The sequence below is a fragment of the Desulfitobacterium metallireducens DSM 15288 genome (assembly GCF_000231405.2).
Classification (GTDB): Bacteria; Bacillota; Desulfitobacteriia; order Desulfitobacteriales; family Desulfitobacteriaceae; genus Desulfitobacterium_A; species Desulfitobacterium_A metallireducens.
The window spans coordinates 1,612,238-1,727,580 of the sequence record NZ_CP007032.1; the positions used below are offsets into that span (position 1 = coordinate 1,612,238).

Genomic DNA, 115,343 nt, shown 5'->3' on the forward strand with positions numbered 1-115,343 from the left:
GTTAATCACTTTGTTACCTTGGCCATAGGCTGCAGCTTTTATATCTGTTGCCAGAGCGCCGCCAACACCGAAGACAATATTTTTGTCAAGAACTGTGACATATTGGACCTTTTGTAGAAGCTCGAGAATGGCTGTGGTTGGGAACGGTCTCCACGTCTTGACTTTAACTAAACCCATTTTCTTTCCAAGTTTTCGCATTTCATCGACATAAAGTCTTGCAGTACTGACAATTGACCCCATGCAAACAAGGGCATGTTCAGCATCTTCTATCCGGTAACCTTCAACGAGGCCACTCGATTTAGCTCCAAATTCTTGATTGTATTCCTGAGCGACACTGGGGATTAGAGTCAAAGCTTGGAGCATCGCATCGTTTTGTCTATATTTATAATCTGAATAGAATTCTGGGCTAGTCACGGTATTAACTCCTCGGGGATTATTGATGTCAAGAGCAGGTTGACGATTCAAAGGAATATATGCGGTTACTTTTTCAGGGTTAGGTACAAATACCTCCTCTAATGTATGAGACTGGATATATCCCTCGTAATTGACCATAACTGGATTTCTGAGTTGCTCAGCGATTCTGAAGGCTTGGATTGTATTATCTAAAACATCCTGATTGTTTTCACAAAACAGTTGAATCCAACCGCTCGCTGCCTGCGAAACAGCATCGCCGTGCTCAGGGAAACGGCTATGAGGTGCAGATAAAGCCCTATTAGCCACACCCATAACGATGGGTTGGCGCAGGCCTGCTGCATGATAGGCGACCTCAGTCATAAGCAGCAATCCTTGAGAATTTGTTACTGTATAACTGCGAGCACCAGCCAAAGATGCACCCAGAACAGCAGCCAGTGCACTATGATCAGATTCTACCCTGATAAATTTACAATGGAGTTCTTCATCTTCAATGTATTTGCTCAGCCTTTCCATGGCTGGAAAAGCAGGGGTGATCGGGTAATAACCCAAGACTTCTATTTTAGCAAGCTTGGCTCCAAGGGCTGCAGCTTCACTTCCCGTGATGAGTACTTTATTCATTCCATCAACCTCCTTGCCTAAAAAACTCCTTTGGGCCCTATATATTCGGGAACCATTACAATGCCTTCACTTTCCTTGGCACAAATCCCGCAACCTCTACAGAATTTATAGTTAATTGCAATTCCGTTTTCGTCCAGGGAGAGAGCTCCATCCGGACAGTAAAGGACAACAATGGGATTCACCTTCGTTAGATCACTCATTTCAGGATGATTGATTCTTTGAATTTTCCCATTTGCTGCTTCTGCTAGTGCCCCTGGATCACCCGAGGGAACAATCGGCACGTTCTTAACTGCCATACTTATCCACCTCCTTACCGAAACTTTCTGTTGAACTTTACAGTATATATAAGCAAGAAGTATGCATTTAGAGATTCCAAACCGTTAGTAATGAGATCTCATCACTCAATACCCAGTAATTTATATGATTTAGAAAAAGGTTTATGTCCTTCTAAACTAAAAATAAACGCTGAATGTTTCTCAAGCGAAACATTCAGCGTTTTCTTCGTTGTACTCTTAATCCAATATTATCTTAGATGTTATCGAATGCTTGTTGTAGATCCTCGAGGATATCCTCAATATTTTCCAAGCCAACGGAGAGCCTAATTAATCCGGGGCTAATTCCAGCATCGACGAGTTGACTTTCTGTGAGTTGGCGATGGGTTGAACTGGCTGGGTGGAGTACAAGTGTACGAACATCAGCAACATGGACAACATTAGATGCGAGCGTTAAACTATCTATAAATTGAACCGCTGTTTCTTTTGTGCCTTTAATCGTAAATGAAATCACACCACTTGTGCCTAACGGTAAATACTTTTGGCTGAGTTGATGATAATAATCTCCTTCTAAAGCGGGATAGTTGACCCCTTCTACTTTATCCGATTGATTTAAAAACTCTGCGACACGTTTAGCGTTTTGACAATGTCTTTCCATCCGGACTGAGAGAGATTCGAGTCCTAAATTCAAGAGGAAAGCGGCATTGGCAGAGGGATATACGCCTAGGTCACGCATGAGTTGTACTCTAGCTTTGGTAATGTAGGCTGCCTTGCCAAAGTTTTCGGTGTAAATTACGCCATGATAAGAGTCATCTGGCTCGGTGAATTCAGGGAATTTACCATTTGCCCAATTAAAATTACCACTATCGACGATAACGCCACCGACTTGAATGGCATGTCCGTCCATATATTTGGTGGTAGAGTGGATGACAATATCCGCTCCAAACTCAATGGGACGACAGAGAATCGGCGTGGCAAAAGTATTGTCTACGATTAGTGGTACCTGATTGTTATGGGCTATGCGGGCAAATTTTTCAATATCCAAAACCGAAAGCGCTGGATTAGCAAGCGTTTCCCCAAAGACAGCTTTGGTATTGGGTCTGAATTCTTTTTGAATTTCTTCTTCAGAAGCGTCCTGATCCACAAAGGTGCACTCAATGCCAAAACGTTTGAAAGTTACGGAAAAAAGGTTGAACGAGCCTCCATATATTTTCGAAGCAGCGATAAAATGATCTCCGGCTTTCATGATATTCAGCATGCTGATTAAAGAAGCTGCTTGACCTGAGGTCGTACACAGTGCGCCAATCCCTCCTTCAAGGGCGGCAATTTTATCCTCAACCGCACCGACTGTAGGATTCGATATACGTGAATACATATGGCCATCTGTGGTTAGATCAAAGAGCTTTCCGACGTGTTCTGTTGAATCGTAGTTATAAGTTGTACTTTGATAAATCGGTAAGGCAAGTGGCTCTCCATTTTTAGGATGATAGCCTTCATGTAAACATTTCGTTTCAATTTTCATGTACCCACTCCTCATCTTAATCCTTCAGTAATATACAACTATTATCATAATTATAACTGTTTTATATAATACTCTATATTTAGAATGATTTCAAGTCAGTGGACATCTACTTTACAAAATTGCGCGGATTTTATTTGAATACCCTGTTCCAAAAATTTTTCTTCATATTCTGTCATAATATTTCCTTTAAAGTCGCTTTGATGTAAATTGTAAGTTCTAAATACTTCATTAAAGCCTTGGCTTTGAAAGTACTCAAGACTATCTGCAAAAAGGATTTCATCGTCTGTTTTAAGCCATACTTCACCGTTTTCTTTGAGAAAACGGTAATACATTTTTAAAAAGTTTGGATGCGTTAATCTTCGTTTATGATGCCTTTTGTTAGGCCAAGGATTGCAAAAGTTGATGTAGATCTTTTCTATCTCATCAGGTGCAAATATATCCCCGATATTTTCGATATACATGGGGATTATTCTTAAATGAGTCAGTTTGTTCTCATTTGCTTTTCTTAAGACATAGACTAATAATTCAGGATGAATATCGATTGCAATATAGTTGATTTTCGGATTTAACTTGGCCAGTTGAGCAATGAAACTACCTCGACCACATCCCAACTCAAGATGAATTGGGAAATCATTGTTGAAGCATTCGTTCCACTTTCCTTGGAACTCTGACGGGTTAAAGATGACCTTATTATCTTTTTCTAGTTCGGGCTTAGCCCACGGTTTTTTACGAAGTCTCATTTCAGGTTCTCCTTAATGGGTCTCTAATCGAATTTCTATTGATATTATAAGATTAATTGATTTGGTGCAAAACAATAATGATTTATGTTAATAAGGTGGTTTGAAAACATGAAACGAGTGATATTGGGATTATATAGCCTTTTAAGTGTGACGATTATCGTTAACGGGTTTGGAGAGATTAGCCAAAACGTATGGGGATCTTTTGGAATGTCGATGCTCACGCTAATCTTTATGACTTTACCCTTTCTTATCGAGAAGCGATTTAAACTCGAATTCCCCCGTGAATTCTTGAGCGTTTTGCTTCTCTTTTTCTATGCAAGTATGTTTCTGGGAACAGCCAATCATTTTTATACTCGGTTTTGGTGGTGGGACAAAATGCTTCATGGCTTTTCAGGGCTAATTTTCGCTAATCTCGGATTTTTGATTGCGATGTTTCTTCAGAACCGTGAAAAAATTGGCTCAGCTCTCAACCGCATTTTAGTAGCTCTTTTCGCCTTTTGTTTTTCTGTTGCTGCAGGGGCTGTCTGGGAAATCTATGAATACACAATGGATGAAATTTTTGGATTTCTATACCAAGGAGTGGGTATACACGACACCATGACCGATATCATCGCCGATGCGCTAGGCGCTTTGATATTTGCACTCTTCCTTTTCTTTCAAGGACAAGGAAAAATTAAAATGATTTCTGAAGGTGAAGAGAAGACTACGCACGATTATGGACAATAATGGCTAAGAGAACTGCTCCCCCGATCGTTCGTGCTTTCTCGGAAATGGTCCAGCAATATTCTTTATGGGCTCGCGGATCAACATCTCCAGTCTTAACTCCTTGAGGAATAAACGTTCCATCACGGAGTAATCCGCGTAGAACACCGTCAATGGAAGAAATGACGGGCTTTAGATTCCGGTCCTCTTCAATAATTTCTCCTAAAACTTCGCCCGCTTTGACAAATTCACCAATTGAACGTTTAGCATGAAATACTCCCGCCTGAGGAGAATAAACAACTCTTTCCGTTGAATACCCTCCGATGAGACCGGGAACGCCAGTATTCGGCTGCGCTGTCCCGGCATAAATCAATCTTCCTAAATCATGCCCACGATTCGTTTCGATCACTATATCGACATCTTCCTGAGCTGTGAATCCTGGTCCTAGTCCAATCGTCAAGGAGGCCATATTCCGTCGTGTACCTAAATTCCGTTTGGCCATGATACCATCCACCACTATTTCGGGTTGAATCAGCTCCAAATGGGTTAACTCAGGATCCACAAAAACTGGAATTTCCCCCTCATTCCAAAGAGCTATAAAGTCGTTAGGAGAATCCACTCTCCGCGAGCTTATTCCTTCTACTTCCCAAGCGTCTTCATCCATCGCTGTACCAAAACATACGGGCCAACGAACCATTAGCGGATGAAGAACTTCAGTAATGATTACCCGAAAGCCGGATAAAGCTAGAGTCCATGCCACTCCAGACGCTAACTCGCCCCCTCCACGAACGAGAACAACCGATCCCTCTAGCGCTCTTATATCTTTCACTATTGCCAACCTTTCCTTAACCTATTAAATCATAAATTAAATTTTTTGAAGAAATACCTTCATTGTCCCGCCGCAAACCATGCCCTCTTCACCCGCAATATCGTTTGTCAAATCGACGTTCCAGATAAAGGGAATATTTCGATTCAGTACCATACGACCGGCTCGACATATTTCGGCTTCAGCGCATCCCCCGCCTATAGAACCTACTGTTCGACCATCTGCAAAAACTAACATTTGAGCTCCTGGTTTACGAGGTGCTGATCCTTTCACTTCGACAACAGTGGCTAAACCCGCAGGTATGTCAGAACCGTTGAGTTCAATGTTGGCTAAGGCTTCAACAACTGCATTTTGAATTTCTAATTCTCCCCTTTTCTGTAGAGCTAAGCGCGGTATTTTGCGCCGTGCCGATACCACTTCAGCGATAATACATAAGGCAATTTCCTCGGGAGTTTCAGCTCCAATATCCAGCCCAATTGGAGAATGCAATTTAGCTAGAAGCTCTTCAGAAAATCCCTGCTCCTCTAAAACTTTTCTCATTTCGCTGACTCTACGTCGACTTCCGATCATGCCAATATAGGCAGCCTGGGAATCAAGTAACATTTCTACACACAGTTGGTCATATTTATGTCCCCTTGTAACGACGACGATATACGTATGCTCAGTCACGGGAAGTCTCCGTATCGTAGTGGCAAAATCATCACAAATGACCTTTTTCGCCTTGGGGAAGCGAACAAGGTTAGCAAAGTCGGGTCGGTCATCGATGACAATCATTTTGAACCCCATCATATCCCCGATCTCAACTAAGGGCAAAGCGATGTGCCCTGCACCGAGAACCCATAAAGTTGGAACTGGCGCTAAGGGCTGAACAAAAATTTCGGCTTCACCTATTTCTGGCTGTTGAGTTTCTTGTCGAATGATCTCAGAGCGAACTGCGTTCTTGCCGAGAAGTTTGGCAACATTCTCGTGAAAAAGCGAATGGGGAAAATCCCCAATAATTTGGTCTGTCTCCACATTGTAGAACCATTTTCGACCGATGAATTCTTGGGCTATTTCTTTCCCTCCGACAATCGTCTGAATGCAACCCCGTTTTTGCTCTTGAAGTGTCTTTTTAATATCTTGCCACATTAAGTTTTCATTTCCCCCTGCTTTAAATCGAAACTTAGATCCTGAATTATGGACATTAAATATAGAGAAGGGTAACGTGTCACAAACGTTGCCCTTCTTCTCTGCTTTGTATGATTAGCGATTCATACTACTCGGTCTTATTTTAGGAATCCCTTAAGAATCGTATCCTCAGCTTCTTTCTCCGAGAGTCCCATCGACATCAGCTTAATTAATTGTTCGGATTCAATCCGTCCAATAGCGGCTTCATGAATAAGCTGAGCCTCGCTATGTTGAGCCGATATACGCGGAGTCGAAAACACTTGAGCATCATGCATGATAATCGAGTCACATTGAACATGCCCGCGGCTGGCACTTCGACCGATTAAATCAAAATAGAAATCTTGTTTCGAGTGACCTTGTGCTACCGAACGGGAAATAATCTGGGCAGAAGCACCGTCTCCATTCAATTCCACCGAAATCTTGGACTCAGCCCACTGCTCTTCGTCTGTTAGAAGGCGTTCTGTAATAATCAGTTTCGCATTTTTACCTAAGCGTATCTCAGTATCTCGTTTTGTACTATCAACACCTCTAATTTGCACCATTTCCAGCTCGACAGTTGCGTCTTCCTCAACTTCCAAAATAGTTTTTGGATTTAGGATCCGACTTCCTGTGCCTTCTCCTTCTCCAAAGTGCTTCTCTACATAACGCATCTTAGCCCCTTTACGGACGTTGAAGGTATGAATCCCATCATGTCGTGAATTACAACTCCCATTATTATGAATACCACAACCTGCAATAACGACAACATCGGAGTATTCGCCAATTTCAAAGGTGTTATAAACCAAGTCGTTTAGATTCTCTTCCGTAAGGATGACAGGAATATGGACACTTTCCCCCTTGGTGTACGGTTTGACGATAACATCAATCCCTGGCTTATCCAATTTCGTCAGGATGTCAATATTTTCTGTCGTTTGGCGCTGCACGCCTTGTCCATTTTTACGGATATTAAATGCGCCCAGAGGCGCTTGATGCATGTCAGCGACAGTTTCAAGCATGTGTTTATCGAGCGAATTGAGCATCTTTAGCCATCCCTTTCTCACAAGGATTAGTACAAAGGCAATCGTCATTCTTAAAGATAACAGAAAGAAGTTTATCTCTTTCCGCTTGTTGACTGATCGTCCCATTTTTCAAGAGAATAATTTCATCGGCCAGTTCGAAGATCCGTTCTTGATGGGAAATGATAATAATCGTGGTATCGTAATGGTCATGAATTTGGTGGAAGGTTTCAGCGAGCTTCTGAAAACTCCAAAGATCAATTCCAGCTTCAGGTTCATCAAAGACCGCTACTTTTAAGTTTCTTGCTAAGACAGAAGCAATCTCAATCCGTTTCATTTCGCCACCTGATAGACTAGCATCTGCTTCGCGATCGAGATAATCCTGAGCACAAAGCCCCACATTGAATAACAAATCACCGACATTCACTTTTTCTGGATTGGAAGCCGTTGACAACTCCAGTAATTCTCTAACGGTTAACCCTTTAAAGCGGGGTGGATTTTGAAAAGCATAGCCTACGCCTAACTGAGCTCTTTCGGAAATGTTCTTATGTGTAATATCCTCTCCATCGAGCAAAATTTTGCCGGAGGTTGGTGTATAAATTCCCATCAGAATCTTGGCTAGAGACGATTTCCCCCCACCATTTGGCCCAGTAATTACGTATATCTTTTTTCTTTTAAGTTCAAGATTTATTTCTTTCAAAATCTCTGTATTTTTTTCGCCTTCAATTTCGAACGATATATCCTTAATTTCAAGCATTGTTTTCCTCCTTCGAGTTTTTAACCCTTATATTTACTCTAGTCTTAGAATTAGTATTATTCACAAGGGGCCTCATGTCAAGTCCTACCTAGCTGAATTTATGTATACTTGAACTTGAGACTTGTACTGAGCAAACTTCATTTTAGGTTATTCGTTAATAAATTCAAAAAAGCTTAGACTGCTGTCTAAGCTTTTTTGAATTTGTTTTGAAAGGCTGCTCTAAGGTAGCGTAGGTTTGGTAGGTTCGTCCTTAGAGGTAAAATTCTTAACAAGTTCCTTAAAATCGAGTCCTGTTACGGATTGAACCATTTCTGGAGCTGTTGCCATGAGTGAAGTTACATAGTTACTCACGCGTGCTGCTCCTTCCCCATTGCCTGTATCGACTACAGTCAATTTATCGATCGCTTTCAACGGCTCTGCTACCTTTCCAGCCAATTCAGGTAACATCTTAACAACGACATCAAGAATGGCAGCCTCACCAAATTTCGCAAAAGCTTCTGCCAGTTTCTCCTTAGCCTCTGCTTCAGCTAGACCACGTAAGCGAATAACTTCAGCCTCAGCAGACCCTTCAGCCTTTTTCGCATCTGCAGTAGCATTCCCTTGAAGTCTTTTCTGTTCCGCATCCGCTTCAGCTACACGCAATCGCTTCGCTTTTTCAGCTTCAGCTGCTTGCTCTACAGCATAACGATCCGCGTCTGCCTTCTTTTTAACATTCGCGTCATACTCTTTTTGTCGACGTTGTGTTTCCTTCTCCTGTAAGTCGATTTCCCGATCTTTGCGAACCAGCTCAACTTTCATTTCCTCTTCAACTGTAATTTGCTGTGACTTAGCCGTTTGAATTGCATAAGCTTGGTCTGCTGATGCTTTCGCTGTATCTTGTTCTTTCTTAAAAGATGCAGTCTTAAGTTCTTTTTCTTTAAGGGCTTCTGCGACATTCGTATCACGAATGAGCTCAGCCTTTTGGGCCTCCTCATCCGCTTTCGCTTTTTGAATTCTGGAATCCCGCTTTGCATCTGCTTCAGCCACATCTGCATCGCGCAGGACTTCTGCAATCCGCGGACGTCCAAGAGCCTCTAGGTAGCCTTGTTTATCTCGGACATCTTTAATGGTAAAGGAGACGATTTGCAATCCCATCTTTTTTAAGTCTAGCGCAGCTACAGCCTGTACTTCTTGAGCAAATTTATCTCGGTTTTGATAAAGCTCTTCAACTGTCATCGTGCCGAGAATTGATCGCAGATGACCTTCGAGGACTTCTTGTGCTTCATTTTGCAGAGCTGCTACTGGCTTACCCATAAATTGTTCAGCTGCTGTCGCCACGTCTTCAACCGATCCGCCAATTTTAATAATAGCCACCCCATCGGCCAATACAGGAACGCCTTGACTCGTATAGACTTCAGGTGTTGAGACATCAAGTTTTAAGGAAAGAAGAGAGAGAAAATTAGCTTGCTGGAACACAGGCAGAATAAAGGCACCGCCCCCACGTATGATCTTCGTCTTGTTCCCTCCAGAGTCATTGCTTAAAACATTCTTACTCCCGAGGAAGGAACCTGTTACAATCATTGCTTCATCTGGTCCAACCGTTTTGTACCTCGCCCAAAATGTGAGCGCTAATACAATGATAACCGCCACGACAATTAATGGAATTACGATAAAACCAGGCATGAAATACCCCCTAAAATTTATATTTGGTTCACAACAGAAACAATACTCTTCTCAACTTTTATCACGAAGATTTTTGTCCCTATTGGTAACTCCTGCCCTGACTGGCTTACGGCAATATGATTAGAATGTCCTGCCCCAATCTTAAGGATGACTTCACCATAACCTTCTGCAGGTATAGTAACGGATACCTGCCCTGGGATTCCGACTAAATCCTGCATGGAGTAAGCGATCGAATTTTCACTGTTTTTCATTGGTTTCACATAAGCAAAATAGATGAGGATGGACAATACAACAGCGAGGATTAACGCTAAAATCGCAATTATAACGGTCAACAATTGAGTGTAGAGGGTCAGCACCGCGCCTGTGCCGCCAAACACAGTAATTCCACTCACGAGTACCATCGGTTGAAGAATATCGAAATGGTCTAACGAGAAGGAATGAAACAAACCCTGAAAGGCATCCCCTAGTAGGTCTCCGAAGATGAGTGTTACTAAGGCGAAGATGAGCCCCCCAAAAAGACAGCCCCAGTAAATATCTAGCATCCGATTTTCTCCTCCTTGTGCTTATTGGGACGAGAAGTGATAACGTCGATTTTCTATTATATTCTTGGATATACTAATATTACAACATTCTGTTGTCTATGGAAACATATACCACAAAAATAACGAAGGGACAGGTACATTGTTTCGCCTTGAACGAAACAACATACCTGCCCCCAGTCTCATGTCCTAATTTTAGATCACTTTTTTAATCGCCGAGACGGCTAAACTTACAATATTTTCACGTATTTTCACAGAATCAGCGGATAACATACCCACGACAAAACACCCAAAGGTCACCGGCCAGAAGTTTTTAACCAAAAACTTCTGGGGCTGAATCGAAGCTACGCTATCTTTAAGCTGCTGTTTAGCTTCTGCCACAGTCAGGACAGCTTTCTTTTTGCCCACTGTAGCAACCCTCCTCCAATAATGAAAGCCAGTGCTGCATTAGCAAAGGCAGCCAGGAAAGGTGGCATAAATATACAGAGGGTTAAGTAAATTCCATATATGCCCATTACGAACCCAACCATTGCCATGACAACTGCGAGAAGGATTAAGCCTATGCCAACCACTGTATTGATCGCTTTTCCTTTAAGCTCGCTAAATTCTGCTTCGACCAGATCTACTATTTTTATCACGAAATCTGCGATAGCTTCCATCATTTATTACTTCCTTTTCAGCAACTTTACGACCAAAAATCCTAGTCCGAAAGCCGCTAAAAGAGTCATTAAGGGATGTTGTTTCGCTGTTTCTACCCCTTTATCAACAGCTTCCTTCCCTTTTTCTCCAATTTTCTCTATAGCTTCTTCGCCCTTTGCCAAAGGCTTTTGAGCAACTTCTTTAGTAAATTCATATCCTAAGTCTATAACTATGAGGGCTGCATCCTTCACTAGAAGGGCTACATCCTTCACTAGATCCAAATCGATAGCCTTACTTTTTGTTGTTGTATCATTATCATAATAATAATCTTGCATAATCTGCTCCTCCTTTTGTTCTTTGAGAGTAATCTAATGTATCAATACTTTCTCGAGATTCTTTCGCCTCCCTACATTTAATTGTGAATTAAATAATTAAACTCTATATTTTATTGTAATTTAAATTTCAGATTTTTTAAATATAATTTTTAAATTTTGCAAAATTTAATATTTTTAAGTCGAACTAAGCGTGCCATAAATAGTGTAACTAAAGTATAAGGGCGACTGCACAAGAACATACAGTTCATGTGCAATCACCCTTAGGGAATAGATCTACCCTCTAAAGTAATTTACGCCGCCCTCAAAAAGAGGTTGGTATTTGTTGCCCCGAATATTGATGGCTACTCCCTTTCCTGTTCTTTCAGAATGTCCCATCTTTCCAAGGACTCGTCCATCGGGACTAGTAATACCTTCAATTGCTTCATAGGAGCCATTAGGTGTATAAAGAACATCATTACTTGGGTTACCCTCGAGATCCACATATTGAGTTGCAACTTGTCCATTAGCAATCAGCTTTTGAATCACTTCTGGCTTAGCAACAAATCGACCCTCTCCATGTGAAACAGCAATAGAGTGAATATCGCCGAGATCTACGCCGCTATACCATGGAGATAAAGTAGAAACAATTTTGGTCTGAACCATACTGGAAACGTGTCGACCAATTTTGTTATACGTCAGGGTTGGAGAATCCTCAGTTAAATCGACAATTTCTCCGTAAGGAACGAGGCCGAGTTTAATCAAGGCTTGGAAACCATTGCAAATGCCTAGCATCAATCCATCTCTTTGCTTCAAGAGTTTCATGACCGCTTCTTTAATCTGAGGGTTTCTAAACATTGTCGCAATAAATTTCCCTGAACCATCGGGTTCATCCCCCGCGCTAAATCCACCTGGGAGCATAACGATTTGTGCTTGCTCAATCTTCTGAACCATTGCTTGAATCGATTGCTCCACATCTGACGCTGTGAGGTTACGTATCACAAGGGTATCGACCACTCCACCGGCTTTTTCAAAGGCCTTAGCTGAATCATATTCACAGTTTGTCCCCGGGAAAACAGGGATAAGAATTCTCGGCTTAGCAATTTTTGTGGACGGTTTTTGCGTGTTTCGGCGATCATAACGAATCGTTTGAGGTACAGATCCTTTTTCCGTTTTCGTGGGGAAGATTTTTTCAAGGGGTTTCTCCCAGGTTTCGAAAACTGTATCAACTGGAAGATCAACACCGTTTAGCGTAATGACCGAATTTTCCTGAGTCGTGCCGAGTAATTGATAACGAACATCGCCAAAAACACTTTCAAGGTTAACTTCTTCTCCAATTTCCAGAACGATCGAACCATAGTTTGTACGGAACAGATTCTCAATCTCAACTGAATCATTAAAAACCATACCCATTCGATTTCCAAAAGACATTTTGCTCACTGCTGCGGCTAGTCCGCCCATCCGCACAGTATACGTTGCAAGAACCTTTCCTTCATGGATCAGTTCATGAATTTTAGTATAGTTTTGACTTAAGTTTTGAAAATCAGGAAGCTCGTTCTCATCCCGAATGGCTGGTACAAGGACTACTTGACTGCCCGCCTTTTTAAATTCTTGAGAAACAACATCCTCAATCTTCATAACATCAACAGCAAAGGCAACAAGAGTAGGAGGAACATGACGATCCATGAAGGTCCCAGACATGCTATCCTTTCCGCCGATTGCTGGAATTCCTAGTTTCTTCTGTGCGTAATAGGCACCGAGTAAAGCGCTGAAGGGGTTCCCCCATTTTTCCGGGTCTTGACCCAGCTTTTCGAAATATTCCTGAAGAGTTAGGCGAATCTTTTGATAATCTCCGCCTAGTGCGACAACCTTCGTCACAGCATCTACTACTGCATAGATTGCCCCGTGGAAAGGACTCCACTTCGCTAATTGCGGATTATATCCATAAGCCATTACAGTCGCGGTATGGGTTTCACCTGATTGAACAGGAAGCTTAGCAACCATACCTTCAGCCGGTGTTGTTTTATATTTACCGCCAAAGGGCATCAGCACCGTATTCGACCCAATCGTCGAATCAAAGCGCTCAACCAAACCTTTTTGACTGCAGACGTTCAAATCTTGTAAATTGGCAAGCCATGCCTCTTTTAATGCAGTGGCCTTATTTTCAAGCGCTAGTTTTTCCTCGATCTGTGCAGGCAGACTTTTAAAGTAGTTCTGGCTGGCATCGGGGAGATTGACTTTAACGTGGGTATGTTGCTTAACGCCATTCGTATTTAAAAACTCCCGGCTCACATCGACAATCGGTTCCTCACGCCAGAACATTTTTAAGCGAGGGTTAGCTGTGACATTGGCAACGAGTGAAGCTTCTAAGTTTTCTTCTTGCGCATATTTGATGAAGGACTCCAAATCTTCAGCTGAAATAACGACTGCCATTCGCTCTTGGGATTCGGAAATCGCAAGTTCCGTACCATCAAGCCCATCATACTTTTTCGGAACAGCGTCGAGGTTGATTTCTAAGCCATCGGTTAATTCCCCAATCGCTACAGAGACACCCCCTGCCCCAAAATCATTACAGCGCTTAATCATCGTACTAACTTTTTCATTGCGGAATAAGCGTTGAATTTTTCGTTCAGTTGGAGCATTTCCTTTTTGAACTTCAGCCCCACATGACATGAGGGATTCTTCGGTGTGTTCTTTTGAAGAACCTGTTGCACCACCACATCCATCCCGGCCTGTTTTTCCGCCGACAAGCACGATGACATCCCCTGGTTCTGGGGTTTTACGAACTACGTTAGTTCGTGGTGCTGCAGCTATCACTGCTCCGATCTCCATTCGCTTCGCGACAAAATCTTCATCATACACTTCTGCAACTTGTCCAGTTGCCAGTCCGATTTGGTTTCCATAGGAGCTGTAACCTGAGGCTGCGCCTGTGGTTATTTTTCGTTGTGGTAATTTGCCTGGGAGAGTGTCTTCCATTTTGGCTCTCGGGTCTGCACTACCCGTCACGCGCATCGCCTGATAAACATAAGTTCGACCAGACAGGGGGTCACGAATCGCTCCGCCTAAACAGGTTGCAGCACCGCCAAAAGGTTCAATTTCTGTGGGGTGATTATGGGTTTCATTTTTAAACATGACCAGCCACTCTTCATCTTGGCCGTCAATGTCAACATTGACAACGATACTGCAGGCATTGATTTCATCAGATTCATCAAGGTCTTGTAAAAGACCCTTCTTCTTCAATTCTTTGGCTCCTAGAACTGCTAAATCCATCAGACAAACATCTTTGTTCGGAAGCTTTTCGCCGTAGACTTCTTCACGAGTTGTTAGATATTCTTCATAAGCGGTGTTTAGTGGATTAGAAAACTCGCCTTCATCAAACTTAATATCTTCAAGTTTTGTGAAAAACGTAGTATGGCGGCAGTGATCCGACCAGTACGTATCAATCACACGGATCTCTGTAATCGTCGGGTTTCTCTTTTCCGTATCTCTAAAATAGCGCTGACAAAACGCTAAATCCTCTAGGCTCATCGCTAAACCAGCGCCCTTAAAAAATGCTTCCAGTTCAGCCTGGGTTTTATTGATAAAGCCATCTAACGTTTCTACATTAGGCGGGATATCGGCTTCAAACTCAAGACTCTCCGGTTTTTCTAAAGATGCTTCTCGTGATTCAACAGGATTGATACAGTAATTCTTAATGCTCGTAAATTCATCTTCTGTAATTTGCCCTGTAAGCACAATCACTTTTGCTGAAGCAATATTAGGTCGCTCATGCTGGGTCAAAATTTGGACGCATTGAGCAGCCGAATCTGCACGCTGGTCGTACTGTCCAGGGAGGTATTCCATGGCAAATACTCGATCGCTAGAAGGGAGTTTTAATTGGTCATCATATACCCAGTCGAGTGGGGGTTCAGCGAAGATGATATTTCGAGATGCTCTATATTCCTCATCATTTAGGCCTGAAATATCATAACGGTTAATGATTCTTAAATGGGTTAACCCATTAACCCCCAGATTTTCCCTTAAATCGTTAACGAGCCCTTGTGCTTCAATATCAAAGCCCGACTTTTTTTCAACAAAAATTCGTTTGACTGCTTGTGATACCATATTCTCCTCCACTTCCTATCGTTATTTCCGAACTTTCGAACGTATTTTTTAATTATTGTTCTATTTTTATCATAATACCACGATATTTCCTCTTAGACTACCCTATAAATGCATGTTTTAAGCGCAAAATTAGAACTTACTTCACGAATATAAAGAGGGCTGATGCACAGTGACTAAGAGTCATGTGTATCAGCCCCCGTTTACACACTAGCTATTTTCAACTTACAAACGACGCTCAGTTCTATCTGTCAGACTCTGAAGATACTCTCTCACTTCGTCTGTCAACTGCTCCTGGGATACTTGCCAATGCCAATTGTTCCCGACGGTTCCCGGAACATTCATTCGAGCTTCAGAGCCGAGTCCGAGAATATCTTGTAGAGGTAAAATCACCCAAGCGGCCTGACTCATGTATAAATCCGCAATCATTTTACGACAAGGCATCCTACATTCTGCTTCGTTCTTTGAATCAATCGCAAAGATTGATTTGTACCACCCCAGCAAAGTGTCGTTATCATGTGTACCCGAATAATAGATAAATTGGGAATCGACCCTATCTCTGACTTCAGCTAGCGGAGTGAATTGTAAAACTTTCATCCCTGGAAACCCAAAAATCAGTCGAAGCGTCTCGACCTCAGGAGTAATTACTCCTAAGTCCTCAGCAAGGAATGGCAACTCTCCGAATTCTGCGACTAAGCTTTCAAAAAAGCGTTTTCCTGGCCCTTTTAGCCAATGCCCATTGATCGCGGTCTTTTCCCTAGCATCAATCTCCCAGAAGGCTTCAACCCCCCGAAAATGATCGATTCTCATAAAGTCAAATAGCCTTAAGGCCTGTCTGATTCTCTTCTTCCACCAGCGAAATTGTTTTGCTGCTTGTGCTTCCCAGTCGTAGATCGGATTATCCCAGCGCTGTCCCGTCTTACTAAAATAATCGGGCGGGACACCTGCAACCCAACTCGGTTTGCCCTGCTCATCAAGCTTAAATAATTCGCGGTTGGCCCAAACCTCACAACTGTCTGCTGCAACATAAAAGGGCATATCACCAATTATTTTTATCTTCTTATCCGTTGCATAATCTTTTAATTCGTGCCACTGAGTATAAAACGTATATTGTACGAAACGCGTATATTCAATTTCTTCGGCCAGCCTCTTTCTGTATTCGTCTAGTTTCTCTGGATTCCGCATGGCAATCTCAATTTTCCAATCAAACCAGGGCGCCCCCTTAAAATGATTTTTAAGCGCACGGAAAAGCCCATAATCCTCTAGCCAGTCAAAATTCTTCTTAATGAAAGTTTTGTAATTTTCTAAAGTCAAATAAGGGGAGCGTTTTGAAGAAAAAGAAAGGGATTTTTGTTCCTCAAGTAGCATGCTGAATTTTCCAAATGCATCACGTAGCAATTTATCCTTGTATACATCGTGTACATCTAAATCCTGTTTTTTATCCCAAGCCAAATCCCGTGAGATGACCTTCTGGACCGCTTCCACTTGTAAGAGGCCTTCTCTAATCAAGGTATCAAGACTGATAAGCAATGGATTCCCTGCAAAGACAGAATCGCTTTGATAGGGTGAATTACCTGGTCCTATCGGATTAAGTGGCAAAATTTGCCATATAGATTGGTGAGCAGATGATAAAAAGTCAATAAAACGGAAGGCTGAATCACCTAAATCCCCCTGTCCCCAAGCTGAAGGTAGGGAACTGATATGAAGGAGCACACCACAGGCTCGAGAAAGGTGAGGAGTAATCTGAGTCTGAGGACTCTTCTTTGCAAAGATAACCCTTGCTGATAAAGGATTTATTTGTACCATGAGTTTTTTGTCAGCTCCAGGACTAAGAACTTCACTACTTATCAGATCAATCATGAAGGTAACGCATTGGGGATCAAGGTCTAATTTCAAATCCAATTCAACATTCTGCATCATGGCCGGATTGCGGTTGACTAGAACCCAAATTGATTCGTTTTTATTTGTTCGCTGAAAGCCATAGACATCCTCTTCATAATAAAGTGATCGAAAATCTCCAGTTTGCAGCACTTCATATTCCCTACGCCATCCGATCGTCCGCTTGAACCAGTTCCCTAGTTCTTGATCTTCTTTTCCCCAGGGAAAAGTCCCTCTATTATAAGGATCTTCAAAACCTTCCATGCCTGCTTCATCGCCGTAGTAAACACTGGGAACCCCCGGAAACGTCATTTGGAGCAGGCTGAAAAGTTTGAGTCTCTGAACAGCCAGTTGCCGCGCCTCGACTGAAAGTCGGAAGGTTCGCCGTTCTGAATCGGTTAAATCAGCTTCCAATGGGGCATCCCCCAAAAGTGTCAAGACGCGTGCTCTGTCATGGCTTCCCAGCAAGTTCATCAGCGCGTAAAAATTCTTACGGGGATAGGTCTCATACAAACTCATGATATGGCGATGGACTTTAGAGGAATTCCATTCCCCCCTCAAAAAATGAAGAAGGCATTCTCGAATAGGATAATTCATGGTTCCATCGAGTTCTTGCCCCCAAAAATATTGACGCAACTCACCATAACTTATCTTGTTAGAGGCATTCTCCCAGACTTCACCAATCAATACTGCTTCAGGATTCACGGCCTTTACCGCTTGCCTTAATTCCTGGATAAAGGCATCAGGCAACTCATCCGCAACATCGAGACGCCAACCGGCAACCCCTTTTTTCATCCATTTTTGAATCACACTCTCTCCGGAGCCAAAGATGAATTGCCGATACGAAAAATTCATTTCATCCACTTCCGGAAGATCTTCTGTATTCCACCAGCATTTATATTCTGGTTCTCCAGGCTGAAATTGGTACCAATCGTAATAGGGTGAATCAGGTGATTGATATGCTCCTACACCTGGATAATGCCCATTTTTGTTGAAATAGATGCTGTCACTACCCGTATGACTAAAGACACCATCCAATAGAATGGAAATTCCATACTGCTTCGCCGATTTCACGAGACGATCAAAGGTCTCATCATCACCATACATGGGGTCAATCTTGAGGTAATTCCCCGTATCGTATTTATGATTGCTCACAGCCTCAAAAATGGGATTCAGATAAAGAATGCTAATTCCTAGTTCTTGTAGATAGGGCAATTTCTCGATAATTCCGTCGAGATTTCCACCAAAAAAATCCCAATGCGTGACTTTACCCTGCTCATCTTTAATATAAAAGGGCGTATCTTCCCACTCTAGATGAACGAGCGCCTTTTTCTTAAAATACGTTTCAGGATAGGCTGTTTTCCCTTTCGCGAAGCGATCGACGAAAATTTGATAGATGATCCCGCGTTGATACCATTCTGGAATCTTCATCGGGTTACAAACTGTAATTTGCCAGGAGGGAGGTTGTTCTTCCGACAGTTGACCTAATCCACCCAACCGTTCTTCATTGTTTCCATAATAGAACTCCTGTTCTCCAAACTTAAAAACAAAAAAATACCAAACAAGCCCTGGCGAAGTCGGTGCCTTAAATTTTACTTCAAACCAGAAGCTAGTTTGATTTTTATTCTCTATAACAAGATCTGTTTTGGCTGGATCAACTTCATACTCTTCAGCAACTTCTTCAAAGTTATCGTTTTCAAGTAAACGCATTAGAAAAAGTTTTTCTTGTTTTAAGCCTGTATCCCATAAGCGGAGATAACACATGTCTACGTTCATTACTTCAGAAATTTGTAGTCGGATTAGTACATCTTGTCCGCATTCAACCGCTCCAAACGGTTCCCGAAAAACTCGTTCTTGAGAATGATGTCGTATCTTAACTTCCATATCCACTCTCCATATCAACTTTTTGAAGCGGGTAAATTTCAGATCAAATCTTCATAAAGTTTCAGATAAGCCTGAGCAGAACGATCCCAACTGAAATCGGTATGCAAGGCATTTTCTTTAAGAATAGACCAGGCTTGCTGATCTTCATGGAACAGCTTCACAGCATGCTGAATCACATACAAAAAATCATGAGCATTATAGTTTTCAAAATGGAAGCCATTCCCTCGCTCTGGATCATCGTCAAAGGATAAGACTGTATCAGTTAAACCTCCCGTATTGCGCACGATGGGGATTGTTCCATAGCGCATGGCCATCATTTGTGACATACCACAGGGTTCAAAGCGCGAAGGCATAAGCAGGATATCTGCACCACCATAGATTTGGTGCGCTAATTCATTATCAAAGGAAAGTTTCGCAGCGACATTCTGTGGATATTTTTGAGCGAAATAACGTAGCATGTCCTCATACTGCGACTCTCCGGTACCAAGTACCACGAATTGTACATCGAGTGCGAGGATTTCTTCGAATACACGTGCTAAAAGATCTAAACCCTTTTGATCGGCTAAACGCGTCACCATGGCGAGCAAGGGGGCCTTATCATTAACCGGTAATTTCAACAGACTTTGCAAATGCTTTTTATTTTTTTGTTTAGCCTGCGATGAGGAAGAGAAGGGGTATTTTATAAAAGGATCTTTATTCGGATTGAAGACATCATAATCCAGTCCATTAACAATGCCGATCAAATGATCCGACCGTTTTTTAAATACGCCTTCTAAGTGTTCTCCAAAGTAGGGTGTTTGAATCTCCCGAGCATAAGTTGGACTAACGGTGGTCACCCTATCCGCATATAGAAGACCTGCTTTCATAAAATTGACCGCTTGATTAAATTCAAGAGTATCTGGAGTAAAATATTCTTCGCCAAGCCCAATGATATCTTCCAAAACTTCCTTACCAAAAATCCCCTGGTACTTAAGATTATGAATTGTAAATACGGTCTTAATCTGGTAATGGCACGGATTATGCTGATAAAATTCTTCCAGCATCAAAGGGATCAGTGCCGTATGCCAGTCATGACAGTGCAAAATAGTGGTGTGACATTCGGGGAGATGTTCAAGGCTTTCCAGGACAGCTCTAGAAAAAAATGTGAATTGTTCAGCTTTGTCAAACTCATCATAGATGCTATTGCGTTTGAAATAATATTCATTATCTATGAAATAGAAAGGAATGCCTTGATAAACCATTTCTTCTAAACCACAGTATTGATTCCGCCAAGCGACTTGAACCTGGAAATGAGTAATCTGTTTAAACTCTTGGCGAAAGTTTTCTTGGATTAAGCTATATTTGGGCATAATCACACGAACATCAGCACCTTGTCTATGTAAAGCAGCAGGTAAGGAACCTGCCACATCGCCCAAGCCACCGGTTTTAATAAAAGGGGCAGCCTCCGCAACTGCAAATACAATCGTCATGGTTATTCTTCCCTCCTTAGAGCAACAGTTTTTTAGGCATCATCAGGGGATGATTTTGTCGTCCATTTAATATATTCCCAGCCTCCACTTCTAAGGACTTATCAAGAATCACATAATCTAATTTTGCTTCAGCCCGAATTACACACTTTTGTAAAATAATACTGTTCTTAATATGGGCACCCTTTTCTACAATCACCCCCCGTGAAAGGACAGAATTTTCCACTTCTCCGTTGATGACACACCCGCTCGAAATGAGACTGTTTCTGACCCGTGCGTGAGATTCAAAGGAAGTTGGAGGGTTATCAATAATCTTCGTGTGAATTCGATTCGGCCCCAATAATAAGTTCTTACGCGTTTCCAGATCTAAAAAATCCATGTTTCCTTTAAAATAGTCTTGAATCGAGCTAATGCGCTTCATATAACCTGTATAAGAATATTGATAAACCTTAAGCAAACTTATATTTTCAGCAATAACATTTAATAGTTCCGCATTTTCTAATGTATAATAGCCGCTAATCATTTCCATCAGAAGTTGACGTCGAATGATCAGAATATCTACATCCTTCGGCAGATCTAAAAGTTGCTCGGGTTTCCTTTCCTCTCCTACCAGAATAAGAGTCACATCAGCATTCATCTGCTCATGAAATTCTAAAACCTCCCCGTAATGAAGGTTGAAGACCTGATTGCATCCACTGATAATGACATTTTCAGCGAAATCTTTATACAGAAATTCAAAGTTTAGCTTCAGATCTTTAATATTAAATTTCTGATTATTACTTCGCAGCCCATGGATTGCTCCTGGTAAAATAAACAGTCCACCCGCCTTTCGGTCAAGAAACCAGGACTTTCCCGCTCCTAAGTGATCCAACAAAGGTCGGTAGAGAAAAGGCGTAATCAATCCTATCGTCCTTAAACCTGAATTCACCATACTGGATAAGGCAAAATCGAGTAAACGATAACGTCCTCCATAGGGAACTGCAGCAACCGGTCTATATTCTGCTAAGCCCTGCAACGTGTCATTCTCACTATTGGCATATAATATTCCAATCGCCTCATGCATCACGATTCCCCCTACTTCATCCGATAAATATTACTACCTGCGATGAACTCAGTTTCTGCATCAATGACTTGATTTCCCTCAATCACCGTGATTCCTTCTTGCTTTGGAGAAAGGGGTGACATTACTCCGATTTTGCAACCGGGCATGAGAACAGCATCCTCGCCGATAATAGCTTTCCGAATTTCCGAGCCCTTGTGGATCTTGGCATTGGGTAAAACAATTGAGTCTTGAATAATTGCATCCGCTCCAACAAACGCACCCGGTGCTAATATTGAATGATTCACCTTGCCAAGGACGGTACACCCATTTCCGATGAAGCTATCCGTGACCATGGCCTCAGGTCCGATATACTGAGCGGGTAAAATATCTTCATTCGAGAAGATCTTGAATTTTGGATCAAAAAGATCAACCGAGTCTTCTCTTTCTAAACATTCCATATTCGCATGATAATAGCTTTCTATGGTTCCGACATCGCGCCAATATCCCTGAAACGGATAAGCATAAATTCGGGTTCCTTCCCCTAAGGCCTTTGGAATAATGTTTTTCCCAAAATCATTTTCAGATTGGGGATCCTCAACGTCTTTTAATAGGGATTGTTTGAGCACCGACCAGTTAAAAACATAGACTCCCATTGAAGCAAGATTGCTTTCCGAATGTGTAGGTTTTTCTTCAAACTGCGTCACTCTACTCTCTTCATCCGTTGTTAAAATTCCAAAACGTGAGACTTCCTCTGAAGGAACCGTAATCGTCGCAATGGTAATTTCCGAACCTGTATTTTTATGAAACCGAATCATCTGAGTATAATCCATTTTATAGATGTGATCGCCAGAAAGGATAAGGACGTATTCCGGGTTATATAAATCAATAAAGGTCATGTTATGATATACCGCATTGGCAGTACCCTTATACCAGCCTCCTTCACCGCCTTGATAAGGCTGGAGAATATGAACTCCTCCTCGTGGATCATCTAAATCCCAGGCTGAACCAGAGCCAATATAAGAATTGAGGAGAAATGGGATGTATTGAGTAAGAACCCCGATCGTCGTAATCCGGGATTTTGCACAATTACTCAAACAAAAGTCGATAATTCGATACTTGCCACAGAAGGAAACGGCTGGCTTCGCAATATTTCGGGTTAACGGTCCCAAGCGGCTTCCTTGTCCACCCGCCAACAACATCACAATATATTCCTGCTTAGCCATATTCAAACACTCCTTTCTCCGAGTACCCATTTCCTGCTTTCTATACCTTCCAGATTGCCTCACCATATTCTCGAATAGCCCGGTCGCTCGAAAATTTCCCAGAATTGGCGATATTGATCAGGGACATCTGATTCCATTTTTCTTGATGCATATGGGCTTCCCGGAGTTTCTTAAACGCATCAATATATGCTGCAAAATCGTGAAGAACAAAAAACTCATCATTGTAAAGTAAGAGTGAATCATAAATCATCCGGAATTCTTCACTTTGTTCCTCATTGAAAAATCCATTGATCAGTTGATCCACAACGCGGTGTACCTCAGGATTTGCCTGATAAATATCCCAGGATCGATAATTTTGTCGTTCATAATACCTGAGAACCTCTTGAGCATTAAGTCCGAAGACAAACATGTTTTCCTGTCCTACCGAATCCAGAATTTCAACATTAGCTCCATCTAACGTGCCGAGTGTGACGGCGCCATTCATCATAAACTTCATGTTACCTGTCCCTGATGCTTCTTTACTCGCTGTGGAAATCTGCTCACTCACATCAGCAGCAGGGTATACAATCTCACCGACCGACACATTAAAATTTTCCAAAAATACAACCGTTAAATACTGCTCTGCAAGAGGATCCTGTCTTAATTTTCGAGCCAAGGCGTGGATAAGTTTAATCACGGTTTTTGCGTAATAATATCCCGGAGCTGCTTTCCCACCCAAAATAAATGTATAAGATTGGTTAAGCGAACTCGGATTATCTTGAAGTAGATTATAAAGATGCATGATTTTTAATACATTCAGTAATTGGCGTTTATAAGCATGAATGCGCTTGACCTGAACATCAAAGAGTGAGAAAGGATCAAGGATGATGTCCTGTTTTTCCTTAATCAGATGAATCAATTGAAGCTTATTCCGGTGTTTCACGGCTGATAATTGCTTAAGAAAACTTCTATCCTGTTGAAAGGCTTGCAGGTTCTTTAATTGACTCCAATCTTCAATCCAGCTCGGGCCAATACTTTCGGTAATTAAACGGGATAAACTAGGATTTGCTGCGAGCAAGAACCGCCGGTGATTTACTCCGTTAGTTTTATTATTAAATTTATAGCCAAAGATTCGATGAAATTCTTTAAACGTTTGTTGGACCAATATATTCGTATGAAGAGCGGCAACTCCATTGATCGATGAACATCCAATCACGGCTAGGTTAGCCATATTAACCTGTCCGTCACAAAAAATCCGTGTCTTCAGAATCAACTTTTCTTCCCCCGGAAAGCGCTGATGTAGAGTTTCCAGGAAACGGCGTTCAATCTCCTCCACAATCATGAAGATCCGGGGCAGGAAATTTCGAAACATCGCTATGGGCCAACTCTCCAATGCCTCGGGCAGGATCGTATGATTGGTAAAGGAAATCGTGTTGACCGTAATTTTCCAGGCCTCTTCCCAAGCAAGTCCTTCCTCATCGATAAAAATTCGCATGAGTTCGGGGATGCATAAGGTTGGATGAGTGTCATTAATATGTATAGCTACCCAGCGTGTAAAATCACTCCAGGGAACCTTTTTTTCCTTAAACGTTCGCACGATCGATCCCAATCCTGCAGCCACAAAGAAGTATTCTTGTTTTAAGCGCAATTCCTTCCCAGTCTGACTACTGTCATCGGGATAAAGAACATACGAAATTGACTCGACGGTTGATCTTGATACCGACTGGAATTCCCCACGATTAAAAGATTCTAGATCTAATTCGAGAGGAACGGGTTCAGCACTCCAAAGACGCAGGGTATTGATTGTTGCCGTATTCTGATAACTCATGATGGGCACATCGTAAGGCATTGCTATAACCGGTTCATAATTTTCATGCTTGAACTGGAGTTTTCCCTCTAGTACCTCCACTTGAACATTACCCTTAAACTTCACAACGACAGCTTGATCCGGTTTCCGCGTTTCCCACGGGAATCCCTTGCTCAACCAATCATCTGCTACTTCATGTTGATACCCATTAATAATGCGTTGATCAAACATTCCATACTTATACCGAATACCATTTCCATGACCGTTAATCCCCAAAAAGGCCATGGAATCCATAAAACAGGCAGCCAAACGGCCTAAGCCCCCATTTCCTAAGCCCGGATCCTTCTCTTGCTCTAATAAATCATAAAGATCTATTCCAAGATCGTTTAGCCCTACTCGAACAAGGTCCTCGATCCCCAGATTGATCAAATAATATTTGAGAAGTCTCCCCATTAAGAATTCCATCGAAAAATAGTAGACTTGTTTTGCCGCCACCTCGTGTTTCTTCGCTATGGCCTGATACGAAATCACTGTTTCACGTAGGAGTCCAACTAAGGCTACATATTTATTCCACTGTGTAGCTTCTTCGAGCAGGACGCCTTCCGATTTGATCAATTTATCGACGTACTCGTGTTTGAAACTTTCCCTATCCTTAAACATTGTCATCTCCTACACTTTCTTCGACTACACTCATTGGCTTTAAGATAATACAAGAAAGGGCTGGCAACGTAATATTTAAGGAAAACTGCTGACCGTGCCAAGTCTCCGCTTCAGCCTGCCGCTCCTCATGAAGCTTCAAGGTATTGCCTCCGTATACCCGTAGATCGGAATTGATTACTTCCTGATATAGACCGTCCATGGGAACTCCAATCCGAAACTCAGAATAAGCTTGAGGCTGAAAATTAAGAACTACGACTAAGAAATCCTGCGGGTCCTTCGCTCTCCTACAAAAAACGAGGATGCTTTGTCTATTATTATTAACGTCAATCCAGTCAAAACCTTCCCAATTAGAGTCGATTTCCCACAAGGCTTTTTCTTTTAGATAAAACTGATTTAGACTTCGGACATATTCCCGTAGCTTACGGTGAGCTTCATAATCAAGAAGAAACCAGTCAAGTTCTCCTGCATCACGCCACTCAATAAATTGAGCGAATTCCCCTCCCATAAAAAGGAGTTTTTTCCCAGGATGACAGAAAAAATAACCATACAAGGTTCTTAAACCCGCAAATTTTTGAGCATAATCTCCCGGCATTTTGGACAACAAAGACTGCTTTCCATGAACAACCTCGTCATGGGAAAGCGGCAGAACATAATTTTCAGCAAAAGCATAGGTTAAGGAGAAAGTCAACAACTGATGCTGATATTGGCGTTGCGAAAAATCAAGCTTCATGTAGCGTAACGTATCGTTCATCCATCCCATGTTCCATTTGTAATTGTAGCCTAGCCCCTGAACTTCGATAGGATAGGTCACAAGGGGCCAATCCGTAGCTTCTTCCGCAATCATCAAGACGCCTGGAACTTCTTGGAAGACAACTTGATTCAATTTCTGCATAAAGACAATCGCCTCAAGATTTTCCCGTCCGCCCTTGATATTAGGCGTCCAAGACCCAGCTTTTTTAGCATAATCTAAATATAGCATACTGCTAACCCCATCCACTCGGAGGCCATCAACATGATAGACAGTTATCCAAAACAAAGCATTGGATATTAAAAAGCTCAATATTTCTGTTTTTCCAAAATTAAAATTATAGGTTCCCCATTCCAAATGCTCATCTTTTTCATAGACACCTTCCCCATTAAAACGTCCTAGACCATGAGCATCTTTACAAAAATGTCCAGGAACCCAATCCATTAGAACTCCAATTCCTGCTTGATGACATTGATCCACAAAATACATAAAATCCTGCGGATTACCATAGCGACTAGTGCATGCATAATAACCAGTCGCCTGGTATCCCCAGGAACCATCAAACGGGTGCTCCATTATAGGTAAGAGTTCTAAATGAGTATAGCCTAACTCTTTAACATAAGGAATGAGCTCCGCAGCAAACTCTCTCCAGGAATAAAATTCACCTGAAGCATGTTGACGCCAGGAGCTTAGGTGCACTTCGTAAATCGCCAAAGGACGATCAATCGGAGAGCTTTTAGAACGCTGTTTAATCCAAGCTTCATCTTGCCAATTATACGTATCCAGTGAATAAACAATCGAGGCTGTGTGGGGTCGCCGTTCCGCATAGAAAGCGTAGGGATCGGCTTTATGAAGCACTACACCGTTATTTGTTCGAATCTCATATTTATATCGCTGACCCACTAGGTTTTCGGGCACAAAGAGTGTCCACACTCCCGTAGTCCCTACTTCCTGCATGTGAATTGGGTCTGCACCCCAATTGTTGAAATCGCCAATCAGATTGACTTGAAGAACAGCTGGAACCCATACTGCAAAATGGGTTCCCACAATTCCCTTGTCTTCATAGAGGTGAGCCCCAAGTTTTAAGTAACTATGATATAACTCGCCTGAATTGAATAGATAGATTTCATTCTGGGTTAAAAAATCCATATCATTCATTATTGACGATTTCCTCTCATTTAACCGTTATAAATTTAAAATTCTTCAAAAACAAGGTTTCTCCTGCCCCATCATCAGGAACTTACATTATATTCCATTATATTACATATATTTAATCTTCAAGAGCTTTTTCCAACACGTTGCGAACGATATCCTTCGTCGGAACTCCTTCGTGTACTTTAATTCCATCCACAAAATAGGTGGGCACATAGTAATAGTCGTACTGTTTTGCTACCTCCGGTTGAAGGTTTTCATCAATAACTGTTACCTCGACCTCACTATATTTTTTTTTCTCTTCGCAAAGCTCATCCATCCATTTAAACGCTTGCTTACAATAAGGGCAAGTTTCCATTGTAAACATTAAAACAGGTTTCATTTCAACAACTCCTTTCACGTTCTTTAGTAATTCTTCCCTCCAAATTATTGGACCAATTTTCAAGCCATATTTGTATCTCTTCAGCAGGCTTAGGTTTACTGAAATAATATCCTTGAACTTCCCCACATCCTCTTTCCCGGAGAAAATCGAGATGCTCTTTGGTTTCTACTCCTTCAGCGATTGTTTCAAGGTTTAGACTCTTCGTCATGCCAATAATTGTATCAATAATCGCTTCAGCATCAGAGTTATTCCCAATTTTGCGTACGAAGGATTGATCGATTTTTAGTTTATTGATCTTAAATCGTGTCAAATACGCCATGGAGGAATAGCCTGTGCCAAAATCATCTATTGCAATCGAGATTCCGAGTGCATGAAGTGCATCTAACATGGCAATCGCTTTATGGGGCTGACTCATAGCCACACTTTCCGTCAATTCTAGTTCTAGATACTTAGCCGGCAAGTTTGCTTCTTTTAGGCATTGCTGCACAATCTGCGGAAAATAAGTTTGTCGTAACTGAACTGCGGATAAATTTACGGCAACAATCATCGGAGGTTGACCTTGTTCCTGCCAGCTCTTCAATTGGTGAATAGCTGTTTGAAGCACCCATACACCAATGGGTAAGATCAACCCACTTTCTTCAGCTAACGGTATAAATTCCAAAGGAGATACCAATCCGAATTCAGGATGTTGCCAACGGATCAGCGCTTCCATTCCGACAACCTTGCCCGTTGCTAAGGATATCTGAGGCTGATAGAATACGCGTAATTCATTACGTTCTAAAGCCTTACGTAACGCGTTTTCCATATGAAGTTGGCGTACAGAATGTAACTGCATTTCTGGACTGAAAAAACGATAAGAGTTACGGCCTTCCTGCTTAGTAAAAAACATCGCGATATCCGCACACTTGTAAAGGGTTTCAAAGTCTAAACCATCAAGAGGATAAAAAGCAATACCAATTGATGAAGTGATCGTTAACTCATGACCCTCGATATGAAAGGGTTGGGAATGTTCAGATAGCAATTTTTCCGCAAGACATACAACCCGATCAGTATCAATACCCGGTAACAGTATAATGAACTCATCGCCACTAAGTCGAAAAACCACCTCCTGATTTCCAAATTGAGCTTTTAGTCTATCAGCAAGATGGGTCAGCAATAGATCCCCAATGCGATGGCCTAATGTATCATTTATATTTTTAAAATGATCAAGATCGAGGAACATAAGCACAAGAGTCTCTTTCTTGCTCTCGGCTTCACTAATTGCATTGTTGACGCGCTCTGTAAGCAACACCCGGTTAGGTAAATTCGTCAAAGCGTCATAATAAGCCAAATGCTGGATTTTTTCTTCCGCTTCTTTTTGTTGAGTGACATCACGAATCGTTTCAATAGCTGCAATGGCCTTGCCTTGAGAATCACGTAAAACAGAAGCATTTGCCCAAAGAGCGGTTTTTCCTGAAAGTATATGATGCGTTGTCGATTCACCAATCAGAACATCTCCTTGAGTAAAACGGATGGACTGATAATGGTTGGCTTGCTCTTGCTTAAAATCGAGGGCAAGATCGATCAAAATAGGATGCCTTCGATGATAAAGGGGTATTGAATATTCATAATTTCCTTTGCCTATCATATCCTGAGCCTTGATGCCAGTCAGGGATTCAATTGCTTTATTCCATGCAATAATCTTCCTCTCTTTATCAATGACGAAGGTCGCATCAGGAAGAAAATCGATAATATTGATTAAACGCTGCTGTGCATCCAGAAGAGCCTTCGCAGTTTCCATACGTAAAGTAATATCTCGAAAGATCCCGATGTAATTTGTAATCATTCCCTCAGCGTCAACGATTTGACTGATAGAAAGTCCTTCAGCATATTCACTGCCATCTTTACGCCGATTCCATAATTCCCCCTGCCAATGTCCGGTGGCTTGGATTGTATCCCACATGAACTGGTAATATTCCTGATCCTGGCGACCTGAAGAAAGAATATTGGGGTTCTTTCCGATAACCTCGCTTTCAGTATATCCGGTTAATTTGGTAACAGCCTCATTAACCGTTAAGATGTTCGCTCGTAAATCGGTTATGATAATTCCTTCGTTACTTTGCTCGAAAACTTTCGCAAAAAGCCGAAGTCTGTCCTCAGCCTTAATTCGGAGTTTGTTCGTATCGAATTGATCTAGGGCAAAACTTATAGTAGTCGCAATCTCTTCTAATAATTCAATCATCTTCTGATCAAAAATATTAGGTTCAAAATGATAAACGGTCAAAGCGGCATAGGGTTGCCCCGCACGCCTTAGCGGGATCGCTGCACTTGCTCTCCATCCATAGTGATGAGCAAGGTTTTGCCAAAGGTGTGTATGGTCATCCTCGAGAAAATCTTGACAGATTACCAAACGATTTTCACGAAAAGCGACTCCAGTAGGACCACGCCCTTCGGAAACCTCAGCGCTAGAGGAAACATAAAGACCATCTAGATACTCTGTTCCAGTACCAAAACAAGAGAGAATCGAGAACCGGTCATCTTCTACAGGGCGCCCAATCCAGCTCATTTTCATGCCACCCATTTCAACCGAAACACGACAAAGCCTGTCCCACAAGCTTCCTTCATCCGAGCATTCAACAATAGCTTGACTCGTCTGTGCTAAGACCGCATAAAGTTGATTAAGATATTGAATATGTTTTTCATATTCATCCGTTTTTTTATTCGTCTTCATTATGGACTCATATACTCGCTTATCCATATATGAATCTCCTTCGTCTCCACAATTTGTTAATGTTTAGCATTCATTAAATTTCGATTCAATATGACAATCTTCCGCAATAATGTATTCTAGTTAAGAATAACTTTTTCCTTTTTTAGATTTTAGAAATACAAAAAACTATCCATACGCACTTTTCACAAGTATAGCACTAGGCTATACTAGTCTTAACCCCTAATAAAATAACAAGGAGAATCATGATGTTTCGCACAATTCTTTGGTTTATCTATTTTGGTGCCTATCTTCTCGCCATTTATCCCAAAATGTTAAAAGTACAACGATTGGCAGAAATAGGGAATACAGTTGAACATGATGAACTCACTCACCAAGTCGCCCAAAAATGGGCTCGTTCTCTTGTCAAATTTGCAGGAGTCACAGTAACCGTCACGGGACAGGTAAAAGTCCCCACGGAGGGCGCTGTACTCTTTGTCAGTAATCATCAAGGTAATTTTGATATTCCCCTTCTCTTGGGTTATATCGAGAAACCCAAAGGATTCATTGCTAAAATAGAGCTTAAAAAAGTTCCTTTAATTCGCACTTGGATGACTCATCTTAACTGTGTTTTTATGGATCGTTCAGATATCCGCCAATCCTTAAAGGTCATGAAACAAGCTGCGGATTATCTTAAAGCAGGCTATTCAATGGTTATTTTCCCTGAAGGCACGCGAAGTAAAAGTGACACGATTGGAGAATTTAAAGCGGGGAGTTTAAAATTAGCACTGAAGGCTGGTATACCGATTATTCCGATCACGATCAGCGGATCCTATAAAATTATGGAACAAAACGGTACTATCATTAAACCAGCTGATGTTAAGATTACACTTCACGACCTTATTCCTACGGCCGGATTAAGTAAAGAAGAAGCTATAGAACTCCCGGAAAAAATCAGAAGCATAATTGAACAGAGTGTGTAAAACAAATGACCTCTTCACCTATCGTGAAGAGGTCATTTGATAAAGTATATAATCCCGCAAAATTCCTTCTGAATAAACCACTGATCCTTCCGGAGACACCACTGAGTAAAAACCAAGAATCACCTACTTCATTCGTTTAGGGCATACATGTTCTAGCTAAACACCTTTCTGAAGATTTTGGATCATTTGAAAGGAATACCTCTGAGGCATTGAAGAACTCGAACGAAACCCTTTGAGATGCATGGACTGAGTTAGCAAAGAAACTGCTGAGATCGACGAATCAATTGAAATAAGGGGAATTGAAAACTTCTTGACAGACACCAACCGAAAGTTTGCGAAAACCACGAAACTACGAAAACTGAAGGAATTCTGCGGGAAATTAAGCATAAATACAATAAAAGCCATCCCTTAGGGTGGCTTAATCCAATCAGCAGTTAATCATGATATCCTCTAACTCTGCCGTGGATTATTACCAACCCTAATCGGTGAAAGTTAAAAACAAGATACATGAACTAAAATTAATATATGTTCTTTATGTTTTTATTGTAAATCCATTAGCACAGGTTGTCAATACTTTTGACCACATCATCCCAAATTATTCATTCTAAACTCACGTTATTCCCATAAGTTGTCCATCAGCTTATTGATGTCTTCTTTGTTTTTCTTTGTCTCTTCCTGATCAATATAAAAAACACCGTTTTCCTCGTAAACAACGTCACCTTCGCAAGCCTCAAGAGGCAAGAGTTGTCGTGAAATATCAATCTTTTCCCTATTCTCTAACTCAACCACCGCAATATTTTCTTCAAAGCGATCAATGATCCCTTTCATTGACTTGTCCTCCCTACAGTAAACGTAATATTTTTCCCATCCGATTCGGCAACTACAGTTCCAGATTCATCCGTCCGATATAGAGACACACCCGCCTTCTGAAGCCTTGTTAAGGTATTTACTGTAGGATGACCGTAATCATTATCATTACCTACGGAAATAACTGCATACTCAGGCTGTACTCTTGCTAGAAATGCAGCTGAAGTGGATGTTCGAGATCCATGGTGACCTACTTTTAAAACATCAGCTCTAAGATCATAACCCGCATTCATCATTTCTTGTTCTGACTCAGATTGCGCATCCCCAGTGAATAAAAATGCAGTTTGCCCGTAAGTAAGCCTCAACACAGCACTATAATCATTAACTTCCTCATATTGGGTTGAATTTGGGGCAAGCATCTCAGCCTTAACTTCGGATCCTAAATCCAGCTTTAAGCCTGCTTTTGCTTCCGTAATTTTTAGGCCCTTTTGACTGATTGCAGTTAGCAGACTGCGAAACGATTGAGTCGATGAGGTTTGTTTCGGCATGACAATCTGACCTATGTCAAATGCCTTTGTGACAGCATCTGCTCCTCCAATGTGATCAGAATGAGGATGTGTCCAGATCGTGAGATCAAGTCGTTTTACGCCCTGACTTCTAATATAGGAAACCACTTTATCTCCCTGATCATTTTCCCCTGCATCGATTAGAACGTTTTTGCCATTAGGAATCTGGATCAGTATTGAATCGCCTTGTCCCACATCGATGTATGATACACGCAGCTTTTCCTCTCCATTTTGCATCGGTTGTGATGAAATTAAAGCGTTCCCTTGAGACGGGGTCGATACCCCAGTTGTTACCCCACATCCCGTTATAAAAGCTATACAACTAGAGACCAATAAAACCACAATAAAGACACGTGAAAGCTTTTCTGTGAGTTTAGTACAACGTGTTGCCATTTTTACCTCCGAATGCAGATTGATCATGTATATATAATATATGAGCAGTCTATATTCGTTATATTTTTTTAAATTTCCTACTTGACAGGGGAAAGATCGATTACGACGTTATCGATAAAAATCTTGACGAGTTCTGGGTCAAATTGGGTTCCTGCATTATTAGTCAGTTCTTCGAGAGCCTTCTCTTGCGTAAAAGGCTTACGATAGCTACGGTCATTGATCATCGCATCATACGCATCCGCAATGGCAATAATTCGTGCGTGAAGCGGTATTTTATTACCCTTCAAGCCTTTGGGATAGCCGTTGCCATCCCAACGTTCATGATGTGCCAAAACATCTATAGCCATATCTGCCATATCATTAACCGTACTCAAAATACGATAGCCAATTTCTGGATGACGTTTGATTTCAATCCACTCTTCCTTAGTCAACTTTCCAGAATTACTGAGGACTTTTTCGTCAATGCCAATTTTTCCGATATCATGCAGTAGACCAACATTTTTAAGTTCCAAAACGTCTCTTTCAGGTAAATTTAGAGCTATCCCTATGCGCTGACAGAGCTCTGAAACGCTATGCGAGTGATGTTCTTCTTGTTTGTTCTTTTCATAAAGAGTATTTACAATAGTTTGGATGGCTTTTCCGCGCATACTTGGACTCTCAAAGAGCTTCATTTTATACATGTTATCTTCCGCTTTTTTTAAAATCTCATCAATCGATTGAGTTGAATAGCGTTTGGTCTCAAAGCCAAAAGAAATTGAGAGCTGAATCGAACCCACCTCTTCCTGGGTAGCCAACTTTTGGATTCGTTTCAAAATCCGTTCTGCTTCTAAACGATCGGTATTGGGTAATAAGAGAACAAATTCATCCCCACCGAGTCGCGCCAAAATATCATCCTTACGGCAGGCTTTTTTCATGACTTGCCCCACTTTACTCAGCAGTTGATCACCGAATTCATGTCCAAAAGAATCATTCACAAGTTTCAAGCCATTGACATCTGCCATCATGACCGATAACGGATAATTCCGCACCACATCAAGGCGTTTTAACTCCTCTTCATAAAACCGCCGATTATAAAGCCCGGTCAGTTGATCATGATAGCTAAGATAAAGAATTCTTTCTTCGTTCTTTTTGTGATCTGTCACATCCTGTATCGTTCCAATCATGCGAAGAGGTTCCCCTTCAGAATTCACTTCAAGTTCACCCAGTCCATGGACCCACCGAACCTCCCCATTTTCATGACGCACGATTTGATATTCAAAGTCGTAACATTCCTTATCCAATTGAAAATGTTCGGTTACGAGATCAAGCCAATCGGGATGAATGAGCGTCATGTATCCTTCAAGGGTATGGGGGAAACTCTCTTCTATACCAAGAATTTCATTTAATGTTTGAGAGCAGTGCCATTGCCCTGTTTTATAATCCATGATATAACTGCCAGTATGGGCAACCCGCTGAGACTCAAGTAGTAAATATTCACTATCGCGAAGTAACTTCTCCGTCTGTTTGAGCTCTGAAATATTGATTACAAAACTAGATATTCCTACCACTTCACCGTTCTTTAAGACAATGGGCGACCAATACATTTGCCAATAGAGAGGGGTACCGTTTTCTTCTTGTCTGACGTCTTGGAGCTCAGCTACACAATCGCCTGCCAGAACCTGTTTAAAATTGGCTTGAGCCAGCTGCGCATAAGGATGGTTACCGAATGCCTCTAGCATATTCATGCCAACTTCAATCTTTGAACCGAAAATTTTTAACATCATATCCTTATGTTCAAGGTTAAAATTCAGATAACAATATCCCTTATCCAGGGAGCAAACGAGGACATCAGGTGAACTTTCAAAAATCGCCTGCAACAAATTATTCTTGTATTCCAACTGACAATTGATTTCATTGATCTCCTGAGTCCGCTGGATTACCTTGCGATTGAGGGTCCGGTTCCAGTAAAAAAGTCCAAAGAGTAAGAGGATTCCGACGAAACCCAAAAATAAAATGAAGCGAAAGTTCTCTGCCCAAAAGCTCGGTAAACTAGAGATACCCAGCCACCTTGCATTAATGGATTCCATTTCCTGATCTGATATTTTATCAAACCCAGACTCAAGCGTATTCAAAAGCTCAGTGTTACCTACCTTGACGGCTCTGTAGAATTGACTCGTATAGAGAGAGGTATCTGTATAGTGAAAATTATCTTGAATCCCCATTTTATATAGATAATAAAGTGCCGGAGGTTTTCCCATCGTAAAGATGGATATTTTATTATCCTTAGCCGCTTGTATAAGATCTTCTGCAGAATCGAACTCCGTGATATTGGTAATACCTTGTTCGTTTAAGACCTCGATACAGTGGTCCCCTTTTTTTGCAGCGATTTCAAAACCCCGGATCGAGTCGGCATTATGAATCCCTGAAATATTATTCTGAAAAAAAATTGGAACTTCTATAGTTGCATAAGGTTTTGTAAAATCAAACAATGTTGTGCGTTGCTCACTATATGAGATCGTATCAATTACATCAAATTGCCCAGCTAGCATACTCTCATATGCTTCATTCCAGGGCTTTCCGGTTATGTAGACCTTTATTCCTGTCTTCTGCTCAAAAAGTTTCCATTGGTCAATGCTGATTCCTTGTAATTCACCTTGGCTATTTCGAAACGAGTATGGCGGGTAATTTTCATCAATAACGACCTGAATGGATTGAGAGGACTGTTGCGCTGCAAGTAGAGATGACGCAGTGCTCAATATAAATAATAGGGATAGAGATAACCCAAGTACCCACAAAAAAAGTCTTTGAGGCTCACTCTTTCTCATCTGTTTCCCCATCCTTTTCGTATCATTTATCTGAATAATATTCTACTAATTTCGAGAATATTTTTCATTTTCCTGCAGAATGAACATTTTTTCACATTTTTTTATTCACAGCAACGCAAAAAATACACGCTCCTCTTTTCTAAAGAGCGTGTATATCTTAGTTTTTTAGCCTCTTATGTTGTTTTACCAGAACAATGATTACAGTGAGTGCCGTTAGAGCTATCCCTGTAATAGCAACTACTCCCTGAAGCGCTAAAGTTGCAGGAATGTAAGTCGTTGAAAATCCACCTAATGTTTGATGACTTAACCCAAGCGTAAGTGCTTTGATTCCTGGAATGAATTTAATTTGATAGATAATATGTCCGGCAAGAGCCAACGGAGTAAAAGCAAATACAAGTTTAATTCGCGTGGAAGCTGCTTTCGTTTTGAAGGTTTTCCCCAACCACCACCCGATCATTCCTCCAAGTATAGCTGAGAGGAAATAAGCCAAAGTGAATGAAACTTTCCACTGGGTCGCAGGCCATATCTTCTGAAGGGGTTCATAATAGCTGATTGGTAGTATTATTGAAAACAATATGCCAATAAATACAGTATAACCTTGGTTTACACGTTTAAGGTGCCAAACCTCTCGTGCTGGGAACCTTAAATTGACATGTACCGAATCATGAGGGCAATTTCGAACACAGTTAAAACACAATTTACAATCGAGGTTATTATCAAGGTAAGGAAGATGTTGTGACATGGGACACCCCTTAACATTTCCTTTGCCGACATAACAGTCGAAAGTTGTACATTTATTGAGGCAAACTGCAGGATCAGACCTAACTTCAATGAGAGAACCAATCGATGCGGTACCTACAAACCCTCCGAGAGGACAGAAATGACGGCACCAGGCATGGCGAGGATAGAGAACACTAATTAAGATCGCGGCTAATTGAATGACAATCAGCAATAAGGCCGTATAAAGGGGATTCGAACGCATATCTGTAATAATCTCAACCCAAAAGACCAGAAGAAATAATGTGCTAATGATGAGATAATCATATTTGATGAACACTTCTGGAACAGAACGATGGGGATTAAATTTATTTTGAACATAATTCATGACCGTAGAAAACGGGCAAATCGTACACCATACCCTTCCTAAAAAGGGGGATAAGATCGCCAGTGCAGGCCACCAAATCCCCCAAACCAAAGTAAATATTTTCATAATAATTGATAAATGGGGAGAAAAGAGCATTCCTGCAATGACAAGGAAGAATAATACTGCGGAAATACGCCGTAACCAGGGAAGAAAAGTTCCTTTCTTTAATAAGTTTTCAAAGAAAGGCCACCGTAATAGATTGATTTTATGACCTACTTGCTCTGAAGTCGGTCCAAAGAAGATCTGTTCAAGGCCAATCGTATTCTCAGACGCAAGAAAAAATGAACGTTCAAGAACTTGAATCAGCTCAGTTACGTTTCCTTGTCGGTAGTGATGAGAAAGTAAGAGCTGGGTCGCTTCCGAAGTGAGGATGGGTGTTTTACGATGATTCTTCTGGGCGAGTTTTTCGAGGATCCCCTGTGCAAGCACAGGGATATCTCGCTTACGATCTCGGAGTGGAGTGATCGTGTAATGATGATAGAAACACGCTTTAAGCTCAGGTTGAAGCTTTTGCTCTGTTACTCGCTGTTGGATTTGCAGACTGCCAATAACTAAGCATTTCAACGGACGTGCTTTTATTATTTGAGCTAAAGCGAGCTGGGTTTGAGGAGAAATATCATCAATTTCTTGAATAAACAATGTTCCCCCAGCTGCAACATCAAAAAGTTTATCATACATTTTCTCCCATTGCTGGTCAAACCGACGACCATCGACAACAACAAAAGGAGCAGCTTCTCCGAAGAGATTTTGATGAACATACCAGGCCATCATTTGTCGTCCAGTTCCCCGCTCCCCGAGGACAAGTAAATTTCCGGATTGCTCTCTTATTTCACTGAGTTTCCGCTCAACTTCTTTTGTCGTTCTGACACTTCCCCAGATTCCATAAAACTTATCTTGATATTGGGTCTGTTTAATTGCTGAACGTAATACTTCCTTATATTTATTTTCAGAAAGCATTTGATTGGCTTCAATCAGGTCCTCGGCCAGTTCTTCAATAATGGATTGATAGATTTGTGGTTTTCGGAGCAAAATTTGGGCGAAATCATCCGCTGATATACTGAGAACATGTGAATTCTCTAAACAACGAACTGAGTAAGCATAAGGTTTCCCTGTGACTAAGGAAAGTTCACCAAACACAGCTTCTGGACCTGCGACTAAAACTTTTGGCGAGCCAAAATGCTCATCTTTGAGAACTTCGACGCTTCCTTCACAAAGCAGATAAAATGATGAGGGGCGTTGCCCCTGTTTAATGAGTAAAACTCCTTCTGGATACGCTTCCCACCTAAACTCTCTAGCCAGTTCTGTTATTTCTTGGGCGCTTAGTTCAGAGAAGAAGGCGATATTTGCAAGGTAATGTTCTTTTTCCATATTCATTAAATCACCTTCATGAATGAAACATAATTTTCTGAATTTTCATTTCTTTGGATTATACTAACACAGATACCGGTCTATATAAATCGTTTCTCATAATGAATACAATATTTCTGTTTGTTTAGTGCCTTTTTTAATCTCTTTCCATTATGTATAATTAAATAAGACTATTATAAAATGAGGAGTGTGCCGTAAGGTGAATAAAGTTATACTTTTGTCAGGAAGCCCACGACCTGATGGAAATACCTTTCAGGTTTTGCATGAAAGCCTAAAGATTATCGAAAGCCAAGGTGTCGAAGCTGAATTGATTAGTTTGGCAGGAAAAAAAATTCAATCCTGTATTGCCTGTGGAAAATGTGCAGAACTCAAGAAATGCGTTCTAAATGATGGAGTAAATGAAATTATTGAAAAAATCAGAAATGCTCAAGGATTTATCGTTGGATCACCTGTCTATTACGGCACAGCGCGCGGGGATTTAATGTCTCTTCTCCAGAGAGTAGGTAAGGTTTCAGGTGCTACCGATCATTTTCTTTCTTGGAAAGTAGGCGGCCCAATCGCTGTTGCCAGAAGGGGTGGCCAAACGTCCTCAATTCAAGAAATGCTCATGTTTTACCTTATGAACGACATGATTATCCCAGGTTCCACATACTGGAATATCGCCTTCGGCCGGACCCCTGGAGAAGTACTGGAGGATGAGGAAGGAATTCAAACCATTCGCCGATTCGCTGAAAATGTTGCACAGTTAATTAAGAAAATCTATCCAGAGCCGGTTTCGTAATCCAAAGCTATGCCAAAAGAGGAAGCTCCCCCACAGAAGTGGGAGTGGCTTCCTCTTCTTTATAATTAGAGTGGCGCATTCAATGGATCTTGGTAAATTGAGCCAATCCTTGTCGAGCGAATAAGCTCCTTTTGGTGTTTTACACAATAGATATGCCACGCAAATTTATCAGGATGAGATATACAGTAACGTGCCGTTCGCTCCGACACCGCTTTTTGGCAAATGCGACAGCGAATATCTCCATATTTAGGTCTGTTTAAGAGTCTTTGTTTGCGTAAACGAGCAGAATATTCGTTTCGTACATTAGGATCAAGAATATTGACCTGCTCGATTTGTGAATAGATCTTTAGTACTTCTTCATCACTAAGCACTTCCGGCTGTGATCGTTTGAGAATAACGGTGAGAATATCTGTATCATAGAATACGGATCCCGAAATTACTTTCAGTTCACAACGACGGCTAAATGTCGCAAAAGAATAGATCGGGATCGTTACATCAAGATCAACCTGCTTTCGAAGAGCTTCCAGATGGGCATGATTCTCAAAAAGCAGGTTGGGAAACGTTTTCACTCGCCAAGTAATCGCCTGGTGCCAATTCGGATCATTTTCTTCACCCAGGATAATCCCAGAAAGATTATTGACTTCAATAAGAAAAAGCCCATAGGGCGAAACGACGAGATGGTCAATGTGTTCAAACCCCTGCTCAGATTTAAATAATAAATTGCTCATCAGACGATAACTTTTAGGGAGCTGTCCTAATTCAACTTCGATTTTATATTCTCCAATTTCATCCTTCCTCTGAGATCTACATCGAGGTGATCCTCGAAATCGCGAATTTCTTGAGGAATAATGATCCGTTTTATATTTCATATTTATAAGAAACTGCTGCGATTCCTTGGGCTCAAGAACCGGACTTAAGACTTTGCTTTTTCTTTTCCAAAAAACCAATGACAAGCGCCACCTTTCGTAAAAAAAATCGCGAGCAGAATCTCTCTCTATTTTCCTAGTTTAAGTTTGGCGAGAGCATCGGCTAGGGCTGTATTCACTGTAACATCCGATTTCTGCTTCTGCATGTATTTCTGGACTTCTTTTTTGTTCACAGAACCTTTTCCGTCATGCTCCCTCCGTTGGGTAAACGCGGACAATTTTTCCCTATAGCCACAGGTACAGGTAAAGATTTTATGTTCTCCATCCCCTCGAAGTTCCATCTTCTTATGACATTGAGGACATCGGGCATTTGAATGGACGGAAAGGCCTTCTCGGTATCCGCATTCACGATCCTGACAGACGAGCATCTCTCCTCGCTTACCCTTGACCTTTAAAAGAAACTTTCCGCAATTGGGGCATTTCATGCGTGTTAAATTATCATGATGGAAGGTTTGGTTACTCGCTATAACTTCTGAGACTAAATGTCTTGCATATCCTTTTATACCTTGTACAAATGGCTGGCGCTTTTCTCCGCCTTTGCTGATTTCATTCAGCTGTTGTTCCCATTTAGCCGTCAGTTCAGGAGACTTAAGGTCAGACGGAACAAGTCCGATTAGCTGAATTCCTTTTGAGGTTGGAATAATCTCCTTCCCCTGTCTCTCCATATAAAACGAATTAAAGAGTTTTTCAATAATATCGGCTCGAGTCGCTGGCGTACCCAGGCCACTTGTTTTTTCAAGCATCTCGCGCAAGGATTCATCCTCAACTTTTTGTCCAGGATGTTCCATAGCTGAGAGAAGTGTGGCTTCAGTATAACGTTTAGGCGGTTTAGTTTTTCCGGGTACTGATTTAATTGAAAGCAGATTAAGACGCTCCTTCACCTTTAAATCGGGGAGTGTCTGCTCGGTTTCTTCGCGTTCTTCTTCACTCGAATCCAAGTCCTCATAAGCGTTTCGCCAGCCTTTTTGCTTCATATTCTTGCCCTTGGCAGTAAATATTTCCCCCTTGATTTCTAGGATGACAGTGGTCTGTTCATATTCAAAGGCTGGTGAAAGGACGGCAAAAAAGCGTCGCACGATTAAGTCATAAATTCTCGCTTCTTCCTGACTGAGCTTATTTAAAAATACAGGTTCCTCAGTCGGAATAATCGCATGGTGATCACTAACCTTCGTATTATCGACCAAGCGTTTTGTAGGGGATATTTTAGTCCGGAGAATCGGGCGGGCCAAGTTCGCGTATGGTCCAACGGCAATCGTCCTTAAACGCTCAGGAAGCGTAGGAACAATATCCTCAGTCAGGTGACGCGAATCAGTACGTGGATAGGTAACAATTTTATAGTGTTCATAAAGCTGTTGCATTATCGAAGACGTCTTTTTAGCGGAGTAGCCATATTTCCGATTGGCGTCCCTTTGAAGTTCAGTTAAGTCATAAGCAAGAGGCGGAAGCTCTTTCTTCCCTTCTTTTTTTACATCAATTATAACAGCTTCTTGTCCACTTACTTTGGCAAGAAGCTGTTCTGCTTGATGATTATCAAAGATACGTGTTTGGCACTTCTTATCCTGCCAGCGCAGCGAAAATCCCTTAGCGTAGGCATTGATGGTCCAATAGTCTTTTGGGACAAATTTTTTGATCTCTTTTTCCCGTTCTACGATTAAGGCCAGCGTGGGCGTCTGCACTCGGCCTGCCGAAAGTTGAGCATTGTATTTACAGGTAAGGGCACGAGTCACGTTAAGTCCTACATACCAATCTGCTTCGGCACGGCTTTCGGCAGCATCATAGAGAGATTCATAATTCTGACCGGGTTTTAGGTTTCTAAAACCCTCCTTAATGGCTTTATCAGTTTGGGAGGAAATCCATAACCGTTTAATCGGCTTGTGCCAGCCTCCTTTTGCAAGAATCCAGCGTGCTACGAGCTCCCCTTCTCGTCCTGCATCGGTAGCAATAATGAGCTCATCAATATCGGGTTGCCTGAGCAGATGCTTAACTGCAGCATATTGTTTAGACGTTTCTTTGATAACGACTAACTCCATCTTCTGAGGAAGCATGGGAAGGTCATCCAGTCGCCACGTTTTATATCGGTCATCATAAGCCTCCGGATCAGCCAATGTCACTAAATGACCAAGAGCCCAAGTCACAATATATTGAGGACCTATGAGACACCCATTCCCTTTTTGATGACAGCCTAAAACCCGGGCGATCTCTCGACCGACCGAGGGCTTTTCGGCTAGAATTAAACTTTTTTTCATTAAGAATCTCCTATCTATGCTTTACTTAATTAATATTTTGTAGAAATCTCTTTTTCGACCTGTGTGCTTTGAATCAGATTTTGTTCCTTTGGGGCATTGCGTAGTGCAAACCAGGTAAAGATTGAAGCCAGCGGTTGATTAAATACGGAGGCTAAGGTGACAGGAATCGCGACGGCTACCGGGAAATAGGTCATAGCTAGAACAAAGCCAAAATTGATATTCCGCATGCCTACATTAAAAATCATTGTGAGCACAGTGGGACGCGTTCGGTTGCGCAAAGCAAATGAGGCCAGATAGCCCACTAAATAACCACACAGCATAAGTAATAGAATGACCCCTAAAAGTATAAGTATAGAAATCCCCCACACGATTTTGGGAGAGATTAGAGCAGCATTAACAAGGATGATAAAAAACACTCCAATTTTTGCGGTTAGCCCCCCTAGCGATTGAGAAAATTTATCCACCTTACCCTTTGATAGATCATTAAGTGCCATCCCTGCTAAACTCGGTAGAGCAACCATCATGATCAATTCCAAGATCATCTGGGAGTAGTTCACGTCAATACTCTGCCCTAAGACGACTGAAAAGAAAGCCGGAAGGATAAGAGGGGAAAGCAGGGTGTCAAGCATTACTACAACTAAGGCAAGAACAACATCGCCTCCCGCTATTCCTGTCCAAACAATCGAGGTAAGCCCGATGGGAATGACCGAGCTGATTAAAAAGCCAAGGCGTGTATAGAAATCCTGGGGATAAAACAAAAAGCCGATACCTCCAGCGATAATCGGCATAACTGCATGAATTAAGATAAGCATACCAATCGGTAGAATAGGGCGTTTTATAATTCTCAGTAAATCCTTAAAATGAATATCAAGAGAAGTGACAAAGGTCAAGTAAATGAAACAGAATAAGGTTACATTTTGTGACAATAGAAAATGCGGTAAGTTAAAGTTAAACCCGGTAAGAAGGGCTATTAGCGTGACAAAAAACATTCGCTTTCCGAGCCAGCGATTCAAGACAGCAAAAGAATTGAGCATTGTCTCCTCCTTGATGTATAGGGTAAGCACTTTTGAACACCTTATTTAGTGTACTTGAAGAGGCAAAAGGTTTCAACCCTGTAATATTTCTTGTTATGATTAATGCTGCAATTCGTATAATTTCGAATCCTTTGTAAGAAAATACAGTGAAACTAAGATGACAAGGAGGTCCTGTTTATTATGAAGGTTCGCGATTTAATGTCTCAAAACGTTAAATGGGTTGACCCCAATCAATCTCTGGAAGAGGTTGCTCAAATTTTGGCATCATCAAATATTGGCTCTGTTCCCGTCTGCCAAGACAAACAATTGATGGGAATGATTACCGATCGCGATATTCTGGTTCGTGCGATCGCCCAAGGAAAGGATCCCAAAACGACAAAAGCGACTGAAATTATGACTAAAGAAGTGCAGAGTGTTTCCCCAGAGACAGATATTCACCAAGCTTCTGATTTAATGGCCGAAAGTCAAATTCGCAGATTACCTGTCGTTGACAATAATCAACTCGTGGGTTTTCTTGCGATCGGTGATATCGCAGTCCAATCCATTCACGTAAATGAAGCGGGTGAAGCACTCAGCAGCATTTCCGAAGGAATTCAGCACTAAAGTTAAATAGTGTAGAACGAAAAGGAGTAAGCAACATTCTCTTCGAGAGGTTGAGCTTACTCCTTTGTTCGTTTTTGGGTTCTATCTATTGAGACTCCTGTGTAGGCTTATTTTGGTGTATAATATTTTTCGTCTACTTCCTTACATCTAGTTTCAATTAAAATAACTAAAGGGGTCATTATGTTAAAATCCTATTTCGCAATACTTCTTTCTTCACTCCTTTATGGAGGGAACGTCATTGCAGGACGTTTAATCGCTGGGTCAATCCCTCCTATTAGCTTATCGGCCATTCGAGCCCTCTTAGGGTTAAGCATTCTCCTGCCTCTCGCTTGGCCAGCCCTGAAAAGCGCCCCTAAGCCTACTACAAAAGAGCTGTTCCAACTTATTCTTATCAGTTTGTTAGGGGTTTCACTCCCCTATGTTTCACTAATTTATGGGTTGGCAGATACTACAGCCACGAATGCCTCAGTAATTTTTGCAACACTTCCAGCCATGACGAACCTAATGTTTTTTATAATTTTTAAATCGAAACCTTCTAAGTTTCAGGTTTTAGGGATACTTACCTCTTTCCTCGGTCTAGTCATCGTCTTCACGCAAGGGGATATATTTCACCTCTTGTCTTTTAGAATAGGGGGAGGTGAGATTTTTCTCTTTCTCAATGTTTTATGTATCAGCCTCTTTAATGTTGTTGGTCAAAGCTTCATGAAGAAATTTTCATCACTGGTCACAAGCGTATATTCTCTAGTTTTCGCTATTCTAACGTTAACTCCGCTCGCTCTCTGGCAGTTGAACTCCTTTGTCTGGTATCTCTCATGGTCGCAGTGGCTTTTAGTCATCTACATGGGGTGTTTCGCTGCAGGCTTCGCATATTTCCTCAACCTTTATGGAATTGAAAAAATTGGTGGCGGTCAAACATCCATCTTAAATAATCTGCAGCATGTCTTCAGCATTAGCCTTGGCGTCCTCGTTCTCAAAGAATCCTTATATGTTTATCACGGGCTCGGTTTTGTCCTTGTGATTTCAGGAGTTGTTCTTTCTCTGATGAGAACCTCGACTTCTTCCCCTAAACTCGCGAGGAGCAAGAGCTCCAACCCGGCGATCTAAATTCGCTGTCCTACAGAAGAAAGAGAAACTAGGCCAATTTTTACGGCCTAGTTTCTTTTATTATATGTGCTTTTTGACGGTGCTTTTCTTTAATCCTTTTTTAAAACTTGGTTTTATGGTAGACCCTTGGGGTCTATTTCCTTGCTCTTTTCGATGCGGGTGCGCGTCGAACACTTTTCCGTGAGAAAGTGTCTTCAGAGGAATTGAAATTTTAAAGGCATTCTCAACTTTATGTAGAAAATGTACTTCTTTTTCAGAAGCTAAAGAGATGGCAATACCACTCTGCCCTGCTCGCCCGGTCCTTCCTACCCGATGCAGATAAAGTTGGGGGTCTTCAGGAATATCAAGATTAAAGATATGTGTTATATTCTTAATATCAAGACCTCTTGCCGCTAAATCAGAAGCCACGAGCAAATGAACTTTACCCGTTCGAAAATCCTCCATGGCTTTGCGACGATCCCCCTTCTGGGAAGAGCCAGAAAGCGCCTGTGCGTCTAACCCGTGAAACTTGAGCTTCTCTACCGTCTTCTCAATTTCTTCACTCTTATTAATAAAGATTAGAGCACGTGGAGGCTCGAGATGACGAACTAATTTGCGCAGCACTTCAAATTTATCACGTTGCTCACAGGCAAAATACTGATGTGAAATGGTTGACGCGACAGCTGCTTGTTCAGTCACACGAAGAACAGCTGGCTCCTTGAGAAGGCTTGATGTACGTTCTAACGTTTCCGATGATAAGGTCGCAGAAAATAAAAGGAGCTGTCTATCTTTGAGTGTAGTCTTAATCACTGCGTTTACCGTTTGCCAATTTTTCTCATCAAGCAAGCGATCTGCTTCATCCAACACAATCGTTCTTAGATTCTGGGAAGAAATCTTTTTCTTCTGGATAAGTTCCAAAATTCGTCCAGCTGAACCAACGAGAATATGAGGTTTCTCTTTGAGCTTTTCAATTTGACGCGTAATATTAACATTTCCGATAAGCGCCGCCGAGCTGATTGTCCCCCCCAAGTTTTGGGATAAGCTTTGAATTTGACGATGAACTTGTAAAGCGAGTTCATGGGTAGGTGTAAGAATTAGCGCTTGATTTTCCTTCTTAAGCAGATCAATCTTTTGAAAAATCGGCAAGAGATAAGCTAAAGTTTTACCGGATCCTGTTTCCGATTGGCCGACGACGTCTTGGTTAGCTAAAATAAGTGGAATAGCTTTTTCTTGAATATGAGTTGGCTTTGCCACGCCCTCTTTTTGAAGTGCTTCGAGGAGTAGCGGATGAATTCCGATTTGTTCAAATGATGCTGTTGACTCCATACTCTATCATCCTCTTCTTTATTAAATTATAATCTTTAGTTCACTTATTGTATTGATTCATTATAGCCTGTTTTGGAGAGCCTGCCAAATGAAAAACAATAACGGCTATAGATCGCTTTCAATGCAATCTATAGCCGTTCGAACTAATACTAAAAACATGTTTTTTTATCTAAGCGACGACTTCAGAAGAGAGATTTGACGTGTTAACCTCCGGTATAGTAGCGCTCCGTTTATCTAAAACGGTTGTCATTAAGAAAGTGACAATGGCAATCGGTATTGCTAAAAAAATCGGTTGAGAAACAATACGAATTGCCGGAACAACCAGCCAGGCTGCCAAGAAGATAATTCCAGTTAACAGAGTCCAAAATGCACTCGATTTACGGCATAACTTAGGTGCAAACAAGGTAAACATCATAATGACTGAATAAGCACTTGTTAACGTTAAACCAATCGTAATTGTCTTTAATATACCCGCTACAGTTGTCGCCAAGACGTACGTAACAATGCTTATGACTAATACTGCAATTCGAGAATAAAGCAGGCCCTGCTTTTCCGTCATATGAGGCATAAAATTACGTTTAATGATGTCTTGGACAACAATTGAAGAACTACCGAGTAATAAGACCGATGCTGTCGAAACATCCGCTGCCCATAAGCCAGCAAGTGTTAGTCCAGCGATAACCGGATTAAGAGTTAAAACAACACTGGGTAAGGCATTAGTGGGAACTATTCCTGGAAATTGTGCTGCCGCAACAATTCCAAATAGCGCTGATACGAATCCAATCGGGAAAATCAATAGTCCTCCTAAAATAAAACCATTCCGAGCTGCCTTTGTGCTTTTTGCAGCAAAAGAAATTTGCACCGTAGCTTGAAGAGAAAAGCATTGCGAGATCATGACCCCAAACCATGCGCCGATGACTGCAAAACCAACACCAGAGATGGGATCAAACCATGTTCCGCCTGCAGGAAGAGCGAGTTTTAAGGCTTGAATCCCCCCTATATTTCTTACGCTCATGATCGCTCCTGCGATAACACCGACATAAATCATGATTACATTGATGATATTAGTTAAACCCGCAGCCCACATCCCGCCGATTAAGGTAATTCCAACGAATACCAGAGCAGTTACAGCCATTCCACTCACTTGTGTAAAAACTTGGGGTAGTAAAGCCGTAAGGACGGCTCCGCCTGCAATATATTGCAGTGAAGTTATAACCATACCGATGACAAGTTGCCCCAATGCCCCTACAAAGCGACCGGATTTACTATAATATTTTTCAAACAATTCAGGAATAGTTGATATGGTCAGCGCTCGATAGCGACTCGCTACGACAATGCCTGCGAGAATGCCCCCACATGCCCAGGCTCCATTATACCATCCAGCTGAAATACCGGCTTTGTAAGCATTTTCAGCTACACCAACAGTAGAGGCTCCACCGACTGCTAACCCGGTAAGCATCACCGCAACAATCGAAGCAGGCAACCCCCGTCCAGCCAACAAATAACCTTTCTCACCTCCACCTTTGGTCAATTTTGTGGAGTACCATGAAATAGCATATAAGATCACAATATAGAGACAAACGATTGCAAATGGAATAACATGCATGTACATACCCCCCTAAATAATAAATAATTACGTTCATTTTCATTTTTTCTTGTTTAAAGCTTTGGAAATTCAGCTCCTTTATTATTAAATTAGATATAAAAAATCCACGGTTTTCATCCTCTATGGGACGAAAGCCGTGGACTTCCGCGTTACCACCCAAGTTGGCCATTTGGCCCTCCTCAATAGAGTATCGAAAAATCAACTGACCGATCAAGCTGGCGTAAAATAAAAAAACTTCTCATCCCTACAGGGACGAGAAGTTATTCCCGTGTTACCACCCAATTTAGCCTCAACTATAAGGCCCACTCGATCGGGTACAGGATAAATCCAATACCCTCTTCCTTTTAACGGGGGAAGAACCGTCCAAGCCTACTCCAATTTTCAGCCGGCTGCTCCGGAGTGAACTTCAGCAACTTACACTATAGAAGAACTTCCAGTCAACGGTTCTTCCTCCCTGTAATGTGACTATAGCTTACTTTTCTCCATCATTGCGTTTGATAATGAAATTTGAAATTAGCTTTATTATATAATACATTTAAAAATATGGCAACTGTAATATTTAATCCATAACCTGACCACTCGTTAATCGATTTCTTAGCTCGCCAATCATGGCCGGGACATCAATTTGCATGCCACAGCGTTCAACACAACGACCACAACGTAAACAGGAATATATTTGCGGTGCTTCTTTATCAATTCCGCCAGCAACGAATACATCCCAGATGGTCCCAATACCTCCAAGATAGGTCTCTCCAAAATGTCCCGCTGTCACCTGAAATACAGGACATTCATACATGCAACCACCGCAACGTAAACAATGTGACGCTTGCTTAAAGTCCTCTTCTGCCGACATCGCGCTACGGCCATTATCAACAAAGACCACATAAAACTCCTTAGGACCATGTGCGCCATAAGTGGTTACTTTCTCGATATCCCCGGTTTTACTTGGTCCAGTAATGATGCTTACATAAGCTGGAATTGGATATTGGGCATAACGCCAGGTTACTTCAGCAACTTTCATAGCGTCCTGGAAGGTTGGCACGATCTTTTCAATCCCCACAAAAAGCAGATGAATGGCGGGCGCTGAGGTCGATAAACGGACATTGCCTTCATTTTCAATAATAACAAAAGCCCCTGTGTCTGCAGCGACTACGTTAGAGCCACTTATACCGACATCTGCAGTGAAGTATTTCTCACGCATGAACTCACGCACAATCCCGACTTCCTCAGCAATATCAGGCTTAACCTCTTTCTGGAAAAACTCAGAGAAGACTTCAGCAACCTTCTCCCGTGGGACATGGATCGCTGGTGAAAGAATATGCATTGGCCGGTCTTTTTTGAGCTGAAGAATAAATTCTCCTAAATCTGTTTCCCAGACCTCATTGCCTTCATTCTCTAAATATTCGCGAAGGTGTAGCTCTTCTCCAAGCATACTTTTACCCTTCACTACAGTTTTTCCTGTACCGATGATTTCGCTCGCAATCATAAGCGCTTCTTTTTTATCTTTCGCAAAGAACGCTTTACCATGGTTTCTTTCAACCGATTCCATTGCTTGCTTTAGAAGTTCTTGTTGATGAGCTACTGCATGAGCCTTAATCTCACGAACCTCTGCTGCTAATTCCGGAGTTTGGGGATAACGTGCCATCGTACTATCCGTCGTTTCACGATAGGCTTTGACAGCTCGGGAGATAGCCGTTCGAATATTTTGATCGGTACGTGCGTTTTCCAGCTCTTTGGCATAATCAGTAAAGCCTTTTTGTAAATTGATTTTGTCTTGCTTTGCTGATTTTTGAAAATCACTCATCTTGCGATCCCCCTATATAAAAATTCAATCAGATCAACCACTTGCTTTTTATCATTTTTATCAAGGGCTCCCTCAAGCGCTGATAAGCAATAGGGGCAAGAGGTAAGCATCAGTTCCGCCCCGGTATCTTGAAGTTCCTTGACCCGTCGCTCGGACATAGTATGGGATAGTTTCGGGGCAGTGAATTTACTCGGGCCACCACAACATGTCGTCCACTCTTTGTTCCGTTTAGCTTCACAGAACTCAACGCCCACGGCCGTTAAAATATCACGTAACTCTTCAGTGATGTGGAGATCTCGCGCTAATCGGCATGAATCATGAATCACCACGGTCGGACCGGATGAAGCCTTTTCTAGTTTGTGTCTTTGTTCCCAAACAAGCTCGACAAACGTTTTTATTTCAATATTTAAAGATATACCTAACTTGGGATAAACAAGTTTAAGCACTTCAGCTGCATGAGGAGAGAGACAAACAAGTGTTTTTGCCCCACTCTTTTGTAAAACATGCTGGACGCGTTGTGCATACACTTTTAAATCTTCCCAATAACCAAGTTCATACAATAGAGCACCACTGTAAAGCTCCTCATCCCCTGAATAGCAGAGATTATACCCTAGAGACTGAAGAATACGTGCGGCTTTTTTATTAACTGCTTGATAGCGTTCTTTATCCTGAGAGAGTACTGAACCGTAAACTTTTTCAGCGTTAATTCCTGCTTTTTCCAGAAGGTTACGTACGCCAATGCCCATTGTGAAAAGTGGACTCCCCTGATCAAAAACAGTTATTAACTTGACCAGCGAATCGATAAATGGAAGTAATTGATATTCACCCCCTGTATAAAAAAGCAAATCGCCAGTCTTGGGCAAATTCATATCCTTTGCCCAAGACGATACTTCCGTTCCATTTAATGCAAGTGGGTTACCGTGCTTCATAATATTTTCTCGAATAATTTCTAAAACCGCTGGGAATTTTCGTTCAACATGTTCCTCAATCGGTTGTGTTGCCATAGACTCCACCGCCTTTTCCAATGATTCAAAAGTGAAAAATACATACATTTATACTCTACCTAATAAAGACAAGTTCGTAAACGGTATTAAGAAATGTATAATGTATTATTTTAGAAATCCCTTAGGGTGATTCCGGTGCCAATTCCAGGCTGTCTCCAGAATCTGTTTGAGCCCGTCCCATTTTGGAACCCAGCCTAGCTCGTCTTGAGCTAAATTCGAGGAAGCAATCAAAACAGCTGGATCTCCTGGTCGTCGATTGCCTATTTGTGTGGGAATGGGATGCCCCGTAACACGGCGTGCGGCTTCGATAACCTCTAAAACAGAGAAGCCCTGCCCATTACCTAGGTTGTAAATCCCACTTTTTTGTGATGAACGAAGCTTATTGAGCGCTAAGTAATGCGCTTGTGCCAAATCCAAGACATGAATATAATCCCGGACACACGTTCCATCTGAGGTCGGATAATCATCCCCAAAAATCGTAATTGATTCACGCTGTCCCAAGGCTACTTGAAGAATAAGTGGAATAAGATGTGATTCAGGATGATGATCTTCGCCGATCCTCCCCTGTGGATCAGCACCTGCAGCATTAAAATAGCGCAAGGCAACAAAATGAATTCCATAGGCTTGCTCACACCAATAAAGCATCTTTTCGATGGCCAATTTTGTTTCGCCATAGGGATTTGTCGGTAGTGTCAAATCTGATTCTAGAATAGGAATGTGCTGAGGCTCACCATACGTTGCAGCCGTTGAAGAAAATACGATTTGTTGAGCTCCGTATTCCTTCATTTTTATGAGTAAATTAAGCGTTGAAGCCACATTATTTTGATAATACTTAAGAGGATCAGAAACACTTTCGCCGACTAGGGAATCTGCGGCAAAATGAATCACCGCTTCAATCACATGTTCTGTAAAAATTTGATCCAAAAGATCGGAATCTCGTAAATCGCCAACATAAAACGTCGTAGCTGAAACAGCCTCTGAATGTCCTTTTTGTAAGTTATCGAGAACAATAACCTCTTCCCCATGCGACAATAATTCGGCTACTGTATGACTACCAATGTACCCAGCTCCACCAGTTACTAAGATCGCCATAAGAAACCCTCCATAAATTAGCAATATGCTCAAACATTCACGACCAATCTTTTCTATACTACCATTTTTGATGTATTCAGTCCATTGGAATTTTTACACCTTTACCGTGACAAGAGTAGGATAAATTGTTAAAATAAGTGTTAAGACCCTTTTCGTTTTTAATGTATAAATTGACAAAGTCTAGGTGGCAACCTATACTGTAAATACAAGTTGTATGGTAGGTATATATGGTGAAATTTTATTTTAAGATGGCCGTAAAGCAACATCTGAAGGAGCTAATTGTATGATGGAAGATTACGAAACAGAACATTTTGAAGAAAAGATTTTAAACGATCTTAGTAGCATCACCTTGAAGAAAGGTGCTATTAATCCTTCGCTTTTTACAAAATATGAAGTTAAACGTGGACTTCGCGACACCGACGGTAGAGGCGTGCTCGTCGGATTAACAGAAATCGGTGATGTTCACTCTTATATTCTTGATGAAGGTGAAATGATTCCGGTCCCTGGCCGCTTAATTTATCGCGGCTACGACATCACTGATCTAGCCAAGGGCTTCATGGAAGATGGCCGATTTGGTTTTGAAGAAACCGTTTATTTATTGCTCTTTGGGAATCTCCCCAATAAGAAAGCTCTTGCAGACTTTAAGCAACTCATCTGCACTTATCAGAGACTGCCTGAGAACTTTGCCCGCGATATCATTTTAAATGCTCCGAGTAAAGATATTATGAATGGATTAGCTCGAAGTGTATTAGCCCTATATTCCTTTGATGCCAACCCAGATGATGTCTCTGTTAAAAATGTTCTAAAGCAATGTATCAAATTAATTGCCTCCTTCCCTTCCTTAGCCGCGTATAGTTTTCAAGCTTACTCCCATTACTATGGAAATCAAAGTCTCGTTCTTCACAGTCCTCAGGCTGACTTAGGGTTAGCTGAGAATATTCTTTATATGTTACGATCAAATCACAAATATACGGATCTAGAGGCAAAACTTCTGGATCTTGCGCTTGTCCTTCATGCTGAACATGGCGGTGGTAACAATTCCACCTTTGTGACCCATGTTGTAACCTCAACTGGTACGGATACATATGCTGCTATCGCAGCTGCTTTGGGCTCGCTCAAGGGGCCTAGACATGGAGGAGCGAATCATAAGGTTATTCAAATGGTTGAGAATATCAAGGAAAATGTGAAGGATTGGGAGGATGATACAGAAGTCACTACCTATCTTACCCGTCTCCTTACTAAAGATGCTTTTGATCATTCAGGTCTTATTTATGGAATTGGGCACGCCGTCTACTCAATCTCAGATCCCCGGGCAGTTGTTCTTAAAAAATACGCGGCCAAGCTTGCTCATGAAAAAGGTCTGGAAAACGAATTTAACCTCTACGCAAAAATTGAAGAACTCGCTCCCAAGATTATTACTCAGTACACAAACTCTAACAAAGCGGTAAGTGCTAATGTTGATTTTTACTCAGGATTTGTCTATCGGATGCTCAATCTCCCGCTAGAGATGTTTACCCCGATTTTTGCACTTGCCAGAATTTCAGGTTGGAGTGCTCATCGAATCGAAGAAATCGTTAATGCTGGGAAAATCATTCGACCTGCCTATAAAAATGTTGAACCTAGAAAAAAATACATTTCCCTCGATGAGAGAGGTTAAGGAATTCATTTCATTATTGTCTCAGAACTTGAAAAGAACGAGATCAAGGTTATAAATACCTTATTCTCGTTCTTTTTCGTTATTAAGGCGAACTTATTGGCTAGCCAACAGAATCGTCATATCCTGTACTGCCCGGTTAAAGATTTAGGTTGAGATAGACATCATCGAGTTCGTCTTGGGTAATTCCAATATAACGCAGGGTTTCTCGTGGCGAGGAATGATTTAATAAGGCTTGAATCCGGGTAACATCGACTCCGCTGATATATGCATGATAAGCAAAGGTTTTTCTGAGCGTGTGGGTACCAATTTTGTCTTTTACACCGATAACTTTAGCCGCATCATTCAAAATACGATACGCTTGCTGGCGAGTAATAGGAGTCCTACCTTTGCGTGAAGGGAATAAAGCCGAACCAGTAGAGAGGTTTGGCACGTATTCACGTAAAGCTTTGATCACTGTATCGCTAAAGGGAAATGTCTTTGTTTTTCCAGTTTTCTTTTCGCGAATGGTTATACGATCCCTAATTCTCCCCTTCTCATCAATAACATCGGCAACTTTGAGTTGCAATAAGTCGCTCACGCGAAGTCCTGAGTTTATCCCTAGGGTAAAAAGCACATAGTCTCTAATGTTGCTCCCTTTTAAAAGCTTTTTCATAGCATCAATTTTTTTACGTTCTCGGATAGGCTGTACAAATTCCAATGTCTCTCCCCTTTTCTATCTCTTCTCCGTCTTTTAATCACAAGTTATAAAATCAGTTTCTATAAAAAACTAACTTATACATTTTAATCGTCTATGTAACACAAATATTATATCATGATTTTATGTTACATTGGAACTTTGTTAGTTCATTTCAATATGCCATAAAATCGCTCAAAGCTCTTTATTCACAGCGGTTCCAGCGATTACTGCGAATGTTACACTATCTCCTTGTGTTACATTCGCTTTTTCTTATAAAAATGAATCATTCAAAAATTTCTGATTCAAATAATCGCTGTCCATGAACAATCTTTTTAGGTATACTTTTGTTATACAAGTATACTTCCGCATTATACTTAAAATCATTAGTTCTCTGTGGTATACTTAGGTATGTAGGTATATATTATAAAATTATAAACCAATTCTCTAGGCTCTTAAGGTTCCTAAATAATCAAGAAACTAAAGGTCTACGCTGAAATAAGTACACAAAATGTCAAAGGAGAGATAAGCATGAATGAAGAAATGGTGATGACCATAAAACCAGATTCTTACTCCGTAAAAACGACAACCGATATTACGGAAAGAATACAGGAACTGTTGAAAAAAACGGGGTTAAATCATAAAGATTTATTCACAGCAATGGTAACCCGCTATTATTCAGAACTAGAAGCAGGTAGTGAGCTAGATCAAAGCGATGATATGCAACAAATTCGTTATCACCTAAATAGGGTCGAAAATATCTTCTTAGGATCTCTCCAAAAAGTACAAGACCTCAAAAAGGGCTATTCAGATCGATTAGAGGATATAAAGGCAAAAAATAAAGGAGTTCAAGAAGAACTCCAACAATTGAAAAATATGCATTCTAAAGAAGTAGATGAGTTAAAAGGCGCCAAAGCGGATGCTGAACAGCAACAAAAAATAACACTTGATCGTAACTTGGAACTTGAAGAAGCGAGCCGAACAAGTCGTATGAGTATAGATTTATTGAGTCAGAAAGTTAGAGAATTAGAGTCTAAGCTTGAGGCTTCAGAACGTTTGCAGGAGGAAATGGTTGTATTAAAAGAACAACTATCATTAGTACAGCAAGAACGCGACAATCTTCAAGTCGAACTCAGTACCGAACAACAAGTCATTTCCAAACTTGAAGATCAACTGATTGAGGCTGAAGCGTTAGCTCAAAGACAATTACAAAAGTATCAAGAATCAGCTCAGAAGGAACTTGCTCAACTCCAAAAAGCGGCTGAAAAAGACATTCTACAACTCAAAGAGCTCCACGCTCTTGAGAAAGATAAACTCCTGATCGAAGCGGATCGAAAAGTATTAGAAGAGCTAAAATCTGTTCAAGCAATCTATGAACAAAAGACGGAGAAACTATTAAGTCGAAATGAAGCCTTAACAACAAAAAATCAGGAATTAACTGAGAAACTCTATACTTTGGAACTTGAACTCCGAAAAATACATGAAGTTTAGCAACATAAAGCAGGGTACTCCAAAATTATGGAGTACCCTGCTTTATGTAAAAACCAACATCTTCATAACACAGTTCAGGATTCCTTAGCGTTTTAGCATTCCCTTTTCGACCGAAGTCTCGATCAGATCCGTTGCATATTCCCAGATTTGCGGTGCCTGTATACGTGCCGGCTCGATTCTCTTAAAGACTTTTTGACTAGAAACACCAGGTTTCTTCCATGTATGTCCATCCGTATTGTAATTTAATAGGAGAGGTTGAAAGCGGTCCAAGCTTGCAGCAAAACCTGCCTCTGGTGTTTCCATGGCTTCAAACTCTCGCCAGAGTTCCATCATTTCTTCTGCTTGATCCGTAGGAAGAATATTAAAGAGACGATGGGCCGCTTTTTGCTCACGTTCCTCTTTATCCTGATAGCCCTCTTCATCGTAGGCAAAAGTATCTCCAGCATCAATTTCGACCAGATCGTGAATTAAGACCATCTTGACAACATGTAAAACATTGATCTCCTGCTCAGCAGCGTATTCAGAAAGAAGGATAGCCATCATAGCCAAGTGCCAAGAATGCTCCGCGTCATTTTCATTTCGTTTTGTACCAGTGACAAGATTTTGACGATAAATTTGTTTTAGTTTATCTATTTCAAGGATAAAATCAAGTTGTTTCTTAAAGCGCTCGTTAAACAATGGGACCATCCTTTCGCAAAGAACAAAAGCTATTTCACGGTGAACTCTTCAAAGCCATCTCAATGAGGCGAGTTAAACCTTGTTTGAAAGCGTGATCGTCTTCTTCTGTTCGCTTTTTCGGACCTTTGGTCCTTCCCCCGGCACGTCTATATTTCGCCTTTATTTCGCGTTCTTCCAGCAAGAAATCAATCGTTTCAGGACGATACTCTACTCCTTTTGGCCCCATTGCATATGCTCCTTTTCCTAGAACCATGGCCGCAAGTCCAAAATCCTGGGTAATGATGATATCCCATGCTTTCGCGACGTTAAGAATTTTCAAATCTGCTTCCTGCGAATTGTCTCCAACGGTGATGTGGTGCTCAGAAAGGATTCGATGATCAAAACTGGCAACTGTCCATACTTCGATTTGATGCAACTTTCCAAGTTTAAAACAGATCTGCAGTGCAGATTGGGGACAAGCGTCAGCATCAACTATGATTTTCATTGTTAATGGTTCCTTTCTCCAACTTGCTTGTCAGTCTATCCTATACATGGACAGACTCTTTTTTAGATAGAACTGATGATTGCTCTGTTAAAACATAGTTAGCTAAACCGGATAGAAGTAATAAACCCGATAAGACAATAAATAAGGTGAGTCCACCCCAATGAGCAAATAGTGTAGCGCCAAGAATGGGACCTAAGCTTTTAGCTATTCCCCAATTCAAACTAAAAATCGAGAAGTACCGGGCACGCATTTCCGGTGGTGCCATGAGTGAAAGTAACTTATTTTGATTGGGGAAGGTTAACCCCTCTCCTATCGTGAAAATGATTTCTGCGATAAACAATAACGGGATAACTTTGGCCCAAGGCCCAAAGCCATAGCCCAACGCAACAATCGCAAAAAGAAGATACCCTACTGATAAAACATAAGGCGTGTGAAGTTTTTCCGTTTTCTTCGCAAGCCAGACTGCAGATAAAACAACAATAATGCCATTCAACGACATTAAAGAGGTGAAAATCGTAAGATAATTTTCAAAGTTGTCTCTTAAATATATGGGGAAATTAGATTCTACTTGAGAATATAACAAGTTAATCGGCAGGGAATACAGTGTAAACAAAAGCAAGAAACGATGCTCTTTCAAGAGAAACGGGGTTGGCTTTGGCTCAGGATTAGAATCTTTTTGTCCTTTAACCTCATTATTTACGATGATTCGTTTTTGTAGAAGTGAATTAAGTGTCTCGGGAACAAAGGCAAAGACGAGTGCTGTATAAATAAGTAAACTTAGAGCCGAGGTGAAAAAAGCCAGGCTTTGATTAATTTTTACCAAGAGTAAACCGAGCATCGGACCAACTGCCGCCCCAACATTAAGGGCTGTATGCATCAAGGCAAAAACCTCGGATCGCTGATGTTCTGGTACAATATCGGCGATTTGAGCATTGGCTGCTGGATAGTATAACGAAGCGGCAATCCCATTGACGATAGAAACTAGGGCGAATTGCAACGGAGTCACCGCGAAAATATAGCCTGCCATGGACAGGGCTTGAAAAAATAAGCTATAAACCATCAACGGTTTACGACCATATTTATCGGCTAAACTTCCCCCGAGAAGATTAGTAATCACCCCCATCAAGGGGGCTAACCCTAAAATTATGCCAATGGTATAGATGCTTCCCGTTTTATCATAGAGATAGATGGCTAAAAATGGTCGGATCGCAAAACTCGTGACTGTCGTCAGAATCGTTCCAACCACTCGTATCCAAATTGCTGAATCATAACGCTTCCAAAGCGATGATAAACCCATTTTATCCCTCCTTTACACCAGATAATGTACATTGTATATCAGTAGGGAAAATTTGGGTAGCATTTTCTGGTAAATCCACCTATTAATTTTTATTTGTCAAACATGCCACCCTGTTTGAATCTTTTGATTCCCTTGCGTTTCTCGCCAATTTTTTTCACATGGTTTTGCGGCATACCTTGTTCAGCACTTTTCTTCTTTTTTTCCTCAATGATCTTTTTCATTTGCTCTACCATATTACGATTATCCATTATTGTACTCCATTCATTTTTTTATTTGTTTTGTGCAATTTGCTCTGCAAGCTCATTTAAAAACGTCCATCGTTCCATCAATTCTTCGAGTTCTTGTTCCAAGGTTTGCTGTTGACTCACAAGCTCATTGAGTTTGCTGTAATCGCTGCCTGCACCATTCATTGCCTGATTAATTTTAGCCAGTTCATCTTCTTTTTGGGCAATTAAATCATCGATTTGTTCAAATTCCCGCTGTTCATTAAATGTCATTTTCAGAGGACGTTCCTTTTGGGTTCGATGTTTTGATTCCTCCGCAGGATGATTATCATGTTGCCCCGTTTTAATCTCAGGTGACTCTGTACGTTCTTCCTGAGCTGACTTTTCCTGATAATCTGAGTAGTTTCCCACATAGGTCCGAATCTTACCCTGCCCTTCAAAGGCAAAGATTTTCTCCGCTACCCGGTCAAGGAAGTATCGATCATGAGATACGCTCATGACAGCTCCTGGGAATTCTTCGAGATATTCTTCGAGAACACGTAGCGTCTGAATATCAAGATCGTTGGTCGGTTCATCAAGAAAAAGAACATTGGGTGCGCCCATGAGAATGTTCAGGAGATAAAGTCGACGTTTTTCCCCGCCCGAAAGTTCCCCGATCGGGGTCCACTGAAGCGCAGGAGGAAAAAGGAATCGTTCCAACATCTGTGAGGCCGTAATCACTCCACCGTCACCTGTCGGAAGCACTTCTGCAATTTCCTTAATATAGTCGATTACGCGTTGTTTCGGATTCATCTCCGTATTTTCCTGAGCAAAAAATCCAATTTTAACTGTCGGACCCCATTCGATCTCCCCCTGACTCGGCTGTAAGCGACCGGCCAAGAGGTTTAATAATGTTGATTTTCCTCTTCCATTTGGACCGATGATTCCCACGCGGTCATTTCGGGCAAGAATATAGCTAAAATCTTCAATAACGGTTCCTCGGCTAGGGAATTCGTGGTGAAGATGACGACATTCTAAAACTTTTTTCCCTAAGCGACTCGCCCCAGCAGTGATATCAACCGTTCCCACCGCCTCTGATGGTTTATCCGCCACCAACGCATTAAAACGCTCAATTCGCGCTTTCTGTTTGGTGGACCTGGCCTGAGCCCCTCGACGAATCCAGGCTAACTCGCTGCGATAACGGTTCTGTCGCTTGCGTTCTGAGGCTTCCTCCTGCTCCTCGCGTTCAGTTCTGAGCTCTAAATAACGCGTATAGTTCCCCGGATAGGGATAAAGTTTACTTCGGTCGAGTTCAAAGATCTGATTCGCCACCCGATCCAAAAAATAGCGATCATGTGTGATCATGATCAGAGCACCTTTACGATTATTCAAGTATTGTTCCAACCAATCCACCGTTTCGTTATCAATATGGTTAGTTGGCTCATCCAAAATCAGAAGGTCAGAAGGGTTGATTAAAGCGCTTGCTAGCGCAACCCGTTTTCGTTGTCCCCCGGACAAATTTCCCATCAGGGTTTCAAACTCTGTAATTCCCAACTTTGTCAAAATAGTTTTGGCTTCGCTCTCTAATTGCCAGGCATTCTGGGCATCCATCTTCTGGCCTAAGTCCATGAGCTTCTTCTGATACGCTGGATTTTGTGGATCCCTGTTTAGTTTTTCAAGTGTTCCTTCATAATCCCTTAATAACTGCATGAGGGAGGAGTTACCTCGGAAAACCTGCTCTAAAACGCTTGCCTCCGCCTCAAAATTCGGGTCCTGAGGCAGATACTCAAGGGAAACATCATTTCCCTTTACCACTTTTCCCTCTTCCGAACTTTCAAGGCCCGCTAATATTTTCATCAGGGTTGTTTTTCCAGACCCATTGACGCCGATAATGCCGATTTTTTCTTTATCTTGAATCCCAAAGGATATATTGCTAAAAAGAACTTTCGTTCCATAACTTTTCGACAAGTTCTCGGCAGTTAATAGATTCATAAATTGACTTCTCCTTGTTCCTTTCCTTCACTAAGTTTTTATTATATCATATCTCGACCTAACTTAACCTAATATTTCCTTTGGTCGTTCTGTCGAAAAATGATAAAATTACTTTATTCCATAACGAATTGAGGATAAAAATTGTGAAAAAAATCGCTGTTCTTTTGCTCCTCTATTTTATAATCTATACGTATTCTCCCCAGGTTCAAACTGGGATGCAGCGCGTTTATAAAAGTGATCCTGTTCAGCAGACGATAACATCGGTGGTAGACTATGTTTCCGAACAGGGCTGGGACCAGAATTGGGAACAAGCCTGGCAAAATACGCTGGGTACAACACTCCAAGTTGTCTCTGGTTTAAGAAGCGATAATCCTGCCTTAGAAAAATCAATGCGATTACTTGAACAACATCTGCAACTTCAGCTCAACGCCTTACCCGCCGTAAATCCCTCGTCTTTAAAAATACAAGTCTCTCCCAAGCTGAACCTTTACGCCGGAGATACAGGGGTTACTGAAGAAACACTAAAATCAGCAAGTTCTCTAATCACCAACTATTCTCTGCCCATCATCCAAAGCAATGTGAAGCTCAACCCGAAACGGATGACTGAAATCGTTTTCTATTCCAGTCCGGAAATGTATGCCAATGCTCTTCTCGGAGCAGGTATCTCTGCTCAAGAAGCTGCCGCTATAGTGGATCAAACTGGTGGCATCACAGTTAACTCATCCATCTGGATTCCCTTATTCAACCTCCAAGGAAAATCAGATCTCGCCAATGTCCTCACTCATGAGCTCAGCCATGTCACCTTCAACCAAGCCGGAATCGGGACTAAACTTCCTCTCTGGCTCAATGAAGGAATAAGCTGGCATGATGGCCTTGCTGCTCAAGAAAAAATCAGCCCTGCGCAAACCAGGCTAGTGATTAAAGCCCTTACTTCAAGGCTTAAAAAGACAGCTCAAAATGGGGACCTCCTCCCCTTAAGTGAAATTGATCAAGGACTTCTCAGTGCATCATATAACGTTGAATTCCAAGGGTATTTAGCCACGGAACAATTAATCGAAAAATATGGACTTGAACGTTTCCAAGTCTTCTTAGAGCAAGTACAATCACTTGGAGTTCAGAGGAGTTTTGCGCAGAATTTTGGTCAATCCCTCAGCGAATTTGAAAACGAATTTAAGATTTAACCCAAGAATCCTCACACCACAGTATGATGTGAGGATTCTCTATATAATTTTATTAGGCTTTAGGTTGATTGGTGTTATTTAATTCGCTTGAAACTGAAAGCTTTCCCTGATTCTCGTGAGCCATATCAAGGAGTGTTGTCATATCTCGTGCAGGAAGCGGCCGTGATATTAGGAATCCTTGAATCCCAGCGCACGCTTTCGTTTTAAGAAATTCAAGTTGGGCTTCTGTTTCGACCCCTTCAGCGATTGCTGAATAGTTTAAATCGCGAGCTAATTCTAAGATTGAAGAGACAATTACACCATTCTCGGAATCCTGACTTAAACCATCACGGATAAAGCTCTGATCAACCTTTAAAGTGTCGATTGGGAATCGTTTCAGATAGCTAAGAGAGGAATACCCAACTCCGAAGTCATCAATTGCAATATGTATTCCTAATTCTTTTAACTGTTTTAAAACACGTGACGTAAGCTCGATATCCTGCATGGCCACACTTTCTGTGATCTCAAGTTCCAGCCAACGGCCCTCCATCCCTTCTTCGTCTAAAATTTTGCTAATTTGCTCAACTAGATTTTCCTGCTCAAACTGACGTGCAGAAAGATTGACCGCAATGCGCAATGCCGGAAAGCCTTCTTTTTGCCATGTTATATTTTGGGCAATAGCTGTTCGTAAAACCCATTCCCCAATCGGCAAAATCAACCCCGTTTCCTCAGCAATTGGAATAAATTTCATCGGCGGTATCAATCCCTCTTCCGGATGCTTCCAGCGGATCAACGCTTCCATACCCAAAATTTTACCTTTGGTCACATCGACCTGAGGCTGATAATAGAGGACGAATTCATCTCGTTCAAGGGCTTTTCTTAAGCGTTGTTCTAGTGTTAATCGATTCTGAGCTTGAATGCTCATATTCATTTCATAAATCCAGTATCGGTTTTTCCCATTTTCTTTAGCCTTATACATTGCCAAATCGGCATGCCGTAAGATCGTTTGAGCATCCAGCACTTTATCTGAAGCTATCGCAATTCCAATGCTCGAAGAAATGTAAAGTTCTTGTTCTTCCAGAACAAAAGGCTTTCTGAAAACATTTAGTATTCGGCGGGCGACATCTTTAGCATCTTCAATCTGAATATCCGGAAGAAGAACAGTAAACTCGTCCCCTCCCATCCTTGCAACAGTATCCTCTTCGCGAATACACGTAGTGATTCGTTTTCCGACCTCTTGCAAGAGCTGATCACCCGCCGCATGTCCTAAGGTATCATTAACATCCTTGAAGCGATCCAGATCTAAAAAAAGAACAGCCAATGTATTTTCATGCCGAGCGGCATGAGCTAAGGCAGTTTTTAACCGATCAAGAAAAAGATAACGATTAGGAAGGTCTGTCAAAGCATCATGGTAAGCCAGATGTTTGACCCGTTCTTCATTCTGTTTGCGTGAAGTTAAATCGCTGAGAATAGCTGCATATTGTACCGTTTTCCCACGCTCATCCTGGATAGCCGTTAAGGTCAACCACTCAGGATATATTTCCCCAGTTTTGCGTCGGTTCCAGATTTCTCCCTGCCACTCTCCTTTTTCCACAAGAGATTTCCACAATTTGCGATAAAATTCAGGATCATGTCGACCCGAACTTAAGATACTCGGGTTTTTCCCTAAAACTTCTTCCGTTTTATAACCAGTAATTTCTTCAAAGGATTGATTTGTAAAGACAATATTTCCTCTGAAATCGGTCACCAAAACGCCTTCTAGAGTGTTTTCGAAGATTTTGGCCGCCATACGCATTTCTTCTATATCTTTACGTTTTTGGGTCACATCCTGCTTGACGGCAATAAAATATAATTTCTGTTCTGGCTCAAAATAAACTGGCGTAATTGTCATTTCTTCAATATATAGGGTTTCATCCTTTTTCTTATTGACAATTTCTCCATGCCAGACTTTATTGGCCATAATGGTATCCCACAGTTCTTTATAAAACTCAGAAGGATGAGCCTCTGATTTCAAAAATCGTGGATTTTTGCCAAAGACCTCAGTCAGATTATAACCAGTTAAGGTCGTAAAAGCAGAATTAGCCCATATAATATGACCATCAGCATCTGTAATCACAATCGAATTTGCTGCCGCTTCTAAAGCTGCAATTTGTAATCGACTAAATCGTTCCTCATTGAATTTCGAACACGACTTGAATTTATAATTTGCTACCATCTTCATCGCCTCTCTGACAAGCCCATTTTTGTTTGATCCTTATCTCATATAAGCGAATTATTTAGAATCACTTTAAACTTATTATATTATACAATATCGAGTTCTATTTATCACTTATTTATTACATTATCTTAAATTTATCATATTAAAAAATAACAATCCCCGAAAATCACATAATTCGAGGATTGTTTTCTAGAATATATCGCAAATTAATTCTTATTTAATATTTACTAAGGCCATTTTAGCCATAAAATAGAATTTGCGATAAATTTCTTCTTTTATTTGCTCAGAGAATCCAGACATTCCAATTTCCTTAAGCGTTTCCTGTAAGATTGAATGGTGTTCTAATTCCTCTCGCGCAACGAGCGGTGCTTTACCCATACAATCATAAATATAGTTCTCATCAAGACCACAATTTTCCGATAAATTGCGAATAAATTCATCATCAGGAATCTTCTCGCCTCGTTCAACGTCACGCAGGTAAGAAGGATTTACTCCTACACGCGCACCCATGTGTTGAAGCGATAATTTACGTCGACCTCTGTAATCACTTATATAGCGGCCAATTTCCTGAAGGGCCTCTTTATGTTCACTTATTTGTTTACTCAAAGACACTGTATTTCCTCCTCTATTTATCCCTTTCCATGCAACCGCATTTATATTCAATCTCATGGATATACTACGATTTTAGAAACATGTTATTATTTTATTGCAAGAAATGTGCCATACTGATATCATGCAATTGGAGAAGCATTTTGTTAACTTCTCAAAAAATTAAGTTAACTTCATGTTAACAACGATAACTTAGATGAATCCAAGAAGTGGAGGTTAAAACATGAACAAAGTCATTGATCGGTTTCTTAAATATGTCCAGATGGACACCCAATCGGATGAAGGATCTACGACAGTCCCTAGTACTTCAAAACAACTTGCTTTGGGTAAAATATTGGTGGACGAACTCAAAAGTTTAGGATTGCAGGGGGTTAAGCAAGATGAGAAAGGCTATGTCTATGCCACTCTTCCCGCTAATATTACCCAAACCGTACCCGCCATCGGTTTTATCGCTCATATGGATACTAGCCCTGATATTTCAGGCCATGAGGTTAAACCTCAACTGATCAAAAACTACCCTGGTGGTGATATTGTTTTAAACCCTAGTCAAAACATTATTCTTTCTACTAAGGATTTTCCAGAACTCAACGATTATATTGGAGCTGATTTAATTACAACAGATGGAACGACCCTGCTTGGAGCTGACGACAAAGCGGGCATTGCTGAGATTATGGCCGCTCTAGAATATTTAAATAACCACCCTGATCTTCCTCATGGTAAACTCTGCATTGGATTTACGCCTGATGAAGAGATTGGTCGTGGGGCTGACCATTTTGATGTAAAAGGTTTTGCTGCAGATTTTGCCTATACTGTTGATGGAGGTCCGATTGGCGAATTAGAATATGAAAATTTCAATGCAGCTAAAGCTGTGCTTAAAGTTCACGGTCGTAATGTTCACCCAGGAAGTGCAAAGGGAAAGATGATTAACTCCCTGCTCTTGGCCAATGAGTTCATCTCCCTTCTTCCACAACAGGAGACCCCGGCGCATACGGAAGGATATGAAGGGTTTTATCATCTGAATAGCCTTCACGGGGATGTCGAGGAAACTGTGCTTGACTACATACTTCGCGACTTTGAAAGTAAAAGTCTAGAAAACCGCAAAGATACAATGAAAAAGGCCCTTCACCAGTTACAACAAAAATACGGTGAAGACGCCTTTACATTGGAAATTACAGATCAGTATCAGAATATGCGTGAAAAAATAGAGCCTGTTATGCATATCGTTAAAACTGCTCAACACGCAATGGAAGCTGTTGGAGTCAAACCCAATATTAGTCCGATACGAGGAGGTACCGACGGTGCACGTCTTTCCTATATGGGCTTGCCCACTCCAAACCTCTTCACAGGCGGACATAATTTCCATGGGAAATATGAATTTATCCCTTCCTTTGCTCTTGAAAAAGGAGTCGAAGTCATTCTCAAAATAATTGAGCTTTATAGTAAACCTTAATCAGGCTGATTTTTCATATCGATTCAATTTTCTTCCTGCGATTAAGACTGTACCCAAAAGAAGAAGGGAACCGGAAACATAGGGTAATCCGATGGATAACCCATAGAGAGCTCCACCGATAATCGGTCCGAGGATTCGCCCCAAACTTGCGAACGATTGGAAAAGTCCAAGCGACGCTCCTTGGCTTTGATTTCCTTGTTTGGTAACAAGAGCTGAGCTGGTGGGGCTCATCAAGGAATTACCAACCATAAATAGAATGGTTGCAATAATCAACGCTATCGCGTTCGGAGCGATAAGGATAAAGATTAGACCGATCGCGCAGAAGTAAGCCCCCGCTTTGACTAAGTTAGCGTCTCCAAACCGTTTCACTAATTTGCCAATTAGTCCGCCTTGAACAATAACCCCAAATATTCCGAGGATCGTAAATGTCGTCCCCATCTCTTTTGGTCCAAAACCTACTTTAACCGCAGCTAACATTGCAAATGTAGTCTCAAACATAGCCATGGAAAAACTAATAATAAAGTTGAAGATATATAAGGCGAAGAGAGGATCTTTCGCTATTTCAAAACTAAAATGCGGAATCTTCTTACTCGAAGCAGCACTCGATTTTTGTAATGTCTCCGGTAAAAAACTCCAGGCAAAGGGTAGAATTGCAAGGGCTAAAGCACCTGCCACAAAAAATGGTGTGGAAAAACTGTAATGACCTAACCATCCCCCCAGCGCAGGTCCAAAGACCATCCCAAGCCCCATTGCCGCGCCAATCATTCCCATGCTTTTCGAGCGATCTGCGCCTTCAGTGATATCGGCTAAATAAGCCATCGAAGTGGGAAGAGTCGCGGATGAGACCATTCCCGATAATGCTCGAACGGCAATCAAAAGCCACAAATTATGAATCATTCCAAAAAAAATAAACGTCAACCCATAGCCACTTATCCCGATAAGAAGGACAGGTCTCCGCCCAATGCGGTCTGAAAGGCGGCCCCAAAACGGGGCAAAGAAAAATTGCATAATTGAATAAGCCGACATAAAAATTCCAAGGGAAAGCGCATTCCCCCCCAAGTCCTGAACGAGATAGGGCAGAATTGGAATCACAATTCCAAAACCAACCATGACGAAAAATTGAATTAAAACGATAATAATCATAGGACGAATATATTTTTTCTCCATGTTAGTTAACTATCCCCTTTTCTATTCTTTGTTAACTCTCCGGTTATTTTCGAGGATCGCCAGAAATTGCTCATCCTTTACCCAACGAGGAATTTTCACCTGATTGAGTGACGCCCCTCGTCGCAGCAACTCCTGCCGCAATTTTTGGAAGGTTCCAGCCTGGACGAAATCTATTTTTAAGGGAGAAATCCGCTTGCCTTCGAGACCTGCGCGATAGCGGGGATTAGCTGCTTGAAGATATTTTTCAAGATTCTCCTGGAAATTTTCAAGTTTTGACGAATCGGCTTCTACATAGAAATGATAACGTCCTACAGTTTCTTTAAGGTCTAGAGTTGCAGTATAATCCTCAACCGTGATCGACAAGGTCTGCGCTGTTTCACTCATTGCTCTTTGAACCGCTAGTTCAGAAGTTTTTTCACCAGAAATATTCAAAAGCTGGCCTTTACGATATTGGAATTCAAGAATCGGACTTTGATGGAAATACCCTGTCACCTTGACCACATCCTCTAAACGGTAGCGGTAAAACCCTGAATAATTGGTCACCACGATTTCATAGGATTCTCCGATCTTAAGCTCATCAAGTTCTAGCGTTGTCGGACATGTGGAATCCATTTCAGAAATGGGAATGAATTCATAATAAGCAGCCCCCGGTGTAACAACATAGGTCGCTTCATTAATGCTTGTGGCTAAGCCAATAAGGGCTTCAGTTGCCCCATATACTGCTGAGTAAACAGGCAGATTTTCAGTGTAACGGTTAAGTTTCTCCATATAAACACTGAAACTTCCGCCTGCTACACACGAAACATATGCAAGTTTTGGCCAAAGACGTCGAGCGATTCCCTTCCATCCTTGTTGAAATTCCCGACTTAGACGCTCCGCTCTTCTAGGCTGAGGTTTTAATTTGGCGTCTAGTAAGGAACGTGTTTCGGGCTTAAGCGCTAATTGAGATGAAATAAGGCCTGTTTTTAGGTCTTTCATGAGTTGTGGCCATGTTTCTTCAAGAACACCAAAAAGCTGAACAATGGCCGAAGGAAAGGGTGCCATAATATAGGTCAGGTTTTCCTCCTGGAGTGCAAAAAGGAGATGTAAATAATTAGCAATGCTTTGATCTGAGATCTCTAAAATCTCCAAAGGGGAAGTCCAAAAATACGGAAGGACTTTTTGCATCGATTGAACTCCACCTGAGGTCCCTGAACCAGTAGGAACTCCACCAGAGGTGGTTCCCGATTGAAGCATATTCATTAAAAGAAGTCCCCTCCCCCCTTGTCTAGCCTCAGGAAGAGCGTGACGTAAAATTCCGTGCTGTGTAAACATCATATTTAACATCATAATTTTGCGCGAACGTCCAGTTGTGGGTATCTTCTTTTGCTTTCCAGTCGTTCCGGAACTTAGTCCAAAGTAAAGTACAGGGTCAGATGTCAAGACATCTTCTTTACCTGCTGCAATTTCCTCGACATAACTTTCGTATGCTGGAAATTTCGTTAAGGGTACAACCTTTCTATAGTCTTCAGAATTATGGATCTCAGGAAAATGATATTTCTGTCCGAACTCAGTTTTAGTGTTATCTGTCAAAATTTTTTTTAATATTTTATGATTGATTTTTTTTGCATTTCTCGTTTCTTTAACAAATTTATGGTAAAAATAATCTGCTGCAAAAGCATATACCGCGTTAAGACCTTGCTCTAAAAAACTCATTCTCCCACTCCCTATTGCCTTATCTAATTTTAGTCCTCGATTATTTCCAAAAGGACCTGCTGATATCGAGCAAGGTGCTGATTAAGAAGTTCGATTTCTTTCTCTCCTAATTTTTCCTTAATTTGTTGGTGAACCTCAAAGAGTTTTTTTTCGAAGTTTCCTAACTGATTCTTTCCCTCTTCTGAAAGTTCAATGACAACCAACCGACGATCCTGTTCACTCCGCTCGCGCGTAATCAAGTTTTGTTTATATAACCGATCCACAAATCCAGTCACTGCTCCCAGCGTAATATTGAATTGTTTCGCGATTTCAGAAGGGGTACAGCTCTTTTTCTGCTCGAGAAATTTAAGAGCATGAAATTGGTGAAGAGAAATTGATCCTTCTTTGGGAAGCAAATAATATTGATATTTCTGTCCAATTGTATGCAGTAAAATTTGGGTTTCATATTCTTTTTGCATAAGTTTCATCACCTCATTATGAGGTCAATTGTATGCCATCTAAATAGTTTATGTCAATTACTATTTTAGCTCAAGAAACGTTGGAAAAAAGAGTTCAAGGATCTTCTCAAATTCAGAGTCCTCTAAACCATCATTCACGAGATAAATAGGAAGTTGTTCAACGTTAAAAGGTGTTTTGTGTTTAATCCATTGTTCTAAGAAAAGATAACCTGTAATCTCATCAGACCTGATAATCTGGTTTTCAAGATGACTGTACAGCGCTGATCGGTCCTGCACCTCTAGTTGTGCGGCCTGTACGTACCCCCCGCGTTGCCGTGCGTAAAGTTGGCGTAAATATGTAATCCTTAAGTCATCCCATTCTGGATGATTTTGAATAACATAGGCATTTGCAAGGGTTTCTTCAAAACATTCCCCTGTCCCCCAGCATTGGCAATAAACTTCCCGCTTATAGTTTTGATAAATATTATGTTTTCGTTCCAAACTGAATTCCGTTTGATGAAGATCATAGCGTTCTGCAAATTGTTCCACGAGATAGTGAAAAGCCCCATGTGATTGCACGCATTCTAAAGAAAAGGCATGGGCTTCACCGATCGAAAGTTTTGTTGTTTCTAAGATATTAAGAAGAAATGCCATAAAGTAGCGTATATACAAGTAAAGTCCAAAATCAGCACCGTTAAAATGATAAGGGCGATAAGTAGCAACTATGTCCATATTTTCACAACGTTGATCAGTGAAATACTCCCCAGCCCAACTTATTTTTTCTTTAAACCAGGGTAAGGATCTTTTTCGTAGACGGTTAAACGCCGGCTTTGGAAGTTCCAAAGTTCCCCAATCTGGCACATCATAGCATGCTTCACCTATGCCTTTGTTTACTTCTAAACGCATCACTATTACCTTCCCCCTGCATTCTTAAGGCTTGTTCGATTAAAGAAATATATGCAGATGGTCTAGTTAGAATTCTAAGTTTACTAAAAAATTGGGCAAAATTCTGATTGGTAAATTCTCAATATGACTAACTCAATATGACTAAATAGAAAAAAGAAAGCCGGTATTCCAATTCTAGAGGAATACCGGCTTTTCCAATGATATAATGATTAAATTATCCTAGTGCTTTTTCCAGGATCTCGTTTAGTCGATTAACCATGCCACGCGGATCCACAATAATACCTGCCGCGATTTGGGCATTGGCAAAGAGTTGTTCCACAGCGACTTGTGCAAAAGAATCCTCTCTTTTACGCAAATCGTTGAGGCGTAGAATCAACGCATGTTGAGGATTAATTTCTAAGATTCCAGCAGGAACATCCTGTAAATCCCGGTTCATCATTTGCATCATTCTTTGCATGCTGTGCGATCCAAAAGGGCTTAAAATGAGAGCAGGACTATCAATAAGGCGTTTCGACTCGCGAATTTCAGTGACTTTCGTTCCGAGAAGCTCTTTTAACCATTCGTTAAAGCTTTCGAGCTCGTCACCTTCTAGCCCCTCTTGTCCATCAACTTTATTTTCATCACGCGTTAGATTTAGATCCGCTTGATCAGCGGAAATCAGCTTTTTACCCTCAAATTCACCGACCGTCATGAGAACATAATCATCGATTGAATCGCGGGTATAAATGACTTCATAACCTTTATCTTTGAAAACTTCAAGATACGGACCGGCTTCAATAACCTCGCGGCTCGGACCATTGACATAATAAATGGCTTCTTGTTCTTCTTTCATTCGCTCTACATACTCAGACAAAGAGAGGAGGTTTTCTCCTTCGGTTTGGGAAGACTCAAAGCGCAGAAGCTTCATGATTTCATCGCGGTGAGCAAAATCGTTTGCAGCTCCTTCTTTAAGGAATATACCGAATTCCTTCCAGAATTCCTTGTATTTCTCGGGTTCGTTCTTTGCCTGGTCTCCGAGATATTTAAGCAAGCGACTGGTCACAACTTTATTTAATTTTGCCACTAAAGCGCTATCCTGCATCGTCTCACGTGAAATGTTTAAGGGGAGTTCTTCACTATCGACTACACCTTGCACAAAACGCAACCACTCTGGTAAGATATCCTTTGCTTGAGCTTGAATCAAAACTTTCTTACAGTAGAGATTCACGCTGGGTTCCATTCGACCAAATCCTAATTTTTCAATATTATTTTTAGGCACGAACAAAAGCGTATTAATATTGATGGGAGCATCGGAAGAAAAATGAAGACGTAAAAGAGGTTCATCATAGGCATTAGCAATAAACTTATAGAATTCAGTATACTCCTCTTCCGTAATTTCATTTTTGTTCTTGGTCCAAAGTGCCTGAACGGTATTTACATTCTCTCCATCTACACTGACTGGATAAGGAACGAAGCTTGAATACTGCTTGATTATCCGTTTCACTGTTTCAGGTTTCGCAAAATCCTCTTGATCCTTTTTTAGATGAAGAACGATTCGTGTTCCTCGAGGTAAGTCCTCCGTCTCTTCTACGGTATAACTTCCTTTTCCATCAGATTCCCAGATATAGCTAGCAGCTTCTGGATGGTAAGACCGAGTGTAAATGGTGACCTTTTCAGCAACCATAAAAGCGGAATAAAAACCAACACCGAATTGGCCGATCAAATTTAAGTCTTTATTATCTCCAGTTTCCGCCAAGTTCTGCACAAATGCCTTAGAGCCGGAATGCGCGATCGTTCCAAGATTCTCGGTTAATTCTTCCTTGGTCATACCAATACCCGCATCAGCAATCGTAAGCATATGTTCATTTAGATTCGTCGTGATTTTAATTTCCAAAGGTAGATCTTTGTCTTTGATGTCATGACCCGAAACCAGTTGGAAATGGAGTTTCTCCATAGCATCCGAAGCGTTCGAGACGAGCTCTCTTAAAAAGATTTCCTTGTCTGTGTAGAGAGAGTTAATAACAATGTCCAGCAATTGCTGGATTTCGGTTTGAAATTCTTTTGTTTCTGTTTTACTCATACTGATAGCCTCCTGAAATTGTCCTTCACTATTCTATTATAGTCAACTTTGGTCAGACTTCAAGATTAACTCATACCCAACCACGCAATTTTTTGTCTTTTTGGCGTGATAAAGCGCTTGATCAGCACGTTGGACAATATCATCGATGATCTCATTTTCATCTTTTATATGCTCTAGATTCCTTGATGAAACTACACCCACACTGACTGTGACTTTCTGAGATTGAACCTCTGGTCCGAAATTATAGTTGGCAATAATTTCACGAATACGTTCCAAAAAGACTAAAGCCCCTTCATCTTCAGTACCTGGTAAAACAATCGCAAATTCTTCGCCGCCCCAACGAATGATAGCATCAGAGGAACGTACATTTCGTTCAAAAATTCGAGCTATATTTTTCAAGACACTGTCTCCAGCTAGATGACCATAGGTATCGTTTAAGGCTTTAAAATTATCGATATCTATCATGGCTAAAGAAAATAAATAATTAGGCTCTTTAAGCTGAGTCCCCTTTTTGCATTTCTGGATCTGATACTTTAAGAAATAATAAAATAAGCCTTTGTTACCCAGCCCGGTTAACGGATCCATTGTTGCATTCAATGCTAAGGATTTAAGCACCTGTCCGAGCAGAATTCCATTGATGATTAAAATCAAAATAACCCCTACCCAAGCCTTAAATTCATATTCACGCGGAACATAATGATTCAGAAGATATCCGATAATTCCCAACCCCACACCTAATAATGGTAGGATCAAGGGGGCCAGTTGAATTCCCGTACGAAACCAGCGTTTCATTTGCCTAATATCTCCTTTCACGCCAAAGGGCATAGAAAAATATAAACAAAAAAAAGTCGTTGCTTTATGGTAAAGTAAGTACTGAAATGAATATTTAAGCAATTCATATGGAGGGAACAAGGTGACAGAGACTTTACTTATCGTTTCAACTGGGCTTACTGTTTTATGTATCTTCCTTTTGCTCATACTCTGGAATAAGATGACTCATCTCAATTTTTCTCAACTGGAAAATCGACTAGACTATTTAGAAAAGAACCTTGAGCGTCATAATTCAGTTCTACTGCAAGAAGTCGCTCAAAATCGTCAAGAAACGAGCAATAATGCGCGTATGACTCGTGAGGAACAAAATCAATCACTCAAGCGATTCAATGATTCAGTTCTCACGCAAATGTCTGAAATTTCCAATATCCAACAAAATCAACTCGATAGCTTTGCTCGTCAAATGAATCATCTAACCCAATCTAATGAGCAAAAGCTTGAACTTCTACGCAAAACAGTCGAAGAACAACTTCTTCACCTACAACAGGATAATGCTCAAAAGCTAGAGCAAATGCGCGTGACCGTTGATGAAAAACTAACATCAACCTTAGAACAACGTCTTGGTGAATCGTTCAAGCTCGTAAGTGAGAGGCTAGAAATGGTCCATAAAGGGCTCGGTGAGATGCAAACTCTTGCTTCAGGGGTAGGAGATCTCAAAAAAGTCCTGACCAACGTTAAAACCCGCGGTATTTGGGGGGAAGTCCAACTTGGAAATCTTCTCGAACAGGTTCTAACTCCTGAGCAATACGCCTTGAATGTTGCCACGAAACCCGGAAGTAATGATCGTGTCGAATTTGCGATTAAAATTCCTGCCAAAGATGGTGATAATAATACTGTCTGGTTACCGATTGATGCTAAATTTCCACTTGAAGATTATGAACGCCTTCAGGATGCTCAAGACAAAGGAGACCTTTCTCTCGTTGAAGAAACGAGTAAAGCACTGGAAAACCGCATCAAATCGGAAGCAAAATCGATTCATTCGAAATATATTGATCCACCCCATACCACCGATTTCGGAATTCTCTTTCTCCCCATTGAAGGGCTTTATGCAGAAGTACTTCGTCGTCCCGGTCTTTGTGATCTATTACAACGGGATTATAAAGTAGTGATCACCGGACCAACTACCTTAGCTGCCCTACTCAACAGCTTACAGATGGGCTTTAGAACCCTTGCCATTGAAAAACGCTCCAGCGAAGTCTGGAATCTACTCGGGGCGGTCAAAACAGAATTTGGAAAGTTTATCGAAATCTTAGAAAAAACTCAGAAGAAACTTCAAGAAGCAAGTCATACTATCGAAACCGCCACCAAAAAGTCGCGAACGATTGAACGGAAACTCAAAACAGTTCAAACCTTACCTATCGAAGAAAGCACAGTATTATTAGCCTCCAACTCAGAGGAGAAGGAGTAGGAAATGGAGTAGATTTCATAAAATATGGACAAAACTCACAGAACCAAATCATTATAACTGAAGACCAAGTGTCGATCAATGGGGAATCTAATCGAAATTTACGATAAGTTTAATTAAGTTGATGATCTTTTAATTCATGAACACGATTTTTAATTAGTGTTTCGCAGGAAAGAAAAAGATAAATAAGGCCAGCATGACCGGAAGAATCGCCCATAAGTACATACTGCTATAACCTGAAACCTGAGCAACCGTTCCAAGTAGAATTGATCCGAGTCCAATTCCTAAATCAAAACCTGTGGAATAGGTTGCACTTGCTGCTCCTCTACGATGAGGTAGAACTTTCTGAACAGACATGGCTTGCAAGGCAGGCATTGCTGCACCAAAACTTAATCCATAGACTGCTCCTGCGAATAGAAAAAAGAGAAGAGTTTTAGCCTGTGAAAGGAGAAACAAGGCTAGCATAACTCCAAAAAGGCCGGGTACTATAGCAATTCCGAAACCTTTCTGATCACTTAATCGACCAAATAACGGGCGCGAAATCATCAAGACAAATGCATAAACTGTAAAGAAGAGACCAACATTTGTAATTCCCCGCTGTTGGGCATATAAAGCAATAAACGTCACAACCGAACCATACGGCATCGTTAATAATGAAACTATCGTTGCGGAGCGAAAGGCACTTTTTTCAAAAAGCGCACTTTTTCCCAGTTGAGGTTGAAGAGCAGGATATCGGATTCCGAGACTTAAACCCAAGGCTATCAAAAAAGCAATACCCGAGAAAGTAAAAACTCCTTCAAATCCAAAGCGTGAATGCTGGATCATAAAAAGGCCTAAAGCCGGTGCAATCGCCATCGCTAAAGTGGACGTCAATCCAAAATAACCCATTCCCTCCCCTAAGCGACTGCGAGGAATGATATCGGACGCTACTGTGTTTGCAGTTGTACTCGTTGTACCCCAACCAAAACCATGAAAGAAACGCAAAGATAAGAGCATTAGAACTGTTGAAGCCGCTATATATGAGAGAGAGAATAGACAGAAGAAGAAAAAGCCCATCAGAAAAATCTTCTTTCTTCCGAAGACATCGAGTGCCTTGCCGATAAACGGGCGAACCACCACTGCTGAAATTGTAAAAATGCCCACCACAAGTCCAGCCGTCGCTTCATTTCCTCCTAGGGCACGTGCATAAACCGGTAAAACAGGCATTAGAATCTGAAAGCCCATAAACATTATAAAATTGAGAAATATCAGCAACACAAAACTACGACTCCATAGCTTCTCGTCTGTCCCCTTCTCCTTCGCCATTGTTTCCCCACCTTAATTCTTATACAACTCAAATTTTGCTTGGACTTTTACTCGCTAGATTATATCAAAGAGACTCATTTGATCACTTTCTTGAATACCGTTTAAACAGCCAAATTTTCTAAGTAAATCTATGGCAGAATTCCCAATCTTAGCACGTCTCTTTACATCCTCAATGGAGTTGAAGGGCTTTTCTTGGGCCGCGTTAAATATACCTTCCGCAGCGACGGTTCCCATACCGGATATGCTGTTTATCGGCGGCCTTAAACCATCCTCCTCAACCAGGAATTTTGTGGCATGAGATTTGTATAAATCAATGGGCAAGAATTTAAAGCCCCTTTCATACATTTCAAAAACCAATTCCAAGTCATCATATATATCCTTATCCTTAGGGGCAGCTTGATTGCCCAACATCTCAATTTCCTTCATTTTTGCCTTAACCTTTTCTTTGCCGAATATCATAAATTCGGCGTCAAATGCCTTTGCCCGAATGGTGAAGTAGGCTACATAATAAGCCATTGGTATATGCACCTTAAACCAAGCTATTCTGAAAGCCATCATTATATAGGCTGCAGCATGGGCCTTAGGAAACATATATTTTATTTTTTTGCAGGAATCAATATACCATTCCGGTACTTCATGCTCCCTCATTATCGCTTCATATTCAGCCCATTTTGGTTCCTTTAATGCTTTCCCCTTACGCACCGTCTCCATGATCTTAAAGGCAGTATTTGGCGGCAGACCCCTTTTAATAAGATAAACCATAATATCATCCCGGGTACATACGGCTTCACTTAAGGTCACTGTTCCCGCATCAATTAAGTCTTTAGCATTCCCCAACCACACATCAGTACCGTGGGAAAGTCCTGATATACAGATCAAATCTGCGAAGGTTTTGGGCATTGTATCTAAAAGCATTCCTCTTACGAACTTCGTCCCAAACTCAGGGACTCCAAAAGTTCCAACCTTAGAATTGATCTGCTCTGGGGTAACCCCTAAGGCTTCCGTGGATGAAAATAAGGACATCGTTTCCTTATCATCCATAGGGATCTTTTTGGGATCTACTCCTGTGATATCCTGAAGCATTCTTATTACTGTAGGGTCATCATGACCCAATATATCCAGCTTTAATAGGTTCTGGTCAATCGAATGGTAGTCAAAATGGGTTGTGATGATATCCGAATTGGAATCATCCGCAGGATGCTGTACAGGGCAAAATTCAAAAATCTCCCTTCCCTTAGGCACGACGATGATTCCACCCGGATGCTGTCCCGTAGTTCTTTTTATACCTGTGCAGCCTTTTGAGATTCTGGCGATTTCCGCTTTGTTTGCTGTCCGATTCTTCTCCTCAAAATACTTTTTTACATAGCCAAAAGCTGTTTTTTCGGCTATGGTACCGATAGTTCCGGCCTTAAAGGTTGTACCCTTACCAAAGATAACCTCTGTATATTTATGGGCTTTTGCCTGATATTCTCCTGAAAAATTCAAGTCGATATCGGGCTCCTTATCTCCATTGAAACCTAAGAAGGTTTCGAAGGGGATATCAATGCCGTCTTTAGCCAGCTTTTCTCCGCAAATAGGACAAACCTTATCCGGCAAGTCAAAGCCGTTTTTGCAGCCATAATCGGAAAAGTCCGAGTACTTGCAGCTTGGGCACCTGTAATGAGGTGGCAGAGCATTCACTTCCGTTATACCCGTCATATAGGCGACAACTGAGGAACCAACAGAGCCTCGAGAACCTACAAGATAACCGTCCTCGTTTGATTTCCATACGAGCTTTTGAGCGATGATATACATTACGGAGAAACCGTTTTTGATGATCGAATCCAGTTCCTTATCGAGCCTTTGTTGAAGAATTTCCGGCAAGGGTTCTCCATATAGATCATGGGCCTTACTATATGCAATATCCTTAATGGTCTGCTCACAACCTTCAATATGAGGTGGGCATTTCTCCTGGGAAATAGGACTGATCGACTCACACATATCGGAGATCATATTGGTGTTGGTTACAACCACCTCATAGGCCTTTTCCTCTCCTAAATAGGAAAATTCCTCAAGCATTTCGTCGGTCGTTTTTAAATATAAGGGTGCCTGACTATCTGCATCCTTGAAGCCCTGACCTGCTTCCAGAATGCGTCTATAGATCTCGTCTTCAGGATCCATGAAGTGAACATCTCCCGTAGCAACGACGGGCTTGTTTAATTTTTCACCCAAACGAACAATTTCTTGATTGATTCGCTGCAAATATTCTTTGTTTGGGACCTGTTCTGTTCTTACTAAATAATCATTATTCAAGAGAGGCTGGATTTCTAAATAATCGTACTCCTCAGCAAGGGCCTCAATTTCTTCATCGGATTTTCCAAGCAAGATGGCCTGATAAAGCTCACCTTCGCTGCAGGCACTGCCAAGGATTAAACCTTCAGAGTATTTCTTATAAAGGCTCTTTAAAATCCGGGGTTTTTTATAAAAATAATCGAGATGGGAATAGGATACCAGCTTATATAAATTCTTTAGCCCGACATAATCCTTTGCTAATATTATCGCATGATAGGTTTTAAGCTTTTTATATTCTTCCCTCTTCGCTCCTTCGTCTGAAGCCTTAAGGTCGATATCCTCAAGGGTTTCTGCTCCCCTTTGCTTTAGCTTTTCAAGCATTGCTTTGAACACCTTAACCGTGGTGTCCACATCATCTAAGGCTCGATGGGCAACTTCCACCTTGATACCAAGATTTTTAGCAATTCTTCCTAATTTATACGTTTTAAAATCAGGAAAGATCTCCTTTGCTAAGGACAAGGTGTCCAAATAGGTGTAATCAAAATCGTAGCCTAAAACCTTGGCATTATGCTTTAGGAAACCTATATCAAATTCAGCATTATGAGCCACTAAAACGCTACCCTCAATAAAATCCAACATTTTAGGAAAGACCTTGTCTATGGTTTCGGCATTTTTCACCATCTCATCAGTTATATTAGTAACTTCCACAACCCTTGCTGGAATAGACTTTTCAGGATTTACAAAGCAGCTAAATTCATCAATTACCTTACCCCTTTGAAATTTCATAATTCCTATTTCGGTAATTTTTTCTGTAACAGCTGAAAAACCTGTGGTTTCTAAATCCAACACACAATAGGTAGTATCGATACTCTGTCCCTTGGCGTTTGTTACTGATGACTTTTTATCCGGTGCTAAATAGGCCTCGACTCCATAGATAACCTTCATGTTGGGGTTATCTCTTCCTAAAAGCTTATGGGCCTCTGGAAAGGACTGAACAACTCCATGATCCGTTATGGCAATCGATTTCATACCCCAGCTCATCGCTCTTTTAATTAAATCAGTGGCACTAGTCATCGCATCCATCTGACTCATTTGCGTATGCATATGCAGTTCTACCCGCTTAACCTCTGCCCTATCCAGTCTCTTGGCAGCCTTTTTCATGCCTTCTGTTTCTAATATTGTATTGGCGATAAGCTCAATTTCCCCTGAAAATTGGCTATAGCCTGCATTCCCTGAAAGCCTGACACCCTTAGCCGATTGAAGCCTGGTTAACACTTCACCATCTTCACCCGGTTTGATGAAGGCCTTACAGGTCATAGAACTTGAGCCATCATATAAATCAAAAGAAATTAAAGTCTTTCCGCTTCTTAATTCTTTGACTTCGATATTAGATATTTCGCCCGCTAAAGCAATCTTACCCTCATCTGGTGTAATGTCCGTAATTTTAATGATATGCTCCTTAATATTCGCGTTTCTGCCTAATATCAATAATGGATTACCTTTTTTTTCATCGCTTTCAGCCTTTATTTCCTGCTTTTTTTCTATAGCGTCCCTGGGCAATTCAGGAGGAGTATTACTTTGAAGTGTGGTCTGAACTTCCTTTTGAATCAGCAGCATTTCCTTTTCATATGCAGCCTCTTTCAGTCTTTTTAATTCTTCGTTGCTTACTTTATCAACAAAATTGATTTGACATACTATTCCGTACAAGTTTTTAATAGCCTCTCGGATTATTTCATCATAACCCCTAGCTTTTAATAAGTAGGATACCGCAATATTAAAATTAAAAGTTATCGTGTTATCTTCAGCGATTTCATATTTACAATTATTTATGGCTGCTCTTAAGATGGGATATTTATCTGCCAACAAAAGAACAATATTTTTAAGTTCCTCTTCTAGGGGTTTTTTATTCGTTCCCTCAGAATACTCCACAATGATTTTAGAATCGTTTAAGGCTAATCTTTCTCTAATGAACGTATTAAGAGCTTTAATTTCTTTGATTTGAATATATTTATCAGAGCTGATTTTCATCTCCAGGGTTTTACTCTTTTCACTCACAATCACCGCTTTTACAATTGCAGTATTGATATTATCCCCAGCATCATAATCACTAAAAATTTCATTTATTCTTTTCATATTACTTCCTAATTTTCTCCTTATTGATACTGTTTCATATTGTTTTAGGATTAAGCATATCAAGGGCAAGTTTTCTACTGTTTCCATTTTATCATATACAGCATCAATTCTGAGAACCTTTTTCTATGAAATCACGTATCCTAAAATTTAAAGAAGCATTGCGTTTTTGCAATGCCTCTGATTCTTTGCCAATTATTAAGCCAAAGTGCTTTAGTTAATGCTTTTTTTACTATCTTGAATGCACTGTTCGAGGATATTTCCATTCAGACTCCAATAGATCTCACCTGCTTCAACAGAACGTTGCAAACCCCAGCCTTTTAAATATTTGAGCCAAACTCGAAAGACATTTTCAAAATCAGCATTTTTTACAGAAATTGGTGAGTAGACACTGCTTTTCCAGACCATTTCTAAATGCTGAGAATGAGTGGTGTTGATCTTATTCTCCCAAGCCTTAAGTAAGTCCTTTTGAGAAGATTTCTGCATACTACCTTGACTTGCCTGATAGAGCAACTCATAAAGTCCCTGAAAGGAGCATGCATTTGCCAAATATTGAAGCTTAGCCTGTTCAAGGCTGTGGGGATGAAGCAGTAAAGAGGCCGTTTTAACCTTTTTTGTTCGTGAGGACTCTTTCTTTTTCTTATGTTCTAGTTTTTGGCTAAGAACAGATATGGATGATTCCCTTGAATAAGCACAATCTCTTAGTTTTGAGCGATTATTTTTCTTCCTTGGAGTTTTTACCTTAACGGAAGAAGATGACTTGTGCCCATGATATTTTTTAAAACTTTGCTGTCTTCGTGTATAGTAAAATCCCAGGATCAAGCCTACGGCAACAATCATGCTTATCCACGCAGTATCCATATTCTACCGCCTCTTCCCATCCATTTTACTATTCCTAAACTCATATTATCATTCTATTCAAAAAACCGTGCATGTTTACACTTTAAAATAAAAAGGCAAGTTTCCTTGTCTCTTTTAAAATTATACATCATTCTCTATTTTTAATTTAATCCTTTTCAAAAACAAATTTAAGCTTTGCAGAGCCTTCTTCTGCCCATACTAAATAAGCAGAGAATGATTTACCAGACTTGGAACGAAATCCTTTAATTAAGTCAGTCGACCCCTTTTTAAGAAGCTTTTTAACCTGTGTTGGAGACAGGACTTTACCACAGATTGGGGTTTTCCACACAACGAAGGTACAGCCTTTCCGCCAATTCAGGCAGCCATATCCCTTTTTTCCCTCGATGATATCCCCGCTGCAAAGCGGACAACGCCCTAATACCTCGGGCTGGGTACTTGATATACGTACTGAAGACTGAGCCGAATCTTCCATTTCTTGTGAAGGAAGCTTTTTTTCTTCTTTCCCTTCAGGCGTAGAAGTTCTCTTTTTCGAAACAGCTTTATTACCATTGCCTTTCATCTTCGCTGGAGCGAGCGAGAGTGGACGTTTCCCAAATTTCTTTTCAAACGCCTTCAACTCATCTAAAATTTCAATGATTGCTTTCTCTATCTGTGCCATATAAATCTCAAGTTCTACTTTTCCTTGTTCAACCTGCGCCAGCTCGAATTCCATCTGACCCGTCATTTCTGCACTCACTAAGAGTTGGGCTTTCGGCAGCTCCTCTTTGATTAAGCGAATCAACTCTTTTCCCTTTTCTGTAGGTTGTAACGTGCGATGGTCCTGTAGCAAATAGCCCCTTTCTAGTAAATTTTCAATAATAGCAGGACGCGTAGCGACTGTTCCTAACCCCTTTCCTTTGAGCTGTTGTTGCAGGAGTTCGTCTTCTACCTTTTTACCCGCGTTTTCCATTGCTTTTAACAAATCACCTTGCGTATAACGCTTAGGAGGTTTAGTCTCTTTCTCCTTTACCATTGCTTCCAGAAGTGTTACCACTTCCTCCATACTAAGGACAGGTAAAGTGACAAAATCCGCATTTACATCCTCACCATCGACTCCGGATTCGGCATTTTTTGATTTACCCTTTCGGCGTTTAGGTGTTTCTTCTTCATCGGATTTGTCTCCTGTTATCTTTTTCCATCCCAAATCAAGGAGAACTTTACCCCGAGTTCTAAAATATTCTCCTTCAACTTGAGTATGAACAACGGTCGTTTCATATCGAGCAGGAGGAAACCAAACACTTAGAAATCGGCGAACGATCATATCCCAAAGCTTCCACTCATCAGGAGAAAGCTTTTCCGGCGAGATTCTTTCGGTAGTTGGGATGATAGCATGGTGGGCTGTGATTTCATTGATGACCCGTTTGCCCTTTGGCAAGTCCTTTTCTAAGGCTTCTTCAACCCACTCCTTGTAGGGTTCGATCTGTAATGCGCGTAAATGCGACGGTAATTTGGGAAGTATATCAACCGGTAAAAAATTACAGTCCGTACGTGGATAGGTTGTTGCCTTTTTTTCATAAAGAGATTGGGCAGTCTTCAGCACCTGCTCAGCAGTCATCCCAAAGCGTTTCGAGGCGGCTACCGTAAGTGAGGTTAAGTCAAAAAGCAACGGATGAGCTTCCTGAACTTCCTTCGCCTCGATAGAATGAACTTTTCCACATTTTCCTTTAACTTTTGCTGCAATTGCATCAGCCCTTACCCGATCTAATCCATGCACGGGACCGTTAGAGTTTTGCAGATTCCCCTCTGAGGTTGATTTACCTTCGCTCTCACCCGGGGCTACGACCCATTTTCCTGTATAATTTCCTGTGCTTGCCTTAAACTCAGCTTCCACTTCACAGTACTGAACAGGATCAAACTGCTCTATCTCCCATTCACGTTCAACGACTAAAGCCAACGTCGGGGTCTGGACCCGCCCAATAGAAACCACATTGGGCTTTTTTCGAATAGGGTCAAAACTACCGAACAACGCAGAGAACCCTTCAGTTAGATTCATCCCAAAATCCCAATCGCCATAGCTGCGTCCATAGCCAGCTTGAGCTAATCCTCTCACATCGCCTTCTGTCCGAAGCTGCTTCATCCCTTCAAGAATCGCTTCAGACGTCAAAGAAGAAACCCAAAGTCGTTTTAGAGGTTTTGTACATTGCACCAGATCCCAAACTTCCTGGAAGAGAAGTTGCCCTTCTCTATCCGCGTCTGTTCCACAGATCACTCGATCAACCTCCGTGGAATTCAGGAGCTGAGTAAGAATTGTATACTGGTTCTTTGTTGAGGCTTTGACTTGATGTTTAAACTGTTTAAAAGGAGGTAAAATGGGGAGACGATGTAGGCCCCATTTTTTACCTACTTTATTTATATCCATATACTCTTCAGGCCGATTTAGCTCTAATAGATGACCAATACACCAAGTGATAATGTAATCATCATTTTGAAAATATCCATTACCTTTGCCTTTGACTCCAAGTGTTTTTGCATATTCTCTCGCTTGGGACGGCTTTTCTGCGACAATCAAAATTTTACCCACGGGCTTTCACCTATTCTATTCTTTATATTTTTGTTACAATCTCCCACTCATAAATCTGAGTCAACCGTTAAAAATAGAAATGTTGTCCAATGAAAAATTCATATTTTAAGGGAGGAAAAAACATGCCAGGACGAGTCGATAAACTCAAAACACACTTGCAAGGTATTAAATGCGTCGTGAATACCTGCCATTACTGGGGACAGGATCATTGTTTCGCACAAGAAATCGAAGTTCAAGCCCCTAATGCTTCAACAACAGAAATGACGGACTGTGCAACTTTTATTCCCAATGGTAGCTTATCTTAATTTAACAAAGCGCAGACAAATGGCTAGCCCACGACCGGCTAGCCATTCTCTGTGATGGTCCTACTAATATTTCGACCTAGCGGGTATAAAATCCTTCTTCCTTCGGCTTTAAACACCGATCCGTTATAACACTAGTTTCAGACCATAACTTGCCTTTTTTTGCAAAGGTCTATACTATAGTAAGGACAGCTAATTTAAAATTAATAACCTTTCGAATTTAAATAAAGTAGGTGTTTCTTTTTGTCAAAACTCGAGTTAATAGCAACGTCCGCCTTCGGAATTGAATCCATCGTTGCCCGTGAGTTAAAGAATCTCGGCTATGATGAAGCCAAGGTTGAAAACGGGAAAGTCACGTTTTCCGCCGATGAGTTAGGCATCTGCCGCACAAATCTGTGGTTACGTTCCTCAGAGCGTGTGCTCTTAAAAATGGGAGAATTTTCAGCGACAACATTTGAAGAACTCTTCCAACAAACAAAAGCTCTTCCCTGGGAGAATTGGCTCCCAATCGATGCCGAATTCCCTGTTGAAGGAAAATCAATTAAGTCAAAACTCTTTAGTGTCTCTGACTGCCAGGCGATTGTTAAAAAAGCCATTGTTGAGCGCTTAAAAGAAGTCTATGGTATTAGTTGGTTCCAAGAAACAGGCGCTCGCTATAAAGTTGAAGTCGCTCTTCTCAAAGATGTTGCAACGTTAACCATTGACACTTCAGGACCTGGTCTACATAAAAGAGGTTATCGTAGATTAGCCGGTCAAGCCCCTTTGAAAGAGACCTTAGCAGCTGCCATGATCCAGCTTAGCTATTGGAAGGCAGACCGGGCCTTAATCGATCCCTTTTGTGGGACAGGCACGATTCCTATCGAAGCAGCCATGATCGCTCAAAACCGGGCACCTGGCCTGAAGCGAGAGTTCATTTCCGAAAAATGGAGTAACATCCCAGAAAAAACGTGGCAACAAGCCCGAGAAGAAGCACACGACCTTTATCATCCGGATCTCGACTTACATATCTATGGTTCCGATATTGACCCCAGTGCTTTACAGCTCGCGCGTGCTCATGCGGAAGACGCTGGTTTAACAGATAAAATCTTCTTTCAAAAATTACCCGTTTCCGAAGTTCGTTCTCGCTTCCAATATGGCCATTTAATCACGAATCCTCCCTACGGCGAACGTCTCGGTGAATTAGAAGACGTTAAAAAACTATACCAAGACTTAGGGCATATCTTCAAAGCCCTGCCCACGTGGTCTCTTCATGTGATCACTTCCCTTAAGAAGCCTGAAGATTTGATCGGGAGGCCTTGGGATAAAAGTCGTAAACTTTATAATGGTCGTATCGAATGTCATTATTTCCAATTCTTTGGACCGAAACCTCTCCGCAAGCCAAGACCTGATCCCCTCACAACCATCGAAACACAGTCAGAAGAAAACGCAGACTCATAATGTCTTCCTCTCTCGAATAAAAAGAAATGAAGCTCTAGGAAATTGACGCCACGGCGAAAAATTCCTAGAGCTTTTATTTTTATGAATATGTGGGCAATCTATCATTGAATCTAAAGAAAAGGAGCTCTATTCATGAATGATGGATCGACTGACCTACAATCCTACATCACGCAAACTGCATTAGAGAATGGAGCACTACTCGTCGGGTATACCAAAGTTCGAAGAACTCAGCCTGTTATTATTCTAGCCTTTCCCTTCTCTAATTCCTGGATTTTGAACCATCCTTTTTATATTACCCGTCGCTTTGGCGAGGAGCTCTGGCATGAACATAAAGTCCATGAAAAACTCACTACCCTTCTCCAAAAGGAAGGGTACCGATACAAAGTCAAAAGTTCTCTATCTGTTTTTGGAGATATTCGTCCCCTAGCGATTGCCGCAGGAATCGGACAATGGGGTAAAAATGGACTCGTCGTTAATAAAACCTATGGCTCAAAGCTTTTATTTTCAGCCCTCTTTTCGGATGCCCCATTTGAGGCTATCGACCAAACCCATCCATTTGAAATTTCCTCGGAACTTAATCCTCTTAGTTCTTCCTCAGACTCCTGTGTCAATTGTGATCGCTGTTTAAAAGCCTGTCCTGGGAAAGCCTTTAAGAATGGCATTTTTAATCCCCGGCGGTGTTTTCTAAAATCAATTCGTGGGTGTTCTGAATGCATTCAATCCTGTACTGGTGAAGCACAATGAATAATCCCTATTAATAGATGAAACCACCTGTCGTCCATAACAGGTGGTTTCCATTTACGAATCGCAATTGAATTGCGATTCCTCAATGTCAGCTCATTAAGTATGATAGGCCATATTTAAAGAAAAGTCAACCTACTTAAGACACAATTCTTCATTCAACTCAATGATCGCTTGAGTATATTTATCTCGGTCGATAACAAACTGCATGTTAACCTGACGTAAGGATTGAGACACACAGTTAATGTTAATTTTATTTCTCGCTAAAATCGAAGCCGCACGCGCAAGAATGTTCGGTAAGGCAATATTTGAACCAATCACACAAACAATTGCCACTTGTTTAACCGATACGGTCTCATACCTCTCCTCGAGTTCAGAAATCAGTTCATTGCTCATATCCTTTTCCCAAATAACAAGGGAAATACTATTCGCGTTCGTCGCCTTCATAATATAACTAACATCATACTTATTAAAGGTTTTCATAATCTCAAAATCAAAGCCCGTCTGCCCTACCATGGATGCATCATGAATTTCGATAATAACAACCTTATCCGATCCGGCAATGATTTCGATTTTAGCTTCAGGACCAACATAACCTTTGGAGATCAAAGTTCCTGGATGTTGTGGTTGGAACGTGTTTTTTAAGCGTAAATTAATCCCTGCTAATTCTAAAGGTTTAGCCGCATTAGGATGAATTGCCTCCATACCGACATCAGCTAATTGATCTGCCACATCATAATTCGTATGTCCCACTGGAACGGCTTTATCCACACCGACAACTTTGGGATCTGCGGAAGATAAATGATATTCCTTATGAATGATGGCTTCATCTGCATGTAGCTGGGTCGCAATCTTTGAAAATGTAATTTCCGAATAGCCGCGAGCAAATTGACGCATAATTCCCTCGCGACCTTTTGTATAGCCGGTTGCAATAACAATTCCTTTAAACGGATCAACATTATTAAAGGATTGCTCAATCCGTTCGCTAATCGTAAGCTGCCTAGAATCGCTAAAACCCGTAAGATCCACTAACTTCGCAGAGATCCCTTGATTTTGCAATATATTGACAGAGTTAAATGCGGAATGAGCTTCCCCTATCGAAGAAAGCAACTCACGAGCTGCTGAGAAGATACTTTCTCTTTCGACATATCCAGAAGCAATGATTTCTCCCATGCTACTGAGATATGATTTTGTTTTAGATATTCTCTCGATCAAAAAGTCTTTAGAACCCTCGTAATCTAGCCCTAAATCTACTAATCGTTCATTAATCTTTAGAAGATGATTGAGTAATTCATCTAGAGGTTTCTCATAATCTCCGCCTTGAACGAAATATTGATACACACCCGGAGCCTTAGTCTTTTTGTCCTCGAGTAGTAGATTTGTTACCCCAGCATAAGCTGAGACTACAAATACTCGACCAAAACGGAAATCGGGATCCCCCGGTTTTCCGATAATATTTTGTAATACATCCTGAAATTCTGTCATTGATGTTCCACCGATTTTTTCTACCGTTAGCAAATTCACTACCTCCAAAATGTGTTTCCTCACAGGAAATACAAATGTCCATCATACGTACATAAAGATTTATGTATAGAATAGCTCAGAATTCGACTTGTGGCAATAAAAATTTACATAACAGACAACGAAATTTCATACTTTTTTCTCCTGTCTTAGTACAGAAATTCACTTTCCGTAATTTAGCTCCGCTTACTCCCCATAAAATACATAGAGTAGGGCAAACTTCCAATAGTTATTTATGGAATATAATGTTATTAAGTAAGAGCCTATTAAAAACCTAGAGGTGATTATCATGATCTTATTCCACAAATATCCTGAGGATTTTCAAGCTTTAAGCTGTTATCCTATTCACTCTTGCGTTCAGCCACATCTTTGGCTTCAAAATTGCTATCCATGTCCGCAACCCCTACTTCCACAACAACACCCGCAAGTTCAACCCGCTCTCAAACCTTCCGATTATGCTCCTAGCCGTAATTCCAAAGGATAATGTTTAAAAAAGTGGTATTACTCAAACTGAGAAATACCACTTTTTTTGCAAATTTAGATTATTTCATTTTATAAGTTATAATATAAACACATTAGTTGAAAGGTGGTTATTTTATGAACGATTGGTTAATCCCCTACATAAACTTTAACGGAAATTGTGAGGAAGCCGTAAATTTTTATCAAAAAATCCTCGGTGGAGAAGTACAGATTCTCCATTTTAAAGATGCTCCCCCTACTCCTGAGTTTCCAGTACAAGAACATCTCAAAGATCTTGTCCTTCATGCCGAACTAAGAAAAGAAGGTCATGTCATCCGTTTCTCTGACACCTTCACCGGCGTTCCCTTTACCCCAGGAAATACGATTTCTTTTTCTTTAGAGTTCGACACAACCGAAGAAACCAAAACTGTATATGAAGCTTTATCCGAAGGCGGGCAAATTGAAATGGTGCTTCAGCAAACCTTTTTTAGCCCACTTTATGGAAAATTCGTCGATAAATTTGGAGTACATTGGCAAGTTAGTTGTAAAGCTCATTCAGCTAAATAAATGAACTTAAGTGAAAGCTGCTCTGTTTCGATAGAGCAGCTTTTGAATAACTTAGATTATAGGGTACCCAGCTTAGTCTAAAGAAAGTTGCCAGAGATATAAGGAAGCTATCGACCCATAAGGAGAGTACCGTTTTCGATAGCGCTCAAACTTTTCTTTAGAAAGATCTTTGAGCCCGTATAAGTTCATCATCCCCCGACATATTGCCAAATCTCTATAGCTGACCACATCAGGACGACTCAAGGAAAAAATAAGCAACATTTCGGCAGTCCAAATACCAACTCCATGAAGTGAAGATAACTTTTTAATAATCTCTTCATCTTGAAACGTATGCAGATTCGCAAAATCAACTGTCCCGTTCATAGCCGCATCGGCGATTCCTTTGATGTAGCCCGCTTTTCTGACAGACATTCCACACCCTTGAATTGCGGATTGGTCTACCTGAGCAATACATTCTGGTGTAATACTCCCAAGCAGTGTCGTTAATCGACTCCAGACGGTCGCGGCTGCTTTATTCGAAATTTGCTGACTAACTACACTTGAAATGAGTGCCGTAAATGGATCGGGTAAGATCTCTCGCTGGATCATGCCGATCTTTTCAATTGCTTCGCCCAACCTCTTATCTTTGCGTTTTAAGCATTCCATTTCTTTTTGTCCATATTCAAAAAAAGGCATCGTTAATTATCCTCACAATAAAGTCTTTCGTCTTTATCATAATAGTTTACTTGATGAGAACTGTCAAAGCCCTGCGAGAACACATAAGATAAAAAAATATATATTGTCAGGGGGTTCTCTTCATGACCTATATTGTAAAACCCGATGATTCCTTATTTACAATTGCTCAAAGGTTTAATATCTCCTTAAATTCTCTCATCTTAGCTAATCCGCAAATTACAGATCCAGATCAGATTTTTCCTGGACAGATGCTGACTCTCCCCATGAGTAAACCCAATTGTCCTCTTTTACGCCAAGGCAACCGGGGTCCTGCTGTCAAGCGCTTCCAAACCCTTCTTTGGGTGGCTCGCTTTAATCCCGGTCCTATTGATGGTATTTTTGGACCACGGACTCAAGCAGCTCTACTCGTCTTTCAGAGCAGTCAAAAAGAACTGGAGATAACAGGGGTCGTCGATGAAGAGACTTGGGTTGCTGTCGGTGCAGAATGTGAACCCCGCCCTGACATCACGCGTTATACAGTAAGACCCGGTGAATCTTTATACATCATTGCTATACGCTTTAATATATCAGTGGAAAGTATTTTAAGTGTCAATCCAGAGATTACTAATCCTAATGCGATTTACGCTGGTCAGATTATCAACATTCCAAAAAGTTAGTTAGGAATCACCATTTGATTTTTTACACAGGTGTCAAAAAACTTTTCTTTATACCATTTAACCGCAGTTAAAAAACCATACCAGTTTGAATTCTCAAAGTCATCTGCTAATCGACCCTCTTGCACGACACGATTATCAAAAACTTTACGGTCATAATTATCAAATGCTTCTTTCAGCCACCGGTCATCTTCATAGCTGAGTAAATCATGATCCTCCTCATTCAATAACCCCTGTTCCACTAAAACGTTTTGCCAATTCTTGATTCGATCTTTATCGTGAGCTTTATTAACAAGTGCATCCATCAGGAGTTCTCTATTTTTAAACGTGAATGTCTCATCCCGGTAATGTTGATGTTGTTCTAAGTAGGTCTCCAAAAGGTTTTGAATACCCTTGAAAGCCCGTTGATATCGATCTTTATTATCAATTACAACCTTTTTATAGGATCCATTGAATTCATCGCTATAGTCATACTCATAAGTCCACTTCAGATAGGGCAGATCTGGATAATCCAGAGCTTGAGCATGTCCATAAGCCGGCGTAATCTTATCAAAATAAATCTCATATCTGTCCTGGGTCAATTGCTTTAAAATCTTTAGGGTCCTATCAAATAGCCCTAAAGATTTTATATTATGCGCTTCACAATTCTTGATGGCGTTAACTTTGCTAGCAATTCCACTAAACCCTTGATGGGAAAATGTATCGACATAGATATGCAAGACCATCCCGAGTTTAATCAGGTCATCCTCGAGAAGGACTTCTTTAATAATATCCATTATGATCGGAGATTCTTCCGTACACCGAAGCCTTTTTGTAAAGTTCTCACCTTTGAGACCAGGAACAAAATGAAAGGCAACTGTGTTATTAACCATTGCCTCATAATTAAACGTTTCTATCCGAAAGTAAGAATGGCACGTGGCCATATTAAAAAAGGCAGGCTGGTGATCCACTAAGTCGTGCTGAACGTTTAAATTTTCAGGATCTAAATAGATTAGATTAATCTTCGCATCATCGACGAACTGCGACGCATAAGCGATAACCTGAGCACTCTCTTTACTAAATCCACAAGCGCGGCAAAAGGCTAACAAAGCATAGTAATGTGCATCTCTTTTCATATGTCCCCTTCTCCCTCGTCACCGTAATTTATTGAGTCTCTAATGCACCATAATATGCATTATTTCCATAATATGTACTATAGAGGACTAGTATTTTGAAAGGGGGCGATATAATGTCCACTGGAAATGAAGAACTTGATAAAGCCATTGAACTTGCAGGTTATTCCTACGATTCAATTCAAGATATCTTTTATTCAACAATGGATCCTTGGCAAAGAGATGTTGGATATTGCCGCCTATATGACGAAGCCGCTGCGCCCTTAGGGATGATTATCGATTGTGAACCGATCTACTTTGACTACCAGGGTAAAAAATGGATGATCTCTTTTTGGAAAGGCCAATATGATATGGTCACCGGTGGAGAGATAGGGATCTATATTGCCACTCGCGAAATCACGTTGCAAGGCCTATTTTCAGGTACGTTTTATCAAGCGGCGAGTAATGAGCATTGTTTACCCATGTCTTATACCTTAAATAAGAATGGCAAACCTCTCTTTACACGTGAGGGAAAACATTGGTGGCTTACTGGTTTTAAACTTGGAGAATTTTCTGAGCCCTTAGAATTAACTATGGACATCCGAATCTCCTTGAACGATGTACAAATGCGTAATGCTTTTATAACGGGATTGCTGAACGCTGGCTATTCCTATGCAGATCTCGATGTTTCAGGAAATGCAGTTGCTCTGACCTTTGATATCCCCCACACCCCACAACCGATGACACGTACACGTGAAACGGATAAGCTCATTCAAAGAAAAAACCTACTTTTATGTGAGCAATATCAAGCACTAACTGATCCGTATGACACGGTGCCCAAAAAAATAAAGGCCCTTGAAGGCCTTTCACCTGACATGTATAAGAAAGTGATAAACATTGGGAAAACGAAGAAAATGTATGAAATGTATACGTCGATTGTCATCATTGGAACGTTTCTTTTGTCACGCTTAGCGGGAGGGATCGATAAAACAAAGCAATTACTCCGCTAATTCTTTCAGACTTTCTTCAAATAAGTGGGTGTAAATTCTTTTTCCACGGATGACCTTGCTCTCAAATAAAACAACCTCCCTAACAAGAAACTCACCCAGGAGCTTCGTTTGAACGGAAGCTAAATCCAAATGATCGAGTTCTGGACGAGAAATGAGCGTTAAATGAGGCTTAAATGATCTGTCCTCCAATATAAATCCTTTTTGGGCGAGTTCGTGGTGGAGCTCGTCCCTTAGTTTGTTTAGCTCCCTTAATTCTCCGCCTACAGAGGTCCACACCGTATGAGGCCTTTTCCACGCTGGAAATGCCCCCACCCCACCCACATTTAAGCGAAAGGATTGATGATTTTTAGCTACTTGGGACAATGTCTCGGTAAGTATAGGTAGAGTATTTGGTTCAATTTCACCTAAGAATTCTAAAGTGATATGAAAGTTTTCTCGATCTTTCCAGGACCCCTTAATTCCTCGTTCTTTTAGCTCTGATTGAAAGGACAAGAGTTCTTTTTTTAGATTCGCGGGTAGATCAATTCCGATAAATAAGCGCATAAGTATTTTACCTTTCCTTTATTTTTCCTTTTAATCCAGACTCTGAGCATGTATTATAGAAGTATTGAGCCTAAATGAAGGAGTTGTGTAATACCTTATGTTCATGTATGTATTTTCTATCCTACTTATTATTGCCTCAAATGTCGTATATAACATCGTCCAGAAATCAACTCCAGCAAAAGCAAATCCTTTTTTAACGTTACTCATTACCTATCTGACGGCAGCGGTTATTACGTTGATTATGTTCTTATTCAATAGGACGGGTAAAGGACTCCTTGCTTCTTTAAAAGAATTGAATTGGACAAGCATTGTACTGGGGCTCGCGATCGTCGGTCTAGAATTTGGATACTTATTAGCATACAGAGCAGGCTGGAAGATCAGTGTCGGATCTTTAGTAGCCAATATTGCGCTTGCGCTTATCCTTATTCCCATTGGAGTCCTGTTCTACAAAGAAGGATTCGGGTTAAATAAGATTCTGGGTGCCCTTTTTTGTATTATCGGGTTAGTCCTCATAAACAAATAACGTTCTACAAATATAAGGCGGTTAGTTAAATGAATAGCAAATTACGATTAGTAATCGCTATGCTCATCTTCGGAAGCATTGGCGTTCTTGTAAAAAATATCGATCTGTCCTCGAGTGAAATCGCGTTATTAAGAGGAATGATCGGAAGCATATTTTTAATTGGTGTGAGTATTTTCATCAAGCAAAAACCTTCTTTGAACCAGATTAAAGAAAATATTGTTCTTCTCCTCTTATCTGGTGCTGCAATTGGTTTTAACTGGATCTTATTGTTCCAATCGTATAAGTATACAACGATATCTAATGCAACCTTAAGTTATTACTTTGCGCCAGTATTTGTGATGCTTCTAGCGCCTTTTATCCTTAAGGAGAAGCTAACCTCCATTAAAGTCGGTTGTATTATTACGGCCATGATTGGCTTATTTCTCATCCTTAATACTGGGGAAAGCCACTCAGTTGGCGGCGCTTACAATCATGTCGTTGGAGTATTATATGGCCTTTCAGCTGCAGTACTTTACGCCAGTGTCATCTTAATGAATAAATTTATCAAAAATCTGTCTGGTTTTGAGACGACCGTTATTCAATTAATAATCGCTGCCTTAGTCCTTCTCCCCTATGTTTTGATTAAAGATCCAATGGATCTTTCAGCGATAACCTTACATTCATGGATCTATATCCTTATCCTTGGTATTTTTCATACAGGGATTGCTTATTTTCTATACTTTACTTCGTTCAAAGAATTAAAAGGTCAAACCATCGCTGTTTTAAGCTATATTGACCCTATTTCAGCAGTGATTATTGCCGCAATATTCCTTGGAGAGAGCATGAACTTTATTCAAATCCTAGGAGGAATTCTTATCCTGGGTTCCACTTTTTTGAGTGAGAGTCTAGAGGCAAAAAATAAAAGGTGCATAGATTTGTGATTAGCCAGTAGGTTTTACTCTTACTCTAAACCAATTTTCGATAGTTTATACCCACTAATACACGTTGAAGCCAATAAGATAAACGCGAGTGGTATAAGAAGTTTGGCATTAAAAATTTCACTTGTCATAAGCTTAAAACCCCATGTAGCTGGGAATACTCGGCCTACATTTTCAAGTACTTTAGGTAGCATATTTACTGGAAACATAATGCCAGACAGCATAATTGAGGGTAAAAATATAAACTGTGATGCCATGGTAAGCCTTGATGTGTTTTTAATAAATAGTCCGAGTACCGTTCCGACTGCCAAGCTGACAATAATAAAAATTGCAAGTGAGAAGAAATAAAGAGCTAAATGTACAGGCATTTTTGCCTCAAAGGCGATTGGCGCTACAATAAATATCATAAGGCTCATAATAAAAAGATGAACAAATGCGGAGATAAAGTTGTTAATTGATGCTACCCATAAAGGGATACCCCCTACCGTGAAGGCCTTTTTTATTTCACTGCCATACAACTCGACCAGTGGTGCGGGTGCGCCTAGAATTGCTCCCATTGTCACTCCAAATACCGTCATCGATTGGATTAGTGTATCATTAGCAGCAGGGTTAATCGATGAAAAGATTCCGCCCATAAAAGCAAAGAATACAAGCGGTACAACATAATAGGTGAGCAGTACGCCTTTATTCCTAAAGTCAAGTTTCCACTGCAAGGCTACTCCATATATAAACGCATTCATGCTTTACCCTCCATGGCGATATCCATAAATCGGTGTTCGAGTGTAGCTCTTTCAATTTTCACATCTAAAACTGTGTTTTGTGTTTGCTTGCAGATTTCAAGCAATTCAAGTAAGGTATCCCCAATATTTTTAGTCGTAAATACCGAATATCCTTGTTCGAAGTCAGCGTCTTGAATAGGTCTTTCAGTTTTGATCTGAATTCTGCATTGCTTTCCCATTTCACTAGTCAGTTCGGTTGTTGTACCTTCAAATGCAATTTTGCCATCTTTAAGAATTGCAATTCTATCACAGAGACTTTCTACTTCTGCCATATCGTGACTTGCGATAATTATGGTTTTACCTTGTTCTTTCAATTTTCGAATCTGCGTATGGAGAGATACCCTCCCCTCTACATCAAGTCCGGCAGTCGGCTCATCCAGAAAGACGAGATCGGGATTACTTATCAGTGCAAGAGCTAGATGTAACCTTCTTTTTTGCCCTGTAGACATTTCTTTGTATTGTACATTTTTAAGCTGTGTCAGTCCTAAAGCATCAAACAGTTCGAAATTTACATGTGCTTTATTCCACTTGCAAAACAAGAGATAAGCCTCTAATCCTTTGATATTTGTTGGGAGTGATGAAGATTGAAGTTGCACACCAACAGTTCCGTTTACTGTAATCTTTCCGCTATCATATTTTCGAATACCCTCAATACATTCAAGGGTGGTGGTTTTTCCTGCTCCATTTGTACCGAGCAAGGCAAAGATTTCACCACGATTTACTGCAAACGAAATGTCTTTGATGACAGTATTGGCTCCATAGCTTTTTATTAAATTGGCGATTTGAAGGGCTACGCTCATTACTCTCACACCTCATATGTCCAAATATATTAATAACTCTAAACTTTACGATTTCGCTTATTAGTTCTTAAGGCAGTGGCTTATCTATTGGAAATTGTACTGATATTCATAATTCCGCTTCTCCTATATCCTGAGCAAATCTTAATAAGTATCCATCTGGATCCATGATTAAGAATTCTTTCAGACCTAATAATTTATCATCCGCTCTATACCAATTCTCTTCTATTTCAATTTTAACGGGATAGTCGTTTATTATTACATTTTTGTACAATTCATCAATGTCATTCACTGCTATTTGCAGATTAATTCCTCTTCCAAATGGATACGTTAAACTTCCAGTCTCCCAATTACCATTTCTCTCTTCAATCATAATTTGAGAATCGTTTAGTGACAGCATAGCAAATCTTTCCTCTCTTCGCTCATATTCTATATTAAATTGAAGGATATTTAAGTAAAAGTTAAGACTCTTGTTTATATCTAAAACAGTTAATTCGGGTATTAACGCATTAAGTTTAAACATAATAAAAATCCTCCATAGGTTGACCCTATACCTTATCATTTAACAAGACCATATGAATATGATCTTCCCATTTTCCGTTTATTTTTAAATATTTATATGCCAACCCCTCATTAAAAAATCCTAACTTTTTAACTACTCTTAAAGAGCGTTTGTTTTTAGGCATGATATTGGCTTCAATTCGATGCAACTTAAATTCATTAAACATAATATCAATACCTTTTTGAATTGCCTCAGTTATATACCCCTTATTAATTTCATCCTGATCTAATTTGTAACCAAGATGACAGGATTGAAAAGCACCTCTTACAATGTTGCTGAAACCAACAGAACCTATTATTCTGTTATCATCTTGCTTTTTAAAAATCCACATTCTAAAGGAGCTATTATTTTCAACATTTAATAACTCTTTTTCTAATTGTTCTTCTTGGTACTGCTTTGTATAAAAATCTTCATCCTTTATAGATTCCCACTCTTCTAAAAAGGCCTTATTTTTCAAATAGTAGTCTATAACTAATTCTGCGGAGGATTTGTCCAACACTTTAATTTTGAGTCTTCTCGTTTCATAAACCATTTGCATAAATAACCACCCTTAATTCTTCCAAGCAACGAAGATCATAAACAAATAATTCCGTATTTTGCGTTGCGGCTTTCTTCGAGTATAGCTTCTTCATCACTTAAGGATATATTAAGCTCACCCGATCCGAAGGTTAGAAAATCAGATTCGTGTCAGGATCCAGATGTCTCTAAAAGTATAATTATATTTTGGTTGGTGAGTTTATTGGCCAGAAGTTGTTTAAATTTAATGGAATGTGTTTTACCTTCTAATAGCCTCTCCTGAATACCCGTTTATATCATGCTGTACTTTAGAATCATCTACAACATAACCATCATGATTATCCAATACTCTTGTAAGTCTATTCATATAAACGCTATTCACTTCCTTTTCATTTATATCTTAATGAACAAACTCAAATCATCATTATCTCTCAAATCTCAAATAATTTAGAGTAAATAAAATTGCCTTCTTCGTTATATCTTCACATAAATGAGGTGGATTATTTGGGTTAAATCCTTGTGGTCGGAGATCTCTACAATTTAAACTGCCAAACTCTTTCTCAAATCCTTTGGTAAAACTATTGCATATAGATACTATTTGCTCATGCTCGAATCCTTTTTCAGTACCTTGAATTCCAATAAACATCAAAGAACTTCCAACCAATCCACACTGTGCCCCATACCTACCTGCTCCTGGAATTCCTGTTGCCGCATCAAGAATTTGAGAGCACAATTTAATATGAAATATTTCGGAAAGAGTTAATAACGAAGTAGTTGTGCAATTCAAATCATCATTCCAATAATAATCATGTACTTTTATATCGATAAGCTCTTTATTTTGCATTTAATCCTCCTGCTCAGGAATGCTCCTAACTATGATCAATCAGTGGTAAGCAGCTTTACAAGTCCCTGTATATGTCGTTCATCAGTCCCGCAACAGCCCCCTAATACTTTAATTTGATGGTGATTATGTAGCTCTCCCATTTCATTAATTAAAGTCACAACGTCTTCTGATATCAACTGTGCCACGCCATCTAATTCTTCAGGGCTTTTTGATGAGGTATTCGCTTGGATACCTTTCAAACGCTGTTTTACTGCATTTGTGAAATTCTCATGATTCCCAATAGCTTTCAAAAGAATGGATGGATGAATGCAGTTTGTCATGTAGAACAAAGGTTGGGGCGAGGTAATCTCGTCTATTTTCGAAATTGTTTTATGAAGAGAATTACCATCAAGCAGCGTTCCATTTGCTCGGATAACGAAACTCAGAATGTAAGGTTTTCCTGTGCGTGCCATTGCTTGTGCAAGACCGATTGCTTCAGTCATTGCAGGAAGGGTTGTCCCACAAAGAAAATCGACTCCTGCGTCAGCTAAAGCATTCGCTTGTTCTTGGTGAAAAGAAAGGGCTTCTTCAGATGAAAGTGCCTCTTCTGCATTATATGCATCTCCTTTGCAACCCATTAGGCCACCAATAAAGATTCGCTTAGAATATTCTCCGTATTCACTACGTATGTCCATAAGAAGTCGGGCACAATCGCCATTCACATCTGTCCCTATTAGACCCGCTTGCGCTATTTGTTCCGGGTTTGAACGTCGTGTTGGTGTAAATATCATCATAGGGATATTAGATTTGCGCACTATATCAATGTATTGCTTATAAATTCCTCGAAGAATAAGCTTTCCTTGTTGATCGTAAACCAAGCCCGAATGAACAATGTGCTGATCAAGTTGAACTTTATATTCGCGACGAAGCCGTTCCACAACTGCGCCTTCTGTAAAAATCAACTTAGATGCTTTAAAGGTTCTTGTAAAGTCCATTGATATATCACTTCTCTCTTTAGTTCCACTGTTTTAATAATGTTTAAAAAATTCACCAAGCCCTGCGAACCAAAAAAAATCCCTAATCCAATGATCAAACAGCACTATCTATAAAAACTGGCTATAACTTGGGCTGCTGGTAAAAAAAACATTTGTCCCAATAGCGTACCTATTAATTTTGTTGCAATGAGTAGAACAACTAACGCTTTAACATCACCATAAGGTCGTTTTCCGCTTAATGCCTGATCAGTAATAATTGCTGACTTTGGATCAATAAAGAAGGTTAATAATATACTTGCAATCCCATTGATCATTCCTGACGAGGCTACCGCCGCTAGTCTTGATTGCTCTGGAACCAAGAGTGCTGAATAATAAGCAGCAAGAACGCCTATTGTGTATATTCCTGTAACTAAAGCATTTAAGATTAATAATCTTTTGGGAATTTCCCTGAATCTAAGCTTCTCCAACATTGTCTTAGAGGGTCTAACTGCACTTTTTACAATTCTTTTGAGATTATTTACTTGCAATGCCTCTACAACAAGGGATGGAACAGAACCTGTTAATTCCAAGCGTCTCACAGCGACTCCAAAGATCCTTAAAAAAGTCGGTATCAGAAGGATTCCAAATAGTGTTCCTATCGTTGACGCAAAAATTACTGTTCTCATGTCACTCACTGGATCTAAGCCCGTGCTAATACTTAACCCAACTATACTTCCAATTAAAGGTCCCTGAAACAAGTTGGCCGTTCGTGAAACAAGTACGAACATATTGAAAAGAGAAAAGGATAATGCAACTTGTCCACTTTTTACGGAATTTAATCGGACAGAGTAAGCAAGGGTGTCTACAATATGAATCACTATTGTCAGGATAATTAATTCTATCAATGTTCTTTCCATTGACCCACAATCCTCTCCACGAAAATAATGATGTCATCAAACGTTACAAGGATTCCCAATCTAACCAAACAGGTCGATGCCATATCTGTCTTTAGACTATTCTTTAGCCCTAATCTTCTTCATTATCGGGTCAACTATTTTTCGACTTAAAATCAGAAATAAATAACCGACTAATCCTCCCAGTGTATTCAAAATAACATCGTCTATATCAGTTATTCCGAGTTTAAGCCAAAACTGAATCATTTCAAGAAAAGAGCTAATTAGAAAAGTAATACTCGTAATCCTTTTGAAACTTTTAAGGCTTTGAAAAATAAGGGGCAAGAGAAAACCCATTGGCATAAAAGCGAATATGTTGCCAAAAAGATTGAAAAACCATACATCAAGTTTATATTTCCCCATACCCATTATGTAACTGAAAATTGTTTTAAATGGAATTAAATTATATCTTATTTCGTTTTCATAAAACCTAAAGTACTGACCGTAGGCGTAAAAGAAAAGTCTATAGAGTAGATACGTAAAATACGTGAGAAAGAGTATAACTGTAATTTTTCGTATTAACTTATTCATTCTGAATTATCCATACCTGCCCTCTTTCTAAGTCTCTAACGATGAACTTGGAAGGTCTATAATTTTGAACCTCAACGACTATGTAAACATGATTAAAAATGAATAGAAGTTAAGTTCAATCAATAAGGTTTAATAAAAGCTTATTGGAGGGACAAAGTGAAAAACCAATTTATCTTAGGGCTACTTCTTGGCATTTGTCTTTCAACAATTACGCTAACCCCTTTGCTTTCGGCTAATAGTAATAGTTCAAATATCATAAAACACACTATTAACGATCATCTCACCTTGAACATTCCGGACTCGACCCGAGTAATTGAAAACAATATTATTGGCAATGGACAACTCTTATACAGTATTTATCTCGATGATCAGACACTGCTGCTAAGAGGCTATGCACAAATATGGAATCTTAGTAACCTAGAAAACTATTTAGAGGAAAGCAAAAAGATTAGTACCTTTGACTTTAATTCTTATTCACTCAAACCGATTGAGGTGGGCAATTATGGCGGGTATTTAATCAAATGGACAGCATCCTTTGGAGTAAACTACAGAATTTCGGGGATTGAATACTGGTTGAAGAAATCCGACACTAGCGATGTATTAAGGATTTCCTTCTTTACTGATACAACTTCCTTCACGAAAGAGCAGATAGAGTATATTGACAAAATTATCGGCTCTTTGAACTAACCGTTTACGCTTTTTTATTCCTCCCTAATCAAGTGCAAAGTTTACAGCACCTATTGCATGGAGCAAAGTTGTATCATATAACGGCACTGTCGAGTCCTCTAATTTAACTAATAAGCCAATTTCCGTACAACCTAGGATGATTCCATCCGCACCTTGTTCTACTAAGTCCTCAATAATTTTTTTATATCTGGCTCTTGATTCATCAACAATTTGTCCTAAGCATAGTTCTTTATAAATGACTGCATTTACTATTACTCTATCTGTTTCCTTCGGAATTAAAACCTTGATACCTTGAGTCTCTAAGCGTAATTTGTAAAAATCCTGTTCCATTGTGTATCTTGTTCCCAACAACCCAATTGTTTTTATTCCATCAGATAGAACTTGTTCTGCTGTGATATCCGCAATGTGAAGTAATGGAATATGAATACCTGCCTGAATTTCGTTAGCAACTTTGTGCATAGTATTCGTGCAAAGGACAATAAAATCTGCCCCTGCTGCCTCAAGGCTCCGAGCAGCGTCTGCTAGAATTTTCGCAGCCTTTTCCCATTCACCATTCGTTTGATAGATCTCTATTTCCTCAAAGTCTACGCTATATAGAAAACATTTTGCCGAGTGCAAACCTCCAAGCCTCTGCTTTACTTCTTCATTAATAATTCGATAATATTCGGAAGACGACTCCCAACTCATCCCTCCGATTAAACCAATTGTTTTCATCGATTTCTCCTCCAATTTATTCTATCTTAGGCTGTCGTCTAACATTCTGAGCTTTTCCGCTGCGTCCTAACTGCTTGCATCCCTACCAACGTGCCACGATAATAAACCTCCTCTGTTTAATAAAATTGTGTTGAGATCACCATTAAATTTGCTTTGAACGTCCAATAATGAGAAGATCAAAACAGTTGAGACCTGCCCTTTTATAACTTGTTTGTTTCTATTAGCGAAGAACAATATAAACAATCCCGTTTCTTGTTACAATACAAACATTGATCTTCCTGAAACGCGGGTAAATCCTGTCCTGCCAAAATGATACCCGTTAAAGATTTCAAGGGGCGTAGCGATAAATCTCTTTGGAGCGTAATTCCAATTGCATAGGCTTCGCTCACTTGATACAGTTCATTTTGCGCCTCTATCGGTATTCCTTGACACCCAGGGCTGAGTGTATGGCTTAATGTTTTGTGAGGGGTATACTCCTCGGAAATTTCAACTTGAAATTCATTTCGGATTTTCTTTTCAGCTTCTTCCAAAGCTAGAAGTCCAATGGCTTCGATCATATAACCGGACATGTAATCTTTTGCTTTAAAAAATTCCAAAGTCCAATCATCAATCATTGAACCCAACGTGACAGAAAATAATGCTGCATACTTAGCTTTATTGAATAAGGGATGCTTATACGGTAAAAGTATTAAGCCTTCATTGCTTTCTAACCTCTTTGTGTTGGGATTAATTTCGGTAAAGAGTAAAGTCGCTTTTGGTCTTATCTCCTGGTTAAAAACTTGAAGACATTGAGAATAAGTATCCTTTGAAAATTCATCTGTATTATTCTTGGATAGAAATGGAGCCAAATAACGTCTTACTTGCTGTTGATCATGAATCAAATCTTGGGGTAAAAAGTTAATCCTCCGCTTATGCATGGTAACCTCCCTATCAAAAAATAGGATGTACTTTTCTTCTACCCTAATTCGTCATTCTAATCTTAGCACCCTTTAAGAATGAGAAATTTTTTTCACTTTAGCACCGTTTACAACTACTCTGAATGGATAACAAGCACCATACCACTTAGCGTGATATGGTGCTGCTCAATGTTTATCCATCTAATTTCAGCCTAATAGCATAAAAGGGCTTAGCTTTTCTAATCTAGAATCGCCCCGAACGGAAAATTGAGGCTATTAATAGAACAAACATGATAAAAGCGAAGGTGAAACCGACATCAATCGCCGGAATGCGGCCGAAGAGTATGGGCTGACTCCCCCCTAGGGCAGAGGCAATAATGAGGCCAGCCATTATAATACTAAAAGCTAGGAGCACAAGACTAAACGAAAGCTGATTGCTCAGTCGATCCATTTTTTTAAGGAAATTTCCGAGTTCTGGTGTAACAATTTCAAAGCGAATTTTTCCATTTTGGGCACTTCGCAGGAACTCTTTCGCTTGTTGGGGCAGATCAACTGCCAGATCAACTGTATCTCTGAGATTATTCCACGTCTTTTCAGCAATATTTTTCGGTTCAAAACGTTCCTTTAACAGTTGTTTGCCATAAGGTTGAGCAATATCAATGATGCTTATTTCAGGATCTAATTGTTCAACGATCCCCTCTAAACTTAAAAGTGATTTCCCAAGTAACACTAAATCAGCAGGGATCTGAATGCGATGGCGATAAGCAACTTTAAAAAGGTCATTGACCGCCTCTCCCAAATGAATTTCGCTCATGGCGACATCAAGGTATTTTTCCCGCAAATTGTCTACGTCGCGGTAAAGTAGCTTCATGTTGACGTCCGACGGGGCAATCCCCATATCGAGGACGGCATCTACCATATCTTTTGTTTTCTTCCGCATCATCCCAATAACTAAGGAAGAAAAATTGTACTTCATCTCGGACGAAAGTCGTCCGACCATACCAAAGTCAATCAAAGAAATAATTTGCCCCGGTAAAATAAAAATATTTCCGGGGTGAGGGTCTCCATGAAAAAAACCATCAATCAGAATCTGTTTAAACATGGCCTTTACTAAATTCTCACCAATCGTTTTTAAGCTATACCCTAATGCTGTAAGATCTTCGAACTGACTTAATTTGACGCCATGTACAAATTCTAGAGTAAGAATCTTTTTAGTCGAGTAATCCCAATAAATCTTAGGAATATGAACCTCTGGTGTATCCTTAAATTGTGAACCAATTTTCTCAGCATTTCGCCCTTCGATGCTATAATCAAGCTCGGAGCGCAACGAGCGGGCAAATTCCTCGACCATTTCTTTCAATTGATAGTGTTTAGCCCAATCGACTCGGTTTTCCGCTATCGTTGCCAGATCTAATAGAATCTCTAAATCCGTTTCTATTGTCTGTGTGATCTGAGGTCGCTGGACTTTTACCGCCACTTTTTCCCCTGATTTAAGGACGGCCCTGTATACTTGTCCAATCGATGCAGCAGCAATTGGAATTTCTTCAAACCGCTCAAAGATTTCAGTGGGTTTCTTCCCTAATTCGCTTTCAATAATTTGACTGGCCTCATCATAGGGAAACGGAGCCACTTGATCTTGGAGTTTTTCTAATTCTCGAATCAAGAAATCCGGCAAGATATCGGGGCGTGTACTTGCGATTTGCCCTAATTTTACATAGGTTGGGCCTAGCTCCTCTAGTGCGTGTCGCAAGCGTGCCCCAACAGTTTGTGGATCAATTTCTTCCTGAGTCTGAAAAATTAATCGTTTGGGTAAAGACAATAAATTTGTAAGCCCCATCTCTTCGATGATGAGGCCAAATCCATGCCGAGCAAGAACCGTAGCAACTTCTCTATACCGATTTAAGTGACGGATTCTTTTTCCAATCATTCGTGCTCCCCTAATTTCGTACTCCTTTAATTAATTCGTACTCCTCAATCGTTACCAGGCGTATGTTCCTGGACATTTCCCAGTTGATTCTCCAGATTCGCGATTCTTTTTTCTAAACGCTCGATATCGGCATGAGTTGGAATTTTTAGTTCCCCTAAAAGTTTCTGAAATTGCTCCTGAATTTTTGTATTAACTTCTTGTTGTTGCTCTTCGCCTTTCTGAACGAGTTCATTAACGAGCTCTTTCGATTCTGTCACCGAAACTTCGCCTTTTTTCACTAATTCATCCACAGCTTTTTCAATTTGTTCTTTACTCATAATTGCAAAACCTAACCCAAGTGCTAGCCCCTTTTTTAAAAGATCAATCATTAAAGCCAACCTCCTTCAAAATTCCAGTTATTAGTTAACTATAAATTCATCTAACTAATCTGTTCTTGTTCTATCGTCTTTTTCCTCCTCCCCTATATATAAAATTATTGGCCCTTTTTATCCTGCATTTTTTGAGCTATTCTTAGATATTTAATTCCTCGTTTCTATTATGAACGAAAGGTCAAAAAATATTTACTATTGGCGATTTGAGCATTGTCCACTATAATTTAGTCTATTAAATCATTAAACCATTAGATTGGAGAGATACAATTGGAATCAATCGCTACCCCATTAACTCAGTTAAAATTTCGATTTGCTGACGTCAATGATGTTCCCCTTATTTTAGGGTTTATCAAGGAGTTAGCGGAATATGAAAAAATGTCAAACGAAGTTGTGGCTACTGAAGAGGTTTTAAGAAATTCTCTCTTTGAACGAAAGATGGCCGAGGTGATTATCGCAGAATATAATCAGAAACCTGTGGGCTTTGCGTTGTTTTTCCATAACTTTTCAACGTTCTTAGGACGTCCGGGAATTTACTTAGAAGACTTATATATTAAACCTGAAATGAGAGGAAAAGGTGTTGGAAAAATTCTTCTCGCCTACCTTGCTCAATTGACACTTGAAAGAAATTGTGGACGGTTAGAGTGGTCATGTTTAGACTGGAATGAACCCTCTATCCACTTCTATAGAAATCTAGGTGCAGCCCCGATGGATGAATGGACAGTATTTCGCGTTACCGATCAGGCCTTAGATAATTTAGCCAAACAATTTCTTCCCTAACTTGATCAGTTATCTTTTATTCACTTCCATATTTTATATAAAGACAACTTATGTAACCATGCTTTATACTAGAGGCAACCCACACAAGCGATGTGAGTTGCCTCTTCTTTTGAAAGGAGTTATTGAATGAATATTTTTGTGAATAAAAGAATCAATTTTACAATAGCATCCTTATTATCCATGGGACTGTTTGTAAGTGCCTTAACTGCTGCTCCAAATCCAATTTCTCCCGACCAGCCTAACGAAAAAATGGTTGCTCAACTTGAACCTCTTAAAACGCCTGAGGAAACTACCGCTACTGAGTCCCCTACTCAAGTATCAGATGCAAGTTCAAATGCTTCACAATCTATCTCGTCAAGTTCTGTAACTCCTCGTCCCCGTGCCCAATCTCAAGTGTCAGTATCTAGAGGAACAGTTAGTGAAAAGTCATCTGGCCCATCATCGAGTCAAAAAGCAACAGCCATTATCGCGACCGCTAAAAAGTACATCGGCATCAAATACGTTTGGGGCGGTACTACGCCAAGTGGATTTGACTGTTCCGGCTTCACTCAATATGTCTTTGCCCAACATGGCATTACACTCCCTCGCGTTTCACGCGATCAATATAATACCGGACGCGGTGTTTCCTTAAATAGCCTTCAGCCTGGAGATTTAATCTTTTTCTCATTAGATGAGGATAAAGTGATTGATCATGTAGGAATTTATACAGGAAATGGGCAATTTATTAATGCATCCTCCTCAAAAGGGGTAACGATCTATTCCCTCGGATCGTATTGGAACTCCCACTTTATTGGAGCCACGCGAGTTCTTTAAACGCGATTCTTAGCCATTGATTATCGTTCCCCCATTGACATGGAGGATTTGACCTGACATGTAAGAGGAGTCCATGCTTGCCAAAAAAACATAAGCAGGGGCGAGTTCCTTAGGCTGTCCTGCGCGTTTCATCGGTGTGGTACTACCGAAGGTGGTAACTTGATCCTCTGAGAACGATGATGGAATCAGCGGGGTCCAAATCGGGCCAGGCGCTACTCCATTCACACGGATTCCCCGTTGAACCAAAGATTCGGACAAAGAACGCGTGAAGGAAACGACTGCACCTTTACTTGCGGAATAATCGATAAGCTGATCGTGACCCTCATAAGCTGTGATTGAGGTTGTATTGATGATGCAAGCCCCAAGCTTAAGATGAGGTAGAGCGGCGCGTGTAAGATAAAAACACGAAAAGATATTTGTCTTAAAGGTTCTCTCGAGCTGAGAAGCAGAAATATCTGAAAGACTTTTTTGAACGTGCTGCTCGCCCGCGTTATTGACCAGAATATCAAGCTGATTAAACGTTTTTATAACCTCACCGATTGCACTCTGGCAAAAGCTTTCCTCGCCCACATCTCCAGCCAAACTTAAGCAACGTCGACCTAACGCTTCGATTCGTGCACGCGTGTCATGAGCATCGGACTGTTCATTCAGATAGATGAACGCAATGTCTGCTCCTTCTTTGGCATATGCAAGTGCTACTGCGCGGCCGATTCCACTATCCCCACCTGTAATCAATGCAACCTTTCCATTAAGCTTTCCACTGCCTAAGTATTGTGGATCTTCGAATATCGGAAACGGGTTCATCCTGCTTTCAATCCCCGGTTGTTGATCCTGATGCTGAGGGGGAAACATGATCACTGGTATTTTAGTTTGACTCACTTTTATCACTCTCCATCCTATTAGTCTGGAAAGTTTGGCTGAAAACTATGCATAGATACACCGCTAGGATTTGTACTCAAATGTACTCTTCCTAGCGGTGCACTATTTTAATTGAATATATAATATTATTTGCTTTTAGCCATCGAGAAGACTAAAATTTAATCATATTCTTTTACCTTTTATGTATTGGATAGGAGGGCCATATGAAAGTTACAAAAATTAAAGAACCGATGAACGCACTTACCCACTTTATCCCCTTCGTAGCCGCTTGGTTTGGACTTGTTTCGTTAATTCTGTTGTCACAAGGAAATCTCTCGAAAACCATTACCATGACTATTTACGGACTGAGTGTTATTGCTTTGTATGGTACAAGTTCTCTCTATCATGCTCTTCGAACGACTCCTCAGAAAGAACTGACCTTACGTAAGATTGACCATATGATGATTTATGTTCTCATTGCAGGCTCTTACACGCCGGTATTCTACTATGGTTTAGAAGGAGCCTGGCGCTGGGTAATGCTCCTTGCCGTATGGGTTCTTGCAATAGTTGGAGTTATCCTGAAGATCTGGTTCATCAATGCTCCACGCTATGTTTCAACCGCTTTTTATGTCACTCTAGGCTGGATTGCCCTTGTTCCTATCTTCCAACTTATTCATAATCTCCCGCTCGGCTCGCTTATTATGATGGTCGGCGGTGGCGTGATGTATACTGTGGGTGCGATTATCTACGCCGCAAAAATCTTTAAGCTTCCCCGCTTACATCTTGGATTCCACGAAATTTTCCACATCTTTATCGCAACAGGAACTCTCATTCATTTTATCATGATCCTGATCTATTTTGTACCAATCTCGAGTTAACTGAGTATGAACTCTCCTCTTTGCTCATATCTTTTTTAAAGAACTAGAGCAAAGGAGGATCATGAATGAAAAGACGATTTATAATCCTCCACTTTCGAAAATCCAGCTTACCCTTATTGCTGTTCGGAATCCTTCTCCTGATCGGGGGAGTAATGTATACTTTTAACATGACAGTAACTCCGAATTCAAAGGATAAAATTATCGTGATCGACCCCGGTCACGGAGGGCAGGATCCAGGTGCGCAATATCAAGGAGTTAAAGAAAAGGATATTAATCTAGACATTGCTTTACACCTGCGGGAAACCCTAATGGCAAGAGGATATAATGTAATATTGACTCGGGAGGTGGACAAGGATTTCTATCTCCCGAATTTTGTTTTGGGCCGAATAGCTAAGCGAGTTGAACTTAATCAACGCGTACAAATGGCCAGTTTAAATAACGCTGACTTATTCATCAGCATTCATTCAAACAGTTATCCTGGTATCTCCTACGGTATGGAAACCTTTTACTATGTCAAATCTTCTTCGGGCAAAGCCCTGGCTGACCGCATTCAAAAGGAACTTAAACAAATACAACCTGATAATAAACGGAATTCCAAATCAGGGGATTATTATCTGCTGAATCAAACCCGAATGCCTGCTGTCTTAGTTGAAGTTGGGTTTCTTTCCAATGCCAAAGAACGCAAGCTTCTGCAAACCACATCCTATCAGGAGAAAATCGCAGAAGCAATGGCTAATGGTATTGAAGGTTACTTTCAGGAGTATCCTCACGAGATCCACCCCCCCCTCCTCTGTACTCGCGACTCCGTCCAGCAACTGAAAAATTGCCCTTATCATTGATACTTTTATAAGATGAAAAAAGGTCTCGCATCGATTGTGATGCAAGACCTTTTTTCATCTCATTCTCTTAAAAGCGGAGGCTGCTCCAAAAATTCAATCGAATAGCGCTCACTCATCCAATTCGCTTTCCATTTATCGAGAAGAAGGACAGCATAATTTTCATCTTGATCTAATACGACCAGACTCATACTTGAATCTTTAAGAATCTTTATTTTTTCTTCATCTTTTGGAACCCAGCGCACGATTTCATAAGGCAAATGATTAATCTCAACATCTACTCCATACTCATCCCGTAATCGATACTCGAGTACTTCAAACTGTAACTGCCCAACAACGCCGATAACTGGAGCCTCGACTCCAATATGCAGATCACGGAAGACATGAATCGCGCCTTCTTCCTGCAATTCTTGAATTCCTTTAATAAACTGCTTGCGTTTCAAAGCATTCTTAATACTCACCCGCGCGAAATTTTCTGGGCTAAAAAAGGGCATGGCTTCAAATTCGAGACCGTCTTTTTCGGCTAAAACATCACCAATCCGTAAAATTCCATTATCATGAACCCCAATAATATCACCAGCATAGGCCTCGTCCAAAATGGTCCGTTCTTGAGCAAATAACTGCTGAGGCTGAGCTAAGCGAAGTTTGCGACGTGAACGCGTATGAATGACATTCATTCCACGTTCATATCTCCCGGTACAAATTCGGATAAAGGCAATCCGGTCACGGTGCATTGCATTCATGTTAGCTTGAATCTTAAAGACAAATCCAGTGAATTCTGGATTCAGTGGATCTAGTTCGCCTTGGTTGGATGTTCGCGCTGCCGGCCCAGGGGCAAGCTTTAGAAAACTATCCAAGAAATTAGGAACCCCAAAATTACTTAAGGCACTTCCAAAAAAGACTGGCGTAACCTCTCCTCTGTTGACTCTTTCCATGTCGAACTGATTACCCGCCATATCAAGCAACTCAATATCTTCTTGTAAACGCTGCAACAATTCCTCTCCGATTCCTGATTGGACTTCAGGATCTCCGATCAAACCGGATTGTGGGGCACCTGAATTTTCAGTACGGTTACCTGCTGCATAACGGTCCACGAAACCACTCTGACGATCATAAATTCCTTTAAAAGTCCCCCCCATCCCAATCGGCCAGTTCATCGCATAGGCTTCAATGCCCAAGACTTTTTCAACTTCATCCATTAAATCAATTGGATTTTTCCCTTCCCGGTCGAGTTTATTGATAAAGGTAAAGATCGGAATTCCTCGCTTCTTACATACTTCAAACAGTTTAATGGTCTGCGCTTCGACCCCTTTGGCAACGTCGATCAACATGACTGCGCTATCAGCTGCCGTTAATGTCCGGTAGGTGTCCTCACTGAAATCCTGGTGACCCGGGGTGTCAAGAATATTGATAACATACCCTTTATAGTTGAATTGCATCGCACTCGACGTGATGGAGATTCCTCTTTGACGCTCCAATTCCATCCAATCTGAAGTTGCATACCGTTGAGTTTTGCGGGCCTTCACATTACCCGCCAAATGAATCGCTCCTCCAAATAAGAGCAGTTTTTCCGTCAAAGTCGTTTTCCCTGCGTCAGGGTGAGAAATAATCGCAAATGCTTTGCGGGATCGAATTTCTTCTTCCATTGTCAAATTCACAGTTATCTAAACTCCTTAATATGAAATATTCTCACACTATCTTTTTATTTTTTGTTCATAGACTTATATTATATCATTAAGATTTTTATAACGGAAGATATTCCCCAGCAGGAATCATCCTAACAAATGTGGAAAGAATAAATTGTAATGTGTATCGGTAAGGGAGGATTAGGAAAATGACCTTGTTTCAAATTCTCTATGAAACACTATCTGAAAATGGCTGGGAATTTGATCATGATAAAAAAAATGAAATTTTCCGTTTAGAAATTCGAGGCGTAAACGCTGATTTTCATTGCTTCATTATTGTCGATGAAGAGCAAGAATCCCTACTCTGCAATACGCATATTAATCAAAAAATCCCCTTCCTCAAACGAATTGAAATCTGTAATTTCATAAACCGAGTGAATTACGAACTCGCAAATGGTAATTTTGAAATGGACATGGATGACGGAGAAATCCGTTTTCGAACTTTTCTCGATCTTGAAAATACTGAGCCTTCCCAAGAGCAATTGATGAACCTTATTTGGAACGGCTCGCAAAGTTTTGATACCTACTACCCTGGAATTGTAAAGATTGTTTTTGAAGAATTTTCTGCTGAAGAAGCAATGGCAATATGTACTCAAGAAGACGACTGAGTTTCCTCTATAAACCATTATTGGATATCTATTAGTTTGGGCGCAACTATTACCTGAGTAAAGAAAAGCGTTTAGCAAATAATAAGAACGTCCCAACTCATTGAATCCAAATTTTAAGGAGGTAACACACATGGCAGGAGAAAGAAACAGTAACACACCAGCAGTACAAGGCGCAGAACAAGGTTTAGACCAATTCAAGTATGAAATTGCGAATGAATTAGGCGTTCAACTCGGTGGCGACCGCACAAGCCGTGAAAACGGTTCTGTCGGGGGGCAAATGACGAAACGTATGATCAAATTCGCTGAACAATCCTTGAAAAATGGTGGTCGAATCTAAACTTCTCATTTCGTAATCGGGTAGGAGGCTGACCATTATTTGGTCAGCCGACCTCCCACAGCACCGTACGTACCGTTCGGTATACGGCGCTTCCAAAGTTTACGCGTTACTTCGCAGAATAACATTCACTAAAACTGAGATATCCAATCCGTTCGAAACGCTTATTGGATAAGGCTTTTGTCAAAATCGGGCTATGGGCAGTACGCCAATAGCCTTTTCTTGTGTTTGCCCACATCCACGCTTGTTCCTCTTGTATACCTACTTTCTTGAGGTTTTCAAATCGCGTTCGGGTTCTCTTCCATCGCTTCCAGGTAACCATCCGTATGCGACTTCTTAGCCACTCATCCAGTGTCTTAAGTAGATTTCTAGCGTCGGCCAGTTTAAAGTAGTTCGTCCAGCCTCGCACTATCTGGTTGAGTTTTGTTCTCCGTTCTTCGATTCCCATCCCGTTGCTCCGTCCAGTCACTTCTCGGATTTTATCTTTGAGTTTCTGGATGCTTTTAGGATGGATTCTCAGTCGCCCAAATCCTCTGTAGATGTAAAAGCTATATCCCAAATACTTTACATAGTTTACGTGCGAGATCTTAGTTTTCTCCCTGTTTACCTTGAGAAATAACTTCCCTTCGATGAACGGAAGTATATGGTCAAGCGCACGCTTTGCTGCTTTCTTGCTTTTGCAAAAAATCATCATATCGTCTGCATAACGCACAAATCTATGCCCTCGCTTTTCCAACTCGTGGTCACATTCATTGAGCATAATGTTTCCAAGTAAGGGACTAAGGGGTCCGCCTTGCGGTACGCCCTCGGGGCTTTCCTCAAACAAACCATCCACCATAACTCCTGCTCTTAGGAATTTGTGGATGAGTGAGATGACTCGCCCGTCTTTTATTGTCTCAGACAGAATTTGAATCAGTTTGCTCTGGTTGACCGTATCAAAGTATTTCTCTAAGTCCATGTCTACTACATATTTGTATCCTTCTGTAATATGACCCTGGCATTTCAACAGTGCATCATGAGCACTGCGGTTCGGTCGGAATCCAAAACTGTTGTTTGAGAACTGCTCTTCAAAGATGGGGCTCAGGACTTGAGTAATCGCTTGTTGGATTAACCGGTCTACGACTGTTGGTATTCCCAGTTTTCTAGTCTTTCCGTTCTCTTTGGGTATCTCTACCCTCCGTACGGGTTTTGGACGGTATTTACCGTCCCAGAGGGATTGCAAAAGTTCATTCTTGTGCTCTTTCAGGAAGGGTAGAAGTTCATCCACCTGCATACCATCGATTCCACCTGCGCCTTTATTTCTCTTCACCTGTTTGTAAGCTCGGTTTAGGTTTTCGACGCTAAGAATTTGCTTAAGCAAGCCTTCTGTCTGCTTGTTCGTGTTGGTGTTGTCGGTTTCAGTCATCTTAGGTGGCGCGCACACTTCCGCATACTCTCTCTGTTCCGCAGATACCCTTTGCAGATAGTCTTCGAATCGAAGTTGTCTGTGTTTTGAATTACCACTTTCAGTAACTTTCATTGACCCACACCTCCTTTGGTTCAACCCTTCCGTCGGTGTCTAGACCACCTCTGTACTATGGCTTCAGCTGACTCCTCACGATAAATCTTGTTTCAACCAGGTTTCTTACTCTGTTTCCACCTGTCCGTGAGGCCTCCCACGGTAAGACGATTCACTTTCGTTCCATGTACCCGCAGCATTTACGCTAACGTATCCGTGTAGCTTTTGGGCTTCAGCTTGAATGGCAGCCTTACCCCACGTTTTGCGCCTGATACTGTTCGTGTTCCTCGGGTCGGAGCTTTGCCGCCGGCTTCCTTCAGATTCCACCTCACGATGGACACCCTTGCCTTAAGCTAATGGTTGGTCGCTACATACCCCCATAACGGACTTTCACCGTCTAGTTAATCGCCATGCGTGGCGCACCATGCGGGAAGGGGCATTCATTCATTGAATACCCCTTCCCTATTATTTATAGTCATGAAATTAACGATAAAAATTTAGGGTAGTTTCTCACACTCCTGTGCGAAAAACTACGCCTAGAAAACTCTTCTAGTATTTCATCGTTCCATCTGTCTCCTCTAAGAATTTTTTCTTGGAGGCTAAATGCTCTTTGACGTCCTTCAGTTGATGGGGCGTCAATTCCCCTGCATTTTCCGCTAAAAACTTTTCATTTTTATGAATGTTGTTTAGAGTTAACTCCATCTTTTTTAGGTCTTCTTTTTGACGCTTGTTTCCATCTTTACGTGGCATTTTAATCACCTCGAATTTAGTTTTCCCGGATGAAAAAAGATAATGTGACCCAATTATAGGGATATTTTTTATTGAATTTCTACCCGAGCCTTCGAATTAAAAGGATTCGTACGAACTGCCAGAGAATAGAGATAAGGATAATCTTCGTGCAAGTGTTCCATATAGCTCAGCCATTCTAAAATCAAGAGCTGATAAGCCCGATCCATATCCCGAATCAGATGAACCCGGTCTGCCTCAGCTTGTTCTCTTAAGTCTTTGCGATGCGCGAACTCATCTGTTAAATGAAATATAGCCCAGAGTAATTCAGTAAAGGCTTCATGCTCCAGAAGATTCGGATTTTCCATCAAGCGCAGGAGAAAATCTTTTTTCCGAAATACTAAGTCTCGAAGTTGCTCTAAGAATTCCCCGTCAACTTGCCATTTACCACGATACTCTTCTACTCCTTTACGTGCCTCTAAAAAATCTTTATTATTCCAACTCGTTTCGATTAACAAGTTATTTTGGATTTTATCTATATTCGCATCCCTTTTGCTTAAGAACTCCAACAGCTCCCCACCCATTTCATGATTAAAAATGCCAACCACCATATACAACTTACGGAGAAGCGCTCTTTTTTCGCGTTTTGCGAGCAATTGATCAATAATCAGGGTTGATAGAAAAATATATATTGGTAAATAGGCTAGCTGTAAGAGAATATTATCTAAAATATAACTAATACCATGAAACTCCAAAAAATCGAGGAGATATAAACTTAAAGAAAGCCCTAAGAGAAAGATTCCTAATTTGATTTCCCATGTCCTTAGCTTCAACTTGAATCACTCCTTGATAGCGTAATGAAAGGATGAAAATATTGAAAATCAAGACCTTTAGCTCACCAGACTCACGTTTACTTGAAAGAGACGTTAACCAGTGGCTCGAAGAAAATAGTTGGCTTAAAATAATCAAAATCACTCAAAGTTCAGGGCAGGCTCACCTCATCTCGATCTGGTACGAAGAGCCAAACGTTCCAATGCTCGGATAAAGCTGTTCATATAAGTTAGAAGGCCGCTGATGTCAATTGCGTATCAGCGGCCTTTTGTATCTTAATAATTTTCGACAGAAACATCTTGATTCCTTTCATCCGTTCTTAATTTACCCAAAAAGTAATAAAACAACAACATAATTCCAAAACAACCAAGCCATAATAATCAGAGAAATTCAGGGTATCAACCGGAAGGGACTGTAAAACATGAAAATCTCAATTTTTATTACCTGTTTAGGTAACATGCTTTATCCGGATTTAGGGGTTACAATGGCCAAAATATTTACTCGGCTGGGCCACACTGTTGATTTTCCAGACAAGCAAGCCTGTTGTGGACAAATCTCATTTAACTCGGGTTATATGGAAGACACGAGAGCAGTCGCCCGCAACACGATTGATGCGTTTGAAAAGAGCGAAGTCGTAGTCGCGCCGAGCGGCTCCTGCATAGGAATGATTCATCATAACTATCCTTCTCTATTTGAAAACGACCCCGTCTATCTCAAGAAAGCAAATGAACTCATTAATAAGAGCTATGAATTCTCACAGTTTCTGGTCAACGTGCTTAAACAGCCTGATCTAGGAGCACGCTACAAAGCCAAAGTAACCTATCACCCTTCCTGCCACGCTACCCGCTTAATGGGAATACGAGATGAACCCCTCACCTTACTGGAACACATTCAAGGTGTTGAAGTTGTGCCCTTACCTGAGGCCCAACTATGTTGTGGTTTTGGGGGAACCTTCGCAATCAAAATGCCTGTGATTTCCGAGGCGATGGTTCAGGAAAAAGCACAACACGTCATCGAATCTGGCGCAGATATTCTCACTGGCCTTGATATGGGTTGCCTCCTTAACATCTCTGGATATTTGGAAAAACATGGGCACCCGGTACCTGCGATGCACGTTATTCAGCTGCTTGGAAAGGGGATAGAATGATGTCGGAGAAAAAGCCCTATGATATGCATGAAGCCCTAGATAAAGCACTCAATGATGACTTCCTCCGAATGGCTACTCGACGTGCAACAGATAAGCTGCGTC

101 protein-coding genes and 1 other annotated feature (2 of these 102 running past the window's edge) are annotated in these 115,343 nt (G+C 40.8%); of the genes, 28 read left to right on the plus strand and 73 right to left on the minus strand.

All coding sequences use genetic code 11. From position 1 onward, the window contains the following. The 4 genes from DESME_RS07765 to trmB form a co-directional block, all read right to left on the minus strand. On the minus strand, positions 1-1,032 hold the 5' portion of the coding sequence (locus DESME_RS07765) for a pyruvate synthase (protein ID WP_006717096.1). Its footprint begins 117 nt before the window's first position; only the first 1,032 of its 1,149 coding nucleotides appear in the window; the start codon lies at positions 1,030-1,032; its stop codon lies beyond the left edge, outside the window. A gap of 17 nt (positions 1,033-1,049) precedes the next feature. Further along, positions 1,050-1,328, minus strand: coding sequence for a hypothetical protein (locus tag DESME_RS07770; protein WP_006717098.1), 279 nt, complete (start codon positions 1,326-1,328; stop codon positions 1,050-1,052). 232 nt (positions 1,329-1,560) lie between these two features. Further along, positions 1,561-2,826, minus strand: a complete 1,266-nt coding sequence (locus DESME_RS07775) for an O-acetylhomoserine aminocarboxypropyltransferase/cysteine synthase family protein (RefSeq protein WP_006717100.1) — start codon at positions 2,824-2,826, stop codon at positions 1,561-1,563. Positions 2,827-2,921: 95 nt separating this feature from the next. Beyond that, positions 2,922-3,566, minus strand: a complete 645-nt coding sequence (gene trmB / locus DESME_RS07780) for a tRNA (guanosine(46)-N7)-methyltransferase TrmB (protein WP_006717102.1) — start codon at positions 3,564-3,566, stop codon at positions 2,922-2,924. Positions 3,567-3,674: 108 nt separating this feature from the next. On the opposite strand from trmB, the gene DESME_RS07785 reads away from it, so the two are divergent. Next, positions 3,675-4,292: a DUF2238 domain-containing protein gene (locus DESME_RS07785; RefSeq protein ID WP_006717103.1), complete on the plus strand. Its 618-nt coding sequence runs from the start codon at positions 3,675-3,677 to the stop codon at positions 4,290-4,292. Here the strand turns inward: DESME_RS07785 and yqeB are convergent. The 18 genes from yqeB to DESME_RS07875 all read right to left on the minus strand — a co-directional run bounded on the left by yqeB (position 4,270) and on the right by DESME_RS07875 (position 30,223). Continuing rightward, on the minus strand, positions 4,270-5,097 hold the full coding sequence (gene yqeB, locus DESME_RS07790; protein WP_006717105.1) for a selenium-dependent molybdenum cofactor biosynthesis protein YqeB: 828 nt from the start codon (positions 5,095-5,097) through the stop codon (positions 4,270-4,272). The two genes, DESME_RS07785 and yqeB, sit on opposite strands and share 23 nt — an antisense overlap. A gap of 36 nt (positions 5,098-5,133) precedes the next feature. Further along, positions 5,134-6,222, minus strand: a complete 1,089-nt coding sequence (locus DESME_RS07795; RefSeq protein ID WP_006717106.1) for an XdhC family protein — start codon at positions 6,220-6,222, stop codon at positions 5,134-5,136. Positions 6,223-6,359: 137 nt separating this feature from the next. Next, a complete protein-coding gene (locus DESME_RS07800; protein WP_006717108.1) occupies positions 6,360-7,280 on the minus strand; it encodes a SufB/SufD family protein in 921 nt (306 codons plus the stop codon). Beyond that, entirely contained in the window at positions 7,261-8,013 is a 753-nt protein-coding gene (locus DESME_RS07805; RefSeq protein ID WP_006717110.1) for an ABC transporter ATP-binding protein, read from the minus strand. The genes DESME_RS07800 and DESME_RS07805 overlap by 20 nt, the downstream gene beginning before the upstream one ends. A gap of 219 nt (positions 8,014-8,232) precedes the next feature. Continuing rightward, entirely contained in the window at positions 8,233-9,675 is a 1,443-nt protein-coding gene (gene floT / locus DESME_RS07810) for a flotillin lipid rafts scaffold protein FloT (protein ID WP_006717112.1), read from the minus strand. 17 nt (positions 9,676-9,692) lie between these two features. Next, entirely contained in the window at positions 9,693-10,217 is a 525-nt protein-coding gene (locus DESME_RS07815) for an NfeD family membrane protein (protein WP_006717114.1), read from the minus strand. Between the two features lie 192 nt (positions 10,218-10,409). Further along, the gene (locus tag DESME_RS07820; protein ID WP_006717116.1) at positions 10,410-10,622 is read right to left on the minus strand and encodes a hypothetical protein; all 213 of its coding nucleotides are present in this window, start codon (positions 10,620-10,622) and stop codon (positions 10,410-10,412) included. Continuing rightward, entirely contained in the window at positions 10,598-10,876 is a 279-nt protein-coding gene (locus tag DESME_RS07825) for a phage holin family protein (RefSeq protein WP_006717118.1), read from the minus strand. Before DESME_RS07825 ends, DESME_RS07820 begins: the two co-directional genes overlap by 25 nt. A 3-nt stretch (positions 10,877-10,879) precedes the next feature. Next, the gene (locus tag DESME_RS07830) at positions 10,880-11,188 is read right to left on the minus strand and encodes a hypothetical protein (protein WP_006717120.1); all 309 of its coding nucleotides are present in this window, start codon (positions 11,186-11,188) and stop codon (positions 10,880-10,882) included. A gap of 273 nt (positions 11,189-11,461) precedes the next feature. Beyond that, positions 11,462-15,268 (minus strand): phosphoribosylformylglycinamidine synthase, encoded by a 3,807-nt coding sequence (locus tag DESME_RS07835; protein WP_006717122.1) that lies wholly within the window; start codon positions 15,266-15,268, stop codon positions 11,462-11,464. A 222-nt stretch (positions 15,269-15,490) separates the two neighbouring features. Next, positions 15,491-19,027, minus strand: a complete 3,537-nt coding sequence (locus DESME_RS07840; RefSeq protein WP_006717124.1) for a bifunctional glycogen debranching protein GlgX/4-alpha-glucanotransferase — start codon at positions 19,025-19,027, stop codon at positions 15,491-15,493. A 38-nt stretch (positions 19,028-19,065) separates the two neighbouring features. Beyond that, positions 19,066-20,496 (minus strand): glycogen synthase GlgA, encoded by a 1,431-nt coding sequence (gene glgA / locus DESME_RS07845; protein ID WP_006717126.1) that lies wholly within the window; start codon positions 20,494-20,496, stop codon positions 19,066-19,068. Between the two features lie 16 nt (positions 20,497-20,512). Further along, positions 20,513-21,556: a glucose-1-phosphate adenylyltransferase family protein gene (locus DESME_RS07850; protein ID WP_006717130.1), complete on the minus strand. Its 1,044-nt coding sequence runs from the start codon at positions 21,554-21,556 to the stop codon at positions 20,513-20,515. Between the two features lie 11 nt (positions 21,557-21,567). Further along, positions 21,568-22,758, minus strand: coding sequence for a glucose-1-phosphate adenylyltransferase (locus DESME_RS07855; RefSeq protein ID WP_006717131.1), 1,191 nt, complete (start codon positions 22,756-22,758; stop codon positions 21,568-21,570). 40 nt (positions 22,759-22,798) lie between these two features. After that, on the minus strand, positions 22,799-25,204 hold the full coding sequence (locus DESME_RS07860; RefSeq protein WP_006717133.1) for a glycogen/starch/alpha-glucan phosphorylase: 2,406 nt from the start codon (positions 25,202-25,204) through the stop codon (positions 22,799-22,801). After that, positions 25,197-27,110 carry a 1,4-alpha-glucan branching protein GlgB gene (gene glgB, locus DESME_RS07865; RefSeq protein ID WP_006717135.1) on the minus strand — a complete coding sequence of 638 codons (1,914 nt, stop codon included), beginning with the start codon at positions 27,108-27,110 and terminating at the stop codon, positions 25,197-25,199. Before glgB ends, DESME_RS07860 begins: the two co-directional genes overlap by 8 nt. Before the next feature lie 112 nt (positions 27,111-27,222). Beyond that, on the minus strand, positions 27,223-27,486 hold the full coding sequence (locus tag DESME_RS07870; RefSeq protein ID WP_006717137.1) for a thioredoxin family protein: 264 nt from the start codon (positions 27,484-27,486) through the stop codon (positions 27,223-27,225). Position 27,487: 1 nt separating this feature from the next. Next, a complete protein-coding gene (locus tag DESME_RS07875) occupies positions 27,488-30,223 on the minus strand; it encodes a bifunctional diguanylate cyclase/phosphodiesterase (RefSeq protein ID WP_006717139.1) in 2,736 nt (911 codons plus the stop codon). A gap of 218 nt (positions 30,224-30,441) precedes the next feature. On the opposite strand from DESME_RS07875, the gene DESME_RS07880 reads away from it, so the two are divergent. Then, complete coding sequence (locus DESME_RS07880; protein WP_006717141.1) at positions 30,442-31,155, plus strand: lysophospholipid acyltransferase family protein; 714 nt, start codon at positions 30,442-30,444, stop codon at positions 31,153-31,155. Between the two features lie 615 nt (positions 31,156-31,770). Here the strand turns inward: DESME_RS07880 and DESME_RS07885 are convergent. From DESME_RS07885 to DESME_RS07900, 4 genes are all read right to left on the minus strand, one after another. After that, complete coding sequence (locus DESME_RS07885) at positions 31,771-31,983, minus strand: DUF3006 domain-containing protein (RefSeq protein ID WP_006717142.1); 213 nt, start codon at positions 31,981-31,983, stop codon at positions 31,771-31,773. Then, positions 31,980-32,921: a ComEC/Rec2 family competence protein gene (locus tag DESME_RS07890; RefSeq protein ID WP_006717143.1), complete on the minus strand. Its 942-nt coding sequence runs from the start codon at positions 32,919-32,921 to the stop codon at positions 31,980-31,982. Before DESME_RS07890 ends, DESME_RS07885 begins: the two co-directional genes overlap by 4 nt. A 77-nt stretch (positions 32,922-32,998) precedes the next feature. After that, positions 32,999-35,656: an HD domain-containing phosphohydrolase gene (locus DESME_RS16260; RefSeq protein WP_242837394.1), complete on the minus strand. Its 2,658-nt coding sequence runs from the start codon at positions 35,654-35,656 to the stop codon at positions 32,999-33,001. 226 nt (positions 35,657-35,882) lie between these two features. After that, positions 35,883-38,243: a cyclic nucleotide-binding domain-containing protein gene (locus tag DESME_RS07900; RefSeq protein ID WP_006717148.1), complete on the minus strand. Its 2,361-nt coding sequence runs from the start codon at positions 38,241-38,243 to the stop codon at positions 35,883-35,885. Between the two features lie 193 nt (positions 38,244-38,436). Here DESME_RS07900 and DESME_RS07905 point away from each other — a divergent pair, with 193 nt between their 5' ends. Then, positions 38,437-39,018 (plus strand): flavodoxin family protein, encoded by a 582-nt coding sequence (locus DESME_RS07905; protein ID WP_006717151.1) that lies wholly within the window; start codon positions 38,437-38,439, stop codon positions 39,016-39,018. Positions 39,019-39,083: 65 nt separating this feature from the next. Here the strand turns inward: DESME_RS07905 and DESME_RS07910 are convergent, their stop codons facing one another. Genes DESME_RS07910 through DESME_RS07920 form a run of 3 tightly spaced genes read right to left on the minus strand, consistent with a single transcriptional unit; the run spans position 39,084 to position 43,224 of the window. Beyond that, positions 39,084-39,965, minus strand: a complete 882-nt coding sequence (locus tag DESME_RS07910) for a nuclease-related domain-containing protein (protein ID WP_006717152.1) — start codon at positions 39,963-39,965, stop codon at positions 39,084-39,086. Between the two features lie 47 nt (positions 39,966-40,012). Beyond that, the gene (locus DESME_RS07915; RefSeq protein WP_006717153.1) at positions 40,013-42,190 is read right to left on the minus strand and encodes a DNA topoisomerase III; all 2,178 of its coding nucleotides are present in this window, start codon (positions 42,188-42,190) and stop codon (positions 40,013-40,015) included. A gap of 29 nt (positions 42,191-42,219) precedes the next feature. Further along, positions 42,220-43,224: a bile acid:sodium symporter family protein gene (locus DESME_RS07920; protein WP_006717154.1), complete on the minus strand. Its 1,005-nt coding sequence runs from the start codon at positions 43,222-43,224 to the stop codon at positions 42,220-42,222. 180 nt (positions 43,225-43,404) lie between these two features. Here DESME_RS07920 and DESME_RS07925 point away from each other — a divergent pair, with 180 nt between their 5' ends. Both DESME_RS07925 and DESME_RS07930 read left to right on the plus strand, forming a co-directional pair. Then, positions 43,405-43,827: a CBS domain-containing protein gene (locus tag DESME_RS07925; protein ID WP_006717155.1), complete on the plus strand. Its 423-nt coding sequence runs from the start codon at positions 43,405-43,407 to the stop codon at positions 43,825-43,827. 180 nt (positions 43,828-44,007) lie between these two features. Then, the gene (locus tag DESME_RS07930; protein WP_006717156.1) at positions 44,008-44,931 is read left to right on the plus strand and encodes a DMT family transporter; all 924 of its coding nucleotides are present in this window, start codon (positions 44,008-44,010) and stop codon (positions 44,929-44,931) included. 60 nt (positions 44,932-44,991) lie between these two features. On the opposite strand, the gene DESME_RS07935 is transcribed toward DESME_RS07930, so the two are convergent. The 5 genes from DESME_RS07935 to galE all read right to left on the minus strand — a co-directional run bounded on the left by DESME_RS07935 (position 44,992) and on the right by galE (position 51,742). Then, on the minus strand, positions 44,992-46,236 hold the full coding sequence (locus DESME_RS07935; RefSeq protein WP_006717159.1) for a DEAD/DEAH box helicase: 1,245 nt from the start codon (positions 46,234-46,236) through the stop codon (positions 44,992-44,994). A gap of 169 nt (positions 46,237-46,405) precedes the next feature. Beyond that, a complete protein-coding gene (locus DESME_RS07940) occupies positions 46,406-47,842 on the minus strand; it encodes a sodium:solute symporter family protein (protein WP_006717161.1) in 1,437 nt (478 codons plus the stop codon). A 245-nt stretch (positions 47,843-48,087) separates the two neighbouring features. Continuing rightward, positions 48,088-48,340, minus strand: a binding site (T-box leader). A gap of 61 nt (positions 48,341-48,401) precedes the next feature. After that, positions 48,402-49,646: an LUD domain-containing protein gene (locus tag DESME_RS07945; RefSeq protein ID WP_006717163.1), complete on the minus strand. Its 1,245-nt coding sequence runs from the start codon at positions 49,644-49,646 to the stop codon at positions 48,402-48,404. Continuing rightward, entirely contained in the window at positions 49,643-50,650 is a 1,008-nt protein-coding gene (locus tag DESME_RS07950; RefSeq protein ID WP_006717165.1) for a (Fe-S)-binding protein, read from the minus strand. The genes DESME_RS07945 and DESME_RS07950 overlap by 4 nt, the downstream gene beginning before the upstream one ends. 105 nt (positions 50,651-50,755) lie before the next feature. Next, positions 50,756-51,742 carry a UDP-glucose 4-epimerase GalE gene (galE, locus tag DESME_RS07955; protein ID WP_006717167.1) on the minus strand — a complete coding sequence of 329 codons (987 nt, stop codon included), beginning with the start codon at positions 51,740-51,742 and terminating at the stop codon, positions 50,756-50,758. Between the two features lie 286 nt (positions 51,743-52,028). On the opposite strand from galE, the gene DESME_RS07960 reads away from it, so the two are divergent. Further along, complete coding sequence (locus DESME_RS07960; RefSeq protein WP_025248724.1) at positions 52,029-53,399, plus strand: citrate/2-methylcitrate synthase; 1,371 nt, start codon at positions 52,029-52,031, stop codon at positions 53,397-53,399. 136 nt (positions 53,400-53,535) lie between these two features. Here the strand turns inward: DESME_RS07960 and DESME_RS07965 are convergent, their stop codons facing one another. Continuing rightward, a complete protein-coding gene (locus DESME_RS07965; protein ID WP_006717170.1) occupies positions 53,536-54,096 on the minus strand; it encodes a site-specific integrase in 561 nt (186 codons plus the stop codon). A gap of 507 nt (positions 54,097-54,603) precedes the next feature. Between DESME_RS07965 and DESME_RS07970 the strand changes: the two genes are divergently transcribed. Beyond that, entirely contained in the window at positions 54,604-55,563 is a 960-nt protein-coding gene (locus tag DESME_RS07970) for a coiled-coil domain-containing protein (protein ID WP_006717172.1), read from the plus strand. An 84-nt stretch (positions 55,564-55,647) separates the two neighbouring features. Here DESME_RS07970 and DESME_RS07975 read toward each other — a convergent pair whose 3' ends face one another. The 5 genes from DESME_RS07975 to DESME_RS07990 all read right to left on the minus strand — a co-directional run bounded on the left by DESME_RS07975 (position 55,648) and on the right by DESME_RS07990 (position 60,217). Continuing rightward, positions 55,648-56,241, minus strand: coding sequence for an HD domain-containing protein (locus DESME_RS07975; RefSeq protein WP_006717174.1), 594 nt, complete (start codon positions 56,239-56,241; stop codon positions 55,648-55,650). A gap of 34 nt (positions 56,242-56,275) precedes the next feature. Then, positions 56,276-56,725 (minus strand): YaiI/YqxD family protein, encoded by a 450-nt coding sequence (locus tag DESME_RS07980; RefSeq protein ID WP_006717176.1) that lies wholly within the window; start codon positions 56,723-56,725, stop codon positions 56,276-56,278. 40 nt (positions 56,726-56,765) lie between these two features. Further along, a complete protein-coding gene (locus DESME_RS07985) occupies positions 56,766-58,022 on the minus strand; it encodes an MDR family MFS transporter (RefSeq protein WP_006717178.1) in 1,257 nt (418 codons plus the stop codon). An 89-nt stretch (positions 58,023-58,111) separates the two neighbouring features. After that, complete coding sequence (locus tag DESME_RS16060) at positions 58,112-58,270, minus strand: hypothetical protein (protein ID WP_006717180.1); 159 nt, start codon at positions 58,268-58,270, stop codon at positions 58,112-58,114. Positions 58,271-58,291: 21 nt separating this feature from the next. Then, positions 58,292-60,217, minus strand: coding sequence for an ABC-F family ATP-binding cassette domain-containing protein (locus tag DESME_RS07990; protein ID WP_006717181.1), 1,926 nt, complete (start codon positions 60,215-60,217; stop codon positions 58,292-58,294). A gap of 143 nt (positions 60,218-60,360) precedes the next feature. Here DESME_RS07990 and DESME_RS07995 point away from each other — a divergent pair, with 143 nt between their 5' ends. Continuing rightward, positions 60,361-61,398, plus strand: a complete 1,038-nt coding sequence (locus DESME_RS07995; protein ID WP_006717183.1) for a gluzincin family metallopeptidase — start codon at positions 60,361-60,363, stop codon at positions 61,396-61,398. 52 nt (positions 61,399-61,450) lie between these two features. On the opposite strand, the gene DESME_RS08000 is transcribed toward DESME_RS07995, so the two are convergent. Further along, entirely contained in the window at positions 61,451-63,592 is a 2,142-nt protein-coding gene (locus tag DESME_RS08000; RefSeq protein ID WP_006717185.1) for an EAL domain-containing protein, read from the minus strand. Between the two features lie 216 nt (positions 63,593-63,808). Further along, on the minus strand, positions 63,809-64,207 hold the full coding sequence (locus DESME_RS08005; RefSeq protein ID WP_006717187.1) for a helix-turn-helix domain-containing protein: 399 nt from the start codon (positions 64,205-64,207) through the stop codon (positions 63,809-63,811). Positions 64,208-64,427: 220 nt separating this feature from the next. Here DESME_RS08005 and pepT point away from each other — a divergent pair, with 220 nt between their 5' ends. Further along, positions 64,428-65,654, plus strand: coding sequence for a peptidase T (pepT, locus tag DESME_RS08010; protein WP_006717188.1), 1,227 nt, complete (start codon positions 64,428-64,430; stop codon positions 65,652-65,654). On the opposite strand, the gene DESME_RS08015 is transcribed toward pepT, so the two are convergent. The 6 genes from DESME_RS08015 to DESME_RS08040 form a co-directional block, all read right to left on the minus strand. Continuing rightward, complete coding sequence (locus DESME_RS08015) at positions 65,655-66,821, minus strand: MFS transporter (RefSeq protein WP_006717191.1); 1,167 nt, start codon at positions 66,819-66,821, stop codon at positions 65,655-65,657. 21 nt (positions 66,822-66,842) lie between these two features. Beyond that, positions 66,843-68,516 carry a GH3 auxin-responsive promoter family protein gene (locus DESME_RS08020; protein WP_006717193.1) on the minus strand — a complete coding sequence of 558 codons (1,674 nt, stop codon included), beginning with the start codon at positions 68,514-68,516 and terminating at the stop codon, positions 66,843-66,845. Positions 68,517-68,545: 29 nt separating this feature from the next. Further along, positions 68,546-68,974: a MarR family winged helix-turn-helix transcriptional regulator gene (locus DESME_RS08025; RefSeq protein WP_006717194.1), complete on the minus strand. Its 429-nt coding sequence runs from the start codon at positions 68,972-68,974 to the stop codon at positions 68,546-68,548. 60 nt (positions 68,975-69,034) lie between these two features. Further along, positions 69,035-69,862, minus strand: a complete 828-nt coding sequence (locus DESME_RS08030; RefSeq protein ID WP_025248725.1) for a hypothetical protein — start codon at positions 69,860-69,862, stop codon at positions 69,035-69,037. Between the two features lie 211 nt (positions 69,863-70,073). Continuing rightward, positions 70,074-71,918, minus strand: a complete 1,845-nt coding sequence (gene htpG / locus DESME_RS08035) for a molecular chaperone HtpG (RefSeq protein ID WP_006717198.1) — start codon at positions 71,916-71,918, stop codon at positions 70,074-70,076. A 42-nt stretch (positions 71,919-71,960) separates the two neighbouring features. Beyond that, positions 71,961-72,710 (minus strand): GGDEF domain-containing protein, encoded by a 750-nt coding sequence (locus DESME_RS08040; protein WP_006717200.1) that lies wholly within the window; start codon positions 72,708-72,710, stop codon positions 71,961-71,963. 121 nt (positions 72,711-72,831) lie between these two features. Here DESME_RS08040 and DESME_RS08045 point away from each other — a divergent pair, with 121 nt between their 5' ends. Next, the gene (locus DESME_RS08045; protein ID WP_006717203.1) at positions 72,832-74,157 is read left to right on the plus strand and encodes a DNA recombination protein RmuC; all 1,326 of its coding nucleotides are present in this window, start codon (positions 72,832-72,834) and stop codon (positions 74,155-74,157) included. Between the two features lie 153 nt (positions 74,158-74,310). On the opposite strand, the gene DESME_RS08050 is transcribed toward DESME_RS08045, so the two are convergent. The 4 genes from DESME_RS08050 to DESME_RS08065 all read right to left on the minus strand — a co-directional run bounded on the left by DESME_RS08050 (position 74,311) and on the right by DESME_RS08065 (position 83,281). Further along, on the minus strand, positions 74,311-75,459 hold the full coding sequence (locus DESME_RS08050) for an MFS transporter (protein WP_006717205.1): 1,149 nt from the start codon (positions 75,457-75,459) through the stop codon (positions 74,311-74,313). A gap of 54 nt (positions 75,460-75,513) precedes the next feature. Next, positions 75,514-79,863: a DNA polymerase III subunit alpha gene (gene polC, locus DESME_RS08055; RefSeq protein ID WP_006717207.1), complete on the minus strand. Its 4,350-nt coding sequence runs from the start codon at positions 79,861-79,863 to the stop codon at positions 75,514-75,516. Positions 79,864-80,073: 210 nt separating this feature from the next. Then, positions 80,074-80,721, minus strand: a complete 648-nt coding sequence (locus DESME_RS08060) for a hypothetical protein (protein WP_006717208.1) — start codon at positions 80,719-80,721, stop codon at positions 80,074-80,076. A gap of 145 nt (positions 80,722-80,866) precedes the next feature. Further along, complete coding sequence (locus DESME_RS08065) at positions 80,867-83,281, minus strand: type IA DNA topoisomerase (RefSeq protein WP_006717210.1); 2,415 nt, start codon at positions 83,279-83,281, stop codon at positions 80,867-80,869. Between the two features lie 122 nt (positions 83,282-83,403). Between DESME_RS08065 and DESME_RS08070 the strand changes: the two genes are divergently transcribed. The 3 genes from DESME_RS08070 to DESME_RS08080 all read left to right on the plus strand — a co-directional run bounded on the left by DESME_RS08070 (position 83,404) and on the right by DESME_RS08080 (position 85,764). Continuing rightward, a complete protein-coding gene (locus tag DESME_RS08070; protein ID WP_006717212.1) occupies positions 83,404-83,586 on the plus strand; it encodes a DUF1540 domain-containing protein in 183 nt (60 codons plus the stop codon). 240 nt (positions 83,587-83,826) lie between these two features. Next, entirely contained in the window at positions 83,827-85,020 is a 1,194-nt protein-coding gene (locus DESME_RS08075; protein WP_006717214.1) for a THUMP domain-containing class I SAM-dependent RNA methyltransferase, read from the plus strand. 132 nt (positions 85,021-85,152) lie between these two features. After that, on the plus strand, positions 85,153-85,764 hold the full coding sequence (locus DESME_RS08080) for a hypothetical protein (protein ID WP_006717216.1): 612 nt from the start codon (positions 85,153-85,155) through the stop codon (positions 85,762-85,764). A 132-nt stretch (positions 85,765-85,896) separates the two neighbouring features. Here DESME_RS08080 and DESME_RS08085 read toward each other — a convergent pair whose 3' ends face one another. Then, a complete protein-coding gene (locus DESME_RS08085) occupies positions 85,897-87,279 on the minus strand; it encodes an aspartate kinase (RefSeq protein WP_006717218.1) in 1,383 nt (460 codons plus the stop codon). A 600-nt stretch (positions 87,280-87,879) separates the two neighbouring features. Here DESME_RS08085 and DESME_RS08090 point away from each other — a divergent pair. Beyond that, positions 87,880-88,308, plus strand: coding sequence for a VOC family protein (locus DESME_RS08090; protein WP_006717221.1), 429 nt, complete (start codon positions 87,880-87,882; stop codon positions 88,306-88,308). Positions 88,309-88,380: 72 nt separating this feature from the next. Here the strand turns inward: DESME_RS08090 and DESME_RS08095 are convergent, their stop codons facing one another. Further along, positions 88,381-88,983, minus strand: a complete 603-nt coding sequence (locus tag DESME_RS08095) for a DNA-3-methyladenine glycosylase family protein (protein WP_006717223.1) — start codon at positions 88,981-88,983, stop codon at positions 88,381-88,383. Positions 88,984-89,105: 122 nt separating this feature from the next. Here DESME_RS08095 and DESME_RS08100 point away from each other — a divergent pair, with 122 nt between their 5' ends. After that, complete coding sequence (locus DESME_RS08100) at positions 89,106-89,639, plus strand: LysM peptidoglycan-binding domain-containing protein (protein WP_006717225.1); 534 nt, start codon at positions 89,106-89,108, stop codon at positions 89,637-89,639. Here DESME_RS08100 and DESME_RS08105 read toward each other — a convergent pair. Then, entirely contained in the window at positions 89,636-90,751 is a 1,116-nt protein-coding gene (locus DESME_RS08105; protein ID WP_006717227.1) for a DUF6765 family protein, read from the minus strand. The genes DESME_RS08100 and DESME_RS08105 overlap by 4 nt on opposite strands. 113 nt (positions 90,752-90,864) lie before the next feature. Between DESME_RS08105 and DESME_RS08110 the strand changes: the two genes are divergently transcribed. After that, entirely contained in the window at positions 90,865-91,737 is an 873-nt protein-coding gene (locus tag DESME_RS08110; protein WP_006717229.1) for a DUF4474 domain-containing protein, read from the plus strand. Here DESME_RS08110 and thpR read toward each other — a convergent pair. Continuing rightward, on the minus strand, positions 91,726-92,280 hold the full coding sequence (thpR, locus tag DESME_RS08115; protein ID WP_006717231.1) for an RNA 2',3'-cyclic phosphodiesterase: 555 nt from the start codon (positions 92,278-92,280) through the stop codon (positions 91,726-91,728). The two genes, DESME_RS08110 and thpR, sit on opposite strands and share 12 nt — an antisense overlap. A 97-nt stretch (positions 92,281-92,377) precedes the next feature. Between thpR and DESME_RS08120 the strand changes: the two genes are divergently transcribed. Together DESME_RS08120 and DESME_RS08125 are read left to right on the plus strand one after the other, a co-directional pair. Further along, positions 92,378-92,803, plus strand: a complete 426-nt coding sequence (locus DESME_RS08120; RefSeq protein WP_006717232.1) for an EamA family transporter — start codon at positions 92,378-92,380, stop codon at positions 92,801-92,803. 29 nt (positions 92,804-92,832) lie between these two features. Beyond that, positions 92,833-93,723 (plus strand): DMT family transporter, encoded by an 891-nt coding sequence (locus DESME_RS08125; protein WP_006717234.1) that lies wholly within the window; start codon positions 92,833-92,835, stop codon positions 93,721-93,723. 20 nt (positions 93,724-93,743) lie between these two features. On the opposite strand, the gene DESME_RS08130 is transcribed toward DESME_RS08125, so the two are convergent. The 8 genes from DESME_RS08130 to DESME_RS08165 form a co-directional block, all read right to left on the minus strand. Beyond that, entirely contained in the window at positions 93,744-94,460 is a 717-nt protein-coding gene (locus DESME_RS08130; RefSeq protein WP_006717236.1) for an ABC transporter permease, read from the minus strand. After that, entirely contained in the window at positions 94,457-95,299 is an 843-nt protein-coding gene (locus DESME_RS08135; protein WP_006717239.1) for an ABC transporter ATP-binding protein, read from the minus strand. The genes DESME_RS08130 and DESME_RS08135 overlap by 4 nt, the downstream gene beginning before the upstream one ends. Positions 95,300-95,405: 106 nt before the next feature. Then, complete coding sequence (locus tag DESME_RS08140) at positions 95,406-95,819, minus strand: bleomycin resistance protein (protein ID WP_006717241.1); 414 nt, start codon at positions 95,817-95,819, stop codon at positions 95,406-95,408. Between the two features lie 25 nt (positions 95,820-95,844). After that, positions 95,845-96,396: a GNAT family N-acetyltransferase gene (locus tag DESME_RS08145; RefSeq protein WP_006717243.1), complete on the minus strand. Its 552-nt coding sequence runs from the start codon at positions 96,394-96,396 to the stop codon at positions 95,845-95,847. A 402-nt stretch (positions 96,397-96,798) separates the two neighbouring features. Then, the gene (locus DESME_RS08150) at positions 96,799-97,218 is read right to left on the minus strand and encodes a C-GCAxxG-C-C family protein (protein WP_006717245.1); all 420 of its coding nucleotides are present in this window, start codon (positions 97,216-97,218) and stop codon (positions 96,799-96,801) included. Between the two features lie 35 nt (positions 97,219-97,253). Then, entirely contained in the window at positions 97,254-98,192 is a 939-nt protein-coding gene (locus DESME_RS08155) for a homocysteine S-methyltransferase family protein (protein ID WP_006717246.1), read from the minus strand. Positions 98,193-98,296: 104 nt separating this feature from the next. Then, on the minus strand, positions 98,297-99,088 hold the full coding sequence (locus DESME_RS08160; protein ID WP_006717248.1) for a lipid II flippase Amj family protein: 792 nt from the start codon (positions 99,086-99,088) through the stop codon (positions 98,297-98,299). Positions 99,089-99,184: 96 nt separating this feature from the next. After that, positions 99,185-99,655 (minus strand): VanZ family protein, encoded by a 471-nt coding sequence (locus DESME_RS08165; RefSeq protein ID WP_006717249.1) that lies wholly within the window; start codon positions 99,653-99,655, stop codon positions 99,185-99,187. Positions 99,656-99,811: 156 nt separating this feature from the next. Between DESME_RS08165 and DESME_RS08170 the strand changes: the two genes are divergently transcribed. Further along, positions 99,812-100,342 (plus strand): hypothetical protein, encoded by a 531-nt coding sequence (locus DESME_RS08170; protein ID WP_006717251.1) that lies wholly within the window; start codon positions 99,812-99,814, stop codon positions 100,340-100,342. 24 nt (positions 100,343-100,366) lie between these two features. Here DESME_RS08170 and DESME_RS08175 read toward each other — a convergent pair whose 3' ends face one another. The 4 genes from DESME_RS08175 to DESME_RS08190 all read right to left on the minus strand — a co-directional run bounded on the left by DESME_RS08175 (position 100,367) and on the right by DESME_RS08190 (position 104,247). Further along, positions 100,367-101,056, minus strand: a complete 690-nt coding sequence (locus tag DESME_RS08175) for an aspartate/glutamate racemase family protein (protein WP_006717253.1) — start codon at positions 101,054-101,056, stop codon at positions 100,367-100,369. A 200-nt stretch (positions 101,057-101,256) separates the two neighbouring features. Continuing rightward, a complete protein-coding gene (locus tag DESME_RS08180) occupies positions 101,257-101,973 on the minus strand; it encodes a hypothetical protein (RefSeq protein ID WP_006717255.1) in 717 nt (238 codons plus the stop codon). A 223-nt stretch (positions 101,974-102,196) separates the two neighbouring features. After that, positions 102,197-103,879, minus strand: a complete 1,683-nt coding sequence (locus tag DESME_RS08185; RefSeq protein ID WP_006717257.1) for an ABC1 kinase family protein — start codon at positions 103,877-103,879, stop codon at positions 102,197-102,199. Between the two features lie 44 nt (positions 103,880-103,923). Further along, positions 103,924-104,247 (minus strand): phasin family protein, encoded by a 324-nt coding sequence (locus DESME_RS08190; RefSeq protein WP_006717258.1) that lies wholly within the window; start codon positions 104,245-104,247, stop codon positions 103,924-103,926. A gap of 270 nt (positions 104,248-104,517) precedes the next feature. On the opposite strand from DESME_RS08190, the gene DESME_RS08195 reads away from it, so the two are divergent. Next, positions 104,518-105,027 (plus strand): GNAT family N-acetyltransferase, encoded by a 510-nt coding sequence (locus DESME_RS08195; RefSeq protein ID WP_006717261.1) that lies wholly within the window; start codon positions 104,518-104,520, stop codon positions 105,025-105,027. Between the two features lie 126 nt (positions 105,028-105,153). Continuing rightward, a complete protein-coding gene (locus DESME_RS08200) occupies positions 105,154-105,840 on the plus strand; it encodes a C40 family peptidase (RefSeq protein ID WP_006717263.1) in 687 nt (228 codons plus the stop codon). A gap of 9 nt (positions 105,841-105,849) precedes the next feature. On the opposite strand, the gene DESME_RS08205 is transcribed toward DESME_RS08200, so the two are convergent. After that, the gene (locus DESME_RS08205) at positions 105,850-106,719 is read right to left on the minus strand and encodes an SDR family oxidoreductase (RefSeq protein ID WP_006717265.1); all 870 of its coding nucleotides are present in this window, start codon (positions 106,717-106,719) and stop codon (positions 105,850-105,852) included. Positions 106,720-106,922: 203 nt separating this feature from the next. Here DESME_RS08205 and trhA point away from each other — a divergent pair, with 203 nt between their 5' ends. Then, positions 106,923-107,576, plus strand: a complete 654-nt coding sequence (gene trhA, locus DESME_RS08210) for a PAQR family membrane homeostasis protein TrhA (protein ID WP_006717268.1) — start codon at positions 106,923-106,925, stop codon at positions 107,574-107,576. Positions 107,577-107,641: 65 nt separating this feature from the next. Further along, a complete protein-coding gene (locus DESME_RS08215) occupies positions 107,642-108,415 on the plus strand; it encodes an N-acetylmuramoyl-L-alanine amidase family protein (RefSeq protein ID WP_006717271.1) in 774 nt (257 codons plus the stop codon). Positions 108,416-108,474: 59 nt separating this feature from the next. Here DESME_RS08215 and DESME_RS08220 read toward each other — a convergent pair whose 3' ends face one another. Next, positions 108,475-110,058, minus strand: coding sequence for a peptide chain release factor 3 (locus tag DESME_RS08220; RefSeq protein WP_427846193.1), 1,584 nt, complete (start codon positions 110,056-110,058; stop codon positions 108,475-108,477). A 188-nt stretch (positions 110,059-110,246) separates the two neighbouring features. On the opposite strand from DESME_RS08220, the gene DESME_RS08225 reads away from it, so the two are divergent. Together DESME_RS08225 and DESME_RS08230 are read left to right on the plus strand one after the other, a co-directional pair. After that, entirely contained in the window at positions 110,247-110,705 is a 459-nt protein-coding gene (locus tag DESME_RS08225) for a YbjN domain-containing protein (protein WP_006717275.1), read from the plus strand. 130 nt (positions 110,706-110,835) lie between these two features. After that, a complete protein-coding gene (locus DESME_RS08230) occupies positions 110,836-111,042 on the plus strand; it encodes an alpha/beta-type small acid-soluble spore protein (RefSeq protein ID WP_006717276.1) in 207 nt (68 codons plus the stop codon). A 106-nt stretch (positions 111,043-111,148) separates the two neighbouring features. Here the strand turns inward: DESME_RS08230 and ltrA are convergent, their stop codons facing one another. From ltrA to DESME_RS08245, 3 genes are all read right to left on the minus strand, one after another. Beyond that, the gene (gene ltrA / locus DESME_RS08235; protein ID WP_025248628.1) at positions 111,149-112,558 is read right to left on the minus strand and encodes a group II intron reverse transcriptase/maturase; all 1,410 of its coding nucleotides are present in this window, start codon (positions 112,556-112,558) and stop codon (positions 111,149-111,151) included. A gap of 528 nt (positions 112,559-113,086) precedes the next feature. Continuing rightward, positions 113,087-113,287 (minus strand): hypothetical protein, encoded by a 201-nt coding sequence (locus DESME_RS08240; protein WP_006718661.1) that lies wholly within the window; start codon positions 113,285-113,287, stop codon positions 113,087-113,089. Between the two features lie 68 nt (positions 113,288-113,355). Further along, positions 113,356-114,096, minus strand: coding sequence for a hypothetical protein (locus DESME_RS08245; protein WP_006718659.1), 741 nt, complete (start codon positions 114,094-114,096; stop codon positions 113,356-113,358). 41 nt (positions 114,097-114,137) lie between these two features. On the opposite strand from DESME_RS08245, the gene DESME_RS16065 reads away from it, so the two are divergent. From DESME_RS16065 to DESME_RS08255, 3 genes are all read left to right on the plus strand, one after another. Further along, positions 114,138-114,308: a hypothetical protein gene (locus DESME_RS16065; protein WP_167998832.1), complete on the plus strand. Its 171-nt coding sequence runs from the start codon at positions 114,138-114,140 to the stop codon at positions 114,306-114,308. 207 nt (positions 114,309-114,515) lie between these two features. Then, entirely contained in the window at positions 114,516-115,241 is a 726-nt protein-coding gene (locus DESME_RS08250; RefSeq protein WP_006718656.1) for a (Fe-S)-binding protein, read from the plus strand. Further along, positions 115,241-115,343, plus strand: the beginning of a protein-coding gene (locus DESME_RS08255; RefSeq protein ID WP_025248728.1) for a LutB/LldF family L-lactate oxidation iron-sulfur protein. Its footprint extends 1,349 nt past the window's final position; the window shows 103 of its 1,452 coding nt (coding positions 1-103); its start codon is at positions 115,241-115,243; its stop codon lies beyond the right edge, outside the window. Before DESME_RS08250 ends, DESME_RS08255 begins: the two co-directional genes overlap by 1 nt.

Excerpts from the sequence above, each read along its gene's own strand:
- DESME_RS08250 (WP_006718656.1), top strand. The coding sequence starts at position 114,516 with ATGAAAATCTCAATTTTTATTACCTGTTTAGGTAACATGCTTTATCCG.
- DESME_RS08025 (WP_006717194.1), bottom strand. The coding sequence starts at position 68,974 with ATGCAAAAAGAATATGAAACCCAAATTTTACTGCATACAATTGGACAG.
- DESME_RS08050 (WP_006717205.1), bottom strand. The coding sequence starts at position 75,459 with ATGGCGAAGGAGAAGGGGACAGACGAGAAGCTATGGAGTCGTAGTTTT.
- DESME_RS07930 (WP_006717156.1), top strand. The coding sequence starts at position 44,008 with ATGTTAAAATCCTATTTCGCAATACTTCTTTCTTCACTCCTTTATGGA.
- DESME_RS07920 (WP_006717154.1), bottom strand. The coding sequence starts at position 43,224 with ATGCTCAATTCTTTTGCTGTCTTGAATCGCTGGCTCGGAAAGCGAATG.
- DESME_RS07785 (WP_006717103.1), top strand. The coding sequence starts at position 3,675 with ATGAAACGAGTGATATTGGGATTATATAGCCTTTTAAGTGTGACGATT.
- DESME_RS16060 (WP_006717180.1), bottom strand. The coding sequence starts at position 58,270 with ATGGATAATCGTAATATGGTAGAGCAAATGAAAAAGATCATTGAGGAA.
- DESME_RS07890 (WP_006717143.1), bottom strand. The coding sequence starts at position 32,921 with ATGGCAACACGTTGTACTAAACTCACAGAAAAGCTTTCACGTGTCTTT.
- ltrA (WP_025248628.1), bottom strand. The coding sequence starts at position 112,558 with ATGAAAGTTACTGAAAGTGGTAATTCAAAACACAGACAACTTCGATTC.
- DESME_RS07950 (WP_006717165.1), bottom strand. The coding sequence starts at position 50,650 with ATGGCAACACAACCGATTGAGGAACATGTTGAACGAAAATTCCCAGCG.
- galE (WP_006717167.1), bottom strand. The coding sequence starts at position 51,742 with ATGGCGATCTTAGTAACTGGTGGAGCTGGGTACATTGGTAGTCATACA.
- DESME_RS08155 (WP_006717246.1), bottom strand. The coding sequence starts at position 98,192 with ATGGACTTTACAAGAACCTTTAAAGCATCTAAGTTGATTTTTACAGAA.
- DESME_RS08090 (WP_006717221.1), top strand. The coding sequence starts at position 87,880 with ATGAACGATTGGTTAATCCCCTACATAAACTTTAACGGAAATTGTGAG.
- DESME_RS08225 (WP_006717275.1), top strand. The coding sequence starts at position 110,247 with ATGACCTTGTTTCAAATTCTCTATGAAACACTATCTGAAAATGGCTGG.
- DESME_RS07830 (WP_006717120.1), bottom strand. The coding sequence starts at position 11,188 with ATGCAAGATTATTATTATGATAATGATACAACAACAAAAAGTAAGGCT.
- DESME_RS08130 (WP_006717236.1), bottom strand. The coding sequence starts at position 94,460 with ATGAATGCGTTTATATATGGAGTAGCCTTGCAGTGGAAACTTGACTTT.
- DESME_RS08200 (WP_006717263.1), top strand. The coding sequence starts at position 105,154 with ATGAATATTTTTGTGAATAAAAGAATCAATTTTACAATAGCATCCTTA.
- DESME_RS07990 (WP_006717181.1), bottom strand. The coding sequence starts at position 60,217 with ATGAATCTATTAACTGCCGAGAACTTGTCGAAAAGTTATGGAACGAAA.
- DESME_RS07775 (WP_006717100.1), bottom strand. The coding sequence starts at position 2,826 with ATGAAAATTGAAACGAAATGTTTACATGAAGGCTATCATCCTAAAAAT.
- DESME_RS07800 (WP_006717108.1), bottom strand. The coding sequence starts at position 7,280 with ATGCTCAATTCGCTCGATAAACACATGCTTGAAACTGTCGCTGACATG.
- floT (WP_006717112.1), bottom strand. The coding sequence starts at position 9,675 with ATGCCTGGTTTTATCGTAATTCCATTAATTGTCGTGGCGGTTATCATT.
- DESME_RS07770 (WP_006717098.1), bottom strand. The coding sequence starts at position 1,328 with ATGGCAGTTAAGAACGTGCCGATTGTTCCCTCGGGTGATCCAGGGGCA.
- DESME_RS07805 (WP_006717110.1), bottom strand. The coding sequence starts at position 8,013 with ATGCTTGAAATTAAGGATATATCGTTCGAAATTGAAGGCGAAAAAAAT.
- DESME_RS08110 (WP_006717229.1), top strand. The coding sequence starts at position 90,865 with ATGTCCACTGGAAATGAAGAACTTGATAAAGCCATTGAACTTGCAGGT.
- pepT (WP_006717188.1), top strand. The coding sequence starts at position 64,428 with ATGAACAAAGTCATTGATCGGTTTCTTAAATATGTCCAGATGGACACC.
- DESME_RS07840 (WP_006717124.1), bottom strand. The coding sequence starts at position 19,027 with ATGGAAGTTAAGATACGACATCATTCTCAAGAACGAGTTTTTCGGGAA.
- DESME_RS07855 (WP_006717131.1), bottom strand. The coding sequence starts at position 22,758 with ATGGCTAAGCAGGAATATATTGTGATGTTGTTGGCGGGTGGACAAGGA.
- glgB (WP_006717135.1), bottom strand. The coding sequence starts at position 27,110 with ATGAATGATATGGATTTTTTAACCCAGAATGAAATCTATCTATTCAAT.
- DESME_RS07815 (WP_006717114.1), bottom strand. The coding sequence starts at position 10,217 with ATGCTAGATATTTACTGGGGCTGTCTTTTTGGGGGGCTCATCTTCGCC.
- DESME_RS08145 (WP_006717243.1), bottom strand. The coding sequence starts at position 96,396 with ATGCAAATGGTTTATGAAACGAGAAGACTCAAAATTAAAGTGTTGGAC.
- DESME_RS08060 (WP_006717208.1), bottom strand. The coding sequence starts at position 80,721 with ATGGATACTGCGTGGATAAGCATGATTGTTGCCGTAGGCTTGATCCTG.
- DESME_RS07875 (WP_006717139.1), bottom strand. The coding sequence starts at position 30,223 with ATGGATAAGCGAGTATATGAGTCCATAATGAAGACGAATAAAAAAACG.
- DESME_RS08240 (WP_006718661.1), bottom strand. The coding sequence starts at position 113,287 with ATGCCACGTAAAGATGGAAACAAGCGTCAAAAAGAAGACCTAAAAAAG.
- DESME_RS08080 (WP_006717216.1), top strand. The coding sequence starts at position 85,153 with ATGAATGATGGATCGACTGACCTACAATCCTACATCACGCAAACTGCA.
- DESME_RS07915 (WP_006717153.1), bottom strand. The coding sequence starts at position 42,190 with ATGAAAAAAAGTTTAATTCTAGCCGAAAAGCCCTCGGTCGGTCGAGAG.
- DESME_RS08095 (WP_006717223.1), bottom strand. The coding sequence starts at position 88,983 with ATGCCTTTTTTTGAATATGGACAAAAAGAAATGGAATGCTTAAAACGC.
- DESME_RS07795 (WP_006717106.1), bottom strand. The coding sequence starts at position 6,222 with ATGTGGCAAGATATTAAAAAGACACTTCAAGAGCAAAAACGGGGTTGC.
- DESME_RS07900 (WP_006717148.1), bottom strand. The coding sequence starts at position 38,243 with ATGAATATGGAAAAAGAACATTACCTTGCAAATATCGCCTTCTTCTCT.
- DESME_RS08105 (WP_006717227.1), bottom strand. The coding sequence starts at position 90,751 with ATGAAAAGAGATGCACATTACTATGCTTTGTTAGCCTTTTGCCGCGCT.
- DESME_RS08040 (WP_006717200.1), bottom strand. The coding sequence starts at position 72,710 with ATGAAACGCTGGTTTCGTACGGGAATTCAACTGGCCCCCTTGATCCTA.
- DESME_RS08160 (WP_006717248.1), bottom strand. The coding sequence starts at position 99,088 with ATGGAAAGAACATTGATAGAATTAATTATCCTGACAATAGTGATTCAT.
- DESME_RS08135 (WP_006717239.1), bottom strand. The coding sequence starts at position 95,299 with ATGAGCGTAGCCCTTCAAATCGCCAATTTAATAAAAAGCTATGGAGCC.
- DESME_RS07970 (WP_006717172.1), top strand. The coding sequence starts at position 54,604 with ATGAATGAAGAAATGGTGATGACCATAAAACCAGATTCTTACTCCGTA.
- DESME_RS07940 (WP_006717161.1), bottom strand. The coding sequence starts at position 47,842 with ATGCATGTTATTCCATTTGCAATCGTTTGTCTCTATATTGTGATCTTA.
- trmB (WP_006717102.1), bottom strand. The coding sequence starts at position 3,566 with ATGAGACTTCGTAAAAAACCGTGGGCTAAGCCCGAACTAGAAAAAGAT.
- DESME_RS08000 (WP_006717185.1), bottom strand. The coding sequence starts at position 63,592 with ATGGTAGCAAATTATAAATTCAAGTCGTGTTCGAAATTCAATGAGGAA.
- DESME_RS08220 (WP_427846193.1), bottom strand. The coding sequence starts at position 110,058 with ATGGAAGAAGAAATTCGATCCCGCAAAGCATTTGCGATTATTTCTCAC.
- DESME_RS07935 (WP_006717159.1), bottom strand. The coding sequence starts at position 46,236 with ATGGAGTCAACAGCATCATTTGAACAAATCGGAATTCATCCGCTACTC.
- DESME_RS08125 (WP_006717234.1), top strand. The coding sequence starts at position 92,833 with ATGAATAGCAAATTACGATTAGTAATCGCTATGCTCATCTTCGGAAGC.
- DESME_RS07960 (WP_025248724.1), top strand. The coding sequence starts at position 52,029 with ATGGAAGATTACGAAACAGAACATTTTGAAGAAAAGATTTTAAACGAT.
- DESME_RS08175 (WP_006717253.1), bottom strand. The coding sequence starts at position 101,056 with ATGAAAACAATTGGTTTAATCGGAGGGATGAGTTGGGAGTCGTCTTCC.
- DESME_RS07850 (WP_006717130.1), bottom strand. The coding sequence starts at position 21,556 with ATGCATGAGGCGATTGGAATATTATATGCCAATAGTGAGAATGACACG.
- DESME_RS07945 (WP_006717163.1), bottom strand. The coding sequence starts at position 49,646 with ATGAGTGATTTTCAAAAATCAGCAAAGCAAGACAAAATCAATTTACAA.
- DESME_RS08100 (WP_006717225.1), top strand. The coding sequence starts at position 89,106 with ATGACCTATATTGTAAAACCCGATGATTCCTTATTTACAATTGCTCAA.
- DESME_RS08015 (WP_006717191.1), bottom strand. The coding sequence starts at position 66,821 with ATGGAGAAAAAATATATTCGTCCTATGATTATTATCGTTTTAATTCAA.
- DESME_RS08140 (WP_006717241.1), bottom strand. The coding sequence starts at position 95,819 with ATGTTTAAACTTAATGCGTTAATACCCGAATTAACTGTTTTAGATATA.
- thpR (WP_006717231.1), bottom strand. The coding sequence starts at position 92,280 with ATGCGCTTATTTATCGGAATTGATCTACCCGCGAATCTAAAAAAAGAA.
- DESME_RS07980 (WP_006717176.1), bottom strand. The coding sequence starts at position 56,725 with ATGAAAATCATAGTTGATGCTGACGCTTGTCCCCAATCTGCACTGCAG.
- DESME_RS08165 (WP_006717249.1), bottom strand. The coding sequence starts at position 99,655 with ATGAATAAGTTAATACGAAAAATTACAGTTATACTCTTTCTCACGTAT.
- DESME_RS08020 (WP_006717193.1), bottom strand. The coding sequence starts at position 68,516 with ATGAGTTTTTTAGAGCAAGGTCTTAACGCGGTATATGCTTTTGCAGCA.
- DESME_RS07880 (WP_006717141.1), top strand. The coding sequence starts at position 30,442 with ATGTTTCGCACAATTCTTTGGTTTATCTATTTTGGTGCCTATCTTCTC.
- DESME_RS07860 (WP_006717133.1), bottom strand. The coding sequence starts at position 25,204 with ATGTTTAAGGATAGGGAAAGTTTCAAACACGAGTACGTCGATAAATTG.
- DESME_RS07885 (WP_006717142.1), bottom strand. The coding sequence starts at position 31,983 with ATGAAAGGGATCATTGATCGCTTTGAAGAAAATATTGCGGTGGTTGAG.
- DESME_RS07835 (WP_006717122.1), bottom strand. The coding sequence starts at position 15,268 with ATGGTATCACAAGCAGTCAAACGAATTTTTGTTGAAAAAAAGTCGGGC.
- DESME_RS08070 (WP_006717212.1), top strand. The coding sequence starts at position 83,404 with ATGCCAGGACGAGTCGATAAACTCAAAACACACTTGCAAGGTATTAAA.
- DESME_RS08185 (WP_006717257.1), bottom strand. The coding sequence starts at position 103,879 with ATGATTGGAAAAAGAATCCGTCACTTAAATCGGTATAGAGAAGTTGCT.
- polC (WP_006717207.1), bottom strand. The coding sequence starts at position 79,863 with ATGAAAAGAATAAATGAAATTTTTAGTGATTATGATGCTGGGGATAAT.
- DESME_RS08150 (WP_006717245.1), bottom strand. The coding sequence starts at position 97,218 with ATGCAAAATAAAGAGCTTATCGATATAAAAGTACATGATTATTATTGG.
- DESME_RS07925 (WP_006717155.1), top strand. The coding sequence starts at position 43,405 with ATGAAGGTTCGCGATTTAATGTCTCAAAACGTTAAATGGGTTGACCCC.
- DESME_RS08230 (WP_006717276.1), top strand. The coding sequence starts at position 110,836 with ATGGCAGGAGAAAGAAACAGTAACACACCAGCAGTACAAGGCGCAGAA.
- DESME_RS08120 (WP_006717232.1), top strand. The coding sequence starts at position 92,378 with ATGTTCATGTATGTATTTTCTATCCTACTTATTATTGCCTCAAATGTC.
- DESME_RS07825 (WP_006717118.1), bottom strand. The coding sequence starts at position 10,876 with ATGATGGAAGCTATCGCAGATTTCGTGATAAAAATAGTAGATCTGGTC.
- DESME_RS07985 (WP_006717178.1), bottom strand. The coding sequence starts at position 58,022 with ATGGGTTTATCATCGCTTTGGAAGCGTTATGATTCAGCAATTTGGATA.
- DESME_RS08190 (WP_006717258.1), bottom strand. The coding sequence starts at position 104,247 with ATGATTGATCTTTTAAAAAAGGGGCTAGCACTTGGGTTAGGTTTTGCA.
- DESME_RS08180 (WP_006717255.1), bottom strand. The coding sequence starts at position 101,973 with ATGCATAAGCGGAGGATTAACTTTTTACCCCAAGATTTGATTCATGAT.
- DESME_RS07870 (WP_006717137.1), bottom strand. The coding sequence starts at position 27,486 with ATGAAACCTGTTTTAATGTTTACAATGGAAACTTGCCCTTATTGTAAG.
- htpG (WP_006717198.1), bottom strand. The coding sequence starts at position 71,918 with ATGAGTAAAACAGAAACAAAAGAATTTCAAACCGAAATCCAGCAATTG.
- glgA (WP_006717126.1), bottom strand. The coding sequence starts at position 20,496 with ATGACGATTGTATTTGCAGTTGCGGAGGCTGCCCCTTTTATTAAAACC.
- trhA (WP_006717268.1), top strand. The coding sequence starts at position 106,923 with ATGAAAGTTACAAAAATTAAAGAACCGATGAACGCACTTACCCACTTT.
- DESME_RS08215 (WP_006717271.1), top strand. The coding sequence starts at position 107,642 with ATGAAAAGACGATTTATAATCCTCCACTTTCGAAAATCCAGCTTACCC.